We start from the raw sequence: 82,848 nt of genomic DNA on the forward strand, positions 1-82,848 counted from the left end.
CCCTGGCGAGCGATGGCGACGGGGGGGCTCTGGCGGAGGTGAGTGGTTACATCGCGGCGGGTGTCGACCACTACGGCGCGTTCCATGATGAGGACGGAGAAGAATCCACGACGCGTGGCGTGTTGCGCAACGCCAAGCTCCAGGTTGAACTGGCGTGGGGCGACGCCTGGGAGGCCGAGATTGACGGCGGCTACGAGATTGAAGGCGACAACAGAGACGCAGAGTTGGGCGATGCCTATGTTCAGTACAACGGCCCTGATCGCCTTGCCGTCCGGCTGGGCCAGTTCAAGGAGCCGTTCGGTATGGAACGGCTGACCAGCTACTCAAGTCTCAGTACGGGGGAGCGCTCAATGGCTACCTCGGCTTTTGCGCCGGGCCGTTCACTGGGGGTTATGGTGGGGCAGTACCGGAAATCCTTAACCTGGGCGCTGGGTATATTCAGCGATAAGCGTAAACCGGAAGACGGCAGCGCTGTAACTGCCAGGGTCTCCCGTGCTCCCGTCCGCTCGGAGGATCAGGTACTCCATCTCGGTGCAGCAGCATCCTGGCGCCAGCATCGTGAGGAGGAATTCCAGATCAAGGATGAGGCCGAGGTGTTCAGCGCTGACAACGTGGTTCGCAGTCCCCGCTTTGAGGCCCGTGAAAGCAGGCTTGCGGGCGTGGAGGCCGGTTGGCAGTTTCATCGGTTGACCGTGACAGCAGAAGTCATGGCTCAGGAGGTGCGTCGTAAAGGCGGAGAATGGTGGCGGTTTACCGGGGGCTATGTCCAGGCCGGCCTGCTGTTGACCGACGACCAGCGCCCCTACGAGCGGGGCGAGTTCAAACGCATCAAACCAAAGAGTAACGGCGGCGCCTTGGAACTGGTGGCGCGTTACAGTGCCGTTGATCTGAGGGATCGAAGCATCGGGGCGGAAGCCAGCGTCACCACCGTGGGCCTGAATTACTATCTGGGTAAAGACATTCAGCTTCGGTTGAATTACCTGATGCCGGAGATCAGCGGTAATCGTCTGTCGCCGGATCCCGGGGGTAATGCCGCGACCCTGCGGCTGGTTTACCGGTTTTAGCTGGGAGGGCGAGTGCTTTTGTCGGGCCCATCGATATGCCGGGGTAGTTCCAGTATTACCTCGGTCCATTGCCCGGGTTCGCTGGCAATTTTCATGGTTCCACGATGATGCCGCATGATGGTATGGCAGATACTCAATCCCAGCCCCAGGTTATCCGGCGTCTCGCTGGTGGAGAAAAACGGGTCAGTCAGTCGCTGCAGGTCACTGGAGTCGATGCCTTTGCCATTATCCCGGACGGTAATGCTGGTCACGGCTTCGGTGGCGGCAGCGGTAATCCGGATTTGCGGTCGTGCAGGGCTAACAGCACGGATGGCTGACGATGCATTCATCAGGAGGTTGACGAACACCTGAATCAGCGGTGACGGAAAGCAGGCGACAGAGAGGCCAGCGGGGATCTGGGTGGTGACTGCGGTGCCCTGAAGCTGGTGCCGGCAAAATCGCAGCGCCGTTTGCACCAGCTTGTCGAGATTTACAGCCTCCGGGCCATGATCCGGCGCCGGGCGGGAGAATTCGATCAGATCCGACACGATCTCTGCAATCCGGTGTTGATGGCTTGCAGCATCGTCCAGCGCCTCGGCCACGTCCGGATTCCGGTTGATCGCCGCGGAAAAGTCTACCGCCTGTATGGCGCAATTGAGCGGGTTGGTGATCTCGTGCAGCAGACCCTTGGCCATGTGGCTCAGGGCCTGGTGTTTCTGCTCCTGGGCCAGTTTGTCCTCGGTGGCCTCCAGTGTCTGCAAGGCGCGGGAAAGTTGCCGGTTTCGATCTCTGAGCAGAAACTGCAGGGCCAGCAGGTTGCGCAGGAACTGGGAGAAAAACCACGCCGATAACGGTGACACCACCAGGCACATCAGAATCAGCCAGTTGGTGATTACGCCGATAAGCACGGTGACAATCTGATCGGCCGGGACTGTGACCGCGGTGGCCAGCACCAGAAGGATCAGGTTGGCCGCCAAAATGATGCTGGTATGCTTCAGCGACAGGGTGATGATGCCGACCGAGCTGATAAAAAAGAACAGCCCCACCACAGGCGCAATGGCGGCGCCGGCACCGATATAGCCGAGGTAGCTGAATGTCGCCATGTTGATGAATACGAGATAGACAACCAGCGGTGCGGCTCGCCGCAACCGGGTGAAGCGATGAGCCAGAATGAGCGCTGTCAGCACCCCGGTGTAGAGCAGGTAACCGGCAAACACCGGGGGCTCCACTGAGTGCGTGAGCTGTCCGGCCAGGAAAAGCAGGGTGCCGATAAACGCGATGATCAGGTAAACATCGGCGAACAGCGGCAGCACGCGGTACCGGTACTGGGTGCGCGAAAAACGTTCGAACCGCCGTTGCCGATCAACGGGCAGCTGTTTGATCTGCTCAATACCGGAGAGCAGGTTCATGGTAACGCCCTTTGGTGATGTCTTTGCATAAACAGAATCAGCTCTGGCAGGCGTTCGAAGCCCAGCTTGACGAAGATCCGGTCCTTGTAGGAATGCACCGTTTTACAGGACACCCCCAGTTCCTCAGCGATATCTCGAACCGCGATCCGCTGTGACATCAGTCTCGCCACCTCCCGTTCGCGACCGGACAATGCCTGGTAAGCGGTAAGAGCGTCATCAGCCCGGTCGCGTGTTGATTGCCAGTTGCCAAGGTATACCTGACCGCTGCGAATGTAGAACAGGGTTTTGATCAGTTCCTGGATCGACTGCTGTTTCGAGACCACCGCCTTGATTCCTGATTCCAGGTAAATCGCCATGCGCGAGCTGTTGACCGGAGTGTCGGAGATCAGCAGCACCGAGAGCGCCGGGTGCAGGCTGAGGGCGTTTTCAGCAATGGTGAGTCCATCATTGTCTTTCAGATTCTCTTCAATCAATAGCACGCCGGGTCTGACAGCAGCCAGGCGTTGCAGCGTCTCAACGCCGGTCTCGGATTCGCCTACTAACTCAATGTCTTCGTTATGAAGAATCTGGAATAGCAAACCGTCGCGGAAAAGACGGTGGCTGACGGTCGCGAACAGCCGGAGTCTGCGCTGAGGGTTCACGGTCAGTTACCCGATCCCGGGAGTACCGGCAGGGTAATGGCCAGATGCAGGCACTGGCCATCTGCCTCAGCACTGACGTCCCCGCCCAGCAGGCTGGTGGTGACGAACAGCATCAGAAGTGCTGCCTGTTGTTCAAGAAGCGGATCGGAGAGCCGCGTGAGCGGAGCCAGTAGATGGCTGTAGATGCGTAGCGGTTGTTCCGGGGCTACGTGAAGCTGATCGCGACTCTCGGTTAGCACCAGGTGGCTCCAGTCAAGACCGGAGCTGACAAGCAGGGTGTTGAGGGCTTGCCCCAGTAATTCTGCCGGCGAGCAGGGTGGAGACGATGTGGCCCGTTCCTGGGGCGGGGTCCCGCTGAATAGTGACGTCATCCGGCTCTGCCCGGGGCCTGCCGGGACGATGTTTTCCAGCCGACTGAGTTCCTGCCGCACATGGTCGCAGAACCGCCGGACAAGCTCCTGTTCCAGATGCATGTCCTGGCTGGCCCTGAGGTGTGCTTTCGCCGCAGGCAGGTGGTCAATGCTGGCCACGGTATCCAGAAAAGCGTTCAGTGTGGTATCGGGAACCTGGGCGCTCAGGATCGGTCTCAGATGATCGACGAGCCTGCCGTGGCGTTGCAGGCGAAGCTCGGCAAAGCGTTTCCGGGTTTCGCAGCGGGTGTTGTCCAGGGCCGACGCCAGCTCACGGTGGCGAGCGATGGCTTCCCGGAACAGTGGCAGCAAGGTTTGTGCTTGCCAGGGTTTTTTCTGGTAGCGAAAGATCCGGCCTTCATTCACGGCATTGAGGGCAACGTCCACCTCGCCCCAGGCGGAAGTCAGAATCCGGACAACGGCCGGATGAGACTGACGCAACTCATCCAGCAGCTCTTTGCCCTGCATGCCCGGCATCCGCTGGTCCGTCATCACCACTGCAATCGGCGCGCCTGGCGTTCGCAGATGTTCCAGTGCCGCTTCCGCAGTGTCTGCGGAAAGCAGGGAGAACTCATCCTGCAGGTGTTCGAGTTGACGGATCAGATATTTCGTGGCGGCAGGTTCGTCATCGACAATGAGCACAACGGGGCGCTGCCCCTCGGTGTTCGGCAGCGATGGCTGGTGTTTGGTCTGGCCGGACAGCTCCGGGCTTGTCAGGGCCGCTGTCAAAAGGTGTGAGCGTATGAGGTCTGGGTCCAGGGGCTGCTCGAAGCAACGATCGATTACCTGGGTGTCCAGCAGCGCCACCAGTTCGCTCAGGATAACGCGCTCGGTTATCAACACCCGGAGCACGGTGGGATATTGTGTTCTGGCCTTGGCCAGCAGAGCGGAGTTAATGGCGGTTGAGGTTTCGCATCCGGCTATCACCAGCGCTGCGGGCGGTGCTTCAGCGGCCACTATGTGCTCAAGCACTGCCTCATCCGAGCTAAAGGCGTGTATCGAGAAGTCCTGCGCGAACAAGGCCTCGAACGTCTGCTTTGCCTCTTCGCTATGGTAGCGCAGTAAAACCGCAGGTGAGTGGAAGTGCCCCATGTTTAACGGTCGTTCCTTGATATCGAATCGGCTGGACAGGTTATCAGGGTGGCATTTGTCGTTTTGTAGGAAAATCCTACAAATGCAGGATGGGTTGCCGGAAATGTTTGTTTCTGTGATGACTTTGGCAATTGCCAGAGCCCGGCGCCTGAGAGCGACTACACTTATCGCTGAGTGCTTTCAGGAGGGAAATGTCATGACCACTCAAGACGGCCATCTCACTAACCACGAAGTCACCATCTGCCTTGCCGGTGGTGCCGTGCTGGGTCCGTTCAATGCCACTTGGAGCCAGGACTCCGGCGGTGATGTACGAGAGCTGGTGCGCGAGTACGATGCCTTTCTGCAGGGCGAGAAGCAGAGCCGCTTCAAGTTTCACCTGCACGACACCTACACCAATACCGTGCACACACTGATTCTGAATTTTGAGCAGGTGACCGGCATCTGCGACCATGTCCGCCTGAAATCCCATGGTAACGGCACCTGAGGGCCGCTGTGGGAAGCTATCGAGCGTGACAAGGAGGATGTGATGACCGAGTTCAGAACTGAAAAAGACAGCCTGGGTGAGGTCCGGGTACCGGACAGTGCGCTCTGGGGCGCGCAGACCCAGCGTGCGGTGGACAATTTTCCGGTCAGTGGGCAGCCGATGCCGCCCGAATTCATTGCCTCTGTGGTTCAGGTCAAACGTGCGGCGGCCCAGGCCAACGCGTCACTGGGCTTGCTGGAGCCGGAACTGCGTGATGCCATTTGTGACGCCTGCGACCGGTTGCTGAAAGGGGAACATGCAGATCAGTTTCCGGTGGACCGTTACCAGACCGGCTCCGGTACCAGCACCAACATGAACGTGAACGAGGTGATCGCGGCTCTGGCGCGAGAGAAGGGCGTGGAGGTTAATCCCAATGATCACGTCAACATGAGCCAGAGTTCCAACGACGTGATCCCGACTGCGATCCATGTCAGCGCTGTGCTGGCAGTGAAAAGTCGGCTGCTGCCGGCGCTGTCGCATCTCCGGGGAGTGATCTACGGCCGGGAGGCTGAACTGTCCGGGCAGGTGAAGACCGGGCGCACCCATCTGATGGATGCCATGCCGGTGACACTTGGCCAGGAGCTCAGAACCTGGCGGGAGCAGGTCGCGGCGACCGAGCTTCGCCTTGAGCGGGCCATGGAGGACCTGGCGGCACTACCCCAGGGCGGTACCGCGGTAGGTACCGGGGTGAATGCTGCGTCGGAGTTTGCTGGCCAGTTTGTGAAGTTTCTGAAGCAGAATACGGGCTATCCGTTCCGGTCGCTGGAGCACAAGTTTCTGGGGCAGAGTGCGGTTGATGCGCCTGTGGCACTGTCTGCCCAGTTCCGCGGTGTGGCCGTGGTCTTCACCAAGATCGCCAATGACCTGCGCTGGATGAACAGTGGTCCGATCCATGGTCTGGCTGAAATCAGCCTGCCGGCCTTGCAGCCGGGCAGCAGCATCATGCCTGGCAAGGTGAACCCGGTGATACCGGAATCGGTGGCGATGGTGAGTGCCCAGGTGACCGGGCTGGATGCGGCTGTCGCCATGGCGGGCCAGTCCGGCAACTTCCAGTTGAATGTGATGCTGCCACTGGTGGGCGCAAATCTGCTGGATATGTGCGGGTTGCTGGCCAATGCCTCGAACCTGCTGGCAGACAAGGCCCTGCAAGGGTTCACCGTTAATACCGAAAACCTGAATGCGGGGGTGGGTCGAAACCCGGTTCTGGTGACGGCATTGAACCCTGAAATCGGCTACGCCCTGGCCGCGGATATTGCCAAAGAGGCATACCGTAGCGGGCGCCCGGTTATCGACGTTGCCGAGGAGCGGAGCGGATTGAGCCGCAAACGGCTTGAGGAACTGATGGACCCGCTCAAGCTGACCCGAGGCGGACTGACCTGATCTGGCCGGCTGTTAACAGGGGAAAGCAGAGTGCTGTTGTCGCTTGAGTTGTTTGTCATGCTGGTGCTGGCCAACGGGTCTCCGGTGGTTGTGGCGCGGTTGTTTCATCGGCATGGCAGCTGGCCCCTCGATGGTGGCCGGCTGTGGCGCGATGGCCGACCGCTGCTGGGGCCCAGCAAAACCTGGCGTGGGCTGGTATCCGGCGTTCTGACCTGCGCGCTGTTCGCCCTGTGGGTGGGCCTGGGCTGGTTGTTCGGAGCGCTGTTTGCTTTCCTGTCGCTGTGGGGCGATATGCTCAGCAGTTTCACCAAGCGCCGTATGGGGTTGGCTTCCAGCGCCCGGGCGGTCTGGTTGGATCAGCTGCCCGAGGCGCTGTTACCTATGGTGATGGCCTGGTACTGGCTGCCGCTGCCACTGTGGGAGACGGTCGCCGTTGCCCTTCTGTTCGCATTGTCCAATATGTTGTTCTCTCCGCTGTTTTACCGCCTCGGTATACGTAAACAGCCACACTGAACTCAGGGCCCGCGAGTGAGGGTGTGAATGGTCACTTCCGGGGGGCAGTTCAGACGCACATTCAGAACCGAAGTGCCGGCTCCCGGTGAGGTGTAGCCTTGCATGCCGTTTACCTGCCAGAGCCCGCGGCCAAGGCGCCTCGGGCAATCGGAGTCGAGCGTCAGCGGGATGCCGCCAGGCAAACAGAGTTGCCCACCGTGGGTGTGGCCGCAGAGGAACAGGTCGTAACCGGCATGGGCGGCTTCCCGCCAGATTTCCGGCGTATGACTGAGCAACAGGCTGATTCCCCCTGCGGGTATATCGTCGCCGGCCCGGTGCAGGTTGTGAACCTTGTAGTAGTGGGCATCGTCCACACCGGCCAGGTACAGGCGGCTGTCGCCGCGCTCCAGCGGTACCATTTCATTCATCAGCAGCCGATAGCCCATGTCTTCAAGAGCCGGCACCATTCGTACACTGTCGTGGTTGCCCAGCACGGCATAGGCGTCGCCGTGAATGGCCTGGCGCAGTCTGGCCATACCGTCCAGAGCATCGTCTACAGGGCCCCAGGTGCGTTGGCGGTAATCGCCGGTCAGAACGCACAGATCGTAATCCAGCGGGGCGATTTGCCGTATAACTGCCTGCAGGTTCGCTTCGTCCATATCGACATGCAGGTCGGTCAGGTGAAGGATGCGGAAGCCTTCGAAGGCCGATGGGAGATCGGGCAACACGAAGGTGTTGTGCTCGGTGGTCAGTTTCAAACTGTTGGCCTGAGCCCGGCGTAGCAGGCCCACGGCCTTCAGGCAGAAACGAATCAGTCCCGGAGCGTTGGTCAGGTTTTCCAGATGGAACGAGCGCTTGTCCCGCCCGAACACCCGGGCTTCGGTTTCCCGCTCAATGCCGAGGCGTTGACGGGCATGGACGGGCCCGAGCCTCAGGCTCAGGCGGTAGTGGAGCAGCTCGTCCTGATCTTCCGATACGCGAACCCTTGCGGTCATGCTGTTATCCCTGATGCCGAGCGGAACCTTATCAGTGGTTCCTGTCTTAATTATGGTTGTTGCCCTGGGTAGTGCAAATTACAGGTGCTGATTTGGCTTTTCAGTATTGAGACGCCACAATCAGTGATCATTCGACGATGTATAGTGTACGGAGTGGCCCATGACCGATGCATGTAATCTGCCCGGCCTGAGTGTTCCCAGGAGTCGTTTCCCGGACCCTGAACAGGATCTGCCTGAAGCGGCCGGTGAGTCCCGGCTGGTGTTGGCGGGGGGCTGTTTCTGGTGTGTGGAAGCGGTCTTTCTGGCGGTTGACGGTGTTCAACGTGTGACCTCTGGTTATGCCGGCGGTGAAGCCAGTACCGCGAATTACGAGGCGGTCTGTACCGGGAAAACCGGGCACGCCGAAGTCATCGAGGTGCATTATGATCCGGCACGGGTCAGCTTCGGCCAACTGCTGAAGCTGTTCTTCTCGGTGGCCCATGATCCCACCCAGCTCAACCGACAGGGTAACGATGTCGGCAGCCAGTATCGCTCCGCGATATTCTATGAGACCCCAGAGCAGCACGATGTAGCCGAGGCGTATATCCGCCAGCTGGATGCCGCCGGCGTGTATCAGGATCGCATCGTGACCACCCTGGAGCCCCTGGAAGCCTTTTATCCGGCCGAGGAGCACCACCAGAACTTTGCCGCCCGTAATCCCTGGCAACCATACATCATGGCGGTAGCGGCACCGAAGATGGAAAAACTGGCCAACACCTGGCCCGAACAGCTGAAGCCCGAATTCAGCAAAGACGACCCGGACCAGGCTTGAGGAGGCACCCATGTCTGTATCTGCAGCAGGCTATGACCTGACACCGTTAACCCGGGCAGAAGTGGAAGCCCGGGCTGAGCATCTTTCTGAGGAAGAACGCCGGGTGCTGCTCGATCACGGCACCGAGCGTCCCTTCTGTGGCACGTTGCTGGATAACAAAAAGTCCGGCACCTATCATTGCCGGTTGTGTGATCTGCCGCTGTTCAGCTCCGATTCCAAGTTTGATTCCGGCACTGGTTGGCCAAGTTTTTTCCAGCCCTTCGACCCGGAGCATATCCGATACCTGGAGGACTCCAGTCTTGGAATGACCCGTATCGAAATTCGTTGCCCCCGTTGCGACAGTCACCTGGGCCACGTGTTCCCTGATGGGCCGCCACCTACCGGGCAGCGTTATTGTCTGAACTCCATTGCCATGGACTTCCGCGAAACGGAATAGGGTCCTGCTACTTGGCGCTGGTGACGGACACCACATAGTCTGCTACCGCCTGAATCTGGCTTTCGGTGAGGGATTCCTCAAAGGCGGGCATAACGCCAACGCCACTGGTCACGGCCCGGATTACCTGATCCCGGTTCGGGCGCAGCTCATCCAGGTTGGGGCCGATAGACCCGGAGGCGCCGGCATCGGCCAGCGTGTGGCAAATGGTGCAGGACGGTTGCGCCACTTCCGTGAAAATCGCCCTTCCCGATTCGTTGTCGGCATGGGCGGTTTGTAAGGCCAGGGTCAGGCTGGCGGCCATCAGTGTCTGAGGCTGTCTCTTCATGGTCTTCTACATCTGGAATCAGCGGGCAGCGCTGTCTCCGGCTCCGCCCACTGAGGATCAACCCACGGTGACCGTCACGCCATGGTCACTCCATCCGTTGTGGCCGTAGCCACGCTCGTTATCTATCCGCCCTTCGGGCTGGCTGTTACCCTCCACATCGGTGGCCTTGCTGACAATTCGGTGCTCGCCAGGGCCGAAATCGACAGCCATCACAAAAGGACGCCAGGCAAAAGGCCCCAGATCCGGCCCCAGGAACCGCGCCGGTTTCCAGTTTTTGCCGCCGTCGGTCGATACTTCCACCTTATCCAGCGCGACCGTACCGCCGAAGGCCACACCGTAGATCATGTTGCGTCCCTTCCGGCCGGACTCCAGTGGTGAAGTGACCCAGGATTTAACGTTCATCTCCCACATGGAGGGCTGGTCTGGTGAGCCCTTCATGCCCACATCCCGCACCCGATAACCCGAGGCCTGGATCTTGGCGTCAGTCTGATTTTCGGTAAGGGCAATCTGTTTAACGTATTTAACGTTATTCACACCGTAGTAACCGGGCACCACCAGCCGCAGTGGTCCCCCGTGGGTGTGTGGCAGAGGCTCGTCGTTCATCGCCCAGGCGAGCAGGGCGCTGTCCAGGGCGCGGGTGGGAATTGAGCGCTCAACCATGATGGATTTTGGGTCGACTCCATCGGGCAGACTCTCACCGCCGGTTCCGGTGATGTAACGTACACCGTCCACAGCTCCGCCGAGCGCGTCGACCACATCACGCAGGGGTACTCCCGTCCACATGACGCATCCGGCAGCGCCTACGGACCACTGGGTACCGCTGGCTCCGTGAGGGAAGAACGCCCGACCGTTGCCGGAGCACTGAAGTACCGAGGCGACGGTGGTCACGCCCATGGATTTCAGCTCACCCACGGTCAGGGTTCTCGGATTCTTCACGCCTTCGACACGGACTTCCCAGGCATCCGGGTTGTCGGTAACGCTTGCGGGCGGAGCCGGCAGGTTGTTTCGCACAAACAGTCGGTCGCTGGCGGTGATGACGCCGTTGCCGATGGCGCCGCGCTGGGTTTCCATGGTGTTGGTGCTGTGGATAATCAGCGCGCTGCGTTCTTTCCAGGCGGCATAATCCGGTAGCGATTTTGGTTCTTCCGCGGCGCTGAGCCGGCTGAATCCCAGCAAGCTGACTGCCGCCATGGCGCCGGCGCTGCCGATCAGAATGCTGCGCCGGGAAGGGTTGGCAAGGCCCGGGTCGTTAGGGCCCCGCTCCAGGGTTGTTTCGGTTTTCATGTTCCGTCTCCAGTCTTTGGTCTTGTTTGCGGACGGGCGAATACGCGGTTCGGTTTGCGTATGTATAACCTTATTACGTATAGGTCCTGGTTAATAATTGATCAAATATTCAGGTGTTATTCAGTGGGTCCGGGAGCCGGTATAATCCGCCGCTATTGTCCGGCCCCTGCAGGCGCCGGCCGGAATGTTCCTGAGGTATTCAAAATGAAGCGACTGAATCTGAGCCCGCTTACCGAGTCGGCCACCCTGCTGCGTCGTGCCGGCGTCGTGATTGGCTCCGTGGGGCTGACGGCGCTGTATTCGCTCTTGATCCTGTTGCGGGCGCTTTTCGGACGCCTGAACCGGCCGATTGTCGACAAATATTGCCGGGAATGGTCGGCGGCATTGTTGCGGCTGGTTCGGGCCAGCCTGGTTGTTCGCGGAGAAGTGCCGGACTTTAACGATGGCCGGCGCTACATCATCATGAGCACCCATGCCAGCCACTACGACATACCGGTCAGTTTTGTGTCGCTGCCAGGTTCAATCCGCATGCTCGCCAAAAAAGAGCTGTTCAGCATTCCCCTGCTGGGCCAGGCTATGAGAGCCGCCGAGTTTCCCTCTATTGACCGTTCCCGTCGCAACCGGGCGGTGAAGGATCTGGAGAAAGCCCGTCAGATGATGGAAAGTGGCATTGTGTTGTGGGCAGCCCCGGAAGGCACCCGTTCTCCGGACGGTCAGCTGTTACCCTTCAAGAAAGGCTGCTTTCACCTGGCCCTGGATACTCAGGCTGTGATTGTACCGGTGGCGATTCGGGGGATTCATCGGGTGCTGCCCGCGCGCACCTGGCAGATTAACCTGGGGCAGCCGGTGGATGTGCGGGTGGGCACCCCCATCGACACGGCAGGAAAAAGCAAGGACGACATTGCGGAGATTATGGCGGGCGTGCGGGAGAATCTGGAGGAATTACTGGGCAATGGCGAGGCAGAATAAGCTGCCCCGCCGGCGATGCTCAGGCGGCGGAGACCACGGTAGAGAACAGATAGCCGGTGTAACCGATGTAAACGGCCAGCAGCAGGGCACCGTCAACCCTCGATACGAGCTTGCGCCAACCGGTCAGGCCGAAGCCCATGACCAGAAGCGCCAGAGTCAGGCCCAGCATTAACGTCCAGTCCCGATACAGCACCTCAGGGTCTACCGACAACGGTTGAATCGCCGCGGCGAGCCCCACCACGGCCAGGGTGTTGAAGATGCCTGAGCCCAGGATGTTGCCCAGAATCAGGTCGTGCTCGTTCTTCTTCACGGCGGCAATAGCTGAGGCCAGCTCCGGCAGTGATGTGCCGATAGCGACAATGGTCAGGCCTATGATCAGATCACTCACACCCAGGCTCTGGGCAATAGCGACCGCACCCCAAACCAGAAGCCTTGAACTGACAATCAGCAGAATCAGCCCGATTACCAGCCAGATAATTGCGGTTTTCAGGGGCATGGGGTGGGCAACGATTTCGGACTCAGCATCCCCTCCAAGCGGGTCAGCTTTGCCACGTATCCCCTGATAGATGGACCAACCCATTACCGCGGCAAAGACGCCCAGAAGCACCCAGCCATCCAGTCGGCTCAGCTCTCCGTCGATCAGTTGCGCACCGGCAATCAGAGTGAGTACGACCAGTAGTGGCAGTTCTTTGCGGATGACCTGTGAGTGCACGGCGATCGGCGCGATGATGGCGGTCAGGCCAACAATCAGGGCGATGTTGGTGATATTGGAGCCATACCCGTTTCCGAGAGCCAGGCCGGGGTTGCCGTCAGACGCAGCCATGGCAGAGACCGCAAGTTCCGGAGCAGAGGTGCCGAAGCCGATAATGACCATGCCGATCAGTAGCGTAGGCATGCCCAGGTGTTTCGCGGTGGCGGCGGCTCCTTCCACAAATTTGTCCGCGCTCCAGACCAGCAGGATCAGGCCGGCAATAACGGCACCGATGGCCATCAACATAGAGAAACCTCAAAAAGATTAACGGGAAACTCCGGCCCACGGCCAGGAGGAAAGTGTTTGGCGCACAAGATACCGTATTAGGGGGCGATTGGTCAGCACTGAGATGCGCGCCGTTGCAGGTAACTACGGATGATCCAATGGTTGGGCGACGGGGTATCAGACTAAAGTGGCGCTGATATTGTTAACAAAACACGAGACAATCCCGGCAAAACGATAAGATGACGGGCAATGTGCCAACACACCGGTAATCGCACCACTGGTGCCAGCGGTGCCCGCAACCGACACGCATCAATTGATAATCGCAATTTATTCTTTCGGCGAAAATCGGGATAATTGCGCGCAATTTCAGACCGGAAGCTCACGGCAGCGCCGTCTACCTCGCGCCAGGCCGGCTTCCGACAGGCCACTTTGCTGATCGTGGAGTGGCAGCAGGCTTCAACACTAAGCTAGGGTGAAAACCAATGGCCGTTAGACAGGCAGATGTAGTGCTGGTCGGTGGGGGCGTCATGAGCGCGACCCTCGGCATGATGCTCAGGCAGCTGGATCCGTCCCTGGACATCGTCATGGTGGAACGTCTTGACCACGTTGCCCATGAGAGCACCGACGGATGGAACAATGCAGGTACCGGGCATGCCGGTTACTGCGAGCTGAACTACACCCCCGAAACCGATGATGGCGATGTCGAGATTGAGCGGGCGTTGAAAATCAATGCCCAGTTCGAGGTGTCGTTGCAGTTCTGGTCTTACCTGGTGGAGCAGGGCATCCTGCCGGAGCCGACCTCTTTCATTAATCGTACGCCACACCAGAGTTTCGTCTGGGGCGAGAAAGACGTGGCGTTTCTAAAGCGCCGTTACGAGCGTCTGAGCGGGCACCACCTGTTCCAGGAAATGGAATACACGGAAAGCCCGGAGGATCTCGAAGAGTGGATGCCGCTGGTAGTTCGCCACCGTGATCCTATGCAGCGTGTGGCCGCGACCCGAATCAAACATGGTTCCGACGTGGATTTCGGTTCATTGACCCGCAGCATGGTGAAATGGCTGGAAACCCAGCCCAACTTTGAACTGATGCTCAGCAGCCCGGTGCACTACATTGATCAGCGCGACAATGGCCGCTGGAAACTGCGGGTGAAAAACCAGAAAACCGGCGAACTGACCAAGCTGGAAGCCGGTTTCGTGTTCCTCGGTGCTGGTGGTGGCGCGCTGCCGTTGCTGCAGAAGTCTGGCATTGATGAGGCCCGCGGTTACGGTGGCTTCCCAGTCAGTGGTCAGTGGCTTGTGTGCCAGAAGCCGGACATCGTCAAGGAGCACCATTCTAAAGTGTACGGTAAGGCACCGATTGGCGCGCCGCCGATGTCTGTCCCGCACCTGGATACCCGCATCATCAATGGCGAACCTGCCCTGCTGTTCGGACCGTTTGCTGGCTTCACCACCCGCTTCCTGAAGCAGGGCTCCATCTTCGATCTGATTGGTTCGGTGCGCGCTACCAACCTGCGCCCGATGCTGTCAGTCAGCAAGAGCAATATGGACCTCACCCGTTATCTGATCGGCGAAGTGTTCCAATCCCATGCCGACCGTGTGAATTCCCTGCGCAACTTCTTCCCGGATGCCCGTGAAGATGACTGGAAGTTGCAGATGGCTGGCCAGCGGGTGCAGATTATCAAGCAGACCGAAGAGGGTGGTGGCAAGCTTGAGTTCGGCACCGAGATTGTCGCAGCCAAAGACGGCACCCTCGCCGCCTTGCTGGGTGCCTCTCCCGGGGCTTCTACTGCGGCTAATGCCATGATCAATGTGCTTGAGCGCTGCTTCCCGGAGAAGATCAAGAGCGAGCAGTGGCAGTCCCGCATGAAGGAGCTGGTGCCATCCTATGGCCAGTCTCTGGTGGATAATGAGGAGCTGCTCAACAGCGTTCGTGAACGGACCCTGTCAACGCTCAAGCTCAGGTAATGCTATCCTCTTGATTTGAGAATTCTCAGATCAAGAGGACAGTTATGGCCAATGATCATCGTCAGGCGCTTAACGGCGCCGAAGTGTTTATCCGGGCACTTGAGAATGAAGGCGTAAAATACATTTTCGCCGTGCCCGGCGAAGAGAATCTCGCCTTCCTGGAAGCGTTACGCAATTCCAGTATCCGCCTGGTGCTGAACCGGCATGAACAGGCTGCCGGCTTTATGGCGGCGACCTATGGGCGACTGACTGGCCAGGTGGGAGTTTGCCTGTCCACGCTTGGGCCGGGCGCCACCAACCTGGTGACGGCTGCCGCCTACGCCCAGCTGGGCGGCATGCCCATGATGATGATTTCCGGCCAGAAGCCCATCAAGTCCTCCAAGCAGGGGCTGTTCCAGATTCTGGATGTGGTAGATCTGATGCGGCCGCTTACCAAATACACTCGCCAGATCAGCAACGCCAACACCATTCCCGCCAAGGTTCGTGAAGCTGTTCGCCTTGCCTCGGAAGAGCGCCCCGGAGCTGTGCACTTGGAGTTGCCCGAGGACATTGCCGAGGAGTCCGCCGAAGCGGGCATTCATATTTTTAATCCCAGTGATGCCCGTCGTCCAACGGCCAGTGAGAAGAGCCTGGACATGGCCTGCGACATGCTGCGCAGGGCCCATCATCCACTGATCATGATTGGCGCCGGCGCCAACCGTAAACGGGTGTCCAAAGCCTTGCTGCACCTGGTGGATGTGACGGGCATTCCGTTTTTCACCACTCAGATGGGTAAGGGTGTGATTGATGAGCGTCATCCCCGTTACATGGGCAATGCAGCCCTGTCCGCCGGCGATTTCGTTCACTGCGCCATCGACCGGGCGGATCTGGTGATCAACGTCGGCCACGATGTAGTGGAGAAGCCGCCGTTCTTTATGACTCCGGGCGGTAAAAAAGTCATCCATGTGAATTTCAGCGGAGCCGATGTCGACCCGGTGTATTTTCCGCAGCATGAGGTGGTGGGTGACATTGCAAACAGTGTGGAGTACATGGCCGAGCACTGCGGACAATGTGCCAACCACGATTTCACCGGCCTGATGGCAGTGAAACAGGCGGTCGACAAACATCTTCAGGAGCGGGCCACTGATGACCGTTTTCCGGTGATTCCCCAGCGCATTGTCCACGATGTCCGATCGGTGATGCCGGATGATGGCATCATTGCGCTGGATAACGGCATGTACAAACTCTGGTTTGCCCGTAACTACCCGGCTTACGACAACAACACCGTGCTACTGGACAATTCCCTGGCCTCCATGGGCGCGGGCCTGCCCAGCGGCATGATGGCGGCCATGCTTTATCCGGAGCTGAAGGTTATGTCGATCTGCGGCGATGGCGGCTTCATGATGAACAGCCAGGAGCTGGAGACGGCTGTTCGCCTTGGGCTGAACCTGGTCGTGCTGATCATCAACGACAGCGCGTACGGCATGATCAAATGGAAGCAGGGGCAGGACGGCTACGAAGATTTCGGGCTGGATTACCGCAACCCGGATTTCGTGAAATACGCGGACTCCTACGGTGCCGTTGGCCACAGGGTTAACCGTACCGAAGAATTGCGCCCGACCCTCGAGCGTGCACTGGAGGCTGGGGGTGTTCACCTGGTGGATGTGCCGGTGGACTACAGCGAGAACCGGCGAGTCTTTGATGAAGAGCTGGCGGAGCTCACCTGCCGGCTTTAGCCGGCCTGGGCAGCTCCGCGCAGCATGGCCTGTAACAGTTCATCCGCGTCAAACTTGGTCAGGGCCTCGTTGGCCCCGACCTGATTGGCGTAGCTCAGGCTCATCTCACTGTTCAGTGAGGTATGCAGGATAATGTAGGGTTGCTTGAGGCTGGCGTTATCCCGGATATCGAAAGTAAGCTCGTAGCCATCCAGGCCCGGCATCTCAATGTCACTCACCAGGATGTCGATCGGGTGCCCTAACTCATGCTCCCGGAGAAGAACCTGCAGAGCTTCGTCGCCATTGGCGGTCACGTGATAGCTGATGTCTTTGCTGTCGAGGACGTCAGACAGCTGCTTTCGGGCCACCTGAGAGTCATCCACCAAGAGGATGTTCAGGGATTTGAGTGTCTCGCTCTGTACATCCGTAAGAGCCACGGTCTGGGCGTCGAGCGATTCCGGGTAGACCTTGGCGAGGAGTAGCTCGACATCCAGCAACTGGATAATGTCGCCATCCACATCCAGCAGGCCGGTAATAAAGGCGTTGGCGCCCAGGGCCTTGGGCGGCGGCATCACGCTCTTCCAGTCTGTCTCGATGATCTGCTGAACACTGCGCACCAGAAAGCCGATTTCCTGGCGCTGAATGTCAGTAACAATGATGGACGCTTTCGCCTGCTCTTCGCGGGTGAGGGCCGGGTAGCCCACGGCTGCGGACATATCGATGACCGGCACGGCCGAGCCTCGGAAGGTTGCGGTTCCGATCACGGCGTGATGGCTATGGGGTAGCTTGGTTAGCCGCTGAAACGGGAGAATTTCCCGGATTTTCAGGGTGCCAATGCCAAACAGCCGCGATCCGAACAGGCGGAACAGAAGGAGTTTCTGGGACTGCTTCGCTTTGCTGGACATAAACCGATCCTTGCAAAAAGATGAAAGCTCCTTGCTGAGCTTGCTGTCACGATTGGTGCTCTGAGAAATGAAACAAGGCGCCAGCGATCAAAAGGTTATGTAGCAATAATAGCAGCTTTATGCTCAGCGATTCGTCATCAGCTTTGTATCAAATGGTGACAGGTCTTTTGACAGTTCGCCTACCAGGGCAGGTTCGTAATCACCAACCAGCCGGTGCCAACGCTAGTGGCGATGGCAACCAGAGCCAGCAGCCCGTCCCGGGCGACAATGGACAGCCCGAACGCCATCAGCGCCAGCCCACCGCCATTGGCACTGAAGGGGATAATTTCCATCATCGGCATGGCAGCAGCCACCGCCATGCAAATCAGTGCCATCAGATACTGGCCAGCCCCGGAAACCAACCAGGGTAAGCGCCGCCGGGTCCAGCGATCGACAAATGCCGCCGGTTTGTCTGCCCATTGCAGGCCTTTAAACAGTGTCTGTTTGGAAATATGGCGGTTCGATAAACGGGAGGGAATCCAGACTGAGCGGCGCTGGAACAGCAACTGCCCCAAGGTGAGCAGAACCAGCAAGCCCAGTAAGGTGGGTACGCCGGGAATGTCGCCAATAAGCGGCGCCACCGTTACCAAGCCGGCCAGCAGGACCAGCGGGCCAAAAGAGCGCTCACCCACTGCGGTCATCAGATCCCCGACTGATACCCGATCCTGATTCCGGGTATGGTCCCGTATTCTGGCGACCAGCTCTGTCAGGCTTTCCGGGTCGTTTGGCTGGTTCATGGTTGGCTTCTTTTTCCAGAGTGCTGCGAAGGTGCTGCAGGAATTGAGTCATTCCAGAAACGAAAAAAGCCCCTGAAATCAGGGGCTTTTCTCTTGCAAGGTGGTGGAGACGGCGGGAATTGAACCCGCGTCCGCCAGCACTAGGCCTTGAGGTCTACATGCTTAGTGTCCTTCTATTGATTTAACCTCAAGCGACCCGAAGGTCAGGGTGCAAGAGGCGAGCTCTTTAATCTTAGCCGAACACCAGTGAGCTCTGGTGAACGGAGCAGCCTATAAGCGATGACGTCCTGGGATGTTGCTACTGAGTTATAGGCGCCTCAGCCAGGACGACTGGAACGGCTTACGCCGCCAGTGCGTAGTTTTCGTCGTTTGCGACTATTACGTTGCAGCTTTGGATTTACGAGATTCGCTGCCATCTCGGCATGCACCCAAGGGTTCGTCACCGGCGTCGAAGCCAAGTCGTCCCCTTGTTCCTTCAGTATATGTGTCCGGATTGCCGGACTTCAAGGCTTCTTTGTGTAACGGCGTTACTATTTGTACCTACGCCTGGCGTTGGTGAGCCTAGGAGGCCTGGCGGAAACCGCCGGCGCCGGCTTTCGCGAGTGCAGCCTGATGCAGGTTCTCGAAGCTGTCACGGAAATAATCCATCACCTCGCCCGGGTCGGCTTTGATGCCTTTGTCGACGGTTATGCCGAACTGTACCGTGCCGGCGTAACTGAAAATGCTCATGCCTATACCGATGTTGCCGCTCTGGGGGACCCAGAACATGGGTTGAATCAGTTTGCTGCCCGCCAGGTAAACCGCATGGCGTGGTCCGGGAACGTTGGTCAGAACTGCTGAGGCCTTGTTGCTGAGCAGGTCCAGTGCCCGGCGTTCGAGAATGTCCGGGCCGCGGCCAAACAGGTCCAGCAGGCTATAGGTTACCTGGGCCTGATATGACCGTTTGAGCCGGTTCATGTTTTCCTGAACCTGGCGGAAACACATGATCGGATCCGTTACCTCAACAGGCAGGCACACCAGCACCAGGCCAAACTGATTGCCGAGGGTTTCGATGGGCTGGTCCAGTGGCCTCAGGTTGAAAGGAACGGCAACCCGAATGCCGCAGTCCGGAATGCTCTGGCCGTGCTCCGTAAAATGCCGGGTCAGCGCACCGGTCGCGGCGCAAAGCAATACGTCGTTGACGGTTCCCCCCAGTGTCCGCGCGCACTGTTTCACGGTTTCCAGTTCAAGGGGCTCGGCCCAGGCCACTTGTTTGCGGCCCAGCAGTGGGCTTTTCAGGCTGGTTTTCGGCTCGAAGGGGGCAAGTCCCAGTTTGGCCAGGTCCAGAACAATACCGCCGGCGGTGGTGGCCAGCTTCAGTGGGTAGTCAGGCTCTTTGCGAATGGAATCCACGAACAGGTTGGCCTGTCCCCAGGCCGCCTGGGTGCTGTCTACAATCCGGTGCAGGAACCGGCTGGCGGCGGTGCCGTTGGGTTTTGCGGGTAGCTTTGGGTGTGCAACGCGCTCGAGCTTGGGTTCAGGAGTGCGATCGGTCAGCGAAAGCAGTACCCGCACTAGTGAAATGCCATCGGCAATACAGTGGTGAATCCTGATTAACAGGGCGCAGCCGTTCTCATAGTTGTCGATGTAGTGTATCTGCCACAGGGGGCGGCGGAAATCGAGGGCGGTGCTGTTAAAGTCGCTGGCCAGGGCTTGAAGTTCCCTCTTACCGGCTTTTCCCGGCAGGGCGATGGTGTGCAGGTGATTGTCCAGGTCGAACAGGGGATCGTCTTCCCAGTAGACTTTGTCACCTTTATCAATAATGCGTTGGCGAAAGCGCCGGAATTTCAGGAAGCGTTCTTCCAGGGTGCGCTTGAGTCGCTTGAGCGGAATGGGGTGTTCAAAGACCAGTACCGCGGAAATCATCATGGGATTTTCCGGGGTATCCATGCGTAACCAGGAGCGATCGACGGAGGTCATGGCCGTCCGTTTTGCTGACATAAGCCCTCCCTAGGCTCTGTGCCGGAGTCCGGGCCGCCTGGTACTGCCATCGGGGCCAACTGACGAAAGGCCTAAAAGTATAGGAGGCTTTTTGAAATCAGCAAAGAGGGTGCATATGCGACACAGTTTGGGTGTCAGGTGTTGGCCTCGCGCATGATGCGCTGTTTCTGGCGGTTCCAGTCACGCTCTTTCTCGGTAGCGCGTTTGTCGAACAGCTTCTTGCCTTTCACCAGGGCGATCTCGCATTTCACCTTGTTCTTTTTCCAGTAAAGGGCGAGGGGAATGCAGGTGTAACCCGCCTGATTCACCTGGCCGACAATCTTTGCGATTTCCTTGGCGTGCAGTAGCAGTTTGCGAGTGCGGGTCGGGTCTGCAATCACATGGGTAGAGGCCGTATTCAGAGGCGTGATGTGGGAGCCCAGCAGCCAGGCTTCGCCATCCTTCAGCAGTACATAGGCATCAACCAGTTGTGCCTTACCGGCACGCAACGACTTCACTTCCCAGCCAAGCAGGGCCAGGCCAGCCTCGAAGCGCTCCTCAATATGGTACTCGTGCTTCGCCTTCTTGTTCAGGGCGATGGTGTTGCTGGTTGGGGCGTTTGCTTTCTTCTTGCTCATGATTCCTGTCCGGGATCGGAAGAATGACGGTGCTGGTCTTGTCGGTACGCCAGCGAAGCGCGCATTGTAGCGCAGGAGTGCAAGAAGGGTCACGGATTCGCCGACTGGCTCGGGTTTAGTGTCGTTCCTGCAGGCTTGCTTCGGCTACAATGATGCGCTCGTCACTGCCTGGGGAAGTAATGCTGCGCAAGTACCAGACGTCAATAGGGTCGTTTACCCGAAAATCCACCTTTTTCTGGGCTTCTGTGGGTGCCACGGTCGGCCTGGCCAATTTATGGCAGTTTCCCTATCTGGCCAGTATCCACGGTGGTGGCTTGTTTATCTTGCTGTACCTGGCCTGCCTGCTGATTGTTACCTTGCCGCTGATGGTGACGGAGGCTGTGATTGGCCGTCATGCCCGGCATGGTATTGTGCTGGCCATGGACGGTATGGTGAAAAACGCTGGCTGCTCACCGTTCTGGCGACTGGCGGGGCCGCTTAGCATTCTTGCGGCGTTCGTGGTGCTCTCCTTTACCGCTGTTTTTGGCGGTATTGTTCTGGCTTACATCTTTTTCGGTGCAACTGACCGTTTCGAGGGTGCTTCGGCGGCCTCAGCAACTGCTGTTCTGTCGGAGCTGGTGTCGGACCCGGGCCACTATCGGCAGTTTATGGCCTGGCATGTTTTCTTCATGGCTCTCGTGGTTGCGGTTTCTGCCCGCGGGGTGGTCAAGGGCCTGGAGCGATCGATGCGCATGATCGTACCCTGCACCCTGCTGTTGATGTTGGTGCTGTTCGGGCTGGCAGCAATGCGGGGGAGCTTGCAGTCCGGGATAGATCACGTTCTGGTGATGCGGCCGGAGCAGGTAACAGCGGCCAGTATCAAGGCAGCGTTCTTCCATGCTTTTTATACCTTGGGTCTCGGAATGGGGGTGTGGGCCATATTTGGCGCCTATTCCACCAGCCATACCCGCCTGAAACGCTCAATACTGGCTGTGGTGTTGATGGACACCCTGTTCGCCATCATGGCCGGATTGATGATGTTTTCAGTTGCAGCGGACGGTAGCAGCCTTGAGGGTGAACGGGGTTTCAGCCTGCTTTTTGTTTCCCTGCCGGTCGCGCTATCAGGCTTACCCTACAGTCAGGTGGTGATCGCGTCGGTTTTCCTGCTGGTGGTGCTGATTGTCTGGGCGACGGGTTTGTCTCTGCTCGAACCGGTGGTGGGATGGTTCCGGGAGTGGACCGGGGCGCCTCGGGGCTGGTCTGCGGTCATTGTCGGGCTTGCAGTCTGGTTCGCCGGGCTGGCTTCCCTGTTCTCCTTCAATCTGTGGGCCGATTACCGCATAGGCGGTGCCACTGTATTTCGATGGCTGGAACTGGTCGCCGGTGGCATTGTGATACCGGCGGTGGCTATTCTCATTGCCACATTTGCCGGCTGGTGTATCACCCGGCGCTTCGCGGCAACCATTCTGGGCAATGCGCCGGTTGTGTTCCGGAGAATCTGGTTCTGGGTCATGCGCCTGGTGCTTCCTGTTGTGGCGGCCTGGATCGGGTTGCAGTACACGCTTTTTTCACTCGGCAATCTGTGTGACAACGGCAGTGCGGCTATCTGGTGTCAGGAGGCGCCGGCGTCTACCGAGGCGCAGGATGGGGCCCCTGAAGACAGCCAGGTTCAGGAAGATGTACCTCCGCAAACCCCTGAAGAGGCCGTGCTGCCAGCGGAGAACGGACAACCTGAACCTGACGAAAACACCCCCAAAGAGGGCGATATCCTTTATCATAGTGTCTGACTGGCCCGGCAGGGCTGGAACGAAGTCTGAAACGCAGGAAATCCGGTTTACATGGCACATCAGATCGACAAGACCGCATTGGTTATGCACTCGGCGGAGCGTATGTTCCACCTGGTCAATGACGTTGCCCGTTACCCTGAGTTCTTACCCTGGTGTGCCGGGGCAGAGGTCCACGAACAGAATGACGCTGAAATCATGGCTTCACTGGATATTTCCAAAGGGGGCGTTCGCCACCGGCTGACCACACGAAACCAGTTGCTGATGCCAGAGACCATTGAAATGAAGCTCGTGGACGGCCCGCTCAGAAATCTTACGGGGCGCTGGCACTTTCGAACTCTGGACGATAACGCCTGCAAAGTAATCCTGACCCTGGAGTTCGAATTTTCAGGCTCGCTTTCACGAATGACTTTTGGCCCGGTATTTAATCAGGCGGCCAATACCATGGTGGATGCTTTCTGTCGTCGCGCAGATGAGGTTTATCGCGGAGGGATCGTGTGATGGAAGTGGAAGTGGCCTATGCCCGCCCGGACAAGCAGCAGATTGTGCCCGTGGTGGTGCCTCCGGGCACTACAGCCCTTGAAGCCGTGAAGCTCTCCAGGATTACCGAGATCTTTCCGGAGATTGATCCGGACGCTATCGATATGGGGGTGTTTGGCAAAGTGGTGAAGAACCCGGCCGAGCATGTTCTGAGAGAAGGCGACCGGGTGGAACTATACCGCCCACTCAAGATTGATCCCAAGCAGGCTCGCCTGAACCGGGCTAAAAAGAAAGCGTAAGCGCTAGTAGGCTGGTGTTTCTTCCAGGAGCTGGGCTTCGTAGTGGCTCAGCTGATCATTCTCGTAGTAAACGATGATGCGCTGTTCTTCGATCTCGTTGCCCCGGCGCTGAAAGGTGTAAACATAGTATTCCCGGGACGGGTCGACGGGGTTCAGCATCAACGGGCTTCCCAGCAGCGCGTGAACCTGACTTCTGGGCATGCCCTCGGACAGTTCCGTCAGCTCCTCATCGGTGACAATGTTGCCCTGCTGGACATTGATTTTGTAAACGCCCGGAAAAACACAGCCGGACAAGGATAAAATGCTAATAAGAACGATAGCGGGGAGCTTTTGCATCGCCGGGGGAAATCCTCTATCTTGAATTCGCCTGCGTTGAGCAGGTGTGAAACGGGTCATCCGTCGTACTGCGGCTTCATCATACCGGAAGCCGTGAGGCACACCAAAGAGCGAATGGTAACATGTCATCTGAAAACGCCGAATTACGAAAAGTCGGTCTGAAGGTTACTCTGCCAAGGGTCAAGATCTTCAATATTCTTGAGAATGCCGAAGAACATCACCTGAGTGCTGAAGACGTTTATAAAAAGCTGCTGGACCAGGGCGATGACGTGGGCCTGGCGACCGTCTATCGGGTGCTGACTCAGTTCGAAGCTGCTGGCCTGGTGTTGCGTCATAACTTCGAAGGTGGTCACGCCGTTTTCGAGATGGCCGGCGATGATCATCACGACCACATGGTCTGCACCCAGACCGGTGAGGTTGTTGAGTTTGTGGATGAGATCATCGAGGAGCGCCAGCAGAAGATTGCGGCAGAGCACGGCTATGAAATTGTTGATCACAGCCTGATCCTCTACGTAAAACCACTGAAGTCCGATAAGAAGTAAAAAAAGGGCCAGCGACAAGGCTGGCCCAGAAGCTCTCCGAAACGAGAGGGGGATTAGTGATGGGTTGCCTGGCCCTTTACAAACATCTCCCGGGCATGGGCTATGGTCTGTTCTGTCATGTCCACTCCGCCAAGCATTCTTGCGACTTCGCTGATCCGACCCTGATCATCCAGCGGCTCTATGCGTGAATAGGTCGCGTCTTTCTCCGTAAACTTGCTGACGAACAAATGCTGGTGGCATTGGGCCGCGACCTGCGGCAGATGCGTGACGCACAGTACCTGGCCGTTCTCGCCCAGTGATCTCAGCAGGCGGCCGACGACCTCAGCGGTACCGCCACCGATGCCAACATCCACTTCGTCGAACACCAAAGTTGGTGTGGTGGAGGTTTGTGCCACAACCACCTGAATGGCCAGGCTTATGCGGGAAAGTTCACCGCCGGAAGCCACCTTGGCCAACGATCGGGCGGGTTGGCCCGGGTTGGCACTCACCAGGAATTCCACCTCTTCCATGCCGTGAGGCGCGGGCTCGTCATCACTGTTCCGGCTCAGGTGGCTGACAAACTGCACCGATGGCATGCCCAATTGTGCCAACTCCCGGGCGATTCGCTGGTCGAGCTCCATGGCGGCATTATGGCGTGTTTCTGTCAGCTTGGTGGCCAGGGCGTCGAACCTTGCCCGCTGGTTTTCCAGCTCGGCCTGAAGCTGTTCCAGGCTGCCTTCGCCGCCATCCAGTTCGGCCAGCTCCTGGCTCAGGCGTTGATGCAATTCCGGTAACTCCTCCGGGGTGATCCGGTGTTTGCGCGCCATCTGATAAATGGCGCTGAGCCGTTCTTCCACTTCGTTCAGTCGGACCGGGTCGGCTTCGTAGTCGTCTACGAAGCGGCGCAGGTTGTCGCCGGCTTCTGAAATCTGAATCTGTGCTTCGTTCAGCATCTGGATGGTGTCGGTCAGTGCCGGCACATCAACCGGCAGTTGCTCCAGTTGGTGCAGTGCCTGGCGCACCAGATCTGCGGCTGAAACCTCATCTTCAGTGCATAGTAGGGCGGCCTGGTGGCTGCTGTGAAGTACGGCGTCGGCCTGGCTGAGCTGTGCCTGTTCGGCTTCCAGGGTTGTCTGTTCGTCCTCGCCCAGCGCCAACCTGTCCAGCTCTTCCACCTGATAGCGCAGCAGCTGTAAACGGGCCTCGGCCTCATCAGCATTGTGCTGGCGTTGCTGTAGTTTCTGACGCGTCTGGTGCCAGGCTTTCCATGCAGATCGGGTTTCGTCGGCCAGGCTTTCCGCGCCGGCGAACTCGTCCAGCAGCTTTCGGTGGGTTTCCTTACGCAGCAGGGATTGATGCTGGTGCTGACTGTGGATATCCATCAGCAGGCCGCCCAGTTCTTTCAATTGTGACAGCGGGCAGGGCTGGCCATTAATGAATGCCTTGGAGCGGCCGTCCTTGCTGATGGTCCGGCGCAGGATGCAATCGTCCTTGTCGTCCAGCTCATGGCTGTCCAGCCAGAACCGGGCTTCGGGGATGCGGGATATATCGAAGCTGGCGGTAATGTCGGCACGCTTGGCGCCATGGCGAACAGCGCCGGCATCGGCCCGGCCTCCCATGGCCAGGCCAAGGGCATCAAGCACAATCGACTTGCCGGCGCCGGTTTCCCCAGTCAGGGCTGTCATACCGCGGTTGAACTGGAGTTCAACCCTTTCTGCAATGGCGTAGTTCGATACCGTGAGTTGTGTGAGCATGCCGCAACCTCCGCTCGTTCTTGAGCAAGTAATAACTCTGGCCACTGTTCGTTTATACAGTTGCTGTGAATATATACAGGGTTTTTCCGGTTTGCAAACAGGAAATGATGAAAACATCAAAGATTGCGTGGGTGACGGTTGAAACCCGGGAAGCGGGCCCCATATCGGTTCGCAAAGCGATTCTTTCCTGCTTTCTGCACAAGCGGGAGTGGTTATTTCTGCAGGCCTCCGTGGCCGTGAAAACGTTATCAGGAGTTGTCATGAGTGCTGACGAAAAGCGCAACGAACAGGTAGAAGAACGCAACGAGGCAGCAGAAGCTGCGGCGAAAGAGCAGGCTGCAGGTAACCAGGATGCCGAGCAGTCACCGGAGCAGGGCTCCGAGCTGGATGTGCTGCAGCAGAAACTGCAGGAGTACCAGGAGCAGGCCTTGCGGGCACAGGCGGAGATGCAGAATGTCCGTCGCCGGGCCGAGATTGATGTGGAAAAAGCTCACAAGTTTGCGCTCGAGAAGTTTGTGAAAGAGCTGTTGCCTGTGGCCGACAGTCTGGAGAAGGCGGTCGAAAGCACCGAGGGTCACGAAAACGCAGGCGAGCTGGTTGGGTCCATTCGCGAAGGTGTGGAAATGACCCTGACGCTGTTCATGAACAGCCTGAAGAAATTCAACGTTGAACAACTCAACCCGGTGGGTGAGCCGTTCGATCCGCAGCAGCACGAAGCCATGTCCATGGTGCCGGCGCCGGATGCCGAGCCTAACAGCGTGGTTGCGGTTGTGCAGAAAGGTTATCTGCTTAATGGCCGGGTGGTTCGTCCGGCCATGGTCGTAGTGGCCAAGGCAGAAGATGCGCCAAAAATCGACGAGCAGGCTTGAAAAGTCGAGCAGAGCGCCAATATAGCGATTAAACAGCAAAGGCCGGGGTAGGCATTCTCCGGAACAGCATTCAGAAAGATTTGGAGTGATTCGATGAGCAAAATTATTGGTATCGACTTAGGAACCACCAACTCTTGTGTAGCCGTCATGGATGGCGACAAAGTAAAGGTAATCGAAAACGCCGAGGGTGATCGCACCACCCCGTCCATCATTGCCTACACCGACGACAACGAAACGCTGGTAGGCCAGTCCGCCAAGCGCCAGGCCGTAACCAACCCGGCCAATACCCTGTACGCCATCAAGCGCCTGATCGGCCGTCGCTTTGAAGACGACGTGGTCCAGAAAGACATCAAAATGGTGCCGTACAAGATTGTCAAGGCCGACAACGGTGATGCCTGGGTAGAAGTGAAAGGCAAGAAGATGGCCCCGCCGCAGGTTTCTGCCGAAGTCCTCAAGAAGATGAAGAAGACGGCTGAAGACTATCTGGGCGAGAAAGTGACCGAAGCGGTTATCACCGTGCCGGCTTACTTCAACGACTCCCAGCGCCAGGCCACCAAGGATGCCGGCAAGATCGCCGGTCTGGAAGTGAAGCGGATCATCAACGAGCCGACCGCGGCTGCCCTGGCCTATGGTCTGGACAAGAAGGGCGGTGACCGCACAGTTGCTGTATACGATCTGGGTGGTGGTACCTTCGACCTGTCCATCATCGAAATTGCGGACGTAGACGGCGAGCACCAGTTCGAAGTACTGGCCACTAATGGTGACACTTTCCTGGGCGGTGAAGACTTCGACCTGAAAGTGATTGAATATCTGGCCGACCAGTTCAAGAAAGACAGCGGCATCGATCTTCGCGGCGACTCTCTGGCCATGCAGCGTCTGAAAGAGGCGGCCGAGAAGGCCAAGATCGAGCTCTCCAGCAGCCAGCAGACCGACGTAAACCTGCCGTACATCACTGCAGATGCGTCTGGTCCCAAGCACATGAACGTGAAGCTGACCCGTGCCAAGCTGGAGTCGCTGGTGGAAGACCTGGTTCAGCGCAGTCTGGAGCCCTGTAAGGTGGCTCTTCAGGATGCGGGCATGAAGGCTAGTGAAATCGACGAGGTTATTCTGGTCGGTGGTCAGACCCGTATGCCGCTGGTGCAAGAGAAAGTAAAAGAGTTCTTCGGCAAAGAGCCGCGTAAAGACGTGAACCCGGACGAGGCCGTAGCCATGGGTGCTGCGATTCAGGGCGCGGTACTGTCTGGCGACGTGAAAGACGTGCTGCTGCTGGACGTAACCCCGCTGACCCTGGGTATCGAAACCATGGGTGGCGTGGCCACTCCGCTGATCGAGAAGAACACCACGATTCCGACCAAGAAATCGCAGATCTTCTCTACAGCGGATGACAACCAGACTGCAGTGACCATTCACGTGGTTCAGGGTGAGCGTAAGCAGGCGGCACAGAACAAGTCTCTGGGTCGTTTCGATCTGACCGACATTCCGCCGGCACCGCGCGGCGTGCCGCAGATCGAAGTAACCTTCGATATTGATGCCAACGGTATCCTGAACGTGTCTGCCAAAGACAAGGCGACCGGTAAAGAGCAGTCCATCGTGATCAAGGCCTCTTCTGGCTTGAGCGATGAGGAAATCGAGAAGATGGTGCGCGACGCCGAGGCCAACGCCGAGGAAGACCGCAAGTTCGAAGAGCTTGTCCAGGCCCGTAACCAGGGTGATGCCATGGTACACGCCGTGCGCAAGACCCTGAGTGAGGCCGGCGACAAGGTCTCCGACAGCGAGAAGGAGTCCATCGAGGCCGCCATCAAGGATCTGGAAGAGGCCCTCGAGGGTTCTGACAAGGAAGCGATCGAAGCCAAGACTCAGAAGCTGACCGAAGTGTCCTCTGAGCTGGCCCAGAAGATGTACGCGGATCAGGCCGACCAGGCTCAGCAGGCCGGTGGCCAGGAAGAAGGTCAGGCAAAGAGTGCTGACGACGCCGTCGATGCCGAGTTCGAGGAAGTCAAAGACGACGACAAGAAGTAATTCCGAAGTACATCAAGTAGTTGGGGAAACGCGGGCCGGGCTCGCGTTTTCCTCGTTATAAAAACAGGGTTTTGAAGCATGGCCAAGCGCGATTATTACGAAGTACTCGGGATCTCCCGGGATGCGGACGAAAAGGAAATTAAGCGGGCGTATCGAAAGCTCGCCATGAAGTACCACCCGGACCGTAACCCGGATGACAAGGATGCCGAGACCAAATTCAAAGAGGCCAGCGAAGCCTACGAAATCCTGGCGGACTCCAGTAAGCGCGCCGCCTACGACCAGTTTGGTCATGCCGGCGTAGACGGTCAGGCCGGCGGCGGCTTTGGCGGTGGTGGCGCCAGCTTCTCTGACATCTTTGGTGATGTGTTCGGCGATATTTTTGGTGGCGGAGGCCGTGGCCGCACCACCCGCGGTGCAGATCTGCGCTACACCCTGGAGCTGGATCTGGAAGAGGCCGTTAAAGGCAAAACCGTCAAGATCAACATCCCTGGCCATAAAGAATGTGAAGCCTGTGATGGTAGTGGCGCCGAAAAAGGCTCCCGCCCGGAAACTTGCGGCACCTGTCAGGGCATGGGGCAGGTACGGATGCAGCAAGGCTTCTTCACCGTACAGCAAGCCTGTCCTACCTGTCGCGGCTCCGGCCAGATCATCAAGAACCCGTGTAAGAGCTGTCATGGCCAGGGTCGGGTGCGCCAGGAGAAAACCCTCTCCGTCAAGGTGCCGCCAGGTGTTGATACTGGCGACCGTATTCGCCTGTCCGGCGAAGGTGAGATGGGTGTAGACGGAGGGCCTCCTGGAGACCTTTACGTACAGGTCGCCGTTCGTGAGCATTCCATTTTCACCCGTGACGGTCGCAATCTTTACTGCGAAGTGCCCATCAGCATCGTCGACGCCACCCTGGGTGGCGAGCTGGAAGTGCCAACGCTGGATGGTCGGGTAAAGCTCAAGATTCCGCCTGAGACCCAGACTGGCAAACTGTTCCGTCTGCGTAACAAAGGCGTCAGCCCGGTCCGCGGTGGCCCGGCTGGTGATTTGTTGTGCCGGGTGATTGTGGAAACGCCGGTGAATCTCACCAAGCGCCAGAAGGAGCTGCTGGAAGAATTCCAGCAAACCCTGGATGGTAACAACGGAACTCATCATGCCCCCAAGAAAACCTCATGGTTTGAGGGTGTGAAAAACTTCTTCGACGAAATGAAATTCTGAGGGTAGAGCAGATGAGGGTAGCGATCATCGGCGCCGCCGGGCGCATGGGTAAAGTGCTGATCGAAGCGGTCGACGGTACCGAAGGCCTTGAGCTCGGCGCTGCCATCGTCGAGCCGGGCAGCAGTCTGATTGGCGCCGACGCCGGTGAAATGACCGGCATCGGCAAAACCGGCGTAAAAATGGCCGCCAGCCTGGACGACGTCAAAGACGACTTCGACGTACTGGTGGACTTCACCTTCCCGGACCTGACCCTGGAAAACGCGAAGTTTTGCAGCGCCAACGGCAAAATGCTGGTGATCGGCACCACCGGCATGACCGACGCCGAAAAAGAGCAACTGGCCCTGGCGGCTGAAAATGCTCCAGTCGTCTTTGCGCCCAACATGAGCGTGGGCGTCAACGTCGTCCTCAACCTGCTGCGCACCGCCGCCGCAACCCTGGGTGATGACTACGACGTGGAAATCATCGAAGCCCACCACCGCCACAAAAAAGACGCTCCCTCAGGTACTGCCCTGCGCATGGGCGAAGTGGTGGCTGATGCCCTCGGCCGCGACCTGAAAGAGTGTGCGGTCTATGGCCGCGAAGGCTTCACCGGCGAACGCACCCGCAAGGAAATCGGCTTCGAAACCATCCGTGCCGGCGATGTGGTGGGCGATCACACGGTACTGTTTGCAACGGAGGGTGAGCGCATCGAAATTACCCACAAGGCGAGCAGTCGGATGACTTTCGCAAAAGGTGCCATGCGGGCGGCGTTGTGGCTTGAGGGTAAGGCGGCTGGTCTTTATGACATGCAGGACGTTTTGAGCCTGAAAAACTGAGATTGAATAGCATGCTCAGAGGCTGCGGGAGCAGGGCACCTTCCCGAAAATGTCGGAGGCCATGGATGGCCGGAGAGAAGCGCACATGGAAGTGCTCGTAGCGGTTTTCGGGAAGGTGCCCTGCTCCCGTGGCCGGAGTTTGCGTCAGGCCGGGAGCAATTCGGCGTGGACAAAAACCGCCAAAATCGCTTACAATAAGGCGATTTGACTGCACCAAGCGTACCTTTGAAAAGTTTATAAAAGCGGGACCGGGTTTTTACCTTGTCTCGCTTTTTTGCAACCTGAGATTATGCGCTTGCGTTCCTGTTCGTGACGAACTTACGCCACTCGATGAGGATACAAGCCTTGAGCACACCAGCAATCCTTGCACTCGCAGACGGAAGCCTCTTCTACGGCACCGCCATCGGCGCAGACGGAGAAACCAGCGGCGAGGTAGTATTCAACACTGCCATGACCGGCTACCAGGAAATCCTGACCGACCCGTCCTACTCCCGCCAGATCGTTACCCTGACGTATCCGCACATCGGCAACACCGGTGTGAACGACGAAGACGTAGAATCCGACCGCATCCAGGCCGCTGGCCTGATCATTCGTGACCTGCCGCTGATCGCCAGCAGCTGGCGCAACCAGCAGAGCCTGGATGACTACCTGCGAAGCAACAACATTGTTGGCATTGCGGACATCGACACCCGCCGCCTGACCCGTATCCTGCGCGACAAAGGTTCCCAGAACGGCGCCATCGTCGCCGGCGAGAATGCCACCGCCGAGCGTGCACTGGAACTGGCCAAGGCCTTCCCGGGCCTGAAGGGTATGGACCTGGCCAAGGAAGTGACCAGCGAGAAAACCTATCAGTGGAGCCAGACCGAGTGGGACATCACCGGTGGCTACGGTGAACAGTCTGCTCCGAAGTTCAAGGTTGTTGCCTGGGATTACGGCGTAAAATACAACATTCTGCGGATGCTCGCGGCCCGCGGTTGCGAGATCACCGTCGTGCCTGCGCAAACCCCGGCCTCTGATGTACTGGCGATGAACCCCGATGGCATCTTCCTGTCCAACGGCCCGGGCGACCCCGAGCCCTGCGACTATGCTATCAAGGCCATTCAGGAAGTGCTGGAAACCGAGATTCCGGTATTCGGCATCTGCCTGGGCCACCAGCTACTGGCCCTGGCCAGTGGTGCAAAAACCATGAAAATGGGCCACGGCCACCACGGTGCCAACCATCCGGTGCAGGACATTGCCAAAGGCACTGTAATGATTACCAGTCAGAACCACGGCTTTGCTGTGGATGAAACAACCCTGCCCGCCAATGTGGAAGCGACTCACAAATCGCTGTTTGACGGCACTCTGCAGGGCATTCGCCGCACCGATAAGCCGGCCTACAGCTTCCAGGGTCACCCGGAAGCCAGTCCGGGGCCCCATGATGTGGCTCCGCTGTTTGACGAGTTTATCCAGCTGATGGAAGCGCGATCTGCCTGAGGGCAAGGCCATCAACGATAGCTCACCGGCGCTGAATACCGCGCTGCAAGAATTCAAAAGTTGCTGACAGGTTTACCAAGACATGCCAAAACGTACCGACATTAAAAGCATCCTGATCCTGGGCGCCGGCCCCATCGTGATCGGGCAGGCGTGCGAATTCGACTACTCCGGAGCCCAGGCCTGTAAGGCGCTGCGCGAAGAGGGCTACCGGGTTATCCTGGTGAACTCCAACCCGGCCACCATCATGACTGACCCGGCCATGGCCGATGCCACCTACATTGAGCCGATCACCTGGAAGACGGTCGAAAAGATCATCGAAAAGGAACAGCCGGACGCCCTGCTGCCCACCATGGGTGGCCAGACCGCACTGAACTGTGCGCTGGACCTGGAAAAGCACGGCGTGCTGGAGAAGCATGGCGTTGAAATGATCGGCGCCAACGCCGACACTATCGACAAAGCCGAAGACCGTGACCGCTTCGACAAGGCCATGAAGAAAATCGGTCTGGAGTGCCCGCGTGCGGCCATCGCTCATTCCATGGACGAAGCCTGGAAGATCTCCGAAGACATCGGCTTCCCGTGCATCATCCGTCCATCGTTCACCATGGGTGGTTCCGGCGGCGGTATCGCCTACAACAAGGACGAGTTCGAGGAAATCTGTACTCGTGGCCTGGACCTGTCGCCGACCAACGAGCTGTTGATCGACGAATCCCTGATCGGCTGGAAAGAGTACGAGATGGAAGTTGTTCGCGACAAGAACGACAACTGCATCATCGTCTGCGCCATCGAGAACTTCGACGCCATGGGCGTGCACACCGGTGATTCCATTACGGTGGCCCCGGCCCAGACCCTCACCGACAAGGAATACCAGATCATGCGGAACGCCTCCCTGGCGGTGCTGCGTGAGATTGGTGTGGAAACCGGCGGTTCCAACGTGCAGTTCGGCATTAATCCGGACACCGGCCGCATGGTGGTGATCGAGATGAACCCCCGGGTGTCGCGTTCATCCGCACTGGCGTCCAAGGCCACCGGCTTCCCGATCGCCAAGGTGGCGGCCAAGCTGGCGGTGGGTTACACCCTGGATGAACTGCAGAATGAAATCACCGGCGGCGTCACCCCGGCCTCGTTCGAGCCGTCCATTGATTACGTGGTTACCAAGATTCCCCGGTTTACCTTCGAAAAATTCCCCCAGGCCGACGCCCGCCTGACCACTCAGATGAAATCTGTCGGTGAGGTTATGGCCATTGGTCGGACCTTCCAGGAATCGGTGCAAAAGGCATTGCGTGGCCTGGAAGTGGGTTCCGAAGGCTTCGATGAAAAGCTGGAAGATCTGGACTCCGAGAACAGCCGCGAAACCCTGACCCGGGAGCTGAACGTGCCTGGTGCCGAGCGTATCTGGTACATCGGCGATGCGTTCCGCGCCGGCATGACCGTGGACGAAGTGTTCCGCCACACCAAGGTAGACCCTTGGTACCTGGTGCAGATCGAGGACATCGTGCGCGAAGAACAGGCCCTCAAGTCGGCCGGTAAGGCCGATATCGACAAGGCCACCCTGTTCCGCCTCAAGCGCAAGGGCTTCTCCGATGCCCGCCTGGCCAAACTGCTGGGCATTTCCGAAGTCAGCCTGCGCAAGCTGCGCCACGACCTGGGCATCCGCCCGGTGTACAAGCGCGTGGATACCTGTGCGGCTGAATTTGCCTCCGACACTGCCTATATGTACTCCACTTACGAGGAAGAGTGCGAGGCGGAGCCATCAGACCGTGAGAAAATTGTGGTCATCGGCGGTGGCCCCAACAGGATCGGTCAGGGCATCGAATTCGACTACTGCTGTGTGCACGCGGCTCTGGCCATGCGTGAGGATGGCTACGAGACCATCATGATCAACTGCAACCCGGAGACCGTGTCGACTGATTACGACACCTCCGACCGGTTGTATTTTGAGCCGATCACCCTGGAAGACGTGCTGGAAATCATCAACGTCGAGAAGCCCAAGGGCGTAATCGTCCAGTACGGCGGTCAGACTCCGCTGAAGCTTGCGCGTGGCCTGGAAGCCGCCGGTGTGCCCATTATCGGCACCAGTCCGGACGCCATTGACCGCGCCGAAGACCGCGAGCGCTTCCAGCAGATGATCCAGCGCCTGGGTCTGAAGCAGCCGGAAAACGCCACTGTGCGCAGCCACGAGGAAGGCATCGTGGCTGCCCGCGAGATTGGCTACCCGCTGGTGGTGCGCCCGTCGTACGTGCTGGGTGGCCGGGCCATGGAGATCGTCTATGACGAAACCGAACTGGTGCGCTACATGCGTAACGCGGTGCTGGTCTCCAATGACAGTCCGGTTCTGCTTGATCACTTCCTGAATGCTGCCATCGAGGTCGATATTGATGCGATCAGTGACGGCACTGATGTTGTGATCGGCGGTATCATGCAGCACATTGAGCAGGCTGGTGTTCACTCTGGTGATTCCGCCTGCTCCCTGCCGCCCTACAGCCTGAGCAAGCAGGTGCAGGACGAGATGCGCGAGGCCGTGAAGAAAATGGCCATCGAGCTGGATGTTATCGGCCTGATGAACGTGCAGCTGGCCTATCAGGATGGTGAGATCTACGTGATCGAAGTGAACCCGCGTGCCTCACGGACCGTGCCGTTTGTGTCCAAGGCTATCGGGGTGTCTCTGGCCGCGGTTGCGGCCCGGGTGATGTCCGGCAAGAGCCTGAAAGAACTGAACTTTACTCAGGAAATCGTGCCGACCTACTACGCCGTTAAAGAGTCCGTGTTCCCGTTCAACAAGTTCCCGGCCGTGGACCCGATCCTCGGGCCGGAAATGAAATCCACCGGTGAGGTGATGGGCCTGGGCGACAGCTTTGATGAAGCCTTTGCCAAGGCCGCTCTGGCCGTGGGCGAGCGCTTGCCGGCCCAGGGCGTGGCCTTCATGTCGGTGCGCGATGTCGACAAGCCGGGTGCGGCCAGTGTCGCCCGCGACCTGGTGGATGCTGGCTTCAGGATTATTGCCACCACCGGCACCGCCAAAGCGCTGGAGGCCGAAGGCATTGCCGTTGAAAGGGTGAACAAGGTTCGCGAGGGTCGCCCGCACATTGTGGATGCCATCAAGAATGGTCAGGTTCAGCTGATTATCAATACCACGGAAGGTCGCAAGGCGATTTCTGACTCGGCGCAGATTCGCCAGTCTGCCTTGCAGACCAAAGTAACCTACACAACCACACTGGCGGGTGGCGAAGCTTTCTGCCGGGCCATCAAATTTGGCCCGGAGCGCACCGTTCGTCGCCTCCAGGAACTACACGCAGGAAAGTAAGGCTATGGCTGACAGAGTACCGATGACCAAGACGGGCGAAGCCCGTCTGCGTGAGGAGCTGAAAAAGCTGAAGTCCGAGGATCGGCCGCGGGTGATTGCGGCCATTGCCGATGCCCGTGAGCACGGTGATCTGAAGGAAAATGCTGAGTACCATGCGGCCCGGGAGCAGCAGAGCTTTATCGAAGGTCGCATCCAGGAAATCGAAGGCAAGCTTTCCGTGGCCCAGGTGATTGATGTGACCACCATGGAGAACACCGGCAAGGTGATCTTTGGTACCACCGTGCATCTGGTCAACATGGAAACCGACGAAGAGGTTACCTACCAGATCGTGGGTGAAGATGAGGCGGACATCAAGGCTGGCAAGCTGTCGGTGTCCTCGCCGATCGCCCGCGCACTGATTGGTAAGAACGAAGGTGATGTGGTGGCTATCCGTATCCCCTCCGGTACCGTGGAGTACGAGATTTCCGAAGTGGAATATATCTGACTCGGTTGTGCTGATCGGGCGTAAAGAAAAAGCCGGCTCTGGGGAACCAGGCCGGCTTTTTCGCGTCTCAGCTTACGCTTATTTGTTGCGCAGCAGATTCGACAGCTTGGGGTTCGGTTTCTTCGCACGACGCAGAATGACGGCGATTTTACCGATCGTCTGGACCAGTTCGGCGCCGGAGCTTTCGCACAGAGCCTGAATGGCTTCCTGGCGGACTTCGCGATCCTGGCTGGCGACTTTGATCTTGATCAGCTCATGGTCGTTCAGGGCACGGTCCAGTTCGTCCTGCAGCCCTTCAGACAGGCCTTTGTCGCCAACGATGATGACGGGCTTCAGGTTGTGGGCAATAGCCCGGTATTCCCGGCGCTGTTCCGGTGACAGACTCATGATGTAATCTCTTAATAGGTGCAATTAACAAAAGGTCAGCGGTGAATCCGCTGGCAACCACGTATAATTCAGCGATTGTAACAGATAGCGACTCATGACAAATGGCCGTATTCACTTACAGAGGGTGTTGTAATTCCGGTCATGGCGTCCCATATAGGTAGTATCGCGATCGGTTCCGGATGGGCCGTTTCTGGTTTACCGGCGTACAATTGGTGTAAGGTGTCGGAAAAGGGTTGGCGGCCTTCAGGCGCTGATCCTGCAATTCACAGGTGATGATCCTTGAACGATATGGCAAAAAATCTGGTTCTCTGGCTAATCATAGCCGCCGTGCTGCTGATGGTGTTTCAGAATTTCTCTCCCACCACCACTGGCCAACAAGTTAACTATTCCCAGTTTGTCGAGATGGTCCAGCAGGGCCAGGTACGGCAGGTGACCATTGATGGTCTGCAGGTGCAGGGTGTCCGCAACGACGGCTCCCAGTTCCAGAGCATCCGGCCGCAGGTGTCTGACAACAAGCTGATGGATGACCTGCTCGCCAACAACGTCGAAGTGATCGGCAAGGAGCCCGAGCGCCAGAGCCTGTGGACGCAGCTGCTGGTAGCCGCGTTCCCGATTCTGATCATCATCGCATTGTTCGTGTTCTTCATGCGCCAGATGCAGGGCGGCGGTGGCGGCAAAGGCCCCATGTCGTTCGGCAAGAGCAAAGCGCGCCTGATGAGTGAAGACCAGATCAAAACCACATTTTCCGATGTCGCGGGTGTCGACGAAGCCAAGGAAGACGTGAAAGAGCTGGTGGATTTCCTTCGGGATCCCAGCAAGTTCCAGCGTCTTGGTGGTCGCATCCCGAAGGGCGTATTGATGGTGGGCCCTCCCGGTACCGGTAAAACCCTGCTTGCCAAGGCCATCGCGGGCGAGGCCAAGGTGCCGTTCTTCTCTATCTCCGGCTCCGACTTTGTAGAAATGTTTGTGGGCGTGGGTGCCTCCCGTGTTCGCGACATGTTCGAGCAGGCGAAAAAACAGAGCCCCTGCATTATTTTCATCGATGAGATCGATGCGGTTGGCCGTCACCGCGGTGCTGGTATGGGCGGTGGTCACGACGAACGTGAGCAGACCCTCAACCAGTTGCTGGTGGAAATGGACGGCTTCGAAGGCAATGAAGGCGTTATCGTTATTGCCGCCACCAACCGTCCGGACGTGCTGGACCCGGCGCTGTTGCGCCCTGGCCGGTTTGATCGCCAGGTGGTGGTGAGCCTGCCAGACATCATTGGCCGTGAGCAGATTCTGAAAGTGCACATGAAAAAAGTGCCGCTGGCCGACGGTATTGATCCTGCGGTGATTGCGCGGGGCACGCCGGGCTTCTCCGGTGCCGATCTTGCCAACCTGGTCAACGAAGCTGCGCTGTTTGCGGCCCGTCGTAATCAGCGCCTGGTCTCCATGGAAGAGTTGGAGCTGGCCAAGGACAAGATCATGATGGGCGCCGAGCGCAAGTCCATGGTGATGAGCGAAAAGGAAAAGCGGAATACGGCTTACCACGAGTCGGGGCACGCGATTGTGGGCCGTCTGATGCCTGAGCATGACCCGGTCTATAAAGTGAGTATTATTCCTCGTGGCCGCGCCCTGGGCGTGACCATGTTCCTCCCGGAAGAGGACAAGTACAGCCACTCCAAGCGCTATCTGACCAGCTCGATCTGTAGTCTGTTTGGTGGCCGTATCGCCGAAGAGCTGACCCTGGGCTTTGATGGTGTCACCACTGGTGCGTCCAACGACATCGAGCGGGCGACAAGCCTGGCCCGGAATATGGTGACCCGCTGGGGGCTGTCCGAGAAACTCGGTCCTCTCCAGTATGACACAGACAGTGAGGAACCCTTCCTTGGTCGTTCTGCGGGGCAGGCGCACACGGTGTACTCGCCAGAGACTGCCCAGCGGATTGATGAGGAAGTTCGCAATATCATTGATGAGTGCTACGAGAAGGCCAAGCAGATCCTGATTGATAACCGGGACAAGCTGGACATGATGGCCGAAGCGCTGATGAAGTACGAAACCATTGATCGTTATCAGATTGATGACATCATGGCTGGCAAGGAGCCTCGTCCGCCCAAAAACTGGGGTGACAGTGGTCCCGCCGGAGGCGTTAAGGCTGAAGAGCCTGAGCAGGCGCCGGAGCCCAGAAGCTCCGACGATGGCCGGCAGCCCGGCGTAGGGCGTCCTGCCGGCGAGCACTGACTCGCCGTCAAAGCCTGAGTAACTGAATGCGCCGCCCGGGCCCCCGGGCGGCGTTTGTTTTTGTCTCTCCGAAAACTCTGCCTGTGGAAGCTGCGTTATGAAAATGAACTTTGCCGGTCGCGAACTGGATCTGTCTCGTTGCCACTTGATGGGTATTCTGAATGTCACCCCCGATTCGTTTTCCGATGGCGGACGCTTTAATTCCAGGGAGTCTGCGCTTGTGCGGGCCAGGCAGATGGTCAGTGACGGCGCTTCTTTTATTGATGTTGGAGGTGAGTCGACTCGCCCCGGCGCAAGCGAAGTCTCGACCCAGGAAGAGCTTGACCGCGTATGCCCGGTGGTCGAAGCCATTGCCAAAGAGCTGGATGCCGTGATTTCGGTGGATACCAGCAATCCTGTGGTGATGGCTGAAACTGCCCGGCTTGGTGCGGGACTGATCAACGATGTTCGTGCCCTGCAGCGCGAGGGTGCGCCGGAAGTGGCTGCAAAAGCAGGTATTCCAGTGTGCATCATGCATATTCAGGGTGAGCCGGATACCATGCAGGACGATCCCCGCTACCGGAATGTGCGGCGGGACGTCAGCTCTTTTCTGACGGAGCGTATGCGGGTGGCGGAGCAGGCCGGTGTTCGTGCCGATAACATTATTCTTGATCCCGGCTTTGGCTTCGGCAAGAGCGTGGAGCACAACTATCAGCTGCTCGCTACCCTTGAGCAGTTGCATATTCTCGGACACCCGTTACTTGTCGGGGTCTCGCGAAAGTCCATGCTGGGAGCGGTCACGGGTCGCGATGTGAATGAAAGGTTGCCGGCCAGCCTCGCTGCCGCGACAATATTGGCCATGAAAGGGGCGAGCATCCTCAGGGTGCACGACGTTAGGGAAACTGTGGACGCCGTCAGGATCGTGACGGCAGTGAAGGAGGCAATCTGATGACCCAGCGCAAATACTTTGGTACCGATGGCATTCGTGGCCGGGTCGGAGACAGTCCGATTACGCCGGAGTTCATGCTGCATCTGGGTTGGGCTGCGGGGCAGGCATTCAAGCGTGCGGGCCAGCGCAACAGCGTACTGATCGGCAAGGATACCCGGTTGTCCGGCTATATGTTCGAATCGGCGCTGGAGGCTGGCCTGGCCGCGGCGGGTGTTGATGTGAAGTTGCTGGGGCCGATGCCGACACCGGCGATTGCCTACCTCACGCGAACTTTCCGGGCATCTGCCGGAATTGTCATCAGTGCCTCCCACAACCCTCATCATGATAATGGCATCAAATTCTTTTCTTCTGCCGGTACCAAACTGGACGACGCCCTGGAAGCCGAGATTGAGCGCTGGCTGGACCAGCCTATCGAAGTGTGTGAGCCGGAAGAGCTGGGCAAGGCGAGCCGGGTAGACGATGCGCCCGGTCGCTATGTGGAGTTCTGCAAAAGTACTGTGCCAAACGAGTTTACTCTCGACGGCATGCACCTGGTGCTTGACTGTGCTCACGGTGCTACCTACCACGTGGCGCCCAAAGTGTTCCGTGAGCTGGGGGCGAAAGTGACGGTGATTGGCGCCGAGCCAGATGGCTTGAACATCAACCTGAATGTTGGCTCTACCCATCTGGGCGCGCTGAAACAGGCGGTTGCCGAGAAAAAGGCTGATCTTGGTATTGCCTTCGACGGTGACGGCGACCGGGTGTTGATGGTGGATCGTGATGGTTCCGAAGTGGATGGCGACGAACTGTTGTATATCCTGGCTTCCCAGCGCCAGGCAGAAGGACGGCTGCACGGTGGTGTGGTTGGTACGTTAATGACCAACCTGGGTGTTGAGTTGGCTCTGCGCGAAATCGGCGTCGAGTTCGAGCGGGCCAAGGTTGGCGATCGTTATGTGATGGAGCGCCTGTTGGCCAATAACTGGCTGATTGGAGGCGAGGGTTCCGGGCATATGGTGATCCGGGATTGCACCACCACGGGTGACGGTATTGTCTCTGCGTTGCAGGTACTGCTGGCAGTGCGGAAGTCCGGCAAGACTATGGGAGAACTGCGGGCCGGTATGAGCAAGCTGCCGCAGAAAATGATCAACGTACGCGTTGCCGAACGGTTTGATCCGTTGGGTAGGGCGGATATTGTTGAGGCCATGGCGCGGGCAGAGGCTTCGTTGGGTGATGCCGGGCGCATTCTGCTGCGGGCATCCGGCACCGAGCCGCTGATCAGAGTGATGGCCGAGGGTCAGAGCGCGGACGATATTACCCGGGTGGTGGAAGAGCTTGCCCTCGTGGTGGAGCGTTCAACACCCTGATTTCGAAGGGTGGTTGTGTACCGCGGGTGACTGCTGTATAGTTCCGCCTCCCTTTTGCTCGGGACTGTCGAGGACAGAGATGCGTCGCAGAATTGTTGCCGGAAACTGGAAAATGAACGGGTCGAAAGATCTGGTGAAACAGCTGGTTGGCGCAGTTTGCGAGCAGTCCGGTAATGTTGGCAAAGATGTGGAGGTGGTTATTATCCCTCCTGCGATCTATCTGGGCCAGGTTGCCGAGCAGGGAGGTGGGCGGATCATTACCGGTGCGCAGAACGTGTCCCAGTGGCAATCTGGCGCATATACCGGAGAAATCTCCGCCGAAATGGCCCGCGATATGGGTTGTGGCTATGTGCTGGTGGGCCATTCCGAGCGCCGGCAGTTGTTTGGTGAGACGGATTCTGTGGCAGCCGCCAAGGTTGAGCAGGTTCTGTCGAGCGGTTTGGTTGCGGTGCTGTGTGTAGGTGAAACGCTCGCGGAGCGGGAAGCCGGTCAAGCCGAAGCGGTGGTTGCCGAGCAGGTTCGCAGTGGGTTGTCAGTTGTGGCTGATGATCAGTGGTCCAGGGTTGTTGTGGCGTATGAGCCGGTCTGGGCTATCGGAACCGGAAAAACCGCGACAGCAGACGATGCCCAGGCCATGCATTCGGAAATCCGCAAGGTGCTGGATGGTATGAATGCACCGGCTAATGAGATTTCGGTACTTTACGGCGGCAGTGTAAAAGCGGATAATGCGGCCGCTTTGTTTGCAGAGCCGGATATTGATGGCGGTCTCATCGGTGGTGCATCGTTGAAGGCCGAAGAATTTATCAGCATTTGCCGGTCTTTCCCGGCAGGTGTCTAAGCCGACACGTTTACGAGAGTCTGTATGGATTGGTTGGAAACACTGGTAGTTGTTGTTCACGTCGTGATCGCCGTGTCGCTGGTGGGCCTGGTTCTGATCCAGCAGGGCAAGGGTGCAGACGCCGGAGCGGCTTTCGGTGGTGGTGCGTCCCAGACCGTGTTTGGTAGTCAGGGCAGCGGAAGCTTTCTGACGCGGATGACCACTTTTATGGCGGTTATCTTTTTTGTGACAAGTTTTTCGCTGGCAATTTTTGCCAAGCAGCGCGCTGAAGTGGCTGGCGAGGCAGGTATTCCGGTTGTTCAGGAATCGTCTCAGGCAGGTGCGCAAGCTGAGCAGGCGTCCTCTGCTGATGAGCCTGCAGCCAACAGCGAAACCGAGGGTGGGGACGCGCTCCCCGAACTCGAGTAAAGAATGATGCCCGGGTGGTGAAACTGGTAGACACGCCATCTTGAGGGGGTGGTAGCGAAAGCTGTGCCGGTTCGAGTCCGGCCCCGGGCACCATATTAAAAGAAGACGGCTTGGCAAACCCAGGCCGTTTTTTTTGGTCAGTCCTTGACCAGTCCGCGTGGCGTCACTATACTCCCGCGGATATTGGAGCCTGCGAGCATCGAGGCTTCCAGGCAGGCCAGGTGTCTGTCGGCAGAGCGCTTGAAAGGGTTGGCGCTTTGCGAATTCTTGCAACAAAAGGCCCCATGTTTCAGGGGCTTTTTGATTAAGGGGCCTGGCGCAAAGGGCCCTGGTGCATAAAAGGGCTGATTAACAGCCCTTTTTTTGTTTTTGTACCCTGAAAATTCGGAAACGGAGGCGGCGACACTTGTCAGCCAAACTGAAACAACTGGAAGACATCCTGCGCCCGGTGGTCGAGGGTCTGGGTTATGAGTTCTGGGGAATTGAATTCCGCTCCCATGGACACCATTCCAAGCTTCGGGTGTTTATTGATGATGCCGAGAACGGCATCGCGATCGACGACTGCGAGAAAGTCAGTCGTCAGGTCAGCGGGGTGATGGATGTGGAAGACCCCATCCAGACCGAATATACGCTGGAAGTGTCTTCGCCCGGTATGGACCGGCCGCTGTTCCGGCTGGAGCAGTACGAGGCATTTATTGGTCATAAAGTGCAGATCAAGCTGCGTATGGCGTTTGAGGGCCGGCGCAAATTCCTGGGCCTGATCAAAGGGGTGGAGGGCGACGACGTGGTAGTTGTAGTAGATGACCACGAATACCTGTTGCCCTTCGACAGTATCGAAAAAGCCAACATCGTGCCGGTTTTCGAGTGACACATTCGAATAAATCTATAGATGTATCGTTTATTTTGAGGGCAGGGCAATCCCATGAGTAAAGAGATCTTGCTGGTAGTGGAATCCGTCTCGAACGAGAAAGGTGTCGAGAAGGATGTGATTTTCGAGGCGATTGAACTCGCACTCGCTACCGCTGCCAAGAAACGTTATGAAGACGAAGAGGCGGATATCCGGGTTGCCATTGATCGCCGCACCGGAGAATACGAAACCTTCCGCCGCTGGCTGGTGGTCGACAATGATGCCGTTCCTGCGTTGGGCACTGAGCTGACCCTGCAGGAAGCGGAAGAGATCGACACCAATCTGAAGCCGGGTGATATGTACGAAGAGAAGGTGGAGTCTGTGGCGTTCGGGCGCATTGGTGCCCAGGCGGCCAAGCAGATCATCTTCCAGAAAGTGCGCGAAGCCGAGCGCATGAAGATTGTCGACAGCTACCGCGATCGTATCGGTGAACTGGTGTCCGGTACCGTCAAGAAGGTGACCCGGGACAATGTGATTGTGGATCTGGGTGGCAACGCAGAAGCTCTGCTTCCCCGTGAGCACCTGATTCCCCGTGAAACCTTCCGGATGGGCGATCGCGTTCGTGCTCTGCTGCTGGAGATTCGCACCGATCATCGCGGACCACAGCTGATTCTGAGCCGTACCGATTCGCAAATGCTGATCGAGCTTTTCCGCATCGAGGTTCCCGAGATTGCGGAGGAGCTGATCGAGATTCGCGGTGCCGCTCGCGATCCGGGCTCCCGGGCCAAGATTGCGGTGAAGACTAACGACCGCCGTATTGATCCGGTTGGCGCTTGTGTTGGTATGCGGGGCTCCCGCGTACAGGCAGTGTCTAATGAGCTGGGCGGTGAGCGTGTGGATATCGTGCTTTACGACGATAACCCTGCCCAGTTGGTCATCAACGCGATGGCGCCTGCTGAGGTGGCCTCCATTGTCATGGATGAAGACCGTCACACGATGGATGTAGCCGTTGCCGAAGATAACCTGGCGCAGGCCATTGGCCGGAACGGCCAGAACGTTCGTCTGGCGACCGAGCTGACCGGTTGGACCCTGAACGTGATGACGGAAGAAGAAGCCGGTGAGCGCCAGGAGCAGGAATACAACCGCCTGCTTGAACACTTTACCGCTCACTTGGATGTTGATGAAGAATTTGCCGGTGTTCTTATCGAGGAAGGCTTTACCTCCATTGAAGAGGTGGCCTACGTACCGATGGAAGAAATGCTGGCGATTGAGGGCTTTGACGAGGAAACCGTCACTGAATTGCGCCGTCGTGCCAAAGACGTATTGCTGAACCAGGCGCTGGCCAGTGAAGAAGCCCTGGAGGGCGCTGAGCCCGAAGACGATCTTCTGAACATGGACGGCATGGACCGGGCGCTGGCATTCAAGCTTGCCGGCATGGGCGTGCGCACAATGGAAGATCTGGCGGAGCAGTCGATTGATGAGCTGCTCGAAATTGAAGGTATGGATGAAGAGCGTGCTGGTCAGTTGATTATGACTGCGCGCGCACCCTGGTTTGAAGACCAGGCCTGATTCGGGAGAGGAGGACCAGTATGGCTGAAGTAACGGTAAAACAACTGGCCGCAGATGTAGGCGCTCCCGTGGATCGTTTGCTGAAGCAGATCGTGGAAGCGGGCCTGAAAGCCCGCAGCGAAAACGACGCTGTCACCAGCGATGAGAAGCAGCAGTTGCTGGCCTATCTGAGAAAAAACCATGGCGAGGCGGAAGCTGAACCGCGGAAGATTACACTCAAGCGCAAGACCACGACGACGCTTAAGGCCGGCAAGGCCAAGACTGTCAACGTAGAAGTGCGCAAGCGCCGCACCTATATCAAGCGTGCAGAGCTGCAACCTGAGCCGGAAGCTGAGGCGCCGGCACCGGAAGAGCCGGTACAGGCACCGGCGGCCGAACAGGCGCCGGTGGAAGAAGCGCCGAAGGTCGCAGCGGAAGCAGCACCTGCCGAAGCCCCTGAAACGGAAGCTCCGGCCGCAGCAGAAACCGAAGCCAAAGCTGCTCCGGAACCTGCTGCAGAATCCGCAGAGCCTGCCATCGCGCCGGAGGATATTCCCATGCCTCCGCCTGAGGATGAAGGTCGGGATCGCAAGCCGAAGAAGAAAAAAGAGAAGGTGCGTGAGCGCGGCGATGATATTGAAGAAGGCAAGCCGAAGAAGAAGCAGGCAGGCCATCGCGGTCCTCGCAGCCGTCCGGTAGAAGAACCGGTAGTACTGAGCGAAGACGAAGAGGAAACCACTCTTCGCAAGCCGCTGCGGGCCAAAAAGAAACCGAAAGAAAAGCGTCATGCTTTCGAGAGGCCCACAAAGCCCATGGTCAGAGAAGTACAGATTCCGGAAACCATCACCGTTGGTGATCTCGCCCAGCGCATGGCCGTCAAGTCCGCTGATGTTATCAAGACCCTGATGGGTATGGGGGTGATGGCAACCATCAATCAGGCGCTGGATCAGGAAACGGCGATCCTGGTGACCGAAGAGCTGGGCCACAAGCCCAAGGCGGTGAGTGAGGATGCCTTCGAAGAGGAAGTTCTGAGCGAAATCACCGGCCCGGACGAAGGCAAAGAGAAGATCAAGCGCGCGCCGGTTGTCAGTGTTATGGGTCACGTTGACCACGGCAAGACCTCACTGCTGGACCATATCCGCCGCGCCAAGGTTGCTGCCGGTGAATCCGGTGGTATTACCCAGCACATTGGTGCTTACCATGTAGAAACTGAACACGGCATGGTGTCCTTCCTGGATACCCCGGGTCACGCCGCGTTTACCGCCATGCGTGCTCGTGGTGCCCAGTGTACCGACATCGTTATCCTGGTGGTGGCAGCCGACGACGGTGTTATGCCTCAAACCAAGGAAGCCGTTGAGCACGCCCGTTCTGCTGGCGTACCGATCGTGGTTGCCATCAACAAGATGGACAAGGAAGAAGCCGATCCGGACCGCATCAAAAACGAGCTTTCAGCTCTGGAAGTCATTCCGGAAGACTGGGGCGGCGACGTTCAGTTCGTGCCTGTTTCTGCACACACCGGTATGGGTATCGATGACCTGCTGGAAGCGGTCTTGCTGCAGGCTGAAATCCTTGAGCTGGAAGCGTCCCCGGATGCAGCGGCGAAAGGGGTTGTGGTTGAATCCAGCCTGGAACGCGGCCGTGGTTCTGTTGCTACCGTGCTGGTTCAGAACGGTACGCTTCGCCAGGGCGACATGGTGGTGGCCGGTTCCTTCTTCGGTAAGGTGCGCGCCATGACCGACGAAGCCGGGCGCCAGGTGAAAGAAGCCGGCCCGTCGATTCCGGTCGAGATTCTGGGCCTGAACGGCACGCCAGACGCCGGTGACGAATTCTTCGCTGTGGCAGACGAGAAAAAAGCCAAAGAGCTGGCTGAATTCCGTCAGACCCGCGAGCGTGAGCAACGTCTCCAGCGCCAGCAAGCTGCCAAGCTCGAGAACATGTTCGAGAATATGGGCAAGGACGAGGTCAAGACCCTCAACGTGGTGCTCAAGACTGACGTGCGTGGTTCTCTGGAAGCCATTACCAAGGCCCTGCAGGACCTGGGCAACGACGAGGTTCAGGTGAAGATTGTTTCGTCTGGTGTTGGCGGTATCGCCGAGACCGACGTCAGCCTGGCCATGGCCACCAACGCCGTTATTTTCGGTTTCAACGTGCGTGCGGATACCGCATCCAAGCGTCTGGTTGAGCAGGAAGGTCTGGATCTGCGCTACTACAGCATCATCTATAACCTGATTGATGATGTGAAAGCGGCTTTGACAGGCATGCTCAAGCCGGAATTCCGCGAAGATATCGTGGGCATTGCCGATGTGCGTGACGTATTCCGTTCGCCGAAGTTCGGTCAGGTGGCTGGCTGTATGGTGACTGAGGGCACCGTATACCGTAACAAGCCGATCCGCGTACTTCGTGACAACGTGGTGATCTTTGAAGGCGAGCTGGAATCCCTGCGTCGCTTCAAGGACGATGTGGCGGAAGTCCGCAATGGTATGGAATGTGGTATCGGTGTTAAAGGCTACGACGTGAAAGTGGGCGACCAGATCGAAGTGTTCGATCGCGTCCGTGTTGAACGTCAGCTTGAGTCCACGGGGGCCTGATGGCACGGGAATACAGTCGCGTAGATCGCATCGGCGATCAGATGCAGCGAGAGCTGGCGCAGCTGATCCAGCGCGAGGTGAAGGATCCTCGCGTTGGTATGGTCACGGTTAATGATGTGAAAGTCAGCCGTGACCTCGGCTATGCCGATATCTATATTTCGTTGCTGTCCACCGAGGAACTCACCGAAGATTCACCCGAAGTGCAGGACTCCCTGACGGTACTGAACAAGGCCTCCGGGTTTCTGCGCGGGCAGGTTGGTCGCGCCATGAAATTGCGTGTGGTGCCCCATCTGCGTTTTCACTTCGACAAGCTGTTGGGGCAGAGCCGCAAGATGGATCGCCTGATCCGCGAAGCGGTTGGCGACAAGCCTGCCGTGCCCCGGGACGACAACGATGACCCGGTTTCCGACAACCCGGAGCGTGACGCTTGAGCCGAAGACGCAAAGGCCGTGACGTAAACGGCATCCTGGTGATCGACAAGCCCCAGGGCGTTACCTCCAACGGGATTCTGCAGCAGGTCAAGCGCCTGTATGGTGCGGCGAAGGCCGGCCATACCGGTGCGCTTGATCCGCTCGCCACTGGCGTGCTGCCCCTGTGTTTTGGTGAGGCCACCAAGTTCTCCCAGACCATGCTGGACAGCGACAAGGCGTATATCACCACCGCACGCCTGGGCATCCGGACAGAAACCGGAGACAGCGAAGGGGCTGTGGTGGAGGAAAAGCCGGTTCCCCAGTTCAGTGAGGATGAGGTGGAGGCCGTGCTGGCCCGGTTCCGTGGCGACATTCAGCAGGTGCCCTCCATGTACTCGGCTCTGAAGCATCAGGGCAGGCCACTGTACGAATACGCCCGCGAGGGCATCGAAATTGAGCGCCCGGCCAGGCCGGTGACCATTTACGAGCTCAAATTGTTGGCGGTTCGGGAACAAGAGCTGGATCTTGCGGTTACCTGTACCAAGGGTACGTATATCCGCTCACTGGTTGAGGATATTGGGGAGGTTCTGGGCTGCGGTGCTCATGTCAGTGCTCTGCGCCGAACCCTGGCATCCGGTTACACCCTGGCAAATGCCCACGATGTCAAAGACCTGGAAGCCATGCGCGAGCGCGGGGAAAGCCTGGATGGCCTGCTGTTGCCGCCGGAAACCGCCCTCACCATGTTTCCTGAGTACCGATTGTCCGGCGTGCCGCTGGTATCGATCTTGAACGGACAACCGGTTAGAATACCGGGTCAGCCTTTTGAAGGTTTCGTCCGCCTGTATGGCGAGCATTCCTTCGTAGGGCTGGCAGAAGCATTGCCGGAAGGCGATGGCACTCAACTGGTGCCTCGCCGTCTGGTCAAGAACAGCAAACGGTAAACGCCTTTTGCTGATTAGCCGGGCTGTAGAGATGCGCGGTTCGGCTGAATAGGTATGCATCGCAACCAATGAGGTGAAATATGGCACTGTCTGCCAGTGAGAAAGCTCAGATCGTTAAAGATTTTCAGCAAGGTGATGGCGATACCGGTTCCCCTGAGGTTCAGGTAGCTCTGCTGAGCGCCAACATCAACAAGCTGCAGGATCACTTCAAGGCCAACAAGCAGGATCACCATTCCCGCCGCGGCCTGATCCGGATGGTAAACCAGCGTCGTAAGCTGCTGGACTACCTCAAGCGCAAGAACGCTGACCGTTACCTGGAACTGATCCAGCGTCTGGGTCTGCGTCGCTAATCCGGTTTAGCGACCTGATGGCTGGCCCGGGGGTTCCCGGGTTCAGCCGTGCTTCTCTCCCGCTCCCTGCCTTGCTCATTCCGAACAAGCAGGAAGCGTTTTTTGCTGCAGTTGATTTGTCTGTGAAACCGAAGGATTTTCCCTGTCACAATGGAAAGCCGCTATTGATAGCAGGTTGTTGAAAAGCCCGGGAACTCTGGCCGGGGTTTTGCAACAGCCTGTTAGCTTTCAGACGGGTTGCCTTTCGGTTCACTGATCAGACTGCTGCAGTTGTTGGAAAATGGCGAATGAATGGGTCATTGGCCAGAATCAAAACCGCTGAAAATGCAGGAGTTTATTGTGGAACTGCAACCACGTATCAAGACATTTGAAATGGGTGGGGAAACCTTCACCCTGGAAACCGGTCGTATTGCCCGTCAGGCAACCGGCGCGGTACTGGTAAGCACCGGCGACACTGCCGTTCTGGGCACCGTTGTTGGCGCCAAAGAGCCCAAGCCGGGCCAGGGCTTCTTCCCCCTGACTGTGAACTACCAGGAAAAAACCTACGCCGCCGGTAAAATCCCGGGTGGCTTCTTCAAGCGTGAAGGTCGTCCGTCCGAGAAAGAGACGCTGACCTCCCGCCTGATCGACCGTCCGATTCGCCCGCTGTTCCCGAACGGCTACATGAACGAAGTTCAGGTTGTGCTGACGGTTATGTCTGCCAGCAAGAACCACGATCCGGATATCGCTGCCATGATTGCTGCATCTGCAGCCCTGGCCATCTCCGGTATCCCGTTCGACGGCCCGATTGGTGCTGCCCGTGTGGGTTACACCAACGAGAAAGGCTACTTCCTGAACCCGACCTTCGAAGAGCTCAGCACTTCCCTGCTGGACATGGTTGTGGCCGGTACCGACGAAGCGGTGCTGATGGTTGAGTCCGAGGCCAAAGGCCTGACAGAGGACCAGATGCTGGGCGCCGTACTGTTCGGCCACCAGGAAATGCAGACTGCGATCACTGCCATCAAGGAATTTGCTGCCGAGAACGGCAAGCCGCGCTGGGAATGGCAGCCCGAGGCGGAAAACACGGAGCTGCTGAACGCCATCAAGGCCGAGTTCGGTGGTGCCATCGAAGAAGCCTACGCTATCCGTGACAAGATGGCCCGTTACGAGCGTCTGGGTGAGATCAAATCTGCTGCCGTTGAAAAACTGGCCGGTGAAGAAGAAGGCCAGCCTTCCGAAGAGGAAGTGAAGAAGTACTTCGGTAAGGTCGAGAAGTCTGTCGTTCGTCTGCAGGTTATCGAAGGCAAGCCGCGTATCGATGGCCGTGACAACAAGACCGTTCGCCCGATCAAGGTGGAAGTTGGCGTACTGCCGTCCGTTCACGGTTCCGCCCTGTTCACCCGTGGTGAGACCCAGGCTATCGTTACCGCTACGCTGGGTACCACCCGTGACGTGCAGATCATCGATGCCCTGGAAGGTGAGCGCAAGGACCCGTTCCTGTTCCACTACAACTTCCCTCCGTACTCCGTAGGTGAAGCTGGCCGCATGGGCAGCCCGGGCCGTCGTGAAATTGGTCACGGTCGTCTGGCCAAGCGTGGTGTAGCCGCGGTTATGCCGACCATCGAAGAGTTCCCGTATGCCATTCGTGCGGTTTCCGAGATCACTGAATCCAACGGTTCCAGTTCCATGGCTTCCGTGTGTGGCTCTTCCCTGGCGCTGATGGATGCTGGTGTGCCGCTGAAGGCGCCGGTGGCCGGTATCGCCATGGGTCTGGTCAAGGAAGGCGACAAGTTCGCGGTCCTGACTGATATCCTGGGTGACGAAGATCACCTGGGTGACATGGATTTCAAGGTTGCCGGTACCAAAGAGGGCGTCACGGCCCTGCAGATGGACATCAAGATTCAGGGTATTACCGACGAAATCATGGAAATCGCCCTCGAGCAGGCCAACGCTGCGCGTCTGCACATCCTGGACGAGATGAACAAGGTGATCGCCGAGCCCCGTGCCGAGCTGTCTGATCGCGCTCCGAGCATCACCACCATCAAGATTCATCCGGACAAGATCCGTGATGTAATCGGTAAGGGTGGCGCAACCATCCGTGGTATTTGCGACGAGACCGGCGCTTCCATCGACCTGGACGACGACGGCAACGTGAAGATCTACGCCGACAACGCTGCGGCCGCACAGGCTGCCGTGAATCGCGTGAAAGAAATCACTGCCGAGATCGAAGTGGGTGCTATCTACAAGGGCCGCGTTGAGCGGATTGTGGACTTCGGTGCCTTTGTTAACATCCTGCCCGGCAAGGATGGTCTGGTGCACATTTCCCAGATCTCCGAGCGCCGTATCGAGAACGTCACTGACGAGCTGAGCGAAGGTCAGGAAGTTCTGGTCAAGGTGCTGGATGTGGACAACCGTGGTCGCGTTAAGCTGTCCATGAAGGAAGTTAAGGAAGGCGAACAGCCGACTGACTTCGCTGACTGATTTTCAGGTTAGTCAGTAGTGAGAAAACCCGTCTTGCTTCGAGCTTGGCGGGTTTTCTTTTTTCTGGGCCGTGTAGTTTCGTGCTTTGCAGAGGTTGGGGGAAGTCCTTTCCAAAAGACGCTACGAGCACATCCATGTGCGCTTCGTTCGGGCCATCCTTGGCCCTCAAGACTTTTGGAAAGGACTTCCCCCAACCTCCGCGCCGATCTTTGTGCCGGCCTCCCTATGCGCCTTTTCGCGGATCTTCATTTCGTGAATGTGGTGGCTAGGGACTCCCACCCATAAAATTCAGAACAGCCTCTCGGTAAGCAGGAATGATAAACGTCGCGGCATGAGGGGTGTCGGTTCTGAGGAATTTTTTTGGCTGTTCTGCGGCTTCATAGAGTCTCACGCCGTGCTCAAACGGAATGATGCCATCCCGAACGCTGTGGATAACCATCACCGGCACCGGTGAGAGGTCAGCGATGCGGTCTGTACCTTCGTAGTCATCCGGGATGGTCCAGCTCAGGGGGTACTGGAATGGCCAGGTGAGCCAGAACTGGTCAAGTTTCTCCCGGGCGATGTAGCGGAAGCCGGAGAAGGTGCCGTCGAGGATGATGCCGTCCAGGGTGGGTTGTTCGTTGCGCTGGGTCCATTCGCTGGCGAGCGCGATGCTCAGAGCGCCACCGAGGCTCTGGCCGAGCAGGTACAGCGGACGGTCTTCAGTGTGTTCCTGATGGGTCAGCCAGCGCAGGCCGGTTTCTGCGTCGTGCAGGGCGCCTTCGATGTCCGGGGCGCCGGTAGACTGGCCGTAGCCCCGATAATCGAGGGTGAACACGTTGTAGCCCTTTTCCGGCAGCCAGGCAACGTTGAGGATGTGGGCGCTGACGTTCTGGGCGTTGCCGTGCAGGTAGTAGATGGTGCCCTTGGCTGGTTCGTCGGTGAGGGCAGGGAGCCACCAGCCGTGGAGGGTTTCGCCGTCGGCGGTGTCGAGGTAGACGTCCTCAAAATCCAGGTTAAGCCGGTCGGGGGTAATGTAGGTGGCGTTGTCCGGATAGAAGAATACGCTGCTGCAGCCTGTTTGCAGCACCGCGGCGATGGCCAGCAGTGTGACGATGGTCGTTCTGGCGCTCAGAAGTAGGCGTGTAGGCCGGCTTGCCATGTGCTTTGGTACCTGTCGTAGTGGTCTTCCCGGGTGAATTTGGCGAATAGGCTGAATTCCCGGCCAATGTGCCAGTTGGCTTCGGCGTAAAACTGGTCTTGCCGGTGTTGGCTGTTGACGATCCAGGCTTTGGTTTTTACGCCGGTCAGCAGGCTGAAGCGGTTGTTCTGGTGCAGCAGGCCAAGGTCTGCACCCGGGGCGAAGTCGTAGCCACGTTTGATGTCATCGTCGATTTCTACATCGGCCGTGGCAATGGCGAAGGCCTGTGTGTTCTGGGCCAGGCTCCAGCTGCCGCCGGCTCCGCCTTCGAGATAGGGCGCCAGAACGTGGTCATCGCCGGTGTCCGTGCGGCGGCCGCCAAAACCAACTTGCCAGGAGATCGGTGCAAAGAACTGGTTCCGGGGGCTCAGGGAGCGTATTTCCACGCCGGTGATCTGTTCCACCTGAAGTTCGTCGTTTTTGTGGTAGAGCCTGGCGTCCAGGCGCAGGAACTGAAGTTGTGCACCGGTACGGTAACCGGCGGGCGGATCCAGTACGTCGTGGTAGGCCGGCCGGATGGTCAACTGGGTGAACTCGCTGTGGGCGAGCTGGCCAGAACCGAGGCTCAGGCGAAAGGTGTCATGCCCCTGATCGTCGCGGATCTCCGGTTCGGGCACGTCTGGAAGTTCTGCCGCACCCTCAATCTGGCTGCGGGCGACCAGTAGTTGATGAGACAGCGGCGCCGCGTGTTCCCGGGGCCAGCCTTCGGCTTCGCTCTGGTAGCGTACGTAATCGTACGTGGCATCAAGGAGTTGGGCGCGGTCGTCTTTACCAAGCTTACGCACTTCGGGGTCGTTCACTGCCACATAGCCATTGGCCAAGGCTGCGGCGATGGTCTGGTGGTGTGCGGGCAGGCTGTCCAGGCTATGGGCTACCGAGGTGGCGGCAGACGGGCGGTAATGGATGCTTTCAAGCAGGCCGGCATCTCTCACCCAGCGCACGGTGTCGGACGGGATAGCGTGAGTGCTTACTTCGTCGAGCAGGTCTGTTCCCGGGCGGGCGGCGTCGATCAGGGCTAACAGGCGGTAGGCGCAGTTCTCATCGAAGAAATAGTAATCAAAGTTCTTGTCCTGAATTTCCCAGGTATGGGCCAGCAGGGTGTCAACCTCCTGTTGGTCGAGATTCAGGGTGTACTCCCAGAGATCCCGGTGTTCGATGTCGTTGTACAGCCGGATCATTTCGTAATAGGGCTTGATGGAGGTAATGCCTGGATAGCCCCCGAAAATACCCCGATAGGCAAACAACAACTCGCTGTCATGTTCAGCGGCATCGGCTGCGTAAGAAACAGTATTTGCCAGCAGCAGATCGGTTTCTTCGTCATCCTGGGGGGGATCGAGCCGCAAGAAGGTGTGTCCGAACATGGATGAGGGACTGTTCAGATAGGACGCAGCAAATACCAGGGTGACTTTCTCGGTATTCAGTGTGCCTGCCCATTCCTCGAAAGCGGGGCAGTTTACTGGTGTGTCCGGCAAATCCAGTTGCTCTCTCAGCCAGGCATCCCGGGCCGGGAATCGACAGCGGGCGTGGCTATCACCACCTCCGAGTTGTTGTATGGCCTCCAGGGTGGCTTCCAGCTCGGCTCTGGGCGATGTTTTGCCGTTGTCACTCAGAAAGAACGCCGGGTCATCGGCCTGGCTGGTGTAATCGGAACCGAACCTGTCCTGATGATAATGGCCGAGGGTCAGCCAGGTTGGATTGTGATGAAGGTCGTCCGGCAGTTTAACGGATTCTGCCTGCGCCCAGGCAGTACTGCATGCAAGCCATAAAACGGCCTGCCCGATACGGAGGGTAAAGCCCATGGAGTTGGTGTTTCCGGATTAGTGGCTCTGGGGTTTGTGTGCCGTCCATGGCGCCATTCTGTTCCATTGTCGCCAGTGATCAGGCGGCTACGTATTTGCTCAGAGCGTCGTTCTGCTCCAGCAGGGCCACGATGTCGTCTACGGCTTCACCTGAGGTGGTATCAGCGTTGGGGAAAATGGAAGCAAAGTTGTCTTGCAGTACTTTGCGGAAGGTATCACGGTCGGTTTCATCTACACCCAGCAGGACTGCCAGAGTGTCCAGGTTTTCACCGGAACCGCGGGACATGTCGCGGGCAACCTTGTCGATGTTGCTGTCCATGTACATGGCCATGGATTGAACAGACTGGTTGGTCTGACAGCCCAGAGTGCCGGTGGTCATACCAAAGGTCTGGTTACCGAAGGTTCCGTTGGTGGTCGCGGCCAGTACATGTGGCGCAATGCCGGACTACCCCTTCCAGATCATGGCTCCCACGCCACAGCCGGGCTGGGCGAAAGCCATGGAGGAAGCACCAAGAAGAATTGCACCTGCGATCAGTTTTTTCATTATCCACTCCTTTCTGTGGTTTTGCTTTGTCGCATACCCTGCAGCGGTCTGATTCCCTGGCTGCAAGACAACGGCCAGTATCTGATTAGGGTTATAGACCGTCAGTTTGAGTATAGATCAAAACCTAGGATTGAAAAGGAATCAAGCGCTTGGAGTGATTCAAGCTTGATGATGAAGCAGGTAAAGGCCGAGGAGGGGAATTTCTTGGCTAAAAAGTCTATTTCGGACCCTGTGGAAGCAAACCGGAGCACAAAGCTCCGGTAGTACTCAAGGTAATCAGTTACCGTGAACAGTCAGTTCATAGTTACCGATAATGCCCAGAATGTTGTTCGCTTTCCAGTCAATATGAGTAACGGAGGTGATGTTGCCGTCAGCTTTTGCTGCTTCGATGCTGCAGTCACCTTGAGCGATCAGAGCAAGGATGCTCTGGCATTTAGCGGTACCGACTTTCGATCCTTGAGCGTTGGCAGTAGCCGCAACCGGGAGTTGGATGTCAGTGAACAGGCCACCTACGGGAACAGAGGTTGCACAACCGGCCATGGTCATGGAAGCAGCGAGTACTGCTGTTGACATGATTTTTTTCATAACTGAAGTCCTTTTTGCTATTTCGATTATTAGGAACAGAGTTACAAACTCCGTGTCGGATTGTAATCCAATCGTTCGGAGTTTGGAATGTTGTAACGCTCTGAGTTATCAGGTAGTTGTGAAAGCAAAGATATTTCCGTCAACCACCCAGGTAGGCATCCCTCACTTCCGGATTGGCCAGCAGGTTCTTGCCGGTGTCGTGCAGGCGGATACGGCCGGTTTCCAGCACATAGCCCCGGTCTGCCAGGCTCAGGGCCTGGTGAGCGTTCTGCTCCACCAGGAACACCGTAATCCCTTCCTCTCTCAACTGGCCGATGATCTCGAAGATCTGCTGAATGATGATCGGCGCCAGCCCCAGTGACGGCTCGTCCAGGATGATCATTCTGGGTTTGCTCATCAGTGCTCGGCCGATGGCCAGCATCTGCTGTTCGCCGCCGGACATGGTACCGGCCCGCTGATGTTCACGCTCTTTCAGCCTCGGGAACAGCTCGTACACGTGATCCTGGCTTTTTCGAATTTCCGATTTGGTGTTGAAGAAACCGCCCATGTGCAGGTTCTCTTCCACCGTCAGCCCGGGAAACACCCGGCGGCCTTCGGGCACAATGGCAATGCCGGAGCGCATGATGTTGGAGGTGGCTTCATTGGTAATGTCGCGGCCTTCCAGAATCACCCGCCCTGAGCTGGCCTGCGGGCTGCCGCAGACGGTCATCAGCAGCGTGGTTTTGCCGGCGCCGTTGGCGCCGATCAGTGACACAATCTCGCCCTTCTTCACTTCCACGGACACGCCGTGCAGGGCCTCGATCTTGCCATAGTGGGTATGTACGTCTTCCAGTACCAGCATGGTGTCTCCTCAGGCCTCGCCCAGATAGGCTTTGATCACATCGTCGTTCTGGCGAACTTCGTCCGGGGTGCCGGCAGCCAGGGGGCGTCCCTGATTGATGACGGTAATCCGGTCTGAGATGTCCATAACCAGGCTCATATCGTGCTCAATCAGCAATACGGAAACGTTGTAGTCCTCTTTCAGGCTGACAATCAGCTGGTTGAGGTCTTTGGTTTCCGCCGGGTTCAGGCCTGCGGCTGGTTCGTCCAGCATCAGCAGTTTTGGTTCGGTCACCATGCAGCGCGCAATTTCCAGCCGGCGCTGCTGGCCATAGGCCAGGTTGCCGGCCTCCCGGTTGGCCAGTTCCAGCAGGCCAACGCGATCCAGCCAGTAGGCGGCCCGGTCAAGGGACTTGCGTTCCCGCTCCCGGTAGTCGGGTGTCTTGATCAGGCCGGATATCAGGTTGGTGTTCAGGTGCCGATGCTGGGCCACCAGCAGGTTTTCCACCACGGTCATCTGGCCGAACAGGCGCACGTGCTGGAACGTTCGCACCATGCCCAGTCGGGAAATCTTGTAGTCCGGTTTACCCTGGACTTCATTACCTTCAAACAGGATTTTCCCGCCCGTGGGCTTGTAAAAACCACTGATGCAGTTGAAGACCGTGGTTTTGCCGGCCCCGTTGGGGCCGATGATGGAGACTATTTCGTGTTCCTGCACGTCCAGGCTTACCTGGTCGACTGCCAGCAGGCCGCCGAAGCGCATGGACAGATTCTGTACTTCTAGCATGTCTGTCACTCCTGGCGTCTGAGTTCAATGTGAATGCGGCGCATGGGCATCAGCCCCTGTGGCCGCCAAACCATCATCAGTACCATGGCGGCGCCGAAAACCAGCATCCGGTAGTCGGAAAACTCCCGGGCCAGTTCCGGCAGGATGGTCACGGCAATGGCGGCAAGCACGACGCCCAGCTGCGAGCCCATGCCGCCGAGTACCACGATCGCCAGGATGATGGCAGACTCAAGGAACACAAACGACTCCGGGCTGATAAAGCCCTGCTTGGAGGCAAACACCGTGCCGGCAAACCCGGCAAAGAAAGCGCCAATGGTAAAGGCGGAGAGTTTCACCGCGGTACGGCTCAGGCCCAGGGAGCGGGCTGCAATCTCGTCTTCCCGCAGGGCTTCCCAGGCACGGCCAACGGGCATGCGCATGAACCGGCGGATGATCAGGGCTGTGATCACGGCCAGGACCAGAGCAATCAGGTAAAGAAATATCACCTTGTGCTCGCTGCTGTAGGCGATACCGAAGGTCTCATGGAAGGAGGTGTTGCCTTCTTCGCGCACCCTACGGCCGAATTCCATGCCGAACAGGGTAGGGTCGGGAATGCCGCCAATGCCGTTGGGGCCGCCGGTGACGGCCGTCCAGTTATTGAGCAGAATCCGGATGATTTCACCGAAGCCGAGTGTGACGATGGCGAGATAGTCCCCTCGTAACCGGAGCACGGGGAAGCCCAGAACCAGGCCAAACAAGGCCGCCAGGCAAGCCCCGATAGGCAGTGCCATCCAGAAGGAAATACCGGCGTATTGGGACAACAGGGCAAAGGTGTAGGCGCCAACCGCGTAGAACGCCACGTAGCCAAGATCCAGCAGGCCGGCCAGGCCGACCACGACGTTCAGTCCCAGCGCGAGCATGACATAGATCAGGACCAGAGTGGCCAGATCCACCGCACCTCGGGAAACGAAGAAGGGCCAGAACAGGGCCAGAACGACAATGCCGGTGAGTACCCAGGATTCGATTTTGGCCCTTTTGTTCTCGGCCATCGGCTCCTTCTGGGTTTTGGGCAGCGGGCTTGGGATGCTCTTGAGCCCGCCCATGATCTGATCCCGGAACAACTGGAACAGGAACACGATCACCGCGGCCAGCAACACGAGGATTACTGTGCTGGTATCGGCGCCGGTCAGGGTCACGCTGATGCCCTGAGCTTCCAGGTTGAAGCCGATGATCGGGTAGGAAATGATCAGTGTGATGATCGCGCAGAAGAGCGCGTGTCGAAAATTGTTGGCAGCCATCAGATCTTCTCAACCTCCGGTTTGCCCAGCAGTCCGGTGGGTTTGAACAGCAGAATCAGAATGAGCAGGCTGAACGACACCACATCTTTGTATTCACCACTCAGATAGCCCGAGGTCATGCTCTCGGCAACGCCGAGGATGAGGCCGCCCAGCATGGCGCCGGGAATGCTGCCAATACCGCCAAGAACAGCTGCGGTGAAGGCTTTCAGGCCGGCAATAAAGCCGAAGAGCGGATCTACTGAACCGTAATACATACCCAGCAGCAGCCCGGCGACGGCAGCGAGCGCGGCACCAATCACGAAGGTGGCTGAAATGATGCGGTTGGTGTCGATGCCCAGTAGATTCGCCATGCCCAGATCCTGCGAGACCGCGCGACAGGCCCTGCCGATGCGGGAGCGGGAGATGAACAGGGAAAGTGCGGTCATACAGATCAGGGTGGTGATAAAGATGGTGATCTGAATGTAGGAGATGGACATCGGGAAGGTATCTTCGGAGCCGAACTGGAAACCACCTTCAATCAATGCCGGGAAGCCGATGTTGCGGGAGCCCTGGGCGAGGTGGACATAGTTCTGCAGAAAGATGGACATGCCGATGGCGGAGATCAGCGGAATCAGGCGGTGCCGCCCGCGTACCGGCCGATAGGCTACCCGTTCCACGGCCCATCCCATGGAGCTGGAGACAATCACCGCACATATGAGTGCAACGATCAGTACCAGTGGTAACCAGGCGATACCGAGGGTGGCCAGGCCCGTTATGGCGATCAGCGCGGTGTAGGCGCCGATCATGTAAACCTCACCATGGGCAAAGTTGATCATGCCGATGATGCCGTAAACCATCGTGTAGCCGATGGCGATCAGGGCGTAGGTGCTCCCGATCGTCAGCCCGTTAATGAGCTGTTGAAAAAAATACAGGAGGTCTTGCATGTTTGTGGAACTCCGAAAGCCCGCTCCCTCGCTTGGCTGCGACCGATCACCGGTGTCGCCGGTGCGGATGCAGTGAGGGTCTGCAGGAGCCCAGAAAAACACCTTCCCCCGGATCGCGGTGGGAAGGTGCTCTCATTATTACCGTTAGTTAACGATTTTGGCTCAGTTTACCGGAGTTTTACTGCCATCTGAATGCCATTCGTACACCACAAACTCGAACGACTTCATGTCGCCGGCTTTGTCGTACTGAACGGTGCCGATGGGGGTCTCGAAGCTTCCGGTACGAAGGGCCTGGGCCACATCGAACGGATCTTTTGAGTCGGCCGCTTCAATGCCTTCCGCAATCAGCTGTACGGCGGCATAGGAGGTGAGTACGAAGGGACCGGAGGGATCTTCACCTTTGGCGTCAAAGGCGGCGATCAGCTCCTGGTTTTCTTCTTTCTGGTCGAAGCTGGGCGGCAGGGTGACCAGCAGGCCTTCGGCGGCTTCACCCGCGATGGTGTTGATGTCTTTGTTACCCACGCCTTCCGGGCCCATGAACTTGGCATCCACGTCAGACTGGCGCGCCTGGCGGAGGATCAGGCCCAGCTCAGGGTGGTAGCCACCGTAGTACACGTAATCGACGTCAGCCTGTTTGATTTTGGTGACAAGGGAAGAGAAGTCCTTGTCACCGGCGGTAATGCCTTCAAACATGGCAATTTCGATGCCGGCATCCTGCAGGGTGTCGCGTACTGCAGTGGCAATACCTTCACCATACTGCTGTTTGTCATGAACGATGGCCACGCGCTCAGGACTCTGGCTGGCAATGTAGTTGCCGGCAACCGGCCCCTGCATGCTGTCCAGGCCGATGGTGCGGAACACCAGTTCGTAGCCGCGCTCGGTGATTTCCGGGCTGGTGGAGGCCGGAGTGATCATCAGAATGCCTTCGTCTTCATAGATGTCAGACGCCGGCTGGGTAGAGCTCGAACACAGGTGGCCCACCACGTAGCGAACACCTTCATTGACCAGCCGGTTGGCAACGGTAACGGCCTGCTTCGGGTCGCACACGTCGTCCACTTCAACGGCCACCAGGTCTTCGCCCATAACACCACCGGCAGCGTTAATCTGCTCGATGGCCATGCGGGCACCAGAGAACTGCATGTCACCGTACTGGGCAACGGGGCCGGTCATCGGGCCGGCGATACCAACTTTGATTTCAGCGGCGGCCTGGCCGGCAGCCATCAGAGCAACGGACGCGCCTACAGCGGTAGCGAGTTTCTTTACGGAGGTTTTCATCGTGTTTTTCCTGTTTGTGTCAGGGTTATTCTTATGTTCTCAGAGACTTAAACAAGCACCACAGTCTGTTGCTTGTCAAGCAAATCAGGCCAGGGTGTCTGCTCTGGAACACGGCGCAGCTATCGGGAAAGAATTAGCAAGCGCCGTGCCGTCCTGAGCAGTGTCACGCGTCCGTGCTGTCGTCCTTATTTTGAAAGACAAGATTCCTGAAACTTTCGTGATCGTGCAGGTGTTCGAAGCTCGGGTCAACCGATGCGTCGTCCCGATAGGCTTCCGAGATCTCAATGGCTTTTTCCAGATTGCTGACGGCATCTTCCCAGCGGCCAATCTCGGCATAGGCGCACGCCAACTGGTAGTGTGCGTGGCCATTGTCTGGTGCCAGTTTCAGTGCCCGCTGGCACAGGCTGATGGCCCAGAGGGGCTCCTGCATTTCGAGTACGGCGTCAGCTTTATAGCTCAATGCCTCAACATCGTCGGGGCGCAGGTCAAGAATCTGGTCGTAGGCGGCGATCTTGTTCTGTTGTGAGGTCTCCTGGCTTGCCTTCAGCCAGAGCGCATGCACCTCGTTGGTGCGCTCAATCTCAGCCTGGTTCTGATGAATAATCTCGGACTTCTGCTGCAGTTGTTCTTCAATGGCCTTCAGGCGTTGTTCGTATTCCACCACCAGTTCGTTCACACGTTTCTCGGCCAGGCTGGTCAGCTGGTTGCGCATGTCGCGGATGGAGTTCCAGCCAATCACCACCAGAATGGAGGTGGCGCCGGCGATCAGGTAGAAAAAGTAAGTCACCGTGTCGGTGGCGTAGGACATGGTTTTGTCGGCCACGGACAGTTCCTTGTCTACCACTTTCTCGATCAGTTCGGCCCGGGTATTTTGCATCTCCTGGCGCAACGCCTTGGTTTCCTCCAGCAGATAGAGTTCCACGAACGGCGTGTACATAGGTTTTTCCAGGGTGCGTGTGCTTTCCTCCAGGTCTTCCGCGGTCAGTTCTTCTTCCGGGCCGAGCTGTTGTTGCTGGGCAAACGCCTGGCCGGCAAAAGTGAGCACGAGGGCGAACATGAGGTAATACCTGATCATTAACCAGATCCATCAGTCAGTGAATTGAAGCGATTGCTGACCTTAGCATAGTGGCTGGCAGAAATAATGCTGCATTGCCCACCGAAGGGGGTAATGCCAACAAGAAAGCAAGCTAGTAAAACTGCACACTTGCAATCCTTGGTGCAAAGACCTCTAATAATTAGTGGTATAAATAACGGCCAGAAATCTCTTCCGGGGGACGGATGTGAACAGCTATGAGCAGGTTTTGGTGGCATTGCGCCGGGTAATCCGGGCCACGGATCTTCATTCCAAGCGACTCAGCAAGCACGCCGGGCTTACCGGCCCCCAGTTGCTGATCATGCGCACTATCCGGGATATGGGTGAGGTTACGATCGGCACGATTGCCGAGAACGTGAGTCTCAGCCAGGCCACGGTGACGACCATTCTCGACAGACTGGAGCATCGCAAGCTGGTGTACCGGGTTCGCAGCACGAGAGACAAGCGCAAGGTTCACGCCCATCTCACGGAGGAAGGTGCTGAGATTCTGGCTCGTGCGCCCAACCCTCTGCAGGAGGACTTCATCCAGAAGTTTCAGAGCCTGGCGGAGTGGGAGCAGACCATGATTCTGGCCTCGTTGCAGCGCGTGGCCAACATGATGGATGCCGATGATATTGATGCTTCACCGGTGCTGACCGTTGGCTCGGTTCTGAAAGACGACGGCTGGAAAGAAAAGCCCTGACCTGGTTTTGAGACCGGCCCTGATCGAGGGCCGGCCTCAGCAGTTCATTAATGAACGCTTGATCCCTGCTTCGGCTTGCTGCCAAAACACACCTGAAACACATCGTTGTAGTGTTTGGCAAAGTTCACAGAGATACCTTCTTTCAGGTAATCGGGAAGTTCCTCGTAATCCCCGCGATTCGCTTCCGGCAGGATCAGGTTGTTGATCTTCTGCCGGCGTGCGGCAATCACCTTTTCCCGAATACCGCCCACCGGCAAGACCTGCCCGGTTAACGTCAGTTCCCCGGTCATGGCCAGGTTCTGTTGCGGCGCTTCCTTGCGGGCAATGGACAACAGGGCGGTGGCCATGGTGATGCCGGCGCTCGGCCCGTCTTTTGGCGTTGCGCCCTCGGGCACGTGCAGGTGGACAAAGGATTTGTCGAAGAAAGTCGGGTCACCCTTGAACCGCTTGAGGTTAGAGGACACGAAGCTGTAGGCGATCTCGGCCGATTCCTTCATCACATCTCCCAGTTGCCCGGTGAGCTTGAAGCCCCGCTGGCTGCTGTGAATGCGTGAGGCCTCAATGCTGAGAGTGGCGCCGCCCATGGCGGTCCAGGCCAGGCCCGTCACCACGCCGGTGCCTTTCAGGGATTTCTCCTTCTTGAATGCCGGCTGGCCGAGATAGTCGGTCAGATCGCCAACACCCACTCGAACCGGGTCATCCGGGTTTTCCAGCAGGCGCACGATGCCCTTGCGGACAATCTTGTGCAGCAGCTTCTCCAGATTCCGCACGCCGGCTTCCCGGGCGTAGCCCTCAATCACCTGGCGAATGGCAGCGTCGCTGATGTTCAGCTGCTTCTTCAGCAGGCCCGCCCGTTTGAGCAGGCGAGGTACCAGGTAATGTTTGGCAATGGCCAGTTTTTCTTCGCCGATGTAGCCGGACAGGCGGATCACGTCCATCCGGTCCAGCAGCGGCCGGGGGATCGTGTCCAACTGGTTGGCGGTACAGATGAAGAGCACTTTCGAGAGGTCCATGCGCACATCCAGGTAGTGATCCAGGAACTCCCTGTTCTGTTCCGGGTCCAGGGTTTCCAGCAAGGCTGAGGCCGGGTCGCCCTGGTAAGAGCTGCCGATCTTGTCGATCTCGTCGAGCATGATCACCGGGTTGGCCACTTTGCTGTCTTTCAGGGCCTGTACGAACTTTCCGGGCATGGCGCCGATGTAGGTGCGACGGTGTCCTTTGATTTCGGCTTCATCCCGCATGCCGCCCACGCTGAAACGGTAGAACTCCCGGCCCAGGGCATCCGCCACCGAATGGCCGATAGAGGTTTTACCGACCCCGGGCGGGCCGACCAGCAGCAGTATGGAGCCGCTCACTTCGCCCTTGAACGTGCCTTCAGCCAGAAATTCAATGATCCGGTCCTTCACATCGTCCAGGCCGTCATGGTCCCGGTCCAGAATCTTGCGGGCCTCGGCCAGATCAAAATGATCCTGTGAATGCACGCCCCAGGGTACCTGGGTAATCCAGTCCAGATAGTTGCGGGTTACCCCGTATTCCGGTGAGCCCTGTTCCAGCACCTGCAGTTTCTGGATTTCATCCTTGAATCGCTCCTGCACGGCTTCCGGCGGATTCAGTTTCGCCATTCGCTCTTCAAAGCGTTCCACGTCCGCCGTCTTGTCATCCTTGGCAATGCCCAGCTCCCGCTGGATCACTTTCAACTGCTCGCGCAGGAAAAACTCCCGCTGGTGCTTCTGCACCTTCTCGTTTACTTCCTCGTTGATCTCGGATTGCAGGCGGGCGACCTCCTGCTCCTTGCGCATCAGCAGCAGTACTTTTTCCATGCGCCGGAGCAGGGGCACGGTATCGAGAACATCCTGCAGTTCGCGACCCGGAGCGCTGGTCATGGATGCACCGAAGTCCGCAAGGGGTGAGCTGTCATCGGGCCCGAAGCGGGACAGGTATTGCTTCACTTCTTCGCCATAAAGCGGGTTGGTACGCAGCAGTTCCTTGATGGCGCTGATGATGGCCAGGGTGTAGGCCTTGAGTTCGTCGGCCGGTTCTTCGGGCTCCTGTGGGTATTCGACTTCTACCAGATAGGGTGGGCGACGGCGAAGCCACTGGACAATTCTGAACCGTTGTAGACCCTGGGCGATGAACTGAACCTTGCCGCTCTCGTTCTGGGCTTGATGCACGCGTACGGCGCAGCCCATGGTCTCAAGGTCTTCACTCTCCGGAATGCCGTTTTCGGCATCTGGATTCTCGACAAAACAGATGCCCAGAACTCGGTGATCGGTTTCACCAACCCGCTTCAGGGTTTCCTGCCAGGGATCCTGGTTGACCATGACCGGCTGCACCTGTGCAGGAAAGAACGGCCGGTTGGAGACCGGCAGAATATACATGCGCTGCGGCATAACCTGCTGTGGCAGCGCCAGGCTCTTGCTGTTTTCGTCTTTGCCGATGTATTCGGTCACGTCTTCTTCAAATTCTTCCAGGGAGTCTTTGCGGTTCTCGTCATTCATACCGGATTGCTCTCAAGGCGTGAGTGGTTAAAGACCTATGTAACGACAAAAACCGGGTTTTCAAGCTGGCTTGATTTTTCCGCCGCTGGCTCCATATCTTCAGACAATTTCATTCATTCTGGTTCAGGTTCCCGACATATGAGCAATTCGCCGCATATCTTTGATGCCACCGCCGACAACTTTCAGCAGAAAGTGATGGAAGCCTCTGCCACCACGCCGATTCTGGTGGATGTATGGGCGGAGTGGTGCGCGCCCTGCAAACAGCTGATGCCGATTCTGCAAAAGCTGGCGGAGGAATATCAGGGTAACTTCCAGTTGGCCAAGGTGAATGCCGACGAACAGCAGGAACTGACGGCCTCCCTGGGAGTGCGCAGTCTGCCGACCATCATTCTGGTGAAGAATGGTCAGGCTGTGGATGGTTTTAATGGCGCCTTGCCCGAGAGCGAAATCCGCAAGATTCTGGAAAAGCACATCGAAGCCCCGGCGGAAGATCCTTACGAGAAAGCCCATGCTCTTTGGGAAGCCGGTGATGTGGACGGAGCTCTGGCCATCCTCACGGAGCTGAACCGGAAAGACCCGGAAAACCTGGATGTGCTGATTGATCTGGCCCAGTTGAAGGCCGAGCAGGGCGATCTGGATACCGCGGAGCAGGTGCTCAACAGCCTGCCGCCGGAAGAAAAAATGCAGCATAAAGCCAAACAGCTGGCGGCGAGGGTGAAGTTCCTCAAGCAGTCGGGTGAACTGCCCGCGCAGGCGGAGTTGGAGGCAAAACTGGAGGTCAATCCGAAAGATCCTGAGGCTCTGCATCAGTTGTCCCTGCACATGGTTTTGCAGGATAAAAACGCGGAAGCCATGGATTTGCTGATCCGGCTGATGCAGGCCGATAGCACCTACAAGGACGGCGTCGCCAAAACCACATTGGTGGAGCTGTTTGAAAAACTGGGCAACAACAATCCGGATGTGCGCACGTATCGTAGGAAGCTGTATACCCTGATGCACTGAGCCGGTTGGACGGTGAGCCGGTCGGTAGCATCGCTGACTGGCTCAATTATCTCTCCACGATGCTGAAACTCCCTCCCCAGCCCGACCATTGTGAGCTTTGCGAACGCCCGGTGGCAAAGCTCACAAGGCATCACCTGATACCCAGGCATCTGCATCGCAAGAAGCGCTTTCAGAAACTGTTTTCCAGGGAAGAGTTGATCACCCGTACGCTTTGGGTCTGTCGTCCGTGCCATAACGCGATTCACAGGGCGTGTTCGGAGTATGAGCTGGGGCTGAATTACAACTCGAGGGAGAAGCTGCTGGAGCTCGAAGAGGTGAGGGTGTTTGTTGAATGGATTCGGGAAAAGCCAGCGGGGTTTGTGCCTAAGAAGGGATGGTAAGCAGGCCCGTCACGGGGACGGGCCTGATCTTAAGTCAACGCCTCAGGCGTTACCGTTCTTCATGGCTTCAAATTCATCTTCAAAGAAGAATTTTTCCTCTCCGAAGGCGGGCTCGAGCTCATGCAGCCAGGTGGCCGTTTCGCTGTATTTGGCGAAGAACGGTCGCTGCACCCAATCCGGGTTGCGGCCTTGCAGGAAGCGCAGTACGAAGACCTTCTCGCCATTGATTTCGGTGATGCCCTGGATCTCCACCTTGCCGGGACCGGCGCTCATGCTGGGGCCGCGGGCAGTGCGGGCCAGGCCGCTGACCTGCTTCATGGCCTCACGATAGATGTGATAAGCCTCGGCCAGGGGGACCTCGAAGTAGTTCTTGGCACCGGTATCCCGCTCTACAAACATGTAGTAGGGGATGATGCCCAGCTTCACTTCTTTCTTCCACAGCTTGGCCCAGGCATCGGCATCGTCGTTCACATGCTTGATCAGCGGGCCCTGGGCGCGGATCTCGGCACCGGTGGCGCGAATGCGGCGGATGGCCTCTTCCGCGATGTCTGTGGTGATCTCCTGCCAGTGGTTGTAATGGGCCATGATGGCCACGTGTTTGCCACCATCAACCAGCCTGGCGAACAGTTCGATCAGTTCGTCGGCGTCCTTGTCGGTCACGAAGCGATAGGGCCAGAAGGTCAGGGCCTTGGTGCCGATGCGGATGGTCTGGATATGATCGAACTCTGGCTGCAGCAGCGGTTCCAGGTACTGCACCAGGTTTTTGGTCTTCATTACCATCGGGTCGCCGCCGGTGACCAGCAGGTCGGTCACTTCGGTGTGCTCCTGCAGATAGCCGTGCAGTTTCTCGGCGTCGGTGCTGGCCATCTTCAGGTCCTTGTCACCGACAAACTGCGCCCAGCGGAAACAGAAGGTGCAGTAGCTGTGGCAGGTCTGGCCCTGGGACGGGAAGAACAGCACGGTTTCGCGGTACTTGTGCTGCACGCCGTCCAGCACCTCTCCGTCCAGTTCCGGCATGTTCATTTCCATCTGCCCGGCCGGGTGCGGGTTCAGTGCGTCGCGGATTTCCTTGGCAGCGGCCTGGATGTCTTTCTTGTCGGCGCCTTCCCGGTGCAGTTGCGCCATGCGCTCGTAGTGTTCGTCCTTGAGCATGCCTTTCTGTGGAAAGACCAGCTGATAGATCGGGTCGTTGGGCACCTTGTCCCAGTTGATCAGTTCGTTGATCACATATTCGTTAACCCGGAAGGGCAGCACGCTGGCCACCACTTTCATTTCAAACAGGGTTTCCTCGGGGAGATTCTGGATCGCCTCAATCTTGTCGAGCTGGCGGTCGGTAAAAACCTTGAACCGGCGCTCCTCGAATTCCTGAACCGGAATTCGGTTCGGAAAGGTGACGATGGAGTTCATGGATCGCCCTCTGTTGTGAGCCAAAGACAAAAGGAGGTGTGCCTCCTTCACTGGTTAAAAAACGGGCAGGCAAGTATACATAAATCATAATTTATTTTCAGGTCTAATTAATAAAACGGAGGTCCGGGCGAGGGTTTTCGGTCGTTCAGTCGGTATTAGCGCCTATTTGTCGTTAAAGGATGCGAAAAGTCGTGAACGACAGTTTTAGATTATTCTTAGTGTGTTGATGTAAATGAGCGCTGGGAGAGGGTTCGACCTTGGTCGGAGATCGGTTGTTTCGTGATCGGAATATCGCCATTATTGCGTAAGTAATCTAAATAAATGGCGGCTATCTGCCATTCAAACAGGTGTTTGTTTGTTTCTTAGTGTCATTTTGTAGTAAAAGAACGAAAGTTTTGCTTCTGCTGGATAGTCAGGGCTGGCAGAACCATTCTCCGCGCAATCGGTCCGTGCCAAAAGCCATACCGATAACCGTTCGCGCGGCAGGAAAAATGAGAAAGCTGTTCTATGCTTGAGAGAGGTCAATCACGCAGCTCAGCCTTTCTTACAAGCTGACGTTTCCACAAAAAAATACTGCATACCATCGCAGCTTATCGACTTCGCACCGTCTTTGGTCGCTGATCGTGGCCGGCGTTGCACCTTTTGATGCCAAGGGGAGGGTTTGATGTACCAGGATGATGATCCCATTGAAACCAGTGAATGGCTGGATGCGCTGGAATCTCTGATCGAGAACGAAGGCGTAGACCGTGCCAAATACATTCTTGAACGGCTTTCCGAGCGAGCCAGCCGCGATGGCACTGAACTGCCTTATTCCATAACCACGCCATTCCGTAACAGCATCCCTGTGACCCAGGAATCTCGCATGCCGGGCGATCTGTTCATGGAACGTCGCATTCGCTCGTTGATTCGATGGAACGCCATGGCCATGGTGGTGCGTGCCAACAAGCGCCCGGGTGACCTTGGTGGCCACATTTCCACTTTCTCCTCAGCAGCCACTCTGTACGATGTGGGCTTCAACTATTTCTTTCATGGCGGTGGTGAGGACCGTGCTTCAGACCTGGTGTATTTCCAGGGCCACGCGTCGCCGGGCATCTATGCCCGTTCCTTCCTGGAAGGTCGCTTCAGCGAAGAGCAACTGGACAAGTATCGCGAAGAAGTCGATGGCGAAGGCCTGTCTTCTTATCCACACCCCTGGCTGATGCCGGATTACTGGCAGTTCCCGACGGTTTCCATGGGACTTGGGCCAATTCAGTCCATCTACCAGGCCCACGTAATGAAGTACCTGCACAGTCGCGAGCTGATCGACATGGACGGCCGCAAAGTGTGGGCGTTTGTCGGTGACGGCGAGTGCGACGAACCGGAAACTCTGGGCTCCATCTCCAAGGCGGGCCGCGAGAAACTGGATAACCTGATCTGGGTGGTCAACTGCAACCTGCAGCGCCTGGATGGCCCGGTTCGGGGTAACGGCAAGATCGTACAGGAGCTGGAAGGTGTGTTCCGTGGCGCTGGTTGGAACGTTATCAAGGTGGTCTGGGGCCGCATGTGGGATCCGCTGTTCGACAAAGACGAAGACGGCGTGATGCAACGGGCCATGGACGAGCTTTGCGATGGCGAACTTCAGAACCTGACGTTCAAGGGCCCCGCCTATACCCGCAAGGAATTCTTCGGCAAGCATCCGGAGCTGGCCAAGCTGGCGGAAAACCTGTCGGACGAGGATATCAGCAAGCTGAACCGCGGCGGCCACGACCCTTACAAGGTCTACGCGGCTTATCACAAGGCCGTGAACCAGGCCAACGGCAAGCCGACCGTGATTCTTGCCCACACCATCAAGGGCTATGGTTTTGGTGCGGCGGGCGAAGCCCAGAACACCGCGCACTCTTTGAAGAAGCTGGACATCGATACCCTGAAAGCGTTCCGGGATCGTTTCGGTGTGCCGCTGAAAGACGAAGAACTGGAAGACGTACCTTATTACCGTCCGGCGCCGGACAGCCCGGAGCTGGTCTATATGAAGAAGCGCCGGCAGGAGCTGGGTGGTTTCTATCCCAAGCGCAACAAGGATTGCCAGCCGCTGCAGATTCCCGAACTGGATATCTTCAAGCAGGTGCTGGAAGGGTCTGACGGCCGTGAGATCTCCACTACCATGGCCTTTGTCCGCATTCTGAGTGCCCTGGTCAAAGACAAGCGCATCGGCAAGCGCGTCGTGCCTATCGTGCCGGACGAAGCCCGTACTTTCGGTATGGAAGGCATGTTCCGTCAGTTGGGTATCTACACGGCGGAAGGCCAGAAGTACGTGCCTCAGGATCGTGACCAGATCATGTACTACCGGGAAGACAAGAAGGGGCAGATCCTGCAGGAAGGCATCAATGAAGACGGTGCCATGTCCACCTGGATGGCGGCGGCTACGTCATACAGTACCAACAGTTTCCCGCTGATTCCGTTCTACGTGTTCTACTCCATGTTCGGCTTCCAGCGGGTAGGAGACCTGGCCTGGGCCTCGGGCGACATGCAGGCCCGCGGCTTCCTGATCGGCGGCACTGCCGGCCGGACTACTCTGAACGGTGAGGGCTTGCAGCACCAGGACGGCCACAGCCACATTCTGGCCAACACCATTCCCAACTGTAAGGCCTACGACCCGGCTTACGGCTACGAGATGGCCGTGGTGATCCGTCATGGTATGAAGGAGATGTTTGAAGACAACCAGAACGTCTTCTACTACCTGACCATCGAAAACGAGAACTACGAACAGCCGGCGATGCCGAAAGACTCTGAAGACGGCATCATCAAGGGTATGTACAAGTTCGAGTCGGTGGAAACCAAGGGCCGCAAGAAGAGCCCGCGGGTTCAGCTGCTGGGCTCCGGCGCGATCATGAACGAGGTCCGTGCCGCGGCGCAGATGCTGAAGGACGACTGGGGTGTGGCCTCGGATGTCTGGAGTGTCACCAGCTTCAACGAACTGGCCCGTGATGGCCAGCATGTGGAACGCTGGAACCACCTGCACCCGGATGACAAGCCGCGCAAGGCCTACGTCACGCAGTGCCTGGAAAAGGCTCAGGGCCCTGTGGTGTCGTCTACCGACTACATCAAACTGCACTCCGAGCAGTTGCGGGCATTCATCCCGAAAACCTACATGACCCTGGGCACCGACGGTTTCGGCCGCAGCGATACCCGTGAGAAGCTCCGTAACTTCTTCGAGGTGGATCGTTACTATGTGGCAGTGACTGCACTGGCCGCCCTGGCTAAAGATGGTGAGATCAAACAGGAGCAGGTTCTCGAAGCCATGCGCAAGTACGGAATCGATCGCAACAAACCGAACCCGGTGCTGAGCTAAGGAGACCGCCATGAGTGAACAGGAAATCAAGGTTCCCGATCTCGGCGGTGCTGATGAAGTCGAGATCATCGAAATCATCGTCAGTGAAGGGGATTCGGTAGAGGAAGAAGATCCGATTCTGACCGTGGAATCCGACAAAGCCTCGGTAGAACTGCCGGCCCCCGCCGCCGGCAAGATCACCAAAATCACCGTCAAGGTGGGTGACAAGGTGAAAGAGGGCGACGTGATCGGCATGCTGGCCGCCAGCGGTGATGCTGGGGGCTCGGACGATGCCGGGGATGACAAGTCGGAACAGGCCGAGGAAAAAACCGAGGCGCCATCTGAGGCCAAATCGGAAGACACCAAGTCGGCTCCGAAAAAGAAGAAGTCTGGTGGCTCTCGCACCGAAGTGGTGAAAGTGCCTTCGCTGGATGGCTTTGAAGATGTGCCGGTGATTGAAATCAACGTGGCTGAAGGCGATACGGTTGGCGAGGAAGACCCGCTGGTAACAGTGGAGTCCGACAAGGCCACCATGGAAATTCCATCGCCCTACGCGGGCAAGATCGGCAAGATTCTGGTGAAGGAAGGCGACAAGCTCTCCGAAGGTTCAGACCTCCTGGAAATGACCATCGAAGACGATGGTGACGACGAGGACGAATCGGCAGATTCCGGTGACAGCGCCCAGGCAGACAGCCAGGAAAGTAAACCGGAGAAACCCCAGGGCAAACAGGAATCCGAGCCTCAGCCGCAGGGCTCTACCTACGAGCCACCGTCACCTGGCACCAAGGTGCACGCCGGTCCGGCCGTGCGTAAACTGGCCCGGGAACTGGGGGCAGACCTCACGCGCGTGAAAGGTTCAGGCCCAAAAGGCCGGATCGTGAAAGACGATGTGCACGCCTACGTGAAGAGCCAGTTGCAGCAGTCCCAGCAGGGCAGTGGCGTAGCCACTGGCTCTGGCATTCCGGGCGTGAAGCTGCCGGACTTCAGCCAGTTTGGTGAGATCGAGCGTGAAGGCATGTCCCGCATGATGGCGGCCACGGCCACCAACATGCAGCGCAGTTGGCTGAACGTGCCCCACGTAACCCAGTTCGACGATGCCGACATCACCGAAATGGAAGCCTTCCGCAAGGGCCAGAAAGCGGCCGGCGAAAAGCGTGGCGTGAAAATGACCCCGCTGCCGTTCCTGCTCAAGGCCTGCGCGGCGGCACTGGCGGAACTGCCTCAGTTCAACGTGTCCCTGGACATGGAGCGCAAAGAGGTGGTGCGCAAGAAGTACATCCACATCGGCATTGCGGTGGATACGCCTCATGGCCTGATGGTTCCGGTGATCCGGGATGTCGACCAGAAAGGCCTGTGGGAGCTGGCGGCAGAAAGCGCCGAGCTGGCCCAGAAGGCGAGGGACAAGCAGCTGAAGCCGGCAGAAATGCAGGGCGCCTGCTTTACCATCACCAGCCTGGGCGGTATTGGTGGCACCGCGTTCACACCGATTGTGAACACGCCGGAAGTGGCGATCCTGGGTGTCTCCAAGGCTTCTATGAAGCCGGTGTGGGACGGCAAGGAGTTCCAGCCGCGGCTGATGCTTCCGCTGTCGCTGTCTTACGACCACCGTGCGGTGAACGGGGCAGATGCGGCCCGGTTTACCAACCTGCTGACGCAGCTGCTGGGGGATATTCGGACCTTGTTGCTGTAGTCCTGAGTCGAGGGCCGCTCCGTAGCTTTTTAGTTGCTGGGCGGCTTTCTCGGTTTTGCGTTGAGTCTGGCCAAATCTCTACCAATTTGCTGCATCAGGCTCGTTCTGACTTTCGGCCTCCGACGGATGCCCCTGTCGGCCGCCGTTTATGGCTGGCGTAAGGTATCTACTCTGCTGAAGCCATACGTTGCCGGCGTCTCCTTGGTGAGTGTGCCCAACTATTCCTCATGATATCCAGCCGCCCCGGGGTGTTCAGCCGCAGCACCTGAAGTGCCATCTCGTCGTTTTTCTGTTTCCAGGTGTCGTTATCCATGTCCCGCCAGTAACGGGGTGGGCGGTTTGTTCGCCGGTCGTGTTCGGCGGTGACGGGGTCGTTGGGGCGGTGTTCTTCCCAGAGGGGAATGTCCGGCAGGGGGCGGCTGGTATCCATGAAGTTCTGGAACATGTCCCACAGGGCATAGCATTCCTCGGGGTTGGTTTTGCCGATCAGGGTGCCGATGGGGATCAGGATGTTGCGGTACCGGTGGGCCAGGTACAGGGTGTGCACCACCCCGCCGCCGTGGATCAGTTCGTTGGAGGTGTAGGCATCGAACTCGTAAAACGGGGCGGACTCTTCTTCTGGCTGGCCGATTTGGCCCCAGGTGCCTTTTTTATCGTAGTGAAACACCGTCACCAGGCCGGTGCGGCGATTGAGTTCCCACAGCGGGCCCTTGTCCGGCTTGATGAGCTGCCGGGGGAAGAGTTTGAACAGGGCGGTGGGGATGAGGTTGCAGGCGATAAAGGGCGCGTAGACAAGGGCGACAAAGGGTGAAAAATCGACGATTGCATCGATAAAGCCAGTTCCAGAGGGTTGGTGATACCAATTGGTTAAAAACGTGAAAAGCATGGGGAAGGCAATGAATGCCATAATTATTGGATTGCCAAACGCATTGAAAAACAAAAGGATGCGTGTTCTTAATGCTGCTGTGGCATGACGATAGCGCTCGTGGTCAATGCGCTGATGGAAATCAATGTTGGCGAAATGATTCGGCTCCTTTTCGAAACGTCTGAGTGTTGATGGGGAATAATCCGTCCGATAAGACTGAGGGGCCACATCCTCTGTGTGCCCCCAAGGCAGCTTCCGATCGGCTTTTTGGTTAAACCAGGGCAGCGCCGGATTAGCACCCGGTGCCGGACGCTTTTGCTGGGGAAGCTGTTCGGAATTGTAGGCTTTCGGGCCGTAGTATCCCGATGCAGGTTTATCCGTTGTCATCCCGTGGTTCCCAAAACGTTCACTCAGTGGCCTGCCGTGAGGCAAGGGGCTTCCGGGGCCTGGGCCTCGGTGAGTAGGTCCAACTGTTCCGCATAATATCCAGCCGCCCCGGGGTGTTCAGCCGCAGCACCTGAAGCGCCATCTCGTCGTTTTTCTGTTTCCAGGTTTCGTTATCCATATCCCGCCAGTAACGGGGTGGCCGGTTTGTTCGTCGGTCGTGTTCGGCGGTGATCGGGTCATTGGCGCGATGTTCTTCCCAGAGGGGAATGTCCGGCAGTGGCCGGCTGGTGTCCATGAAGTTCTGGAACATGTCCCAAAGGGCGTAGCACTCCTCGGGGTTGGTTTTGCCGATGAGGGTGCCGATGGGGATCAGGATGTTGCGGTACCGGTGGGCCAGGTACAGGGTATGCACCACCCCGCCGCCGTGGATCAGTTCGTTAGAGGTGTAGGCATCGAACTCGTAAAACGGGGCGGTTTCTTCTTCCGGCTGGCCGGTTTGGCCCCAGGTGCCTTTTTTATCGTAGTGAAACACCGTTACCAGGCCGGTGCGGCGATTGAGTTCCCACAGCGGGCCCTTGTCCGGCTTGATGAGCTGCCGGGGGAAGAGTTTGAACAGGGCGGTGGGGATGAGGTTGCAGGCGAAAAGGGGGCCAAATACCCATGCGGCGAAATAGGCCCAGTCCGCTAGATAATCAAGATGGCCCACACTTTCCGGCTTATCGTAGTAATAAACTCCCAAAGTGAAGAGCATGGGTATGGCTACGAAACCAATGATTATTGGGTTACCGAAACCACTCAAAAACAAAAGAATCTGAGTCCGTAAAGCTGCTTTGGCATGGCGATAGCGCTCGTGGTCAATACGCTGGTGGAAATCAACGTTAGCGAAATTGTTCGGTTCCTTCTCGAAGCGTCTGAGCGTCGTTGGGGAATAATCCGCACGATAAGACTGAGGGGCCACATCCTCTGTGTGCCCCCAGGGCAGCTTCCGGTCGGCTTTTTGGTTAAACCAGGGCAGTGCCGGGTTGGCGCCCGGTGCCGGGCGCTTTTGCTGGGGGAGGTGTTCGGAGTGATAGGCTTCCGGGCCGTAGTATCCCGATGCAGGTTTATCGGTTGTCATGCCGTGGTTACCAATACGTTCACTCAGTGGCCTGCCTTGAAGTAACGGGCCGCTGTCGCCGAGGCCTTGGTGAGTACGCCCAACTATTCCTCATGATATCCAGCCGCCCTGGGGTGTTCAGCCGCAGCACCTGCAGCGCCATCTCGTCGTTTTTCTGTTTCCAGGTGTCGTTGTCCATGTCCCGCCAGTAACGGGGCGGGCGATTGGTTCGTCGGTCGTGTTCGGCGGTAACCGGGTCATTGGCGCGATGCTCTTCCCACAGGGGAATGTCCGGCAGCGGCCGGCTGGTGTCCATGAAGTTCTGGAACATGTCCCACAGGGCGTAGCACTCCTCGGGGTTGGTTTTGCCGATCAGGGTGCCGATGGGGATCAGGATGTTGCGGTACCGGTGGGCCAGGTACAGGGTGTGCACCACCCCACCGCCGTGGATCAATTCGTTGGAGGTATAGGCGTCGAATTCGTAAAACGGCGCTGACTCTTCTTCTGGCTGGCCGGTTTTGCCCCAGGTGCCTTTTTTATCGTAGTGAAACACCGTTACCAGGCCGGTGCGGCGATTGAGTTCCCACAGCGGGCCCTTGTCCGGCTTGATGAGCTGCCGGGGGAAGAGTTTGAACAGGGCGGTGGGGATGAGATTGCAGGCGATAAGGGGAACAAATACCCAAGAAAGCGCCCATAGGATCTCTATGAAATAGTCAACGTGATCCGTGCTGCTGGGTTTGTGGTAATAGGCAATTGCGACGGCAATGAGCATCGGAATTGAAACAATACCGATAAGTATAGGGTGACCAAACGCGCTAAAAAATAGAAGGATACGGGTTCTTAGTGCCGCCGTAGCATGGCGATAGCATTCATGGTCAATGCGCTGATGGCTCTGAAGGTCTCCGAACGGGGTCGGGTTTTTCTCGAACTGCCGGAGCACTTCGGGACGATTTCGCCGTCGAATGATCTGTGGCACGACATCCTCTGTGTGCCCCCAAGGCAGTTTCCGGTCGGCTTTTTGGTTAAACCAGGGCAGTGCCGGGTTGGCGCCCGGTGCCGGGCGCTTTTGTTGGGGGAGGTGTTCGGAATCGTAGGCCTTCGGGCCGTAATATCCCGATGAAGGTTTATCGGTTGTCATCCCGTGGCTCCCGAGTTGCTGAATTCATTGATCCAGAAAAGCTGATTTTTGTCGCTGAAGTCCTGCTCCGTATGCTCATTGTCTCTGGCGTCGAAAATAGTTGAATCCTTGGGTGGCGGTGCGGGGAACGCGAGTTCCCGGATGCCCGTTTCCACACGGATTTGGGCTTTTGGTTGCCAGGTATAGCTCACATTGTGAGTGCTGAGCGGTATGCCAAGGAATTTGGTCGTTTCCGTATGGGGGGAGGGTGTTCTGACGATGTATTCGTAACCATCCGGCGTGACGCCCTCCCGGAGAATGTAGCTTTGCATTTCGGTGTCTGGAACTTGCTGAGGGGCCAATGGAACCGAGTGGTTACTGTCTTGCTTAACTCGGTGGCTGAGCAGTTGAAGCTTGAACGTCATTTGTTGTTCCGTGAAGCCGGTCAAGCCCGGTAAATTGGTTTCCAGGCGGATGAGGTGTGTTGCCTGGGCAAGATCATGATTGTCCAACCCCTGGCGTTTCAGCGCTACGCGGGTAATTTCCGGAATCGGGGATAGGGTTACTCGCACCTGAGAGAGCAAGTACACCAGCCGGTACCAGGCTTCCAGTGCGTTGTTGTCGCCTTGCAGATGCGGCAGTCCGTCGTGTTCGCCGAAAGGACCATTCTTCAGCCAGTTCTCTATCGGTTCGTCTTCGTAGAGTGCAACAAGTGCCGCACCCCCGAGGATCAGGCAGAGGCCGGCCCAGCCCAGAGGGCCCATGCCTAGCAGAGTGAGTTGGGCTGGAATCATCGCTGATAGCGTTGTTGCAACTCCCCCTACAGTAACAATGCCATGCCCGAGTGCTGCCTGATCGCCTGTATTTATTGCATAAATGGTGTCAGACAGACTGACGCCTGTGAGGGCCAACCCTCCAATACCGCCGAGCAGCATTTTTACGGTCAGCGCTTTTGCGCCGAAGAATTGGGCGATAGCGGTGGCAGCTTGGTGCTCGAACTCATAGCTGAGAGCGGCAGCGATGCTTCGCTTGAGGGCTTCATTCGCAAACCTCTCTGCCAACAGAATACTAGCGAGGGCCGCACCAAATAGAGATGTGCCGGACCCCGTTACCGCTCGGCTAAGCCCTCGTGTTCTTGTGGTTTCGTTAAACGTATCAAACGCATTCGCCACATTAACCGCCTCTATAGCCAGCACCACCAACGGCAATGCCGGTGTATTCAGCACCCGGTGCAACCGGCTTCGCTCGGCAGCGTTGAGGTCCACCCGGTGCGCCTTCGCTTCGCCCTCCAGCTTGCGAATCTCCGCATTGATATCCCGAATTTGGCCGCCGGTCTGTTTCAGTTCGTCGACCACCTGATTGTAACGGCTCTGGGTCGCCTGCAACTTCGCCCTGAGTTCTTCGTGGTTGCCATTGGCTTCGGCCAGGGCCCGGCGTGCCAGGGTCAGCTGATTCTCGGCCCGAGTCAGTGCCTGGATAGCCTGGGTGGTGGGCTTGTCCCGGCTCAGAACCCAAACCAGGGCCTTGCCTGCGGCGGGTGTTTCCGGGTTATAGCGTGCGCCATCTGGCCCCAGGTCTTCCAGGCCGAGTACGTATTTGCCTTGGGCAATGGCGTCGCTCAGGGGCATTTGCCTCAAATCGGGTAACAGTTCAGGCATGGCGCGGCGTATACCTTCCATCGGGTTCGCCATGGCGGCAATGCGCTGGGCCATCAGGCGCTGCTGGATAGCCTGCCGGGTTTGGGCGTGTTGCTTTTCCAACCGGGCACTGGCGTCATCGAAGTCTTTGAGGGCTTTGGCGGCGGCCTGTTCTTTCCTGAATGCTTGGTCGCTGTTGCGATTCATCCATTCGCGGCTGGCCGCGTCGTGTTCGGCTTTCAGGGCTGCGCGGCGCTGGGCCAGGCGGGTTTGTTCGTCAGTCAGGTTCTGGAGTTGTCTGTCGTTGTTCTCCAGCGCGGCCATGGCGGAACGGATGGACTGGTGTAATTCACTGTGCGAGCTGTCCAATGCCTTCATGCCGGAGTTCATGCCCGCGAGCATCAGTGTGGTCAGTGCGCCGCTTTGAATGTCATCAGCTAAACGCAGTCCTTCCACCGTCAGTATTTCGCTCAAATCCTCCGGCAAATCCAGCGTTTCCAGGGCGGCGAGGGCGGCGCCCCGGAATACACCCGTGCCATCGTTGGGTTCGGGCGTTTCCGGGTGCTGGTAAGGTTCGGTTTGGCTGTCTGGTGTGGTTTGCGGCCACAACATGCGGGCGAGAGAGACTTCTTCTCGCGAGGCACTGGCGGCGGCCTGTTCGGTACAAAGCGACCTTACCCAGGCCTTCCCGTCGCTGTCCGGGCTGGGCTGGCTGTGTTCCGGGTCCAGTGGGTCCTGCTTGCAGGCGGGCTCCAGGGTGTCGCTGATAAAATGCCCGGCGCAACGGAAAGCACCGGCATAGTCGAAACCTTCGGTGCTGAACAGGTCCGCCAGGGCTTGTTGATAGGGCTGGCGTTTCAGGCATTGCAGCAGTTCGGCCTGGGCCAGGGTCAGGTAGTGTTGGCCCAGGGTGCGCTCTTCGGTCATCAGTATCCGGCGAATCTTTTGCCGGCCACTGGAGGGCAGCGCCAGGCTGTATTTGGCCAGCGGGTTCTTCTGGCGACCGATCCGGCCCGGCAGGATGATCTGGTTTACCAGGAGGGCGTTTTCCAGTTGCGGATTTTTACGGGCTTTTTCGGCACACAGTGCCAGCAGGTGGCGCGCCGTGTTGATGCGTGCTTGCTGGTGCCGCATCTCGTAAAAATGATCTTCAATGCGCAGGCCGCAAACGCCCCGGTTTCTCAAATCCTCAAGGGCGTCTGTCTGGCAATCGCTGGTTCGCCACTCATCGTAGCTGAATGGCCGCTTCGCTGGGGTTTCGCTAGCGCGGTCCAGATCTTTTTGAATCGCAATGCCGAGCGCAGCCGGCTCGGGGTGTTCGAAGGGGGCCAGGGGCTCGGTGCGCTCACCGGCATTCCACTCTTCATAAAGGCTAGCCGCCATATCCAGTGCTTTGCCGGCGTAGGTTCCGGTGGTATCGGCCAGGTACTCCCAGGGCCGCTCAAACTGCCATTCTTTGGCGGGTGCCCTGGGCCTTTGTGCTTCAACTTTGTCTAATCGGAATACGGTTCGTTTAGCGGCATCTGGCCAGCGGGCAAAGCCCATCTGGGGTTGGTCGGCGGGGTAAAGGTCCCGGAACTGGCTGCACCGGTAATGTCGAAGCCCGGAATCGCTCTGCAGGCAATTCAGCCGTGCCGCAGAGAGGGGAGATTCGCTGAAGGCGGCTTCAAGAGATTGGTCCTGGCCGTCAAGGCGCACGGGTACCCACACATCGGCCAGCGGTTTGCCCACGGCGGGGCGACGGTCTTCGGTAAATTGTCCGTCTTCCGTGCGATGGTCCGCGAGCCTTACGTCGCGGAATTGCGGCCGGTTGCCTTCCCAGGCGATTTGCAGCTCTCGCCAGAGCGTGCCGTTGCGGAAAAGATACAGAAACCCGGGGCGGGCGAGAGCCGGCCAGGTCAGGTGCTTGCCTTCGTGATTCATTCCCCGCACCCAGGCCATGGGCACGGTGGGCATCAGGATGTTGGCGGTGGTTTCGGAATGGATGCTTTCGGGCGCCGGAGCATCCGTGAGCGGAAGGTGAATCGGCGCGCCGGATTCTGCATCCACTTCCAGCACCGCCCGGCTGGCGGGCTGGTTGCGCCAGGGCCAGATGTGCAGGGCGGATTCCGCATTGCTGACCTCGCGCAGATAACTTTTCTGGATACCATCCGGCAGGCGCCGTTCAACCCCGGGGAACGGGGCTTCTGCCGTCTGAAAAACCACCGGGCGTTGCTCCTGGCTGTGCTTGCTGCCAAGCACAGCGACGATGAAATCACAGAAGGTGCAGGGAGGGCCGTCTGAAAGGCGGCTGTGGGCCAGATTGCTCATGGTGACATTCCTTATCAATGGCTGAGAGAAGCTTCTTGCTTCAATGCTTCGAAATTTTATATGGCCCGGATTGTGATGTCACATTGCTGTGCCTGTCAGTGCCGGAATGTGTGATGCGTTTCGGTAGCTTGAAACCGGGCCGGGCTAAAGCGATAGTGGGCGTGACAACAGCGTTAAAGCGGTATTACCGATGGCTAACAAAGCAAGTTTCAACTGGGAAGACCCCCTGCTTTTGGACCAGCAACTGACCGAAGAAGAACGCATGGTGCGGGACAGCGCCCGCCAGTTTGCCGAGAGCAAGTTGCGGCCTCGGGTTCTGGACGCGTTTCGCAATGAACAGACGGATCCGGAAATCTTCCGGGGAATGGGTGAGACCGGCCTGCTGGGTTGCACCATTCCTGAACAGTATGGCGGCAGTGGTCTGAACTACGTTTGCTATGGCCTGATTGCCCGGGAAGTGGAGCGGGTGGATTCCGGCTATCGTTCCATGATGAGTGTGCAGTCCTCCCTGGTGATGGTGCCCATCTACGAATTCGGCAACGAAGAAACCCGCCAGAAATACCTGCCCAAACTCGCTTCTGGTGAGTGGATCGGCTGCTTTGGCCTGACCGAGCCTAATCACGGCTCTGATCCAGGCTCAATGATCACCCGTGCCCGCAAGGTGGAAGGTGGCTATCGCCTGACCGGCAGCAAGATGTGGATCACCAACAGCCCCATTGCCGACGTGTTTGTGGTGTGGGCCAAGGACGACGATGGCGCAATCCGTGGTTTCGTACTGGAGAAGGGCTGGGAAGGCCTGAGTGCCCCAGCGATTCATGGCAAGGTAGGCCTGCGGGCCTCCATCACCGGCGAAATTGTGATGGATGGCGTGTTTGTGCCAGAGGAAAATGCCTTCCCGAATGTGCGTGGGCTGAAGGGGCCGTTCACCTGCCTGAATTCCGCCCGCTATGGTATTTCCTGGGGCGCCCTGGGTGCAGCCGAGGATTGCTGGCACACCGCCCGACAATACGTGCTGGACCGCCAACAGTTCGGCCGGCCCCTGGCAGCCAATCAGCTGATCCAGAAAAAACTGGCGGACATGCAGACCGAGATCTCACTGGCCCTGCAAGGCTGCCTGCGTCTAGGCAGAATGAAAGATGAGGGCACTGCGGCGGTGGAAATTACCTCCATCATGAAACGCAACTCCTGCGGCAAGGCTCTGGATGTGGCCAGGCTCGCCCGGGACATGCTTGGTGGTAACGGCATCAGCGACGAATTCGGCGTGGCGCGCCACCTGGTGAACCTGGAAGTGGTGAACACATATGAAGGCACCCACGATGTCCATGCCCTGATTCTGGGGCGGGCACAGACCGGGATCCAAGCTTTCTTCTGAAGGCTGGTGTAATGCTGAAACGGGCTGTCCTTCTGTGGGGCAGCCCGTTTTTTTATGGCTGGAGTTCAGTCTGATCGAAACAACAGTCAGACTGAAAGCGCGTCAGTTGGCAAAGAACATCCAGTCGAAATAATCGTGCAGATCCTGCATGGCCCAGGCTTCTGCCGGTTGGGTCAGTTCGAACAACAGGTTTTGGTCTTTGGCGAGTTTCATGGCGTTACCTCACGTCGTTGCGATGGGAATGCGAGTTCGCTGTCGCCAGCGTATCCAAGCTTTTGCATTGGCCGTGCCAAATCTCGGGTATTAACGTAAGTCTATGAAAGAACGGAGTGAGGGACGATTGGTTTTAAGGCTGGATACAGTGACGTGTACTGGAATGGTGCCGGCGCACCATCCTGGAACGAATTACCCCGGCCGGAGCCGGGGTAATTCTGAGTTAACTTCTGATAGGAAGGATCAGAAGTTGTACTGTGCTGCGAACATGATGCGGTTGGCGTCTTTGCTGTCGCCATCCACATTTTCTGTGTCCCAGTAGCCGTATTCAACGCCCATCATGGTGTTCTTCACCGGAGTCCACTGGTAGTTCAGGAACACGTTCTGGTTGGTCTCTTGGGCATTGGCCACGCCAGCGATGTTGTCGTCTTCGGCATCATCCCAGTCAGCTTTGGTCATGCCGTAGCCGAGATTGATGCTTCTGCCGCCACCCAGGCTGATTCCGGCCCCGATTGAGCCACCGTAAGTTGTGATGGTTTCGAGGCTGTCGCCATCGAGGTAGGCGTCGTTAGCGCCCGACAGGTAGACGTAGCTGTTTGCGCCATTACCATAGTTAAGCGCACCCTGAACTGTAACCATGTCGGTCAGCTGGAACTTAAGTGCACCAAATGCGGCAAAGCCGATGGCTGAGTCGTCGTCGCTGCCATCGTCATAGCTAACCTGTTTCATCAGCGCCGCAGCCGAGTAGGACACAGCGCCGGCTGAATCCTCCATCCGAACCGTAAAGGTTGGCATGCTATCTTTTGCAGAGCTCAGTGTTGACCGCTCGCTTTCGGCAGCGTCCCATGCGTAGATCGAACCCTTATTTTCTTCAACAGAGAACGAGAAGGGGCCGCTGGTGTAACGAGCCTGAACGCTCCGGAGTTGATAACCGGCCCAACCTGCCTGGCCGGTAAAGTCCAGGACTGAAGTATTGCCGACGAAAGAGTTGTAGTTTGACCAGGTTTGACCGATCAACCAGTTTTCATACTGACCGTAGGCGTGACGAAGACGGAAGTCGCCACCGTAAAAATCGCCCTCAACGTTTACTTTTACGCCCTCTGAGTGTGTGGCAGTAAAGCCGAAGCGCGACTGTTGGGCAGAGGCGCCGAAGTGCCCGTCAATTTCATCGTTTGAGCTGGCGAGATTGCCGAAGGAGCCTGACTGACTGCTATCAGCAATGTCAGCATCCATGTCATAGCTGGCATTCATGCGCACATAGCCGTAGAGGCTAGTGTCCCTTAACAAAAG

69 protein-coding genes, 1 tRNA gene and 1 other RNA gene (1 of these 71 only partly in view) are annotated in these 82,848 nt (G+C 57.8%); 39 read left to right on the forward strand and 32 right to left on the reverse strand.

The window, feature by feature from the left end:
- Window positions 1-1,064 carry the 3' portion of an OprO/OprP family phosphate-selective porin gene (locus Q674_RS36570; RefSeq protein WP_023009657.1) on the forward strand. 61 nt of this gene lie to the left of the window's left edge, so 1,064 of the gene's 1,125 nt are visible here — the last part of the coding sequence; its start codon lies beyond the left edge, outside the window; the stop codon is at window positions 1,062-1,064.
- Here Q674_RS36570 and Q674_RS36575 read toward each other — a convergent pair.
- The 3 genes from Q674_RS36575 to Q674_RS40705 are packed head-to-tail and all read right to left on the reverse strand — an operon-like array spanning window position 1,061 to window position 4,595.
- On the reverse strand, window positions 1,061-2,452 hold the full coding sequence (locus Q674_RS36575) for a sensor histidine kinase (RefSeq protein WP_023009658.1): 1,392 nt from the start codon (window positions 2,450-2,452) through the stop codon (window positions 1,061-1,063). The two genes, Q674_RS36570 and Q674_RS36575, sit on opposite strands and share 4 nt — an antisense overlap.
- On the reverse strand, window positions 2,449-3,093 hold the full coding sequence (locus Q674_RS36580) for a response regulator transcription factor (RefSeq protein WP_023009659.1): 645 nt from the start codon (window positions 3,091-3,093) through the stop codon (window positions 2,449-2,451). Before Q674_RS36580 ends, Q674_RS36575 begins: the two co-directional genes overlap by 4 nt.
- Window positions 3,094-3,095: 2 nt before the next feature.
- Window positions 3,096-4,595: a response regulator gene (locus Q674_RS40705; protein ID WP_023009660.1), complete on the reverse strand. Its 1,500-nt coding sequence runs from the start codon at window positions 4,593-4,595 to the stop codon at window positions 3,096-3,098.
- Between the two features lie 196 nt (window positions 4,596-4,791).
- On the opposite strand from Q674_RS40705, the gene Q674_RS36590 reads away from it, so the two are divergent.
- From Q674_RS36590 to Q674_RS36600, 3 genes are read left to right on the forward strand one after another with little or no spacing between them, the layout of a single operon-like run.
- Window positions 4,792-5,079 carry a hypothetical protein gene (locus Q674_RS36590; protein WP_014422636.1) on the forward strand — a complete coding sequence of 96 codons (288 nt, stop codon included), beginning with the start codon at window positions 4,792-4,794 and terminating at the stop codon, window positions 5,077-5,079.
- A gap of 42 nt (window positions 5,080-5,121) precedes the next feature.
- Window positions 5,122-6,498 (forward strand): class II fumarate hydratase, encoded by a 1,377-nt coding sequence (locus Q674_RS36595; RefSeq protein WP_023009661.1) that lies wholly within the window; start codon window positions 5,122-5,124, stop codon window positions 6,496-6,498.
- A 30-nt stretch (window positions 6,499-6,528) separates the two neighbouring features.
- Window positions 6,529-7,011 carry a CDP-archaeol synthase gene (locus Q674_RS36600; protein WP_023009662.1) on the forward strand — a complete coding sequence of 161 codons (483 nt, stop codon included), beginning with the start codon at window positions 6,529-6,531 and terminating at the stop codon, window positions 7,009-7,011.
- A gap of 2 nt (window positions 7,012-7,013) precedes the next feature.
- On the opposite strand, the gene Q674_RS36605 is transcribed toward Q674_RS36600, so the two are convergent.
- On the reverse strand, window positions 7,014-7,985 hold the full coding sequence (locus tag Q674_RS36605) for a metallophosphoesterase (protein ID WP_023009663.1): 972 nt from the start codon (window positions 7,983-7,985) through the stop codon (window positions 7,014-7,016).
- A 160-nt stretch (window positions 7,986-8,145) separates the two neighbouring features.
- Here Q674_RS36605 and msrA point away from each other — a divergent pair, with 160 nt between their 5' ends.
- Window positions 8,146-8,796, forward strand: a complete 651-nt coding sequence (gene msrA, locus Q674_RS36610) for a peptide-methionine (S)-S-oxide reductase MsrA (RefSeq protein ID WP_023009664.1) — start codon at window positions 8,146-8,148, stop codon at window positions 8,794-8,796.
- Window positions 8,797-8,806: 10 nt separating this feature from the next.
- Complete coding sequence (gene msrB, locus Q674_RS36615) at window positions 8,807-9,232, forward strand: peptide-methionine (R)-S-oxide reductase MsrB (RefSeq protein ID WP_023009665.1); 426 nt, start codon at window positions 8,807-8,809, stop codon at window positions 9,230-9,232.
- Between the two features lie 7 nt (window positions 9,233-9,239).
- Here msrB and Q674_RS36620 read toward each other — a convergent pair whose 3' ends face one another.
- Window positions 9,240-9,557: a c-type cytochrome gene (locus Q674_RS36620; protein WP_022993059.1), complete on the reverse strand. Its 318-nt coding sequence runs from the start codon at window positions 9,555-9,557 to the stop codon at window positions 9,240-9,242.
- Window positions 9,558-9,614: 57 nt separating this feature from the next.
- Window positions 9,615-10,841 carry a sulfite oxidase gene (locus Q674_RS36625; RefSeq protein WP_022993058.1) on the reverse strand — a complete coding sequence of 409 codons (1,227 nt, stop codon included), beginning with the start codon at window positions 10,839-10,841 and terminating at the stop codon, window positions 9,615-9,617.
- 204 nt (window positions 10,842-11,045) lie between these two features.
- Between Q674_RS36625 and Q674_RS36630 the strand changes: the two genes are divergently transcribed.
- The gene (locus Q674_RS36630) at window positions 11,046-11,810 is read left to right on the forward strand and encodes a lysophospholipid acyltransferase family protein (RefSeq protein ID WP_014422629.1); all 765 of its coding nucleotides are present in this window, start codon (window positions 11,046-11,048) and stop codon (window positions 11,808-11,810) included.
- A 19-nt stretch (window positions 11,811-11,829) separates the two neighbouring features.
- Here Q674_RS36630 and Q674_RS36635 read toward each other — a convergent pair whose 3' ends face one another.
- Window positions 11,830-12,807, reverse strand: coding sequence for a calcium/sodium antiporter (locus Q674_RS36635; RefSeq protein ID WP_011786811.1), 978 nt, complete (start codon window positions 12,805-12,807; stop codon window positions 11,830-11,832).
- A 461-nt stretch (window positions 12,808-13,268) separates the two neighbouring features.
- On the opposite strand from Q674_RS36635, the gene mqo reads away from it, so the two are divergent.
- Both mqo and Q674_RS36645 read left to right on the forward strand, forming a co-directional pair.
- Window positions 13,269-14,750, forward strand: a complete 1,482-nt coding sequence (gene mqo, locus Q674_RS36640) for a malate dehydrogenase (quinone) (protein ID WP_011786810.1) — start codon at window positions 13,269-13,271, stop codon at window positions 14,748-14,750.
- A 44-nt stretch (window positions 14,751-14,794) separates the two neighbouring features.
- Entirely contained in the window at window positions 14,795-16,465 is a 1,671-nt protein-coding gene (locus Q674_RS36645) for an acetolactate synthase large subunit (RefSeq protein ID WP_023009666.1), read from the forward strand.
- Here the strand turns inward: Q674_RS36645 and Q674_RS36650 are convergent.
- The 5 genes from Q674_RS36650 to smpB form a co-directional block, all read right to left on the reverse strand.
- Window positions 16,462-17,349: a chemotaxis protein gene (locus Q674_RS36650; RefSeq protein ID WP_023009667.1), complete on the reverse strand. Its 888-nt coding sequence runs from the start codon at window positions 17,347-17,349 to the stop codon at window positions 16,462-16,464. The genes Q674_RS36645 and Q674_RS36650 overlap by 4 nt on opposite strands.
- A gap of 179 nt (window positions 17,350-17,528) precedes the next feature.
- Entirely contained in the window at window positions 17,529-18,125 is a 597-nt protein-coding gene (locus tag Q674_RS36655; RefSeq protein WP_023009668.1) for an exopolysaccharide biosynthesis protein, read from the reverse strand.
- Between the two features lie 101 nt (window positions 18,126-18,226).
- Window positions 18,227-18,592, reverse strand: a transfer-messenger RNA (tmRNA) gene (gene ssrA, locus Q674_RS40975).
- Between the two features lie 94 nt (window positions 18,593-18,686).
- Window positions 18,687-20,105, reverse strand: a complete 1,419-nt coding sequence (locus Q674_RS36660) for a WS/DGAT/MGAT family O-acyltransferase (protein WP_031210350.1) — start codon at window positions 20,103-20,105, stop codon at window positions 18,687-18,689.
- 134 nt (window positions 20,106-20,239) lie between these two features.
- Window positions 20,240-20,722 carry an SsrA-binding protein SmpB gene (smpB, locus tag Q674_RS36665; RefSeq protein WP_011786782.1) on the reverse strand — a complete coding sequence of 161 codons (483 nt, stop codon included), beginning with the start codon at window positions 20,720-20,722 and terminating at the stop codon, window positions 20,240-20,242.
- A gap of 179 nt (window positions 20,723-20,901) precedes the next feature.
- Between smpB and Q674_RS36670 the strand changes: the two genes are divergently transcribed.
- From Q674_RS36670 to Q674_RS36680, 3 genes are read left to right on the forward strand one after another with little or no spacing between them, the layout of a single operon-like run.
- On the forward strand, window positions 20,902-22,488 hold the full coding sequence (locus tag Q674_RS36670) for a sodium-dependent transporter (RefSeq protein WP_011786781.1): 1,587 nt from the start codon (window positions 20,902-20,904) through the stop codon (window positions 22,486-22,488).
- Between the two features lie 51 nt (window positions 22,489-22,539).
- The gene (locus tag Q674_RS36675) at window positions 22,540-22,986 is read left to right on the forward strand and encodes a type II toxin-antitoxin system RatA family toxin (protein ID WP_023009669.1); all 447 of its coding nucleotides are present in this window, start codon (window positions 22,540-22,542) and stop codon (window positions 22,984-22,986) included.
- Window positions 22,986-23,264 (forward strand): RnfH family protein, encoded by a 279-nt coding sequence (locus tag Q674_RS36680; RefSeq protein WP_011786779.1) that lies wholly within the window; start codon window positions 22,986-22,988, stop codon window positions 23,262-23,264. Before Q674_RS36675 ends, Q674_RS36680 begins: the two co-directional genes overlap by 1 nt.
- A gap of 3 nt (window positions 23,265-23,267) precedes the next feature.
- Here the strand turns inward: Q674_RS36680 and Q674_RS36685 are convergent, their stop codons facing one another.
- Window positions 23,268-23,600 (reverse strand): outer membrane protein assembly factor BamE, encoded by a 333-nt coding sequence (locus Q674_RS36685; protein ID WP_022991272.1) that lies wholly within the window; start codon window positions 23,598-23,600, stop codon window positions 23,268-23,270.
- A 122-nt stretch (window positions 23,601-23,722) separates the two neighbouring features.
- Here Q674_RS36685 and fur point away from each other — a divergent pair, with 122 nt between their 5' ends.
- Entirely contained in the window at window positions 23,723-24,142 is a 420-nt protein-coding gene (gene fur, locus Q674_RS36690) for a ferric iron uptake transcriptional regulator (RefSeq protein WP_011786777.1), read from the forward strand.
- 53 nt (window positions 24,143-24,195) lie between these two features.
- Here fur and recN read toward each other — a convergent pair whose 3' ends face one another.
- Complete coding sequence (gene recN, locus Q674_RS36695) at window positions 24,196-25,875, reverse strand: DNA repair protein RecN (RefSeq protein WP_023009670.1); 1,680 nt, start codon at window positions 25,873-25,875, stop codon at window positions 24,196-24,198.
- 260 nt (window positions 25,876-26,135) lie between these two features.
- Between recN and grpE the strand changes: the two genes are divergently transcribed.
- From grpE to greA, 7 genes are all read left to right on the forward strand, one after another.
- Entirely contained in the window at window positions 26,136-26,744 is a 609-nt protein-coding gene (grpE, locus tag Q674_RS0120915) for a nucleotide exchange factor GrpE (RefSeq protein WP_031210352.1), read from the forward strand.
- Window positions 26,745-26,837: 93 nt separating this feature from the next.
- The gene (gene dnaK / locus Q674_RS36700) at window positions 26,838-28,763 is read left to right on the forward strand and encodes a molecular chaperone DnaK (RefSeq protein ID WP_023009672.1); all 1,926 of its coding nucleotides are present in this window, start codon (window positions 26,838-26,840) and stop codon (window positions 28,761-28,763) included.
- Window positions 28,764-28,841: 78 nt separating this feature from the next.
- Window positions 28,842-29,966, forward strand: a complete 1,125-nt coding sequence (dnaJ, locus tag Q674_RS36705) for a molecular chaperone DnaJ (protein ID WP_011786773.1) — start codon at window positions 28,842-28,844, stop codon at window positions 29,964-29,966.
- A gap of 11 nt (window positions 29,967-29,977) precedes the next feature.
- Complete coding sequence (gene dapB, locus Q674_RS36710; RefSeq protein WP_011786772.1) at window positions 29,978-30,781, forward strand: 4-hydroxy-tetrahydrodipicolinate reductase; 804 nt, start codon at window positions 29,978-29,980, stop codon at window positions 30,779-30,781.
- A 345-nt stretch (window positions 30,782-31,126) separates the two neighbouring features.
- Window positions 31,127-32,257, forward strand: a complete 1,131-nt coding sequence (gene carA, locus Q674_RS36715; RefSeq protein ID WP_023009673.1) for a glutamine-hydrolyzing carbamoyl-phosphate synthase small subunit — start codon at window positions 31,127-31,129, stop codon at window positions 32,255-32,257.
- 82 nt (window positions 32,258-32,339) lie between these two features.
- Window positions 32,340-35,558 (forward strand): carbamoyl-phosphate synthase large subunit, encoded by a 3,219-nt coding sequence (gene carB / locus Q674_RS36720; RefSeq protein ID WP_022991278.1) that lies wholly within the window; start codon window positions 32,340-32,342, stop codon window positions 35,556-35,558.
- A gap of 4 nt (window positions 35,559-35,562) precedes the next feature.
- Window positions 35,563-36,042: a transcription elongation factor GreA gene (gene greA, locus Q674_RS36725; protein WP_011786769.1), complete on the forward strand. Its 480-nt coding sequence runs from the start codon at window positions 35,563-35,565 to the stop codon at window positions 36,040-36,042.
- Window positions 36,043-36,120: 78 nt separating this feature from the next.
- Here the strand turns inward: greA and yhbY are convergent, their stop codons facing one another.
- A complete protein-coding gene (gene yhbY / locus Q674_RS36730) occupies window positions 36,121-36,429 on the reverse strand; it encodes a ribosome assembly RNA-binding protein YhbY (protein ID WP_011786768.1) in 309 nt (102 codons plus the stop codon).
- 279 nt (window positions 36,430-36,708) lie between these two features.
- On the opposite strand from yhbY, the gene ftsH reads away from it, so the two are divergent.
- From ftsH to pnp, 13 genes are all read left to right on the forward strand, one after another.
- Complete coding sequence (gene ftsH / locus Q674_RS36735; protein WP_022991281.1) at window positions 36,709-38,652, forward strand: ATP-dependent zinc metalloprotease FtsH; 1,944 nt, start codon at window positions 36,709-36,711, stop codon at window positions 38,650-38,652.
- A gap of 97 nt (window positions 38,653-38,749) precedes the next feature.
- Window positions 38,750-39,580, forward strand: a complete 831-nt coding sequence (folP, locus tag Q674_RS36740; protein ID WP_023009674.1) for a dihydropteroate synthase — start codon at window positions 38,750-38,752, stop codon at window positions 39,578-39,580.
- Window positions 39,580-40,923 (forward strand): phosphoglucosamine mutase, encoded by a 1,344-nt coding sequence (glmM, locus tag Q674_RS36745; protein ID WP_014422596.1) that lies wholly within the window; start codon window positions 39,580-39,582, stop codon window positions 40,921-40,923. The genes folP and glmM overlap by 1 nt, the downstream gene beginning before the upstream one ends.
- A 79-nt stretch (window positions 40,924-41,002) precedes the next feature.
- On the forward strand, window positions 41,003-41,761 hold the full coding sequence (tpiA, locus tag Q674_RS36750; protein ID WP_031210357.1) for a triose-phosphate isomerase: 759 nt from the start codon (window positions 41,003-41,005) through the stop codon (window positions 41,759-41,761).
- A 24-nt stretch (window positions 41,762-41,785) separates the two neighbouring features.
- Complete coding sequence (gene secG / locus Q674_RS36755; RefSeq protein WP_023009676.1) at window positions 41,786-42,169, forward strand: preprotein translocase subunit SecG; 384 nt, start codon at window positions 41,786-41,788, stop codon at window positions 42,167-42,169.
- Between the two features lie 8 nt (window positions 42,170-42,177).
- Window positions 42,178-42,262, forward strand: a tRNA-Leu gene (locus tag Q674_RS36760).
- Window positions 42,263-42,575: 313 nt separating this feature from the next.
- Window positions 42,576-43,037 (forward strand): ribosome maturation factor RimP, encoded by a 462-nt coding sequence (gene rimP / locus Q674_RS36765; RefSeq protein WP_011786762.1) that lies wholly within the window; start codon window positions 42,576-42,578, stop codon window positions 43,035-43,037.
- Window positions 43,038-43,091: 54 nt separating this feature from the next.
- Window positions 43,092-44,585, forward strand: a complete 1,494-nt coding sequence (gene nusA / locus Q674_RS36770) for a transcription termination factor NusA (RefSeq protein ID WP_011786761.1) — start codon at window positions 43,092-43,094, stop codon at window positions 44,583-44,585.
- Between the two features lie 20 nt (window positions 44,586-44,605).
- Window positions 44,606-47,152, forward strand: coding sequence for a translation initiation factor IF-2 (gene infB / locus Q674_RS36775; RefSeq protein WP_011786760.1), 2,547 nt, complete (start codon window positions 44,606-44,608; stop codon window positions 47,150-47,152).
- Complete coding sequence (rbfA, locus tag Q674_RS36780) at window positions 47,152-47,583, forward strand: 30S ribosome-binding factor RbfA (protein WP_011786759.1); 432 nt, start codon at window positions 47,152-47,154, stop codon at window positions 47,581-47,583. Before infB ends, rbfA begins: the two co-directional genes overlap by 1 nt.
- Window positions 47,580-48,503, forward strand: coding sequence for a tRNA pseudouridine(55) synthase TruB (gene truB / locus Q674_RS36785; protein ID WP_011786758.1), 924 nt, complete (start codon window positions 47,580-47,582; stop codon window positions 48,501-48,503). The genes rbfA and truB overlap by 4 nt, the downstream gene beginning before the upstream one ends.
- A gap of 80 nt (window positions 48,504-48,583) precedes the next feature.
- The gene (gene rpsO / locus Q674_RS36790; RefSeq protein WP_011786757.1) at window positions 48,584-48,853 is read left to right on the forward strand and encodes a 30S ribosomal protein S15; all 270 of its coding nucleotides are present in this window, start codon (window positions 48,584-48,586) and stop codon (window positions 48,851-48,853) included.
- A gap of 345 nt (window positions 48,854-49,198) precedes the next feature.
- Window positions 49,199-51,313: a polyribonucleotide nucleotidyltransferase gene (gene pnp, locus Q674_RS36795; protein WP_227501251.1), complete on the forward strand. Its 2,115-nt coding sequence runs from the start codon at window positions 49,199-49,201 to the stop codon at window positions 51,311-51,313.
- 265 nt (window positions 51,314-51,578) lie between these two features.
- Here the strand turns inward: pnp and Q674_RS36800 are convergent, their stop codons facing one another.
- The 10 genes from Q674_RS36800 to Q674_RS36845 all read right to left on the reverse strand — a co-directional run bounded on the left by Q674_RS36800 (window position 51,579) and on the right by Q674_RS36845 (window position 61,577).
- Complete coding sequence (locus Q674_RS36800) at window positions 51,579-52,454, reverse strand: alpha/beta hydrolase (protein WP_023009678.1); 876 nt, start codon at window positions 52,452-52,454, stop codon at window positions 51,579-51,581.
- A complete protein-coding gene (locus Q674_RS36805; RefSeq protein ID WP_023009679.1) occupies window positions 52,424-54,292 on the reverse strand; it encodes a DUF4105 domain-containing protein in 1,869 nt (622 codons plus the stop codon). Before Q674_RS36805 ends, Q674_RS36800 begins: the two co-directional genes overlap by 31 nt.
- A 79-nt stretch (window positions 54,293-54,371) precedes the next feature.
- Window positions 54,372-54,731, reverse strand: coding sequence for a DUF3015 family protein (locus Q674_RS36810; protein ID WP_227501252.1), 360 nt, complete (start codon window positions 54,729-54,731; stop codon window positions 54,372-54,374).
- A 381-nt stretch (window positions 54,732-55,112) separates the two neighbouring features.
- Window positions 55,113-55,421 carry a TRL-like family protein gene (locus Q674_RS36815; protein ID WP_022991291.1) on the reverse strand — a complete coding sequence of 103 codons (309 nt, stop codon included), beginning with the start codon at window positions 55,419-55,421 and terminating at the stop codon, window positions 55,113-55,115.
- 139 nt (window positions 55,422-55,560) lie between these two features.
- Window positions 55,561-56,262 (reverse strand): ABC transporter ATP-binding protein, encoded by a 702-nt coding sequence (locus Q674_RS36820; protein WP_011786751.1) that lies wholly within the window; start codon window positions 56,260-56,262, stop codon window positions 55,561-55,563.
- 9 nt (window positions 56,263-56,271) lie between these two features.
- A complete protein-coding gene (gene livG / locus Q674_RS36825; RefSeq protein WP_011786750.1) occupies window positions 56,272-57,027 on the reverse strand; it encodes a high-affinity branched-chain amino acid ABC transporter ATP-binding protein LivG in 756 nt (251 codons plus the stop codon).
- A gap of 5 nt (window positions 57,028-57,032) precedes the next feature.
- On the reverse strand, window positions 57,033-58,304 hold the full coding sequence (locus Q674_RS36830) for a high-affinity branched-chain amino acid ABC transporter permease LivM (protein WP_022991293.1): 1,272 nt from the start codon (window positions 58,302-58,304) through the stop codon (window positions 57,033-57,035).
- Window positions 58,304-59,227, reverse strand: a complete 924-nt coding sequence (gene livH, locus Q674_RS36835; RefSeq protein WP_014422583.1) for a high-affinity branched-chain amino acid ABC transporter permease LivH — start codon at window positions 59,225-59,227, stop codon at window positions 58,304-58,306. The genes Q674_RS36830 and livH overlap by 1 nt, the downstream gene beginning before the upstream one ends.
- Before the next feature lie 162 nt (window positions 59,228-59,389).
- The gene (locus Q674_RS36840; protein ID WP_023009683.1) at window positions 59,390-60,502 is read right to left on the reverse strand and encodes a branched-chain amino acid ABC transporter substrate-binding protein; all 1,113 of its coding nucleotides are present in this window, start codon (window positions 60,500-60,502) and stop codon (window positions 59,390-59,392) included.
- 163 nt (window positions 60,503-60,665) lie between these two features.
- Entirely contained in the window at window positions 60,666-61,577 is a 912-nt protein-coding gene (locus Q674_RS36845; protein WP_014422581.1) for a TPR end-of-group domain-containing protein, read from the reverse strand.
- Window positions 61,578-61,782: 205 nt separating this feature from the next.
- Between Q674_RS36845 and Q674_RS36850 the strand changes: the two genes are divergently transcribed.
- Entirely contained in the window at window positions 61,783-62,277 is a 495-nt protein-coding gene (locus tag Q674_RS36850) for a MarR family winged helix-turn-helix transcriptional regulator (protein ID WP_023009685.1), read from the forward strand.
- A gap of 47 nt (window positions 62,278-62,324) precedes the next feature.
- On the opposite strand, the gene lon is transcribed toward Q674_RS36850, so the two are convergent.
- The gene (gene lon, locus Q674_RS36855) at window positions 62,325-64,775 is read right to left on the reverse strand and encodes an endopeptidase La (RefSeq protein WP_023009686.1); all 2,451 of its coding nucleotides are present in this window, start codon (window positions 64,773-64,775) and stop codon (window positions 62,325-62,327) included.
- A 138-nt stretch (window positions 64,776-64,913) separates the two neighbouring features.
- Between lon and trxA the strand changes: the two genes are divergently transcribed.
- Both trxA and Q674_RS36865 read left to right on the forward strand, forming a co-directional pair.
- The gene (trxA, locus tag Q674_RS36860; RefSeq protein ID WP_023009687.1) at window positions 64,914-65,777 is read left to right on the forward strand and encodes a thioredoxin; all 864 of its coding nucleotides are present in this window, start codon (window positions 64,914-64,916) and stop codon (window positions 65,775-65,777) included.
- A gap of 59 nt (window positions 65,778-65,836) precedes the next feature.
- Window positions 65,837-66,157, forward strand: a complete 321-nt coding sequence (locus Q674_RS36865; RefSeq protein ID WP_031210361.1) for a hypothetical protein — start codon at window positions 65,837-65,839, stop codon at window positions 66,155-66,157.
- A gap of 42 nt (window positions 66,158-66,199) precedes the next feature.
- On the opposite strand, the gene Q674_RS36870 is transcribed toward Q674_RS36865, so the two are convergent.
- The gene (locus Q674_RS36870; protein WP_011786741.1) at window positions 66,200-67,564 is read right to left on the reverse strand and encodes a KamA family radical SAM protein; all 1,365 of its coding nucleotides are present in this window, start codon (window positions 67,562-67,564) and stop codon (window positions 66,200-66,202) included.
- A 664-nt stretch (window positions 67,565-68,228) separates the two neighbouring features.
- Here Q674_RS36870 and aceE point away from each other — a divergent pair.
- On the forward strand, window positions 68,229-70,892 hold the full coding sequence (aceE, locus tag Q674_RS36875; RefSeq protein ID WP_011786740.1) for a pyruvate dehydrogenase (acetyl-transferring), homodimeric type: 2,664 nt from the start codon (window positions 68,229-68,231) through the stop codon (window positions 70,890-70,892).
- 10 nt (window positions 70,893-70,902) lie between these two features.
- Window positions 70,903-72,561: a dihydrolipoyllysine-residue acetyltransferase gene (aceF, locus tag Q674_RS36880; RefSeq protein WP_011786739.1), complete on the forward strand. Its 1,659-nt coding sequence runs from the start codon at window positions 70,903-70,905 to the stop codon at window positions 72,559-72,561.
- Window positions 72,562-72,727: 166 nt separating this feature from the next.
- Here the strand turns inward: aceF and Q674_RS36885 are convergent, their stop codons facing one another.
- Genes Q674_RS36885 through Q674_RS36900 form a run of 4 tightly spaced genes read right to left on the reverse strand, consistent with a single transcriptional unit; the run spans window position 72,728 to window position 79,973 of the window.
- Window positions 72,728-73,813, reverse strand: a complete 1,086-nt coding sequence (locus tag Q674_RS36885; protein ID WP_011786738.1) for a hypothetical protein — start codon at window positions 73,811-73,813, stop codon at window positions 72,728-72,730.
- 19 nt (window positions 73,814-73,832) lie between these two features.
- A complete protein-coding gene (locus tag Q674_RS36890; RefSeq protein WP_011786737.1) occupies window positions 73,833-74,930 on the reverse strand; it encodes a hypothetical protein in 1,098 nt (365 codons plus the stop codon).
- 19 nt (window positions 74,931-74,949) lie between these two features.
- Window positions 74,950-76,047, reverse strand: coding sequence for a hypothetical protein (locus Q674_RS36895; RefSeq protein ID WP_011786736.1), 1,098 nt, complete (start codon window positions 76,045-76,047; stop codon window positions 74,950-74,952).
- Window positions 76,044-79,973: a hypothetical protein gene (locus tag Q674_RS36900; RefSeq protein ID WP_011786735.1), complete on the reverse strand. Its 3,930-nt coding sequence runs from the start codon at window positions 79,971-79,973 to the stop codon at window positions 76,044-76,046. The genes Q674_RS36895 and Q674_RS36900 overlap by 4 nt, the downstream gene beginning before the upstream one ends.
- A 190-nt stretch (window positions 79,974-80,163) precedes the next feature.
- On the opposite strand from Q674_RS36900, the gene Q674_RS36905 reads away from it, so the two are divergent.
- Window positions 80,164-81,345, forward strand: a complete 1,182-nt coding sequence (locus tag Q674_RS36905) for an acyl-CoA dehydrogenase (RefSeq protein ID WP_011786734.1) — start codon at window positions 80,164-80,166, stop codon at window positions 81,343-81,345.
- A gap of 456 nt (window positions 81,346-81,801) precedes the next feature.
- Here Q674_RS36905 and Q674_RS36910 read toward each other — a convergent pair.
- A partial coding sequence (locus tag Q674_RS36910) for a DcaP family trimeric outer membrane transporter (RefSeq protein ID WP_031210363.1) occupies window positions 81,802-82,848 on the reverse strand: 1,047 nt, incomplete at its 5' end.

It is taken from the genome of Marinobacter sp. EVN1 (assembly GCF_000475375.1).
GTDB lineage: Bacteria > Pseudomonadota > Gammaproteobacteria > Pseudomonadales > Oleiphilaceae > Marinobacter > Marinobacter nauticus.

Bases quoted from the DNA above. Each gene is read 5' to 3' on its own strand.
- Q674_RS36575 (WP_023009658.1), bottom strand. From the start codon at position 2,452: ATGAACCTGCTCTCCGGTATTGAGCAGATCAAACAGCTGCCCGTTGAT.
- Q674_RS40705 (WP_023009660.1), bottom strand. From the start codon at position 4,595: ATGGGGCACTTCCACTCACCTGCGGTTTTACTGCGCTACCATAGCGAA.
- Q674_RS36590 (WP_014422636.1), top strand. From the start codon at position 4,792: ATGACCACTCAAGACGGCCATCTCACTAACCACGAAGTCACCATCTGC.
- Q674_RS36595 (WP_023009661.1), top strand. From the start codon at position 5,122: ATGACCGAGTTCAGAACTGAAAAAGACAGCCTGGGTGAGGTCCGGGTA.
- Q674_RS36605 (WP_023009663.1), bottom strand. From the start codon at position 7,985: ATGACCGCAAGGGTTCGCGTATCGGAAGATCAGGACGAGCTGCTCCAC.
- msrA (WP_023009664.1), top strand. From the start codon at position 8,146: ATGACCGATGCATGTAATCTGCCCGGCCTGAGTGTTCCCAGGAGTCGT.
- msrB (WP_023009665.1), top strand. From the start codon at position 8,807: ATGTCTGTATCTGCAGCAGGCTATGACCTGACACCGTTAACCCGGGCA.
- Q674_RS36620 (WP_022993059.1), bottom strand. From the start codon at position 9,557: ATGAAGAGACAGCCTCAGACACTGATGGCCGCCAGCCTGACCCTGGCC.
- Q674_RS36625 (WP_022993058.1), bottom strand. From the start codon at position 10,841: ATGAAAACCGAAACAACCCTGGAGCGGGGCCCTAACGACCCGGGCCTT.
- Q674_RS36630 (WP_014422629.1), top strand. From the start codon at position 11,046: ATGAAGCGACTGAATCTGAGCCCGCTTACCGAGTCGGCCACCCTGCTG.
- Q674_RS36635 (WP_011786811.1), bottom strand. From the start codon at position 12,807: ATGTTGATGGCCATCGGTGCCGTTATTGCCGGCCTGATCCTGCTGGTC.
- mqo (WP_011786810.1), top strand. From the start codon at position 13,269: ATGGCCGTTAGACAGGCAGATGTAGTGCTGGTCGGTGGGGGCGTCATG.
- Q674_RS36645 (WP_023009666.1), top strand. From the start codon at position 14,795: ATGGCCAATGATCATCGTCAGGCGCTTAACGGCGCCGAAGTGTTTATC.
- Q674_RS36650 (WP_023009667.1), bottom strand. From the start codon at position 17,349: ATGTCCAGCAAAGCGAAGCAGTCCCAGAAACTCCTTCTGTTCCGCCTG.
- Q674_RS36655 (WP_023009668.1), bottom strand. From the start codon at position 18,125: ATGAACCAGCCAAACGACCCGGAAAGCCTGACAGAGCTGGTCGCCAGA.
- Q674_RS36660 (WP_031210350.1), bottom strand. From the start codon at position 20,105: ATGTCAGCAAAACGGACGGCCATGACCTCCGTCGATCGCTCCTGGTTA.
- smpB (WP_011786782.1), bottom strand. From the start codon at position 20,722: ATGAGCAAGAAGAAAGCAAACGCCCCAACCAGCAACACCATCGCCCTG.
- Q674_RS36670 (WP_011786781.1), top strand. From the start codon at position 20,902: ATGCTGCGCAAGTACCAGACGTCAATAGGGTCGTTTACCCGAAAATCC.
- Q674_RS36675 (WP_023009669.1), top strand. From the start codon at position 22,540: ATGGCACATCAGATCGACAAGACCGCATTGGTTATGCACTCGGCGGAG.
- Q674_RS36680 (WP_011786779.1), top strand. From the start codon at position 22,986: ATGGAAGTGGAAGTGGCCTATGCCCGCCCGGACAAGCAGCAGATTGTG.
- Q674_RS36685 (WP_022991272.1), bottom strand. From the start codon at position 23,600: ATGCAAAAGCTCCCCGCTATCGTTCTTATTAGCATTTTATCCTTGTCC.
- fur (WP_011786777.1), top strand. From the start codon at position 23,723: ATGTCATCTGAAAACGCCGAATTACGAAAAGTCGGTCTGAAGGTTACT.
- recN (WP_023009670.1), bottom strand. From the start codon at position 25,875: ATGCTCACACAACTCACGGTATCGAACTACGCCATTGCAGAAAGGGTT.
- grpE (WP_031210352.1), top strand. From the start codon at position 26,136: ATGAGTGCTGACGAAAAGCGCAACGAACAGGTAGAAGAACGCAACGAG.
- dnaK (WP_023009672.1), top strand. From the start codon at position 26,838: ATGAGCAAAATTATTGGTATCGACTTAGGAACCACCAACTCTTGTGTA.
- dnaJ (WP_011786773.1), top strand. From the start codon at position 28,842: ATGGCCAAGCGCGATTATTACGAAGTACTCGGGATCTCCCGGGATGCG.
- dapB (WP_011786772.1), top strand. From the start codon at position 29,978: ATGAGGGTAGCGATCATCGGCGCCGCCGGGCGCATGGGTAAAGTGCTG.
- carB (WP_022991278.1), top strand. From the start codon at position 32,340: ATGCCAAAACGTACCGACATTAAAAGCATCCTGATCCTGGGCGCCGGC.
- greA (WP_011786769.1), top strand. From the start codon at position 35,563: ATGGCTGACAGAGTACCGATGACCAAGACGGGCGAAGCCCGTCTGCGT.
- yhbY (WP_011786768.1), bottom strand. From the start codon at position 36,429: ATGAGTCTGTCACCGGAACAGCGCCGGGAATACCGGGCTATTGCCCAC.
- folP (WP_023009674.1), top strand. From the start codon at position 38,750: ATGAAAATGAACTTTGCCGGTCGCGAACTGGATCTGTCTCGTTGCCAC.
- glmM (WP_014422596.1), top strand. From the start codon at position 39,580: ATGACCCAGCGCAAATACTTTGGTACCGATGGCATTCGTGGCCGGGTC.
- tpiA (WP_031210357.1), top strand. From the start codon at position 41,003: ATGCGTCGCAGAATTGTTGCCGGAAACTGGAAAATGAACGGGTCGAAA.
- secG (WP_023009676.1), top strand. From the start codon at position 41,786: ATGGATTGGTTGGAAACACTGGTAGTTGTTGTTCACGTCGTGATCGCC.
- nusA (WP_011786761.1), top strand. From the start codon at position 43,092: ATGAGTAAAGAGATCTTGCTGGTAGTGGAATCCGTCTCGAACGAGAAA.
- infB (WP_011786760.1), top strand. From the start codon at position 44,606: ATGGCTGAAGTAACGGTAAAACAACTGGCCGCAGATGTAGGCGCTCCC.
- rbfA (WP_011786759.1), top strand. From the start codon at position 47,152: ATGGCACGGGAATACAGTCGCGTAGATCGCATCGGCGATCAGATGCAG.
- rpsO (WP_011786757.1), top strand. From the start codon at position 48,584: ATGGCACTGTCTGCCAGTGAGAAAGCTCAGATCGTTAAAGATTTTCAG.
- Q674_RS36800 (WP_023009678.1), bottom strand. From the start codon at position 52,454: ATGGCAAGCCGGCCTACACGCCTACTTCTGAGCGCCAGAACGACCATC.
- Q674_RS36805 (WP_023009679.1), bottom strand. From the start codon at position 54,292: ATGGGCTTTACCCTCCGTATCGGGCAGGCCGTTTTATGGCTTGCATGC.
- Q674_RS36815 (WP_022991291.1), bottom strand. From the start codon at position 55,421: ATGAAAAAAATCATGTCAACAGCAGTACTCGCTGCTTCCATGACCATG.
- Q674_RS36820 (WP_011786751.1), bottom strand. From the start codon at position 56,262: ATGCTGGTACTGGAAGACGTACATACCCACTATGGCAAGATCGAGGCC.
- livG (WP_011786750.1), bottom strand. From the start codon at position 57,027: ATGCTAGAAGTACAGAATCTGTCCATGCGCTTCGGCGGCCTGCTGGCA.
- Q674_RS36830 (WP_022991293.1), bottom strand. From the start codon at position 58,304: ATGGCTGCCAACAATTTTCGACACGCGCTCTTCTGCGCGATCATCACA.
- livH (WP_014422583.1), bottom strand. From the start codon at position 59,227: ATGCAAGACCTCCTGTATTTTTTTCAACAGCTCATTAACGGGCTGACG.
- Q674_RS36840 (WP_023009683.1), bottom strand. From the start codon at position 60,502: ATGAAAACCTCCGTAAAGAAACTCGCTACCGCTGTAGGCGCGTCCGTT.
- Q674_RS36845 (WP_014422581.1), bottom strand. From the start codon at position 61,577: ATGATCAGGTATTACCTCATGTTCGCCCTCGTGCTCACTTTTGCCGGC.
- lon (WP_023009686.1), bottom strand. From the start codon at position 64,775: ATGAATGACGAGAACCGCAAAGACTCCCTGGAAGAATTTGAAGAAGAC.
- trxA (WP_023009687.1), top strand. From the start codon at position 64,914: ATGAGCAATTCGCCGCATATCTTTGATGCCACCGCCGACAACTTTCAG.
- Q674_RS36865 (WP_031210361.1), top strand. From the start codon at position 65,837: ATGCTGAAACTCCCTCCCCAGCCCGACCATTGTGAGCTTTGCGAACGC.
- Q674_RS36870 (WP_011786741.1), bottom strand. From the start codon at position 67,564: ATGAACTCCATCGTCACCTTTCCGAACCGAATTCCGGTTCAGGAATTC.
- aceE (WP_011786740.1), top strand. From the start codon at position 68,229: ATGTACCAGGATGATGATCCCATTGAAACCAGTGAATGGCTGGATGCG.
- aceF (WP_011786739.1), top strand. From the start codon at position 70,903: ATGAGTGAACAGGAAATCAAGGTTCCCGATCTCGGCGGTGCTGATGAA.
- Q674_RS36885 (WP_011786738.1), bottom strand. From the start codon at position 73,813: ATGACAACGGATAAACCTGCATCGGGATACTACGGCCCGAAAGCCTAC.
- Q674_RS36890 (WP_011786737.1), bottom strand. From the start codon at position 74,930: ATGACAACCGATAAACCTGCATCGGGATACTACGGCCCGGAAGCCTAT.
- Q674_RS36895 (WP_011786736.1), bottom strand. From the start codon at position 76,047: ATGACAACCGATAAACCTTCATCGGGATATTACGGCCCGAAGGCCTAC.
- Q674_RS36900 (WP_011786735.1), bottom strand. From the start codon at position 79,973: ATGAGCAATCTGGCCCACAGCCGCCTTTCAGACGGCCCTCCCTGCACC.
- Q674_RS36905 (WP_011786734.1), top strand. From the start codon at position 80,164: ATGGCTAACAAAGCAAGTTTCAACTGGGAAGACCCCCTGCTTTTGGAC.